Raw genomic sequence first — 87,992 nt, forward strand, 5'->3', positions numbered from 1 at the left:
TGAAGCCTTCCTTCAGAAAAACGGAGTTCCAGCATGAGCAGCACGAATGTTCTGAGCGCACTTCCCGCCCGTTACGCCAGCGGCGTTCGCGGCGGCATTACGTCGATCTGCTCTGCGCATCCGCTGGTGATTGAAGCAGCCCTTCTTGAAGGCATCGCGACCGAGACCGACGTGCTGATCGAGGCCACCTGCAATCAGGTCAATCAGGACGGCGGCTATACAGGCATGACGCCCGCCGACTTCCGCCGTTTTGTGGAAGACATCGCCGCCCGTGTCGGCTTCGACACCAAGCGGCTTATTCTGGGCGGCGACCATCTCGGCCCCAACCCGTGGAAGCATCTGCCCGCCGAAGAAGCCCTTGCGAAGTCGGATGTGATGATCGACGCCTTCGTGCGCGCAGGCTTCACCAAAATCCATCTCGATACGTCGATGGGTTGCGCTGGCGAACCGGTCGCGCTGCCTGATGCCGTGACCGCCGGGCGCGCTGCGCGTCTGGCCAAGGTTTCGGAAGCAGCGGCCCGTGAAGCCGGATACGACCTGCCTGTCTATATCATCGGAACGGAAGTCCCGATCCCAGGCGGCGCGATGGAAGAAATCGAAGAGCTGGAGCTGACCAAGCCGGGTGCGGCGGTCGAAACCGTCGCCATTCACCGCAAGGCTTTCGCAGCACTCGGACTGGAAGACGCTTTTGCCCGCGCCATCGGTGTCGTGGTGCAGCCGGGCGTCGAGTTCGGCAACGAAAATGTCGTCTTCTACAACAGCGAAAAGGCGACAGCTCTCAGCGGCGTTCTCAGCGAAATGGCGCAATTCGTCTTTGAAGCTCACTCCACCGACTATCAGCCGGTGGAAGCGCTTTCCGATCTGGTTGATGACGGTTTCACCATTCTGAAAGTCGGCCCCGGCCTGACTTTTGCGCTGCGCGAGGCGCTCTATGGGCTCGACCAGATTGCGGCTTTCCTCGACAAGCTGCCGGAAGAAGAAACCCTGCGCGGCAAGATGGAAGCACTGCTGCTGGCCGAACCGAAGAACTGGGAAAAATATTACCACGGCGACGCGGAAGAACTGCGCCTGCAACGCCATTTCTCCTATAGCGACCGCATTCGCTATTACTGGCCGCATCCGGTCGCAACTGCTGCCGTGGATGCGCTTTTGAACCGTCTGGAAGGGCGCAAGATACCGGAAACGCTGATCAGTCAGTATCTGGGCACGCTTTATCCAGCAGTCGCCTCGGGTGAGATTGAAGCGACGCCCCACGCCTTGATGGTGGAGGCCGTCCGCAATGTGGTCCGGACATACGGCAAGGCTGTCGGAACCCACTGAAATCGAAAGGCGCGGTCAACACCGCGCCTTTCTTTTGCTCAGGCCTCTATCGGGCTTTTAAAAGCCTTGAGCCGCAAGGCATTGCTCAGCACGAAGATGCTGGAGAAAGCCATGGCGCCTGCCGCCAGAACCGGTGACAACAACGTGCCAGTGAACGGATAGAGGACACCCGCCGCGACAGGGATCAGCGCGACGTTATAGGCAAAGGCCCAGAACAGGTTTTCGCTGATATTACGGATCGTCGCCTTCGATATGGCAATGGCATTGACCACGCCGCGAAGATCGCCCGACATTAGCACCACATCTGCGCTTTCGATCGCAATATCCGTGCCGGTGCCAATCGCAATGCCAACATCGGCAGCAGCCAGTGCAGGCGCATCGTTGATACCGTCACCGACAAAGGCAATCCGCTTGCCACCTGCCGAAAGCCGCTTCAACGCTTCGACCTTGCCGTCCGGCAGCACTTCTGCAACGACTTCATCGATGCCGAGACGTTTTGCGATGGCTTCCGCCGTGCGGCGGTTATCGCCGGTGATCATGGCGACCTTCAGCCCCTGCTCGTGCAGGGCAGCAATCGCCGCTGGCGTGGTTTCCTTCATTGGGTCGGCAACAGTCAGGATTGCTGCCAGCTTACCATCGACAGCTGCATAGAGCGGAGACTGCCCTTCATCGCCGAGACGCTTCGCATCATTGGCAAAGACAGCAACGTCATGACCAAGCTTTGCCATGTAACGATCAGCGCCGATGGCAATCTCATGGCCGGACACATGAGCCTTCAGGCCAAATCCAGGTACGGCTTCGAAAGCCGATACATCCGCAAGCTTCAATCCCTTCTCTTTCGCTGCTTCCACAATCGCGTCGGCAATCGGGTGTTCGGAACGTGCCTCCACAGCCGCGACAAGCGCCAGAAGTTCGTCCTTTTCAAAGCCTTCGACGGTCGCGAAATGAGCCAGCGCGGGCTTTCCCTGTGTCAGCGTACCGGTCTTGTCGACGGCGATAACGGAAGCATCGCGCAAGGTCTGCAATGCGTCACCGCGGCGAAACAGGACACCGAACTCGGCTGCGCGGCCAGTGCCAACCATAATGGAGGTCGGCGTGGCCAAGCCCATGGCACACGGGCAGGCGATGATGAGAACCGCAATGGCGTTCACCAGCGCGTAACCCAGCATGCCTGTGCCACCGATCACAAGCCACAATGCGAAGGTCAGTGCTGCGGCTGCCATAACAGCGGGTACGAACCAGCCGGTCACCTTGTCGACCTTTGCCTGAATTGGCAGCTTGTCAGCCTGAGCGTCCTCGACCATGCGGATGATCTGCGAGATCACCATATCGCGGCCAACCTTGGTAGCACGGAAGGTGAAAGCGCCGGTTTTGTTGATCGTACCGCCGACCACTTCCGCGCCTTTTTCCTTGGCAACAGGCACAGGCTCGCCGGTAATCATCGATTCATCCACATAGGACGAACCTTCGATCACCTCGCCGTCGACCGGCACTTTCTCGCCGGGGCGGACTTGTACGACGTCACCAGCGCGAACATCTTCCAGCGGCACATCGATCGTCTCGCCATTACGCACCACACGCGCCGATTTCGCCTGCAGGCCAACCAGCCGGCTGATAGCCGCACTGGTGCGTCCCTTGGCACGCGCCTCCAGATAACGCCCGATCAGGATCAATGTGACGATGACGGCGGCGGCCTCGAAATAAACATTCACCGTGCCTTCCGGCAGCACACCGGGAAGGAAAGTCGCGACCACCGAATAGCCCCATGCCGCGAGCGTGCCAACCACGACGAGCGAATTCATGTCAGGCGTGCCGCGCAACAGCGCCGGAATGCCTTTCTTGAAAAAGCGCAATCCCGGACCGAACAGAACCAGCGTGGTGAGCACAAGCTGCAGATACCAGCTGTTCTGCATGCCGATCCTGTCCATGACGAACATATGAACCGCAGGGATCAGATGCGAACCCATTTCCATAACGAAAACAGGCAAGGTCAAAACGGCAGAGAGAATGACGCTTTTCTTCAGTTCTGCCGCTTCAGCATCCCGCTTCTCGGACTGGGTTTCCTGCTTGACGTCGCTCTGCGCGTCACCCAGCGAACGCGCCTCATAACCTGCCTGTTCAACCGCCTTGATGAGTTCGGAGGGCTGTACCGGCCCGGCCAGTTCCACATGGGCACGTTCAGTTGCGAGATTAACACTGGCGCGTGTTACGCCCGGCACAGCATTCAGCGCCTTCTCAACCTTGCTAACGCAGGAAGCGCAAGTCATGCCTTCAATAGCGAGATCAATGTTCCCTGCCGGGACATCATAACCCGCCTTGCGAATGGCATCGATCACCGACGGCAAATCCGGTTCGCCCTTGAAAGTCACGTCGGCGCGTTCCGTTGCAAGATTGACGGAAACCTTGTCGACGCCCGGAACTTTGGACACGGCTTTTTCAACGGATGACACGCAAGACGCGCAACTCATCCCTTCGACGGGCACTGGAAAACTGATGGTTTCGTGATTAACAGGCTTGTTCATGGCAATCCCTTTCATCGCCCGGAAAGGGCATAATTCGAGAGTTGCTCCTTAGATAGGCCTTCCCACCGTTGGAAGGTCAAGCCCTTTTTAAGGCGAGGTTCGATTTGGACTTTTCGTTTGGTGTTATGGCTTTTCGAGCGCCGCTCAATAACAGGTGGGCGATGCCCTAAATCGGCAATCTGTTGTGTGCCGCAGGCATTTCCAGACCGACATTGCTGCGATTCTGGATAAAGGAATGCACGTCTCCGGCAGGCATTGGCCGCCCGGTCAGGAAACCCTGCACCTCACCAAAACGCTCGGTCTTCAAACGTTCCAGCTGTTGTGCGGTTTCCACGCCCTCAGCCGTCGTGACAATATTGAAGCCCGCACCGAGCGTTGCCACAGCCTGAATGATGGCCAGATCGCGGGTATCGACTTCGATCCCGGAAACGAAACTGCGATCAATCTTGATCTTATCAAATGGGAATGATCGCAAATAGCTCAAAGAGGAATAGCCAGTCCCGAAATCATCCATCGCGATACGAACACCCAATCGGCGAAGTTCGAACAGCAACTCGATATTGTTCTTGCTGTTCGACAGGAAGACCGACTCCGTGATTTCAAGCTCAAGCCTGTCGGGTGAAAGACGTGCTGCTTCCAACGCATCCGTGACGGAATTCAAGAGCGTGGTCTGACTGAACTGGACCGGTGAAAGATTGACCGAGACTTTTATGTCCTCCGGCCAGAGCACAGCTTCCCGACATGCAGTCCTTAGAACCCAGTCGCCGATCGGTCCGATGAGCCCGGTTTCTTCTGCCAGCGGAATGAATTCCGCCGGTGAAACCATACCGCGATCAGGATGACGCCAGCGGATCAGCGCTTCAAAGCCGGAAATCTTGCCGCTCTCAAGATTGAAAATCGGTTGATAATGCAGTTCAAACTGTTCATCCAGCAGAGCCTGACGAAGTTCGCCGGTCATGACATAACGCTTCTCCGCCGCCAGGCGCAGGGAGTGCTGATAGAACCGGAATGTACGGCGTCCACCTGATTTTGAAGCATAAAGCGCGAGATCGGCATTGCGCATCAGCACATCGGGGTTGTCTCCATGCAATGGCGCCTGGGCGATGCCCATGCTGCAGGCGACGAATTCTGAATTGCGCACCAGTTCGAACGGATCCTGAAAAGCAGAAAGGATACGGTCAGCGAACATTGCAATTTGTGCCAGCGTCCCGCTCCGGTAGACAATGGCAAATTCGTCGCCTCCCAGCCGGGCAATGAATTCATCCGAAGTCGTGATCTGCTTCAGTCGACGCGCCACTTCCTGCAAAAGCTGGTCGCCAGCCTGATGCCCGATATTGTCGTTGATGTTCTTGAAATGATCGATATCAAGGTAGAACAAGGCAAAAGGCTCGGAATCCCCGCCTTTTTTCAACAAACTCTCTACATGGTGAGCAAAATAGGCGCGGTTCGGCAAGCCTGTCAGACTGTCATGCATGGCAATATGTGCCATGCGTTCCTCAATCTCACGCCGTTCGGTTATATCCTCAACGAGCCCGATCAAATAGCGGGGCTCGTTGCCCTCGACCGGTGGGATCGAACATTTTATGATCCGCATCGTTCGCGACGTTCCGTCCTTGCGCTCGATCTTGCGTTCGACGTTCAACACGCCCCGACGCCGCATCGCCGTGCGATCTTGCTGGATGATGACGGTTGCCTCGCGTTCAGGGAAAAGATCGAGGTCGGTCGAACCGATGGCTTCGTCTACCGGCTGTCCGCTCGCCGCTGATGCGGCCTGATTGTAGAGCACATACCGACCGTCATCGTGCATATCCTTGACGAAGACACCAAGCGGCAGATTGTTGACGAGGCTGTCCAGCAGGGTTTGGGCGTGGTTTGCCTGACGATTGGCTTCTGCCAACTCTGTCCTGTCCTGAACAATGGCGAGAATCGCTTCCTTGCCGTCAAACAGCACCTGACGTCCGTAAGTCAGAACGTCAATGATTTCACCATTCGCGCGCAGATGCTGCCAGCGCTCCGGTCGTTCAAGGTCGCTGCGATCACGAATGGCAGCCAGCATTCGATCCCGTTCTGTCTGGGGTCGAATATCGAGCACTGTCATGCCCGGAATTTCATCAGCAGTGTATCCATAGAGCCGATAGGCAGCGTCATTCATCACGATGAAATGCAGCGTCTCCGGGTCATAAACCCACATCGGTGTCGGATGGGTTGTGAAAAGGATGCGGAAGTCCTGCTCGGACGTGCGCGCCATCGTGCCTTCCGTCGAAGCTGAAGCGCCCCTCCGCTTCCTCATCGTAAATCCCTCATCCAACTGATCCTACTGGATAATCTCGATCCACCCTATAAGTGGACCGTCAAGTTTCATGGCACCATGAGTAACACGCGGAAGATGCACCCCGAACATAGATTAAAGCCGAGAATTTTAATAAACCATATACAAATTGAGGGTCGATTTAAGGATTTTCTTTAAAACTGCATTTTTCCATCGCTTGACCGGCTTCAACTTCCAGCCTATGCCTAAAGACGCAAAATTCGTTGGGGTGCCTTCGAAGCAATATCAGGAAAAGTGCCAAGCAGTTTTCCGTCCGATGTTGCGACACAAAAGGCTGAGAGACGCTGATCGCGTTAACCCATTGAACCTGATCCGGGTAATACCTGCGTAGGGAACGGAGTTTGACGCGTCGCAGCCGAGGGTTTCCCTCATCGGAGTTCAAGCTCCAAACAGGTTCATGACGTCTCATTTTTCCGTTCGGAATGAGAGACGTGATGATGGACCAAAAAAACAGTTTCTCCCGAACCACATCAAACGGCAGTGCGGCATTCGTGCCCATATGCGTGACTATTGCCGGTTCCGATAGTGGTGGCGGAGCTGGCATTCAGGCCGACCTCAAGACATTCTCGGCGCTCGGCGTCTATGGTGCGAGCGTCATTGCCGCTGTGACCGTGCAGAACACCTGCACGGTGAGCGCGGTGCACGATATCCCACCCGCCATCGTCGCAGGGCAGATCGATGCCGTCTTCAGCGATCTCGATGTAGCGGCGGTGAAGATCGGCATGGTTTCCGTGCCCGAAACCATCGAGGCCATAGCGCGGGGCCTTGCGCATTTCTCCGGCCCTGTCGTACTCGACCCGGTGATGGTTGCAAAATCCGGCGACCGGCTTTTGAGCGAAAACGCCATTGCGCTTTTGCGTCAGAAACTGGTTCCGCTGGCCACGCTGCTGACGCCCAACCGGCCTGAAGCGGCCTGCCTGCTCGACAGCGATCTGGCTCGCGACGATGTAGACGCCGAAGAACAGGGGCGTGCCTTGCTCGAACTCGGCGCGAAAGCTGTTTTGATGAAGGGCGGCCATGCGGAAGGCGAAATCTGCGTCGACCTGCTGGTTCGCCGCGATCAGCCCACGTTGCGTGTTGAGGCACCGCGTATCCGGACCGCCAACACCCATGGCACGGGCTGCACGCTCTCCTCAGCCATTGCTGCAGAGCTTGCCAAGAACCTGCCGCTCGAAAAAGCAGTCATTGCAGCCCATGCCTATCTGCAAGGGGCAATCCGCGCCGCCGATGCGTTGAAGATCGGACACGGCCATGGGCCTGTTCATCACTTCCATAATCTCTGGAAAGTTCACTCAGAGGAGGCAATGTGATGCGCGTCACCATCATCGGAGCAGGTGTCGCCGGTCTAGTGTGCGCGGCAGAATTTCACGATCAGGGACATGCCGTCACTGTCATTGCCAAAAGCACTGAGATCGGTTCCGACAGCTGCTCATGGTTTGCAGGCGGAATGCTGGCACCATGGTGCGAAGGCGAGAGCGCGGAAGAGCCGGTCGTTCGTTTGGGACAGGAAGCGATCGGCTGGTGGGAGCGGCACGTTTCGACAGTCCATCGCAAGGGTACGCTTGTACTCTCGCACACACGCGATGCGACCGAACTGCGCCGCTTCGCCCGCCGGACGGAAGCATTTGACACCATTGATCAAGACCAGATCGATACGCTGGAACCAGACCTTGCCGGCCGTTTTCGGCAGGGACTTTTCTTTGCGGCAGAAGGCCATCTCAACCCGCGCCAGACACTGATCGAGCTCGCCGAAAAACTGCAGAAGAAAGGCGTGGTCTTTCATCTGGGGCAGGATGCGAAAGACGTCAAAGTCGAGGCCGACATTACCGTCGATGCACGCGGTCTTGCAGCGCGTGATCAGTTGCAGGACCTGCGCGGCGTCAAGGGTGAAATGCTGGTTGTGCGCTCGCGCGATATCAATCTCAAGCGACCCATACGCCTCCTGCATCCGCGGATTCCGCTCTACATCGTGCCACGCGGCGACGGCGTGCACATGATCGGCGCGACGATGATCGAAAGCGATGAGCGGGGTGGCATCAGCGTGCGCTCGACGCTGGAACTCTTGAGCGCCGCTTATGCCTTGCATCCGGCCTTCGGCGAGGCGGAAATTCTCGAAACCGGCGTCGATGCGCGCCCGGCCTTTCCCGACAATCTGCCCCGCGTAAGACGGCGGGGCAAAACCGTCTATGTCAACGGGCTTTACCGCCACGGCTTCCTGCTCTCGCCCGCCGTGGCGCGCATGGCGGTTGCGAGCGCGACCATGCCGGAGGATGCGCCAGAGCCCAAACCAGAATTTGTGGAGGACTATGCATGACGATCGTGCTGAACGGTGAGGTCATCACCACGGCAGCCGCCAATCTGGCGGCGCTGCTCGCCGAAATCGAACTGGATGAAGCGGTTGTTGCAACCGCGCTGAACGGCGAATTCGTAGCAAGCGACGAGCGCGCAGCCGCGGCTCTGTCGGCTGGCGACCGCATCGAAGTTCTGGCCCCGATGCAGGGAGGCTGAGATGCTGGAATTCTACGGACAAAAATTTGAAAGCCGCCTGCTGCTCGGCACGGCGCAATATCCATCGCCTGCCATATTGGCCGATGCGGTGCGCGCTTCGCAAAGCGATATCGTCACCGTCTCGCTGCGTCGTGAGAGTGGCGAGGCTCGCGCCGGACAGGATTTCTGGGCGCTTATCCGGGAGCTGGGCGTAGCCGTTCTGCCCAACACGGCAGGCTGCCACACGCCGCGCGAAGCGGTGACCACGGCAAAAATGGCGCGCGAAATCTTCGGCACCAACTGGATCAAGCTGGAAGTGATCGGTGATACCGACACATTGCAGCCAGACCCGTTCGGACTGGTCGAGGCAGCGCGCGCACTCTGCGACGACGGCTTCGAGGTCTTTCCCTATATGAATGACGATCTGGTCGTCGCGGAAAGGCTCATTGAAGCTGGCTGCAAGGTGCTGATGCCCTGGGGGGCGCCGATCGGCTCGGGCCGAGGCCTCAACAATCCTTATGCGCTGAAGACCATGCGGGCGCATTTCCCCGATATTCCGCTTGTTGTCGATGCCGGCATCGGCGTGCCGTCCCACGCGGCAGCAGCGATGGAGCTGGGCTTCGACGCCGTGCTCATCAACACCGCCGTCGCCAAGGCTGGCGATCCCGTCGCCATGGCACGCGGCTTCGCGCTTGCGGTCGAAGCCGGGCGGCTTGCCTTTGAAGCCGACGCCATTGAGGCCCGCGACATGGCCGCGCCGTCCACCCCTCTTCTCGGAAAGGCATTTTTGTGATGGCCCTCGATCCGTTCTACCCGATCTTCGATAGCGCCCAATGGCTGGAGCGTATGGTGCCGCTCGGCATCAAGCTGGTGCAACTGCGCGTCAAGGATAAGAGCGAGCCGGAGCTGCGCAGTGAAATTCGCGCCGCACGGGAAATCTGCCTTGCGCATGACTGTCAGCTGATCGTCAACGACTACTGGAAGGTGGCGCTGGAGGAAGGTTGCGACTTCATCCATCTCGGGCAGGAAGACCTCGACGATGCCGATCTCAGTGCCATTCGTGGCGGTGGCTTGAAACTGGGTGTTTCAAGCCATGACGAGGCCGAACTGGACCGTGCCTTGTCGGTGAAGCCTGACTATATCGCACTCGGCCCCATCTATCCGACCATTTTGAAAAAGATGAAGTGGCACGAGCAGGGTCTGCCGCGCCTTGGACAATGGAAAGCGCGCATCGGCGACATTCCGCTGGTGGGCATCGGTGGCATGAGCGTTGAACGCGCACCCGGGGTTTTCGAAGCAGGCGCCGATATCGTTTCCGTCGTCACCGACATCACCCTCCATGCCGACCCCGAAAGCCGCCTGCGCCAATGGATCGAAACCACGCGCACTTATGCAGGCCATACTCTGGAGCAGACCCTATGAAAAAGACCGCCTTCGCCGCCCTGTTCGGCCTCGCCCTCACGGCTGCCACTTCGGCTCACGCTAACGACAAGCTGAAGCTCATTCTCGACTGGTATGTGAACTCCGATCACGGCCCCATCATCGTCGCCGACAAGCTTGGCTACTTCAAGGATGCCGGGCTGGATGTGGACATCGTCGCACCTGCCGATGCCTCCACGCCCACCAAGATGGTGGCGGCAGGGCAGGCGGATCTCGCCATTTCCTATCAGCAGCAGGTGCATCTTCAGGTGCATGAAGGCCTGCCGCTTATCCGCGTCGGCACGTTGATCGACTCGCCGCTCAACTGCCTGATGACCAGAGACGACGGATCGGTGAATTCCATCGCCGATCTCAAGGGCAAGAAGATCGGCTATTCGGTCGCCGGAACCGAGGAAACATTGCTCGGCACCATTCTCGGCCAGCACGGCGTCAAACTCTCGGATGTCGAGCTCATCAATGTGAATTTCTCGCTCGCGCCATCGCTGATGTCGAAGCAGGTCGATGCGGTGATGGGCGCCTATCGCAATGTCGAACTGAACCAGATGGCTGTCGAAGGCGTGCCCGGAAAATGCTTCTTCGTCGAGGAAGAAGGCGTGCCGGTTTATGACGAGCTCGTCTATGTCGCAGCTTCCGACAAATTGGACGCGGCGGAAAAGGACAAGATCGCACGCTTCCTCTCGGCTACCGAGAAGGCCGCGCAGTATATCGTCAATCACCCGGAGAAGAGCTACGACGTCTTCGCATCCTATAGTTCCGAACTCAAGGACGAGCTGAACCAGCGCGCCTGGAAAGACACGGTCGCCCGTTTCTCCCGCTCGCCTGCAAGTCTCGATTACGGACGCTGGAGCCGCTACGAAACCTATCTCAAGGAAAACGGTCTCGTGCCTTCGGTCCTTCCGGTCGAAAAATTCGCCATCGACGTCAACGCGGAAGGGAGCAAGTCATGAGCCAGCCGCAACCGCATTATTCATCCGAACTGTTCACGCGCCTGCGCGCCGCGACGCTTGATGACTGGAAGCCCTATATCGATCATGAATTCGTGCGCGGATTGGGTGACGGCACGTTACCCAAGGCGGCCTTCCTGCATTATCTCCGTCAGGATTATGTCTATCTGCACCACTATACCCGCGCCTTCGCGCTCGGCGTCGTCAAGGCCAACACACTGCAGGAAACACGGCTCTGCGCCCAGATCATGCATGGTCTGGCCGTCACGGAACTGCCGCTCCATGTCGGCATTTGTGCCCGCGAAGGGATCAGCGAAGACGCGCTCTACGCGACGAAGGAAGAACCGGAAAACCTCGCTTATACGCGCTATGTGCTCGACTGCGGACAGGCGGGCGATTTCCTCGACCTGCTGACGGCGCTCGTGCCCTGCGCACACGGCTACGGCGAGATCGGCCTCAACCTTGCCGTGACCGCCCTGCCCGGTACGCCTTATCAAGAGTGGATCGACACCTATGCGGGGCCCGACTATCAGGACATGTGCCACACGGTCGGCAAGCTGTTCGATCAGGCTGCAAAGGACCGCATCGGCGACGACTTTGAGAAAAGCCCGCGCTGGCCAAGGCTCTGCCAGATTTTCGCGACGGCAAGCAGGCTCGAAGCCGATTTCTGGTCTATGGGCTTGAAGGCCGGATAGTGAACGAAGCACTCCCGAACCGAAGTCGAAAAAGGCGTGCTGCCGACGGTTTACTGTCGGCAGCCATAGCGCTTGCCATCTGGCAGGCGGTGGTGAGCATCGGCCAGATGCCGCGCTTCATCCTGCCCGGCCCGCTGGATGTGGTGCAGTCACTGATCGGCAATGCCGGGCTGATTGCCGAAAACGCTGCCGCCACTATCGGCGAAGTTCTGGGCGGTCTGGTGCTCGGCTGCGCAGTTGGGATCGCAACCGCCATTTGCCTGATGATGTCACCGCTGGCGCAGCGGCTCGTCATGCCCGCCATGGTGTTCAGTCAGGCGATCCCAATCTTCGCGCTCGCCCCCATTTTGACTTTGTGGCTTGGCTACGGTCCCGCATCGAAGATTGCAGTCACAGTGCTGATGATCTTCTTTCCCGTCGTTTCGACATTCTTCGACGGCATGCGGCGGACCGACAGCAGCCTTATCGACGCAGCGGAAATTCTCGGTGCCGGACGCATGGCGATCCTGTTTCGCATCCGCATCCCATCCGCCTTTCCTTCGCTGGCGTCGGGTCTGAGCCTCGCCGCAGTCTATGCGCCCATCGGCGCTGTAGTCGGCGAATGGGTGGGCGCATCGAAAGGTCTCGGCTATCTGATGCTGCTCGCCAATGGACGCGCCAAGGTGGATCTGATGTTCGCCTGCCTGTTCGTGCTGGCGGCCTTCACCATGCTGCTGCACGGCACGGTTTCGCATTTCGCCCGCAAGCTTGCTGCCTGGCCTAAAAAAGCCGCATAGAAAAAACCGGCGGTTTCCCGCCGGTTTTTGCATCCACTCACATTGCTATCAGGCCAGCGTATAGGCTGTCTTGACCGTCGTGTAGAACTCGGCGGCGTAGCGGCCCTGCTCGCGCGGACCGTAGCTCGAACCCTTGCGTCCGCCAAATGGCACGTGGAAATCGACACCGGCGGTCGGCAGATTGACCATCACCATGCCCGCTTCCGAATTGCGCTTGAAATGCGTGGCGTATTTCAGGCTCGTCGTGCAGATGCCAGACGACAGGCCGAAGCTCGTATCGTTGGCGGTAGCAAGCGCTTCTTCATAATTCTTGACGCGGATGACCGAAGCGACCGGGCCAAAGATTTCCTCGCGGCTGATACGCATCTGGTTGGTGGCTTCAGTGAAAAGCGCAGGCTGGAGGTAGAAGCCCGGCGTTTCGCGGTTCAGACGTTCGCCGCCAAAAGCAAGCTTTGCGCCTTCCTTGCGACCAAGCTCGATATAATCCATGTCCTGCTGAAGCTGGCTTTCATCCACGACCGGGCCGATATGCGTGCCCTGCTTCAGGGCATTGTCGACCACAACGCTTTTCAGCTTTTCGATTGCAGCAGCGACAAACTTGTCGTGGATGCCTTCCGTCACGATGATACGCGACGACGCCGTGCAGCGCTGGCCCGTCGAGAAGAAGGACGAATTGACCACGGACTCGACAGCGACATCGAGATCGGCGTCATCCAGGACGACAACCGGGTTCTTGCCGCCCATTTCGAGCTGGAAGCGGCGGTTGTGCTCGATGGAAGCCGCCGCAACGCGCTTGCCCGTGCCGGTCGAGCCGGTGAAGGTCACGGCCTGAACATCGGCACTGTCCAGAATGGTCTGACCGACAACCGAACCCTTGCCCATGACGAGATTGAGAACGCCCTTTGGCAATCCCGCACGGTGCAGGATATCGACAATCGCCCAGGAGCAGCCCGGCACGAGATCAGCCGGTTTGAACACAATCGTGTTGCCGTAGCAAAGTGCCGGCGCAATCTTCCAGGCCGGAATAGCGATCGGGAAATTCCATGGGGTAATGATGCCCACGACACCGATCGGCTCACGGGTGATTTCCACACCGATACCCGGACGTGCAGAAGGCAGAACTTCGCCAGCCAAACGCAGGGCTTCGCCCGCGAAGAAATCAAAAATCTGGCTGGCGCGAATAGTTTCGCCGATGCCTTCAGCCAGCGTCTTGCCTTCTTCGCGCGACAGGAGACGGCCAAGCTCGTCCTTGCGCGCCAGAATTTCATCGGCAGTTTTGCGCAGGATGGCGTGGCGTTCCAGAATGCCGGAACGCGACCAGGCCGGGAAAGCGGCTTTCGCGGCGGCAATGGCTGCCTTGGTGTCTTCGGCAGTTGCCCGCGCATAGGTCCCAACGACATCATTCGTATCCGAAGGATTGATGTTGGCGATCCCGTCGCCGCCGACCCATTCGCCCGCGATCAGATTTTGATGGACTGTCATGAACTCTCCCTGTGCGCCGCACGGCTCTGATATATCTCAGAACGACCCTTCACCCATGAGCGGCAGAATTGCAAGGCCGGAGCCGTCCTGTAACGGAAAAAGTGAAAATATCCGGTCGGCAAAGGGCTGAAAGCTGGATCAGCACTCCTTAAAACAAGGCTTGCAAATTTGTCACAGTCAAATGGTTGGATAGGAAATTCGCCATTTTGCGTCTTGGCAAAAATTTTTGCTCATTTATTGTGCATTCATCTGCAACACTGGCAAGAGGTATGAGATGCGTGTCTATTACCCATTCCCCATGGTGCCCAGTGTTTGCGCGGGCGCTTCCAAGCTTTAAGTCTTTGGCCCGCATTGCAGGCTGAGGCCTGAACGCCCTCCCTAAAAGGGCAAATTCCAAAACTTCCAAATTTGCCGCAGCCCTCACCGGCTGCTTGTTTTGTCTTCTTTAAAGGAACCAGAATCCGTTTAAACACGGCCTGGTATTATAGATATGACTCGGTTTCGCATAGATTTCCGGGGACCTGCCTTCCGCAATGTCCTCGGCTACACTTTCGGCCATTGGCGAAGTCAGCCCTTGCGGCTGACGCTGATGATAATCGGCATGCTGCTTGCAACAGCCGCAGATGTTCTGACACCGCTCTATTCCGGTCGGTTGGTCGACGCATTGTCGCTTGGCGGCGACAGTGGGTGGGATGCGGCCATCCACGCCCTGATCATCCTGCTTGCGCTGGGTGCGCTGGCGTTGATTACGCGTCAGCTGACCTTCTATGTCATCACGGACTTCACCTTGAAGATCATGAGCGACATGGCGGCAAGTTCGTTCCGTAAGCTGCAGCGGTTTTCGACAGACTGGCACGCCAACGCCTTTGCCGGATCGACCGTGCGCAAGGTCTCGCGTGCCATGTGGGCGCTCGACCTGCTCAACGATACGCTGATCGTGGCACTGTTGCCGTCAATCCTGATGCTGGTTGGTTCGGTGGTACTTCTATCGTGGTACTGGCCGCTGATGGGGTTGCTGGTTGCAATCGGTTCGGTGCTGTTCATCGTCTGCACGATCGTGATTTCGCTTGGCTTTGTTGCGCCTGCGGCAACGCTTGCCAATAGCTGGGACACGCGAATGGGCGGCGCTTTGGCCGATGCCATTTCGTGCAACGCCGTTGTCAAGGCATTTGGCGCGGAAAGCCGTGAAGATGCACGTCTTGCAAAGGTCGTTTCCAAGTGGCGCGGTCGCACACGCCGCACATGGCTGATCGGTACGCTGAATGGCTTCATTCAGGGCGCGAACCTGCTGGTGATGCGCGGCGTGGTCATCGCCTTTGCGCTCTATCTGTGGAGCCAGGGCAAGGCAACGGCGGGTGATATCACCTTCGTCCTGACAGCCTTCTTCATGTTGCAAGGCTATCTGCGCGACGTAGGAATGCATATCCGCAACCTGCAGCGTTCGGTCAACGACATGGAAGAACTGGTCGACATCGAGGCACAGCCTTACGGCATTGCCGACAAGCCAGGTGCACCGGCGATCAAGATTGGAAATGGCGAGATCACCTTCGATCACGTCACTTTCCACTATGGCAACCACGAAGCAGCCCTCTATCGCGACTTTTCAGTCAAGATCGAGGCAGGCGAACGGGTTGGTCTGGTCGGTCATTCGGGCTCGGGCAAGACGACGTTCGTCAAGCTGATCCAGCGTCTCTACGATGTCAGTGGCGGCGCCATCAAGATTGACGGACAGAACATTGCCGAAGTCACACAGGCATCGCTCAGATCGCAGATCGCCATCGTGCAGCAGGAGCCAATCCTGTTTCACCGGACGCTGGCCGAGAACATCGCCTATGCCCGCCCCGGTGCGACACAGGCGGAAATCGAAGAGGCTGCACGCCTCGCAAGCGCGCATGACTTCATCAGCCGCCTGCCGAAAGGCTATGCAACGCTTGTCGGTGAACGGGGTGTGAAGCTTTCGGGTGGCGAGCGTCAGCGTGTGGCGATTGCCCGTGCGTTTCTGGCAGATGCACCAATCCTTATTCTGGATGAGGCCACATCGAGCCTCGATTCAGAATCGGAAGTGCTGATTCAGCAGGCAATGGAACGGCTGATGGTTGGTCGTACGACGCTTGTCATTGCGCACCGGCTTTCGACGGTTCGTGCGCTTGACCGGTTGCTGGTTTTCGACAAGGGCAAGATCCTTGAAGAAGGCGATCATGATGCGCTTATCCGCAAGCCGGGTGGCATCTATCGCCGCCTGTTCGAGCGGCAGGCGCTGGAACTGACCAAGGGACTGGAAGACGTCTTTTCGTAATCCAATCCGCTATAATGCCATGGACAGGGCCGGAATAGTTCCGGCCCTGTTTTCATTTTAGAGCATTCCCTGTTTTGATTGAATCATTAGAAATACTCTATCTGTTTGTTTTCACGCATGTCTTTATCCCGAAACCGGTTCCCACTTTCGGGAGACATGCTCCATTCATCATCCATTCAGATCACGGTGCGTATCACTCGCGGCCCAAGCGTGCCTTGACATTTCCATGACAGAAATGTGACAGGCTTTTTGTAGAAGTGCGGGAGTTAGTGAGTAAAACATGCCGGGTGTGATGGAAAATACCGCAGCGCGTCGCTGGAGCGATGCCGCGATTTTCGGGCCTGCCCGTATTGCCTGGCCGCTGCGCCTCGCCGCAATTGCGCTCGCTTCCATTGTACTTTCAACGCTGCTGGTTTTCACTGTCGAATGGATCGTGCGCGGCTCGTTCACCGACGCGATGCAGTTCTTCCGCACACCGCATAAGCCTGCATGGACGACCGTTGCGCTCTTCGTCGTGGTCCTGACAGCAAGCGACGCTATTTTCGGACGCATTCACTATGGCTTCTTTGTTGTCGCCCCGCTGGCACTGATTGCGGCCACAACTGCACGCGAAAAGAGCCTTTATCTCGGTGACCCGCTTTATCCGAGCGATTTTCTCTATGCCCGTCAGATCGTCGATCTTCTGCCGCTTCTGGTGCGTGACCGCCCGTGGAGTGCGGTCGGCATAGCCCTGCTTCTCATCGCTTCGGCAGCGGTGATGATCACCGTGACGCTGTTCTGGTGGCGGCGCTTTGACCCAATCCCATGGAAGGGTCGGATGCTGCGTATTGCCTTCGCGCTGCCCTTGCTCGCCTGGTTCGCAGTGATTTCCGACTATGCCAGTTTTTCGCTGGCGCGCGACCGTCTGCGCATCCTGCCGATCATGTGGGACCAAAAGGAAAACTACGCCCATAACGGCTTTACCATGGCCTTCATCCTGAATGTGCCAATGGCTACCGTCTTCGCTCCGGAAGGCTATTCTTCCGAAGCAATTGCCGCCATCGAACCGCCGGCGCAGTTGATCCCTGCTGCATTCGATACCAGCAAGCCTGACGTCATTATGGTGATGAGCGAATCCTTCTGGGATCCGACCCGCCTTCCGGGCGTGGCTTTCAGCGCCGACCCGATCCCGACAGTCCGGGCGGAACAATCCGGCCATGTCTTCTCTCCAGAATTCGGTGGCATGACTGCCAATGTCGAGTTCGAGGCTCTGACCGGTTTTTCCAAAGCCTTCCTGCCCTCCGGCAGTATCCCTTATCAGCAATATATCCGTCGCCCGCTTCCCTCGCTTGCAAGCTTTTTCAAGGATCAGGGTTATGCGACGCGCGCCATCCACCCCTATCGCCAATGGTTCTGGAACCGCGGCCCCGTCTATGAAAGCATGGGCTTTGACAAGTTCATGTCAGAAGAAAACATGCCACCGCTGGAAAAGCGCGGCTCATTGGCCTCCGACGCTGCTTTGACCGACGAAATCATCCGCGAAACAGATTCCATGGATGCGCCGTTCTTCTTCTTTGCCGTCTCGCTTCAGGGACATGGCCCCTACGAAGCCAATCGTTACCCGGATTCCAAACTTGAGGTGCAGACTGACGCCAGCGAGCACACGCGCCAGTCGATCCGTTCCTATTCGCAAGGCGCCATGGATGCCGATACGAGCCTTGCACGGTTGATGGAATGGGCGTCGAAGCGCGACCGCGAAACCATTCTCGTCTTCTTCGGTGACCATCTGCCACCACTCGGCCCCGTCTATGTCGAGACCGGGTTCATGGCAAACCGGGTCGCGAGCCGCACAGCGCCTGCCGCCGATATGATGCTGCAACACGAAACGCCGCTTGTTCTCTGGTCGAATAAACGTGGTGCCGAGCGGGGAACCGGTACGATCAGCCCTGCCTTCCTGCCGCTGCACATTCTGGATATGGCGGGTATGCAGCATCCCTATTACACAGGCTTCCTGCGTCAGTTGCATGAGCGCTATCAGGTCGTTGACAATCATGCGGTTTTCGACCGCTCGGAGAAAGTCGAGGAAGGCTGGCAACAGAGGCCGCCATTTCCTCCTCTCCTGCGTGACTATCAGATGCTGCAATATGACATGATCTTCGGCAGCAATTTCGCCCGCGAGCGGTTCTTCCCCGCGCGTCCAGCACAGAGTTAGACAGGCCTATACCGGCGCTTTTCCCGATGACTGGCGGATGATGAGTTTATACTCAATTCGCCGGGAAGCAGATAAGTGACCGGTTTCGATCTGGTTGAGAAGCATGTCCGCCGCATCGCGGGTCATCTCGAAAATCGGCTGGCGGACGGTGGTGATCCGCGGCGAAACCATGCTGGCAATCGCGCTGTCATCGAAGCCAACCACCGTTAGCTGATCAGGTATCGCAATGTTGCGGTCATAGGCGACCTGCATGACGGCGGCGGCCATATCGTCGTTTGACGCAAACACAGCGGTGGGTGGTTCCTCAAGCGAAAGCAGCTTCTTTCCGGCAGCGAGACCGCTCGCAAAACTGAAGCCACCCTGCACCTCATAATCGGGATTGCGCTTGATCCCTGCCTTTTCCAGTGCGCGGCGATAGCCCGCGAGGCGCAGCTCTGCCGAGCGATGGGTTGGATCGCCAATCACGATCGCAATCCGGCGATGGCCGAGTTTCAGAAGATACTCCATCAGATCGACGCCAGCCGCTTCGTCATCGATCGTGACGCTATCGGTCGGGTGCACGTTCGCGTCGCCTGCGACACGGGCAAATGGCATTGCGGAAGCCGTCAGTTCGGCCAGAATTTCAGGATCGTCCGACATGGGCGGCGTCACGATGATGCCGTCGAGACCGGAAGCGTGGGCTGTTTCGATCAGCGCACCACGGATGTCTTCGCGATTTTCGACGGGGAAGATCAGCAGCCGGTACCGCGTGTCGCGCAGCCGTTCCAGTGCGCCCATCTGCAGTTCGGTGACATAGCTGGCGCTGGGGTTCTCGAAGAAAAGTCCGATCAGGTGAGAACGCCGTTCAACAAGGTTGCGTGCTGCAGCATTGGGACGGTAACGGAGCTCACCCCCCGCCTGTCTGACCCTTTCGCGAATGGCTTCGCGCACATTCGGTTCGTCATTGTAGACGCGTGAAACTGTCTTGATCGACACACCGGCAAGGCGTGCCACATCATGAATGGTTGCTCGTTTTCCTGCTGCGGCCATGTTGGATCGTCTCCCTCCCTCTCCGATCTAACTAACCGCTTCGCCACAAAACGAAAAGAGAAATCAGGGAACCGAACAGACCCGCGAACGCGTCAGAAACCGAACTTCGCGCCCATTGTCGAGGGAGAACATGCCTCCGCGCCCCGGAACGACATCGATGATGAGTTCGGTATGCTTCCAGACCTCATATTGCGGGCCGCTGATATAGACCGGAGCGTCACCGATTTCGCCCAGTTTTACATCCGTATCGCCGACAATAAATTCTCCTTGTGGATAGCACATCGGTGATGACCCGTCACAACAACCACCCGACTGGTGGAACATGATCGGCCCATATTCGGCCTGCAATTCACGGATGAGGTCAAGCGCTGCCGCCGTGGCGCTAACCTGACCCTTGCCGTCGCCGGGAGCTACCTCAACCATATCCTCCTCCATGATACGAAAGGGCGGAAATTCACCGCCCTCTCTTAATATTAGCCCAACTTGCCTATTGAGTCAGGTCCACGACTACGCGACCTTCAATATTGCCTTGGCGCATATCATCGAAGATGGAGTTGATATCTTCGAGCTTCTCCGTGCGGATGGTAGCGCGGACCTTGCCGTCGCCAGCAAAATCCAGCGACTCCTGCAGATCGAGCCGCGTACCGACGATTGAGCCGCGCACGGTGACGCCGTTCAGCACCATGTTGAATATTGAGAGCGGGAAGTCACCGGGTGGCAGACCGTTTAGAGATACAGTCCCACCACGCGATACCATGCCCAAGGCCTGTTCGAATGCGATCGGCGAAACAGCCGTAACCAGCACGCCTTGCGCACCGCCATCGGTTTCTTTTTTGATATAGGCCGCCGGATCATTATGCGTTTTTGCATTGACGGTAACCGTCGCGCCAAGCTTCCGCGCGAGATCAAGCTTTCTGTCGTCGATGTCGACAGCGGCAACGTTAAGCCCCATTGCCTTGGCATATTGCACCGCCATATGGCCGAGACCACCGACACCGGAGATCACAACCCAGTCACCGGGTTTGGTATCCGTTACCTTCAGACCCTTGTAGACCGTCACGCCAGCACAGAGAACCGGCGCGATTTCGTTGAAATCAATGTTCTTCGGCAAGTGACCAACAAAATTCGGATCGGCAACGACATATTCGGCAAAGCCACCATTGACCGAATAGCCTGTATTAAGTTGCTCTTCGCAGAGTGTTTCCCAGCCGCCCAGGCAATGACGACAGTGGCCACATGCGGTATAAAGCCATGGAACGCCGACGCGGTCGCCTTCCTTAACGTGTTTGACACCGCTACCGACAGCCGAAACATAACCGACGCCTTCATGCCCCGGAATGAATGGCGGGTTGGGCTTTACCGGCCAGTCGCCTTCGGCTGCATGCAGATCGGTATGGCAAACGCCGGACGCATGGATGGCAACCTGTATCTGTCCCGGTCCGGGCTCGGGTATCGGCACTTCGTCGATTGTCAGTGGCTTTCCGAATGCGCGCACCACAGCGGCTTTCATTGTCTTTGCCATGAAGTTTCTCCTTCGTTGTCGAACTGAGCTGGCTTCCTGGGGGAGGGAAGAAATGAATGTCGAAAACTGAATGCTTTCCGGAGGCACTAGAAGAAGGTCGCCCGGGCGTTTCCGCCCAGGCCCCCTTGGGAGGGGTATTGGAAACCGTTATGCTCGACGCAATACTGGCATGAGGAACGGTTCCATCCCTTGATTGAGCGCAATACGAAGATGTTTTCTCCGTATTGCAGTTCCGGGGTCAGCTTCGGCTAGAAGAAACCCAGTTTCTTCGGGCTGTAGCTCACCAGCATATTCTTGGTGTTCTGATAGTGATCCAGCATCTTGAGGTGGTTTTCGCGACCGATACCCGATTGCTTGTAACCGCCAAATGCCGCATGTGCCGGATAGGCATGGTAGCAATTGGTCCACACACGACCGGCCTGAATGGCACGTCCGAAGCGATAGGCACGCGTGCCATCACGCGTCCATATACCGGCACCCAGACCGTAAAGCGTATCGTTGGCAATCGATAGCGCTTCCGCATCGTCCTTGAAGGTAGCAACAGACACAACCGGTCCGAAGATTTCCTCCTGGAAAATGCGCATCTTGTTAGTGCCCTTGAATACGGTCGGCTTGACGTAATAACCGCCAGCCAGATCGCCCGGCAGAATATTGCGCTCGCCACCTGCCAGCACTTCAGCACCTTCTTGGCGGCCAATATCGAGATAGCTCAGGATTTTTTCCAGCTGCTCACTGGAAGCCTGTGCACCGATCATCGTGGCAGGATCGAGGGGATCGCCCTGCACGATTGCATTCACGCGCTTGAGCGCCTTTTCCATAAACTTGTCGTAAATCGATTCATGGATGAGCGCGCGACTTGGGCATGTACAGACTTCGCCCTGATTGAGTGCGAACATCACAAAGCCTTCGATGGCCTTGTCGAGGAAATCGTCGTCTTCCGCTGCGACATCCTTGAAGAAGATATTCGGCGACTTGCCGCCGAGTTCCAGCGTAACCGGGATGAGGTTCTGGCTGGCATATTGCATGATCAATCGACCCGTCGTCGTTTCGCCGGTGAAGGCGATCTTGGCGATACGCGGGCTCGATGCGAGCGGTTTGCCTGCCTCAAGACCAAAACCATTGACGACATTGATCACACCGGGGGGCAAAAGATCGCCGATCAGATCCATGAGCACCAGGATCGATGCCGGTGTCTGTTCAGCCGGTTTCAGTACGACGCAGTTGCCCGCCGCAAGGGCCGGAGCAAGCTTCCACGTCGCCATGAGAAGCGGGAAATTCCACGGAATGATCTGACCGACAACGCCGAGTGGTTCATGGAAATGATAAGCGACCGTGTCGTGGTCGATTTCGGAAATGCTGCCTTCCTGGGCGCGGATCACACCGGCGAAATAACGGAAATGATCGATGGCCAGAGGAAGATCGGCAGCGGTGGTTTCGCGGATTGGCTTGCCGTTGTCCCAGGTTTCGGCGGCAGCGAGCGCAGGCAGATTTTCCTCAATCCGGTCAGCAATGCGATTGAGGATGAGCGCGCGTTCCGCCGCGCTCGTCTTGCCCCAGGCATCCTTGGCGGCATGCGCTGCGTCGAGAGCCGCTTCAACATCGGCGGCATCCGAGCGGGCTACTTCGCAAAGCACCTGACCATTGACCGGTGAAGTGTTCTCGAAATAGCGGCCCGACTTGGGCTCGACCCATTTGCCCCCGATGAAGTTTCCGTAGCGTTTTGCGAAAGCCGGCTTCACGGTCCGGCTGAATTCAACCTTGTTCATGACATTCCTCCCAAAACCACGCTGCTCCTACAGCGTTTCATGAGTGAGGATCGCGCGGCAGCACGAAAGAGTCATCCCGCGCATTCAAGCTCGCAAGGTTATGTGTCGCAATATTGAGACAGTTGCGCCCGCTTATTGCTGATTAGTGCGGACGAATGATCTTCAGGCGGTTGAGCTTGCGATGAAGCGTGGCGCGACTGATGCCCAAAAGGCCGGCTGCGGCCGAAATATTCCCTTCTGCGCGCGCAAGAGCGCGCAGAATAACGCTGCGCTCTGACTCGGCCATATCCTCACGAGGGTCAGCATGCCAGCCGAGAAGATCGGCTGCAGGCAACGGAACTGCAATAGCGGCATCGTCAAGGCCCATTGCCAGACGCGCCGCACGTGTGGCGCCGATGACCAGATCATCCTTGTCGACCGCGATCAGTGCTCCGCCGGTTCTGTCGGGGCTTGGCGCCAGCATGATACGAGCCTCGGGAAAAGCCTGACGGAAATTTTCAGCCTCGATGCGCCGTGCAGCATCGATCACTGCGACAGATATAAGCTGCGCAAAAGCCTCCGTCAGATCGGCGCGGCACGAGGAAACATCAAGCGCTGCCATCAAACGCCCTTGATGATCATGGATCGGGGCGACCGTACAGGAAAGCCCGATATTACGGGTATGAAAATGCTGGTCGCGATGAATTGTCAGCGGGCGCTGTTCAACAATGCATGTACCGATACCGTTGGTACCTTCGCTCTGTTCGCTCCAGACAGCACCGGTCCAAAGCCCCCAGCGATAGAATGTATCATCGTCGCCCGGCGCACCACGACGTTCAACGGGAACGCCCTCACTGTCAGCCAGAAGCACGCAACAACCCACACCACCGACGGCCAGATAAAGGCGATCCATACTGGCTTGCGCTATGCTGACAAGACGTTCGATACGTTGATGAGCGGTTCTGAATTCACCATCGGAAAGGGTGCGCACCGACCCCAGTTCGGCAGGATCAAGCCCGTGCAGTTCCGACGAGCGTCGCCATGAGGCGACCAGAGCAGATCGCGCTGCCCCTCCCGCTGTCATGATCGCGGATTGAATCAGATCGGCATGTGTTCGGTCTTGCGGTGTGCCCATCTTTTCCTCCCAGGAAGGCTGGAACCCGCTGTCTGGGAGGATAATGACCGCTCAAAACACAACTGGCAAGTGCGGCTACAGATTGAGAGGGCTTAGGCGACGCGTGCAGGCTTCAGATATTCCTCAAGCGAGGAAACATCCGCCGCATTCAGGCGAAGACCAAGTTTCGTACGCCGCCACAAAATATCCTCGGCGCTCACCGCCCATTCATTCTCAAGCAGATACTGCACTTCGGCTTCATAAAGATCGGCACCGAAATGCTGTCCAAGGTCGGCAAGTGAAGTGGCTTCCCCAAGCAGAACATGAATACGCGTTCCATATTGCCGGAACAGGCGCCGCGCATGAGCAGGCGTCAGGAAAGGATATGCAACTTTCACCTTCTGCAGCTCACGCTCGAACTCGACATCCACGAAATCACCACCGGGTAACGGAGCAGCATGGGTCCACGGCGCACCTTTTTGCCCCAGCCTATGCTCGATCTTCTCCAGCATATGTTCGGCAAGTCGCCGCGCAGTGGTCAGCTTACCGCCAAAAACGTTGATCAGAGGTGCAAGCCCATCGGGTGCATCTTCTTTCAGGACATAATCGCGCGTTGCTTCCTGTGCCTTGCTTGCACCGTCATCATAAAGCGGGCGCACACCGGAATAGGTCCAGACGATATCCGCGCGTCTGACCGGCTCCTTGAAATATTCGCTGGCTGCCGCGCAGAGATAGTCGGTCTCACCATCGGTGATCGCAACCTTGGCCGGGTCACCCTGATAGTCCTGATCGGTTGTGCCAATCAGGGTGAACTCATCCTCGTAGGGGATGGCGAATATGATACGCCCGTCATTGTTCTGGAAGAAATAGGAACGGGGATCGGAGAACTTCTTGCGCACCACAATATGGCTGCCCTGAACAAGCCGGACATTGTGAAGCTGTCGATCTCCTTCGACACCCTGCAGAACCTTGTCGGCCCAGGGACCAGCAGCATTGACCAGCAGACGAGCCCGAACTTCCTCGCGCTCATGTGTACCGGTATCTTCGAGCGTAATGGTCCAGTATTCCCTGTCCCGGCGCGCCGCCACGACCTTGGTTCGGGTTTGGATTATCGCTCCGCGATCCGCTGCATCACGGGCAGTTAAGGCAACGAAACGCGCGTCATCCACCCAACAGTCCGAATATTCGAATGCCTTGGTAAAAAGCGGTTTCAAGGGCTGCGCAGCCGGGTCGGAGCGCATATCAAGCGTACGCGTGGCGGGGAGCTTTTTACGCCCGCCCAGATGGTCGTAGAGAAACAGCCCGAGCCTCAACAGCCATGCAGGGCGCATTCCGCCCTTATGATAAGGCAGCACAAAGCGCATCGGATGAATGATGTGCGGTGCATTGGCCCACAACACCTCGCGCTCCATCAGCGCCTCGCGCACCAGACGAAATTCATAGTGCTCCAGATAGCGTAAACCACCATGAATGAGTTTGGTTGCCCGCGATGAGGTGCCACTTGCCAGATCGTTCATCTCGGCAAGGCCAACTGAAAATCCCCGACCAACCGCATCACGTGCGATACCGCAGCCGTTGATGCCACCGCCGATTACAAAAATATCAAATAGTTTCTCTTGCGCCATGGCGAACCCCGAAGACCACTCTCCGAAAACCAAAGCGAATATAAATCATTTCATACGAAAGCAAATCGAAAATAAACGAAACTATGCTTGTTTTTCTGCCGCCCGGCTTTCTCCAAGGGTTTCAATCAGCTCTACCTCACTTTCGTGGCACAGCTCCCGCAACTGGTTCGACGGACAATGGTCGGTAATGAAGGTATTGATCTGCGATATGTGGCCGATACGCACCGGAGCTGTCCGCTCCAGCTTTGTGGCGTCAGTCACAAGGATTACGTGCCGGGCATTGGCGATAATGGCCTGCGCCACCTTCACTTCGCGGAAATCGAAATCGAGCAAAGCACCGTCTTCGTCCATAGCCGAAGCGCCGATGATTGCGTAATCGACCTTGAACTGGCGGATGAAATCAACGGCGGCCTCGCCAACAATCCCTCCATCAGACGGGCGCACGACGCCACCTGCCACCACCACCTCTATAGAGGGGTGAACACGCAACGTATTGGCAACATTGATATTATTGGTGATGACCATCAGATTGTTGTGGTCGACCAGCGCTTGACTGACGGCTTCGGTTGTGGTGCCGATATTGATGAACAAGGAAGCACCGTCCGGAATGATTTCTGCGGCAGCGCGCCCGATCGATTCCTTTTCATGCGCGGCGATGCGGCGTCGTGCTTCATACTCCATGTTCTCGACGCCGGATGGATAGAGTGCACCCCCATGGATGCGGCGCAACATCCGGGCGCGGCAAAGATCATTCAAATCCTTGCGGACCGTCTGCGGCGTTACCTCGAAAGCCGCAGCCAGATCATCCACCAGAACCTGCCCTTGCTTGCGAGCGAGCTCAAGAATTGCATTGTGACGGGGAGTGAGCTGCATTTTTATCCCGGATCTGGCATTATTCTGATTACGTTCGGGTAATTTCGCGTTTTTTCGATAGAAAGCAACCATTTCAGTTCGAATGGCTTCGAATAGCATTCGCTTTTCAGCAATTTTCGATATTTGTTGCTTTCGCCCAATGGCCAACAAAAGCAGCATAAATTCAAGTATAAACATTCGTTTACATTTCAAACGAAACGCATATTTCACCGATCAATGTCTAAAGCTCGACCGCCCCTTCGAACGGCCCGATGCAACTCTCATAAACCTAATCGCTAATAGAGAATCCAATATCTATATTCACTGAAAATCGAACAGTTGTATTCTTTCAGTTATCTCTTGCACATGAAAGACTGAAGCAAAGCAAGAGTTACCGGTATGGTAAAAACTTCGCATAGCGCATTTATCCCGGTTCGATGTAACTAAAAAACAAAACCATCGAGCCGTTTAATGATGTTGTTTAGCTTTGGTCGAAGAATGTGGGGAATGAGTAGCGTTATAGCGTAGCAGATCGAGTATGTAATCAGGCTCTGGAAGGCTGGCATTTCAGGGGAGACTGGACTGAGAGCCCAACAAAAGAACATCCATCCTTATTATGGAGGAGCGGATCACCAGTTCGCCCCTCCACATTTTGTGGGCAACAGGCGCTGAGCCAGATCAACGAAAATCGAAATAGTCAGTCGAAATCGAACTTCTCGCCGTACATTCTGTGCAGTTTGCACGCTACTTCCGTGCGGTTCGCGGCACCGATCTTCTTCATGATGTTATGCACGTGTGCCTTTACCGTGCCTTCGCTCATACCGAGTTCGAACGCGATGATCTTGTTCGATTTGCCAATTCGGATGGCATGGACGACCTCGATCTCTCGTGCCGTGAGCAGTTCACCCAAAACATCGTCGTCGATATCGGTCGGCGCGGTTTGGAAAACCATGGAGGCCGGAACATACATACCGCCAGCGGTGGCAAGATGGATGGCTTCAACACAGACTTTGATATCGACTGAAGTGGGAATGTAGCCACGAGCACCGATTTCCATGGCGCGCACAACCTGGGACCACTCCTCGCGTTCGGCGAGAAAAACGACCGGAACCGGACGCCAGAGTTCGATCACAGCCTGCAACTTCTCCGAAAAAAACGGATCGGCCAAACGCTTTGAGCCGATATTGATCAGAACAACAGCAATATCGTCCGTTGGATCTGCGAGTTCAACCGCCGCTTGCGTTTCCACGGGAAGCTTGAGTCCGTTCAGCACAAGCCCGTTATAAAGGCACTGCCGCTCAAGATTGCTCTTGCATACGAGCAACAAACGCCGACCACGTGCTGCCTCAATGCTTGCGGCGTTTCCCCTGTCGCCCATGCTTTCCGAAGCAGCCCAAAGGCTATCCCCTCTTGTTTCCAACATGTGATACTCCCGGCGCTACTCAAGTTGCTCTATGTTTATGCATCCAACTATTACTTTCGTCAGAGACGAGTGATTTCCGGTGCTTGTCTGGATAGACCTGTAGCCTTGACTGGGGTAAATATTGCTATCGGGAAATAATCGTGTCATTAACTTATGTTAGCAATGCAGAAAATTTATGACCGTCCATAAGAACGACTTGGAGAGAGGTAGGATATAGCCTCTATATCTTTCGTTTAGTTGGTTTTCGATTTTACTGAATTCGTCAGCGCAAAGGGGGGCAATTGCGCGTTTCAAAGCTCAGGGGCACTCAGACTTCCAACTGAAATGTTCAACTGGTTGTTTATTCGATTTCCGCGCAAAACCGCCATGCGGTATGGTGGAAGTGCTTTAAATTGCATATCGATTTGATTGAATCGAACGAGCGCCCTAACTGTTCATGTTGACGCGCATCTTTTCCGAAAGGCTGTTTCACAAATTTCGGGATACGCTCTAGTGGGTTAGAAATGCATAGTGGCAAGCAGATCACAGACCCATCGATTGAAGCGCTTATTGGTTTATTGGAGGCACCTCCAATTCTTGCCAAGCTGGAAGCGCGGGAAACAGATGCGCTTTCTTCTCTCACTGTTATCGAAAACGATTATGCGGCCGATGCCACCCTCATTGAACAGGGGGCACGTGTCAGAAGCATCCATCTCGTGCGATCCGGTTGGGGGTGCGTATATCGCGATCTTTCAAGCGGCGAGCGGCAGATCATCGACTTTCCCATGCGGAGCGATTTTCTCGGACTCCGAACCGCCGATGGCTACAGCTACAACACAATCGCGGCAATTACGCCTATGTCGGCTTTCGAGATTCCGCTTGCCTCACTTGAAGCTTCTATCGAACGCGCGCCACGTCTCAGTCTGATCCTTATCGAACTTCTGGCGCGGCAGCGGTCGATGTTGATCGAACATCTCACCAATATCGGATGCCGCGCGGCGTTCGTCCGAACTGCGCATCTGTTTCTGGAGCTTTCCGACCGCGTGAAATCGTGCGGAATGGGTGATCCGAATTCGTTCTACTGCCCGCTGACGCAATATCAGCTTGCCGACGCTCTTGGACTGACACCGATACATCTCAATCGGATGCTGCGTGACCTGCGCGAGGAAGGGCTGATCCTGTTTCGCTCAAACCGAGTGGAGATACTGGATCGCAAACGCGTGGTCGCCCTCGCCCAATATGATGGGGAGTTCATGCGCATGTCGGTTTTCGGGAGACAAGAGTAAGTCGAAACTTTCGGGAAAATGGTCGGAGTGAGAGGATTCGAACCTCCGACCCCCTCGTCCCGAACGCGGGGGCTTTCTTTGAAAGGTCCGGTTTTCTGGGCTTTCCTATCACGCTTAACCGCGCTTGTTCACCCTTATTTCCGTTTTATCTGTGGGGAATCTGTGGGGAGAATCCGCCTTGTTCCCTGTCTGTGCATCGTTGATGCTCACAACGTTTTTTGGTCGGCGCGCAGCACCATGCTTCGCCGTTATCTTTTCGGCTGCATCAATCTGGAAATCGGGATGGTGATGTCCGTAAGTTTGAACCAACGTTTCAACTGTCATCCCCAAAAAGCCTGCGGACTGCCATACATCCGTTCCGGCCATCATCAGCCATGTCGCAGCTGTGTGGCGGAAGATGTGCGGGGTAACATCCTCCCCGAGACCCGCAATCTTGCGAGCACTGCGAAAGCCTTTTTTGATTGAATTGACCGGTTTTCCGTTCCATTCAACGACAAAGTCCTGAGAGATTCTCCGCCCAATATTTTTGCTCTTGGCGCGGCCCTTCGTATGAATTTCCAGTTCCGTGGTGGCCCAACGTCTCAAATGCGCCAGGAGCCGATCTGGTAGCCGCACTGGCGGTTGCCGTTTTTTGGTTTCCTTCGCGCCTTCTGCCCGGCGATAAAACACGCCGCGCTCCAGATCGACATAACCTTGGCCTTCTGTCGGTCTGATTGCCGCCCCACAAATTGCCGCCGAGCGGGTGCCGGTATAAAGCGCAACCAGCATGAACCGGGCAAGGTGCCTGCCGGTACGGCGAAGACTGCCGTCGCCCGAGGGCGCGCGTTGCGACATCCGCCATGCGGCCCAGATTAGCTTCGCTGCTTCGGAACGGGTAAGCCATCGTTCTCGTCGTTGGGCTTTAACAGGAAGTGTAATTTTCGGAGCGGAGGTCGCGTAGCCCTCCTTGTGGTAGTAATTGATAGCCGAGCGCAAATCTTCGAGTTGTCGCCGTGCGGCCGCTTCGGTCGAGGACTGAGCGATAAAGTCACGGCACAATTTCCCGTTGACCTCGCCCAGCATCTTTTCGCCAAAGAAATCCAAGATGGTTTCGATCCGTGCGGCAGTCTCGCCGGGACGGGCATGTTTGGTTGCTACGTCGGTCAAATAAACATTGACGACATCTGCAATCAGGATCTGATCGGGGTCACGTCCCCTTTCCCGTGCGGGTTGGTATTTTTCGTTGATGTAGGCTGCGAGCGCGATTTCAGCGCGCTCACGGCTTGTCTCGCCGCTGCCAACGCTGATGAACTTTTGCCCATCGCGGATGAACCACCCGGCGCGGTTTCTGAGAGAGCCATCGCTTTTCCGGCTCTCGTCGCGCCAGACGAGGCGCGCACCTTTCGACGTCCGCGACATAATTCACGCATCTCCCTGATAGCAGCTAGCGTTACATACTCTTTGCCTGCGATCAGTTCTGTTTGCAATCGTCCAGCATCGCGTTCCTTCCTAAGCCCGGCAGCTTTCATGCTGCCGTCGGGAAATGCAAGGCGAACAGCATGTTCAAGGCGGAGCGGTGTATCGTCGGAAACGCTCTCAATCTTCAGATTCATCGTCGCGTCTCCGAATCTAGCCCATTCGGACCGGTGGTACGTCTCTCGCGGCATTCTAGTACAGCCAATAGGCGTTTTTCACCCAATGCCACGCATTCAGGTTTTCCGGACGCAATAAGCAAATTGGCGGTATGTTCGAGAGGACCAAAGCGATCTGTCTCTATCGCACCGTGTCTGATTGCCAAGACGCGTTTCGACCTGGCAATATCGAAATGCACCCATGAAGCCTTCCTATGTTTACCGAAAGACAAGACAGGGTGTCCCTGTATCCATTTGCGCTGCACGCCGATCAGGTCGGCCATCGCGAGCAGTTCTTCGTCGGTGTCGGCCCACATATGGCACATGATCATGTTGCCGAACGAAGCGGCCATATCGTCCACATAAACGCTCATTCCGCGCCCTCCGAAGCAGGTGCAGAGGGGAGAGTGGCGAAGACTGGAACTGTGCAGCCGATGAAAGGGGTATTCGCGATCTGAACATTGATCGCGCCACTGACACCCGGAGTTGCCAATCGCTCAATGTCCCCTGGCCGCAAATACGCGACTTGTGTCATTTTCCCTTGCACAAGTGCGATGATATCCGCCGCGACTTGGTCGGTAGGCTTTCCATGGTGTAATCGGGTGTTCTGGCGGATCAGGGCTTCCACCTGCTCAACCAAATCAAAGTCGCTGCATCCCGCGCTATCCCCCTCGACCTTAACGGCGTCGGCATGGTCCGGGGCTGGCTGAGACAACAGGTTCTTAATAGTCTTAAGAAACCAGTCGGCTTCCGAGTAATGCCCATTTGCAGAGCCAGATTTCCAAGCCTCATGATCTCCCAGCGGGGTGTATTCCTCACCGTCCTCGGAATAAGCATCCTCAAGGCCCTTTAAGCCTTTTTGCTTATCAAACCAGTATGCCTTCTGTTTTTCTGCCATAGCGCGGATTTCCCCCAACGCCATCTCACGTACTGCAGATGGACGAGGATATCCGAAGTCAATGAGGGCAAAGTCACGGTCGGCATTCTTGTCGTGGTCGAAAGCTGTCAAGAACCATTGTGGCACCGGATGCCAATCACTGATGCCGTACCATACCCGCTTCGGAGTGATGGTGCGTTCGGCAGTCTCGCCGCGATAATTGGTGTATATGATACGGGCAGGTTCGCCTATCGCTACCATTTCGTCACCTCATATTTCAGATGAAGCTCGCGCATGTTGATGAGGATCGGGTGAGCGCTCGTTGGGCGCACCATGGCCCAGCCCTCGGCAATCGTCATCACACGTGCAGGGTGTTTCGTTTCACGGTTTTGCAGCCGACTGCCCGGCCTGATCTTTCGGGATCGATCAGCCATGGCACACCGCTCCCGGCATCGCGTCATGTTCGATGCCGTCTAGCAGGCGCCCGGTTGCGGCTTTGGAAGAAGGGGCAACGAAGACAACTCTCTCGCCATGAAAGCCTTGCCCACCTTTCAGGTTTAGCCACTGGCCGTCTGGATTCTCGCGTTGAACGACATCGCACCCGCGCCAGTCCGGGTCTTCAACGTCCCGGTCGTAGACCTGATTCCAGTTGCCCCATTGTTTGAAGAAAAACGGAATGTCGGCAGCGGCACACTGATCGCGCAGAGAACGCGCCCAATCCGGATGCATAGGACGTGCGCCCTTCCCGCTTTCCCCACCTGCCACAACCCAATCCAGACCGGGCGCACAACGTTCGTCGTGGTGATGGTGAGCGACTGACAGGTCGAACCTGTGCATCACACCGTGTATGACTTCCCCCGCGCGACCGTCATGGCTATGAGTTCCGCCGCAACCACGTTGACCGCCGATCCATTGGGTTCCGCCCCGCATTGAATTCAAGTTAAGTGGCCCGAGTAATGGCTCGGCACTGACCCAGCGAATTGCTGACGGCGTGTTGAGCAGCGCAGGAATGCGCTCGTCGGCCCGCTTCTGGTCTTCAACCGAAACGCCAAGCCAGACATTGGGCAGCGGCCATGACCAGACCTCGCGCGCGCCTCCGTCGAAGCTGTACCAGTTGGTATAGATTGCTTCGAGCAGGTCATCTTCGGGGCGCGATAGAAATTCGCGCATCCTGTCGGCGCGCTTGGTTAAAACCTGAAAAGTGTGCTGTTTGGCGATCGCCATGATGGTAAAAATGTCTAGAATCCATTCGTCCGGAACGTCTTCGTGGAAAAGGTCGCCGTGCGCGCAGACGAACACCATGCGCGGCTTTTTCCATTCAAGCGGCTGGTAGAGCCATTCGCGGTTAAGCCGAACTTTGCCGTTCCAAACAGGCCCCGACTTCGAGGCTACAGTCAGCCCGGCACGTGAAGGGTGATGTTGCAAGCGCGTGCCGGCGAGCTTCATGGCATAGCAATTCGTGCATCCGGGCGAAACGACGCTGCATCCTGTGATTGGATTCCACGTTGCATCCGTCCATTCGATATGGGTCTTGTCAGCCATGATTGCACACCTCCGCAGAACATTTCTTCCGCCAATCGAAAAAACCGAGTGCGCCATTGCAGGTGATTGGTTTTTCTAGCAGACGCGGATTGTCGAGAACGAAGCCATACGGGCCAAAGAACCAAGGATCGTTTGACCGGCGAACCACATCGACGATATCGACCGTGCCGATGATGGCTCCGCGCGGGATCGATCGAAGCGGCGGCATAGGGTTCAAACGCAACATTTCGCGCGTTGCGTCATCTCTCTGGCCAATCTGATAAGCCAAGGTTCGGCAGTCCTCATACTCGTACTGCGTCATTCCCTTGGAGGCGTGGATGCAAATCGTCCCGCGAATGCTTGTGTTCCAGATGCGATTCTCGACCGGCTTTCCAAGATAAAAGATACAGTGAACCCACGGCTGGCGCACTGACAGGGCCAGTTGTGGTAGGTCTTCTGGAAGAATGAATTTCATAATCGCCCCCTAAACTCGCATCGGCATGATGACGAAAAGGGGTGGCACGTCGCCATCCTCGGCCCCGACGGGCGAAACCTTGCAGGGTGCGCCGGGGTCGCTCAATTCGAACCGCATTTCCTTGGCAGACGCAGCGCCCAGAACGTCGAGGCAGTACTTGTGATTAAATCCGATAGTCACTTCGTCGTCGTGACCTTCGTTTATAACAATGCTGTCCTCGGCCTGCCCGCTATCGGGGTTGGTGACCTCCATCTTCAATTCGCTCGGGCCGAAGCTGAATTTCACAGCTCTGCCGCGCTCGCTGGAAACCGTGCTGACCCGATTGATCGCGCCCGCAAGTTCCTCCCGATCAATGATGTAAGCCTTGTCATTGTTGGCAGGAATTACTCGCTGATATTCTGGATATGTGCCGTCAATCAGCTTCGACGTGATGGCCGTTCCATCAGACAGGATGATGCGAATCTTGCGGTCGGATAACTTTAGAACGATATCCTCATCGCCCTTCGCAAAATGCTGGAGCAACGCAACGGTTCGGCGCGGCACGATAATTGGCGGCATTCCTGCACTGCCTGCCGGGGCTTCGAGTTTCATGTGAGCGAGGCGATGGCCATCTGTCGCCACGAAGGCCAGATGCTCCCCGTCATTGTGCATGAAAACGCCATTAAGATAATAGCGCGTTTCCTCGGTCGAAATTGCGAATGCCACTGTGGAAAGGACGCGCGCAAGCACATTGCCCGGCAGGGCGAATTCGTGCGTGAACTCACCTGCGGACATTTCCGGGAAGTCCGTCGCCGGCAACACCTGCAGACGAAAGCGCGATCGACCCGACTTGATGTTCACGTGCGTCTCGTCGCCTTCGAACGTGACCACACTTCCGTCAGCGAATTTGCTGACTGCGTCATGCAAGAGGCCAGATTGTACCGTGAAGGAACCGATATCGGGCAAGTCTTCGTGCTTTGCCACCGACTTGACCTCAATGTCGAGGTTCGTGCCGGTAACGCACAGTTCGCCATTCTCGACGGTCAGCAACACGTTACCAAGAATCGGGATCGTGTTGCGCTTTTCAACGGCGCGATTAACCGCCGCAAGGGCGGGGAGCAAAGCTCCCCTTTCTATGCTGAAGCTGACCTTCGTCACGCCGCTGCCTCCGGCTTGCCAGCGAAGCATGGCAGTTCCGTCGCCAACTTTACGTCGGAAACCGAATGCTCCAGGTGCTGGGTGATAATCTGGTCCGGGCGATAGATCTGATAGCACCAATGAACACTGCCGCCGCTAACGCGATAGCGCAGACGAACCGGAATGCGCACGGCATCGCCCATGAAAAATACCGGGATCGACAGGATAAACATGCCAGGCACAGTAATGGCCTTGCCGTCCGCACCAACGTGGTTTTCTTCCCACTGAAGCTGTCGTTCGCCAGATTGCAGCGTATGATTGACCTTGACCTTTGACTCCACATTAACCTGCATCTTGCGCGATAGCTCAACCAACTGGTTAGGGTTGGCGACGGTGCAGGAGAAATCTCGAAGGATGTTGGCCTCATCAATGTCGGAAGGTGACGCAAGATCGGGAATGCGATCTTCAAGGAAATAGGCAAACTTTTCCTGATCCATGAACTCGCCATCCTTGCTGACCCAGACTTTCCATTCTTCGGACAGCGGGAACTCGTAGTGGATGCGATGAGACAGGAAGTCGGCAATGCCACCGTTCCGGGCTTCATGATAGTCGATGACTGTGGTCATTGAAGGCTTGCGCCAGTTGAGATCGACAAACACGGCGGAATTTTCCGTCTTGTGCCGGTTGGCCAGATCAATCAGCGATTCCAGCGTCTGGACGGTTGCCGTGCCCTGCTTTCGCTTCGGATGCAGGCGATGCTCTTCGAGCAGCTTGGAAATGCTATTGATGCCGGGTGTTTCACCTCGCGTAAGCAATGCGGGCACGGATTTCGGCAAGCCCGTCAGCTGGTCGTTGGTTTCAATGGTGACCAGTTCCGCACCATCTGCCCGTGCGCCAAGTTCGGCAGCAGCCCGGATATCGAAGCTTTTGAGGGGCATCGGCAAAAGTTCGGAAGTTGTAGTATTCTCGGACATTTTAGCTCCTGATTTTAGAGGGGTTAGCCGTGGATCACGTCGGTCACACCGCGCGAGGCATCGCGAGGGCCGCCGAACATGTCGATTTGCTTGGGGTGCTGGGTGGAAAGAGAGCCATCATCCAGAAGCCAATAGAACGACGAACCGTGGACCGGCTTCGGACGCTTGGAACTGGTTTCCGCTTCGATCGTGACTGTACCGTCAACCACTTCGATATTGAGCTTGAGCGTAACGGAACCTTTGGCCTTGACCTTCGGGCGTCCGCCGGTGTGCTCCTGCAAGGCGGCAAGTGTTTCCATCATTTCGGTAGTCAGGCGCTGCGCCAGTTCGCCGTTTTCCAGAAGTCCGATAATGGTGTTGGAATCGCGGATGCGTTGCATGGTTTCCTCTGCTGGTTTAAGGGCGTGTTCGCCCGTTATCCGCGCCATTCAGGCGCGAAGGGGATTTCGTCGTCCAAAGCTGGGTTGTAGCCGCCGCCCTGTTGGTTTGATGTCTGGCTCGACTGGTCGCGGGAGCGTTGATCGCCATAATCGTCCTGGCTAGCTGGACCTCGCGCACCGCCATTGCCCTGCGGCATGAGCTTCAACTCACCGCTGAAATTCTCCAACACAAGTTCTGTGGAATATCGGGTGTTGCCCTGCTGATCTTCCCACTTTCGTGTGCGGCTCTTGCCCGCGATGAAAACGGTGTTCCCCTTCGACAGGTATTGTTCCGCAATCTTGGCGAGGGCCTGATTGAAGATGACGACCGTATGCCACTCGGCCTTTTCTTTCCGCTCGCCGGTTTGCTTGTCGCGCCAATAATCTGACGTGGCCACGCGCATGGTGACAATGAGATCACCACTGTTGGCATTGCGAACTTCTGGATCAGCACCAAGACGGCCGATAATTTCATGACGATTGTACGTCATGCCGCCGCCCTCCAGTCGATGCCAAGATAGCGGGAGAGCCGGTCAAGCCAAGCTTCCTCTGCCTTCATCGGGGCCCACGGCTTGATTGCGCCGGTCAGCTTCGGCATAGGCAGTTCCCGACCGGCTAAGTTCTTCAGGCCGTTATTGCCAAACAGCGCAGCCGTTTCGGCGCGCAACATCCGCTCGTCCATTTCCTTGACTGCGAATGGAACAGAAGGTGGCAGGCCAGCCTTCCGATAAATCGCCTGATCCAGTCGCGCCTTTACGGCCTCGACAGCGTCCCGGACACGATGCATCGGTATATCGTGCATGCGATAGAGTGCATCGGCCAGAAACAGAACCGCCGGTCGCGACCAGTCTCCAAGCAGCGCCTCATGGGCGTCATGCAGAAGAAAATAAGCACACAAAGTCGTGTCGCCCGTTTCATTCGCCAAAGCATCTGCACCCATTACGCAATGCTGCGCGACTGGAAGCATCGGGCCTCTATTGATGCCGTTGAAGCGGGCCAGTTTTGAAAGGGCGCTGGCGATCGTGGGCCAGTGAATATCGCTATCCAGCGGATTGGCGAGATCCATGACAGAACCGTCTGGACGGAACGAAAGTATTTCGGAAGTCATAGCGGAATACCGATAACAAGAGAAAAGAACGGGATGGCGAACGCGATGACGCTCCCGGCGATGGCTTCTGCCACGGTCATGACAGCGCCCTCCCGTTACGAACCGGGATTTTCGGCAAGGTTTGCTCTGCAGCAGTGGTCAGCCTGGCGCGCTCTGCCGGGAGCAAGGGGAGAAAGTTCAGGAACTCCTGAAGCACACAAATGCAGCGCTCGCGCTGCGGTGCCCACGGGTCAAGCATCAGCGCCGCTCGGCTGGCGCAATACCTGCCCCAAGCCTCGAAGAACGGCGTCGACGTTATGAGGTTATCCGTCATGGGCGGGCGGTTCGGAACCGGTTGCCTGACTTTCATGACCATGTCAGCGAGGTTGTCATGGACCGGCTTTCGGCTTTCCGATTTCCATTCCGCTGCGAGGTGCTGGGCTTGCGTTCCGAACTCGATGATTTCAGCAGAGGTAAACCCGGCCCGGATCAAGTCCTTGAAAGTCGCTGCGCCTGACGATGCTGCAATGTCCTGCATCGCCTTCGCCATTTCCATGGCGCGAAGATGCGGAGCGTTTTCGGCACCACGCGGATCGCTGTCACGGATCGGGAATGAAGCCTGTGAATCAGCAGCTTTACGCCCCGGAGAATGTGAGAATGGGAGAGTCATGCTTGCCTCCAACTTGAATGTTGTAGCGCAATGTAAGCATAACTTATATTTCAATTCAAGCGCTTCTTGAAATCCACAGCCGAAAGAATCGATTCGACATTGGCAGAAAAAGAATCAATGATGAGAACAGAGTGAGAACAAGCAGGGCGTAAAGGGTGTGAAATGTTCCCGAAAGAACCGACAATCGGACAGACTTTTTCGATATCGATCGAGTGTGGAGACTGTGGGCACGTGCGATGGCGCAAGCCGCAAGAGCTTTACAAGCTCGGCTTCAAATACGGGACATCGATCAACGATCTGGGGCTGAAACTGTACTGCGCGGAATGCCGGCGCAATGGAGATTCGGGGAAAAATGTGATTCTCAGTCCAGCTTTCAAAACTGAACTCGACCGAGAACGCGCGAACGCGTCCCGGATCAATAGCCTAATAGTTCCCGGAGAGGGATTACGCGCCACATGTTCTTGATGGCGTAAGGATCAAAGCTTAGTTCTTTTTGAGGATTGAACTGCGTGCAGATAATCTCCGATGTCGAGCGCCGGACAAGGCGCTTGATATATGCGTGCCCGATCTCCCCTTCCTTCACCGGAAACATTTCAATAACAACATCATCGCCCGGCACCGCCTCGCGTCCGCCGCAGTAAATAAGCTCTCCGGGCTCATATCTCGGCCACATGCTGTCGCTGATCACATGAAGCGCAAATACCTTGCGAATGCCGGCAAGCCCAGGCGGGCGGCGCACATATCCAGTGATTTCCCCGTTAAGCGAAAAGTCGCCATCATCACCACCTACAGCCACTCCCCTGACCTCAACGTCAAGCGGCCCCTTCGGCAGTTCGTGAGAATCAGAGACAAACTCCGCTTCATTTACAGGCTGATCGTCGAGGTACACTACCTCGCCCCGGCCCAATGCCGCTGCATCCACTTTCAATAGATCGGCAGTCCGGATCAGGTTTTCAGTCGACGGAAGATTCTTGCCAATTTCCCAATTGCCGACCGCAGCGGTCTGGGTGTTCAGATGGGACGCAATCTCGCGCATCACCAGGCCGCGCTGCTTTCGCGCGGTCCGGATAGCCGCCCCAACTTTGATCGCCAGTTCATTCTTGTTCATGGGCTGCATGTGAAGCTTAAACATGTTTCTAGTCCATTTAAGAGTTTCTTGCTTTCATTTTTAAGTTATGCTTATATCACCTCATGAAACCGAACCTTGACCCCTCCGGAGCACTCAAGCTCGCCATAGACAAAGCCGGCAGCGCCAGCGCACTGGCGCGCCATCTGCGTTTGACGCCCTCTGCGGTCTTGCAATGGGATGTCGTTCCCCCAAAACGCGTGCTGGAAGTTGAAGCCTTCACCGGCGTTTCTCGTCACGCACTTCGCCCGGATATATACGGGGTAAAGCCATTTGCTGAGGTGACGGCATGACTTCAATTCTCCGTCACCTCGACGATGCCGCCTGCACGCTCCTGACCGGCCATTCGCGCCGCGATCTGGACCGGGTACGCTTGCGCCGACTGACAATCCTTGTTCGCCGGGAAATTGTCCGGCTTGAGCGTGAAGCGCGAGAGCATGAATATTTCTCATTTCGCGCGATCTCTTGCCGATCTCTAGCGCAGTCGCTTGCGAGCCGCCTTGAAGGCATCGTCGATCGCATTGATGATGAGACCTACCGAGTTTTGCTGGATCATCTCCATATCGAGCGCATCAACCTTCACGCCCGCCGCAAATTTCAGTGGGATTACTGGCATTCGCTCGACGACTTCAACAAGGCGCGCATGCACTGCCCGGTAATGCCGGTAGTCGATCCTGCCAGCAAGCAATACGGCAAGCTCTTCAAGGGCCTTGGTGACCGCCGCATTTTTGATCCGTTCCATGACAAGGGCGGTTTCCGCGTTTGGCATTGGCATAATTTCCTGGCTCCGTTGTTTCGGTGGCTGGTGCGCCCCTTGCAGCGTGTGAAGGTTAGCGGTCCGCCGTAGTGATCTGACCCCGGCAACCTGACACTCCAATCCCTTTCCCACCATGGGAAAAAACAGCGGCTTTTCCCGCCACGGGAAAGCTTTGCCTTTTGAGGACTTACCCATGAGCCCATTAACCGATGCTTGGTTTTACCGGATCAAGGCAGCCCAGAATGATCTCATCAAATATTGCGGGGGCGTTGAAAAAACGGCGTCTCTCGTTTCCATGTCGAAAAGTCAGGTCGGGCGATACAACAATACGCTCGATCCCGACATGATGCCGGTCCATGTCGTCTGCCAGCTTGAAGCTCAATGCGGCGTGCCTTGCGTCACATCCGTGATGGCTGATTTGAACAATCGCCGACTGTCAGAACCGGATAGCGAGGATGTCAGGGCCGCTGGCGACATTCTGAATGCCCACTCCGAGGTTGTCCGCAGTGTGGGCGAGGTGATGAGCGTCGGCGCGCAGGTTTTTGCCGATGGCAAGGTGACCGGCACTGAGGCCATTAAACTCGATAAATCTGCATCGCAGGTAGAGCGGCATGTTTCCGAACTCAGACGGAAACTATCCGGGCACATCACCAATGCGCGTCGAGGCGATCCCGCACTCCGCATCATTGGGGATGACTGACCATGGTGCGCCGTCCCTCCAATGATCCGCGCTCATGGCAGATTTTCCTGCTCATCGCTTCGTTATGCGTGGGTGCAGTAATTGCGGGCGCCTACGCCTCTATTCTGTTTTCTCCGGTGACACCATGGCGATGAACTTACTCGACGGACGCGTGGAAATTCGTCTCGGCGACTGCATTAGCGTCATGGCCGCGATGCCAGACGATAGCGTCGACTGTGTGGTTACATCCCCGCCTTATTGGGGCCTTCGCGACTATGGCGTTAGCGGTCAGATGGGCTTGGAACCAACCCTCGCTGAACATTTGGCCGTTATGGTTCGCGTATTTGCAGAGGTGCGTCGGGTCCTGAAGCCCACCGGCACATGCTGGATCAATTATGGCGATTGCTACGCCACCACACCAAACGGCAAGTCCGCTGCTGATTACAAGGCTGAAGGAACTGACGACCGAACTTTCCGGGACAAGCCGTTCTCAACGGTCGGTGGCGGTATCAAGCCGAAAGACCTGCTGATGATACCGAACCGGCTTGCGATCGCCCTTCAAGACGATGGTTGGTGGGTACGGTCGGAAATCATCTGGGGCAAATCCAATCCGATGCCGGATTCTTCCGGGGCTTATCGACCATCCGCCGCGCATGAAAAAATCTTCATGCTGACGAAATCAGATGATGGCGACGTATGGCGCGCCCGCGATACGGGCGAGATTTCCTTTTCGCCGGATCTGATTGAGCGCTGCCCGTTAATCACCGATCCATCACGCGATGGTGCTCGCTGGATACGCATGGGCGCTTTCTATGACGCGGAAGCTGTCCGTCAGGGGCGGACAAGTGATGAAGATGCAAATGGCTATCGGGGAGGCTCATATACTGAGGGTAGACCCGGTAAACGGAAAACTATCGGAAATAGAAAAGTAGCATGCTGGGCCGATTGCGACACTCCTCATACCGCGATCGCTCATAATCAAACCCGTGAACGCGTGCGCGGTCATGAACGGTCACACGATGGCTTTAACGGTCGTTGGGATCAAATGACGAAGGAAGAGCAGAGCGCAAATGGCCGTTTTCTTCGCAACTATGAACCTGCACCGCTTTCGGTCTGGCCGATTGCTACCAAGCCGTTTTCCGAAGCCCATTTCGCTACATTCCCGCCAGAACTGGCGGAACGCTGCATTTTAGGTGGCTGTCCGAAAGATGGTGTCGTTCTCGATCCATTCGGCGGCGCCGGAACCACGGCATTGGTCGCTGCGCGCCACGGTCGCCGCGCTATCCTCATCGAGCTCAACCCTGAATACGCCGACATCGCCAAACGACGCATCGAAAAGGAATGGCGCGTTTCGAATGCCCGCACTGATGCCTCCGATCTTGGTCCCTTGTTCACAAATGAGGCAACCACATGAGGGGATCGACCGATTTCACAGTGCTTGGCATGTTCGTTGACCGCCAGAGAATCCTTTGCCGCATGAACATTCAGCAGGTCGCCCGGACATGTGGCGTTCCTTCTGACGACGTGCACCGCGTCATCGCAGGTAAAGCGATCGGCCCGGACTCGCTTGCATCATTCTGCGCCTGGCTTGGGCGTTCTCCTTCCTTTTTTGACAAGCATTCGCTCGCAACCCGACGAGAGGTTTACCCATGAAAACATTTGGTCAGCCCGGCAGTATTACACCTGCAAGCTTCACCCCTGAATTGCCAACTGCAATGGTCATCGAAGGGTTGATGCTTCTGCGCGAAATGGGAATGACCCGCCGCCAGATGGTCAAGGCCACTGGTATGTCGGAATACAAAATCCGATCGTACTTCAACACGATCTGCAGCCGGTGGAAACTGGATGACCATTGGGGTGTGAAGGGTCGCGATCAGGTGGGGGCAGCACAATGAGCCTCCCGCTGATTGTTGATTCATTTGCAGGCGGTGGCGGGGCATCCACCGGCATTGAAATGGCCTTGGGCCGTTCGCCGGATATCGCCATCAATCACAATGCGGCCGCACTGGCTTTGCATGAGGCGAACCACCCTCAAACACTGCACCTGTCGGAAAATGTCTACAAGATCGACCCGCTCGATTATCTACGCGGCGCGCATGTCGGGCTGGGCTGGTTTTCACCGGACTGCAAGCATTTTTCCAAGGCCAAGGGTGGCAAGCCTGTCGAACGCAACATTCGCGACCTCGCATGGATAATCCCCGGCTGGATCGAGCGCATTCAGCGCAGCGGCGGCAAGGTTGATGTTGTCATTCTCGAAAACGTTGAGGAATTTCAGGATTACGGCCCGCTGATCGAAACGGCGCGCGGCCTGATGCCAGATCCAGAGCGCAAGGGCGACTATTTCAGAAAATGGTGCCGCAAGATTCGCTCGCTTGGGGGCAAGATCGAGTGGCGGGAATTGCGCGCCTGCGATTACGGCGCACCGACCATTCGCAAGCGCTTCTTCGCCGTTATTCGTTTCGACGGCCAGCCCATTGTCTGGCCGGAGCCGACCCATGGCGCGCCAACCGAACCGGATGTTGTTTCCGGGCGCAAGCTGCCATGGCGCACCGCAGCGGAAATTATCGACTGGTCGCTGCCCTGCCCTTCCATTTTCGACACGTCCGAGCAGATTATGGAAAAGCATGGGCTTCGGTCGGTTCGCCCGCTTGCTGATAATACCATGGCTCGTGTCGCGCGTGGCATGAAGCGCTATGTGCTGAATGCCGAACGTCCGTTTCTTGTAAACCTGACCCATGGCGGGAGGGTCGAGGCGGTTGACGAGCCGTTCAAAACGATCACCGGCGCGCATCGCGGTGAAAAGGCTGTGGTTTCCCCGCACCTTGCATCGGTAGCTCATGGTGATAGTGGCGGGCGCAGGGAATATCCCCTTACCGAACCGCACGGTGTCGTCACAGCTGGTGGTATTTCCAATGCGCTAATTGCGCCGTCCGTTATCCGCTTCAACACCGGAGCCACGGGGCAGGACGCTCGCGAGCCGCTTTCTACCGTTACAGCAAACAGCTTTATCAAACGGCCCGGCGGTGCAGCTCCTTTGGGCGTTGTAGCCCCGCATCTGATGACGATGCGAAATGCGGGCAAGCCTTTCAATGGCGCAGATGAGCCGACACATACCATCACGGCAGGCGGGGCCGGGCTGACCGTTGTCGCCCCGGTGCTTACCGCCGCCCAACATGGCGGCTCGACCCGCCCGATTGACAGCCCCTCGCATACAATTACGGCCAGCACGAAAGACCAGAACAGCGTTATCGCGCCGACACTAGTCCAGGTTGGTTATGGTGAGCGGTCGGGGCAGGCCCCGCGCGCTTTGGATATTGATAGGCCGCTTGGCACGGTGGTCGCAGGCGGCACAAAACACGCGCTAGCCACCGCGCTGATTGCTCGCGATTTCGGGACGTCAACAGGCCACGGCATTGATGAGCCGGGCCACACCGTTATGCCGGACGGTCAAGGCAAGTCACGCCTGATTACCGCTTATATGGCCCAGCATAATAATGACAGCCGCCGCGAGGGCGGCGTCAATCCCGGTCGCTCCATGGATGAGCCGGTCTCGACGGTCACGCAAACCGGCTCGCAGCAAAGCGTCGTGGCTCCATATCTACAAGCCTACTACGGCACTGGCGATGGTGGTGAAGAAAACCAGCCTGTCAGGACCGTAACCACTAAAGACCGTCACGGCCATGTCGAGGCCGCGCTCGATGTGCCACCTTTCACGCCAGCACAGGCCGAACGGGCGCGTGAAGTGGCTGCATTTCTCCGCGCCCACGGTTTCTGGGACGAACGCGAATTCGTCACCGTCGAAGCGGGCGGCGTGGTCTATGTCATCGTCGACATCGGCATGCGCATGCTGGTGCCACGCGAGCTTTATCTCGCGCAAGGTTTCCCGCCTGATTACGAGATCGAGCGCGGCGTCAATGGCGGGCTTTTCTCGAAATCGGTGCAGGTTTCCTGCTGCGGAAACAGCGTTTCGCCGCCCGTTGCCGCCGCACTCGTCGCCGCCAATTGCGGCCATCTGGCCCTTCGTATGGAGGCAGCGGAATGACCTCTCCTGTCCAATTCCCCTATCTTTACCGATGGAACCGGCAGGGCCGCAAGGGCCAGCCATGCGCGGTCAATATACGCGCCAAGGTCATGAATTCCTGTCTTGTACGTTTTCCTGACGGCTACACCATGGTGACAAGTCGCAATGCGCTTGCTCGCAGAAAGGATGCAGGTGGCTCCCGATGAATAGTGCCCTTAAACTCTTTGTCGAAGATGCACGCACCATCACGATCGCGGATGCTGCGCAGTGCCTCAACCTGAAATGCAATCCGCGCGGAAGCGAACACCCGCAACCCTGCCCCGCCTGCGGCGGCAAGGATACGTTCGCCTTCAACACCCAGAAGAACAAATGGAACTGCCGTCAAGGCGGTATAGGCGGGAATGATGCGATAGGCATGGCGGCGCATGTGCGTGGCCTCAATGTTCGCAGCCGCGAAGGTTTGCTGGAAGCCTGCTCGATCCTCCTTGACAAGCCCATCCCGGAAGGTGGCGAGCGGGAATCGGATGAAGACAGGACTGCGCGCTTAAAGCGGCTGGAAGAACAGCGCCAGCGCAATGCCGAATTGCAGGAAGAACGGGCAAAAAGCCAGGCTGATTATCGTGAGATCGAGCGCAACAAGGCGCGGGGAATCTATGGCCGCGCTGTCACTCTTTACAGTGCTGGGGCGATGCATGGCCGGTTTTATCTGATGGCAAGGGGCGCATGTGTACCCGAATATGACTGGCTGCGTGTCGGTACATCTGTAACCTATTGGCATGGTGACGCGAGCCTGCATGAAGGGCCTGCCATGATCGCGCCGATCATTGGCTCTGACCTTAGTGTTATTGGGTGCCACATCACCTGGATTGACCTCAATAATCGCCCGAAATGCAGGCCCGACATTATTGATCCTGAATTGGGAGAGATTCTGCCCACCAAAAAAATGCGCGGCAGCAAGAAAGGCGGGCTGATCCCGCTTGCCGGTCATCCACGCATGGAACGTTGGGTGGGCGGCGAAGGGATCGAAAATACGCTGGCTGTTGCTCGCGCCGAAAACCTGCGCCCCGATACGTTCTATTTCGCCGCCGGCGATCTTGGCAATCTCTCCGGCCCCGCTGACCCTGCATCACGCTTTGCGCACCCTACCTTGAAGAAAGAAGACGCCAAGGGGCGTCTGCGCGCAGTCATGGTGCAAGGGCCTGCCCCGCGCCCGGATCAAGGGCCAGATGATGGTTTCTGGGTTGGCGACCATGTGCGCGAGATTGTGCTTTTGGGCGACGGCGATTCTGAGCGCGTCATGACGTCCGCCGCAATGGCGCGCGCGCGAACACGCATTCTGCGACAGAACCGCAAGGTAGCAATTGCCTGGCCTCCGGCCGGGACTGATTTTTCTGAAATGATGGCAGGTGCCGCGTGACCAAGACTACCAAAGACATTCCAGCGGCTGTTCGAGCTATCATGGACGAAGCATCACGGCAGGCGGAAGCGGCCGATATCGATCCCCGCAACCCCGCTACCGATGGTTCACCTGATGCGCACTCCCCAGATGATGGTGAGCCTGCCGCTACCGCGCGCGGGGATAGGACAGTTGACCGCGAAGTTGTGAGAGCCTGCGCTTCACTCGATCATTCCGACACTGACAACGCGGAACGGCTGCAGCGCCACTTTGGTGACGATATGCTGGTGCTCGCCCAGAGCAAGGCACGAAAGGCGACCTATGCGATATGGGACGGCACACATTGGGATATTGATACGGGCGATCCGCGTTCGCTTGCCATTGCGCAACAGCTTGGTGGGCGCATCGCCATGGAAGCCGATTTCCTGCAATATACCTCTGCCGAGGATGAGGCCGTCAAGGCTGGCAAGGATGCCTTGAAAAAAACGGAGGATGAACGATCAAAACCTGAAAAGAAACTGGCTGATGCCGCGCTGAATGCGAAAGCAAACCTTGCCAAGCGCAAAAAACGACGCATGGATCACGCGGTCACATCAAAGAACCGCGCGCGGCTGGAAGCGATGCTGACGTGTCTGGCACCGCATGTGATGCGCTCGCCAGACGACTTCAACGCCGACCCGCTCAAGGTTGCTCTGCTTGATCACACCCTGATTTTCTCACGCAAGGTCGAGGAAGTGCGAAACCCGGCTTTCGATGATCCTGACGACAATCGCGAGGATATCCCCGAAACAATTGAGCAAAAGTCCGCGAGCGTCAAAGTGATAAAGGGGCATCGGCGCACCGACCTGATTACACAGATTGTACCTGTCGCCTACAACCAGAAAGCCAAATGCCCGAAATGGGACGCCTTCCTCAAGCGGATGCTACCGAGCGACGATGTGCGCCGCATGGTGCAGGTGGCGTCCGGATTGGGTTTGGTCGGCATCACGGTCCAGAAACTATTCTTTCATTACGGCTTCGGCGCTAACGGCAAATCCGTCTACATGGAAACGCTCTGCCGCCTGCTGGGCGATGTTTCTGTTACACTGCCTTCCGAATCCTTCATAGGCGAAGGCAATTCAGGCGGCGCAGCTTCGCCCGACATGGCCCGGCTCTATGGCCGACGCTTCCTGCGCGTCAAGGAACTGCCTGAAGGCGAGGATTTGCGCGAAAATCTGGTCAAGGATTTGACAGGCGGCGAAGATTTCACCGTCCGCGACCTGTTTCAGGGCTACTTCGATTTCAAGCCCATATTCACCGGGCACATGTCCGGCAACGGCTATCCTCGCATCACCGGCACGGACAACGGCATCTGGCGGCGCATGGTCGTGGTGCATTGGCCTGTGACACTGAAAAAGGAAGAGCAGCGCGAATTTGAGGAAGTCGTTTCGGAATTCCAGCCTGAATATCCGGGCATACTGAATTGGCTCATAGAGGGTGTGCTGATCTTCCTGCGTGAAGGGCTGGTCATTCCGGCATCGGTCGAGGCGAAAACGCAGGAATACCGCGACGAAATGGACCCCACGTCCGCTTTCTGTGCCCGATGTATCGAAGCTGATGAGCATGGCGAGGTGACTGCCAAGGACTTCTATCAGGCTTATGTTGACTTCACCGTCGATCAGGGCGGCAAGCCTATTTCGCTGACCAGATTCGGACTGATTATGAAAAAGAAGTACCGACGCGAGGACGGGCGCGCTGTGAAATACCATGGCCTGCGCCTGATTGAGGTTCCTAAACCCGCTCACGCGTCCGGCTCTGACGATTATGAGGCGCACATGCGATGATGCTCGACAATCTTCCCCGCAACCCCGCCTTCGGCACGGCTTTCGCTCCTGAAAACCGGCAACCCTTTGATATGATTAAACTTATGCTGTGCAGTAGTTTGCACCAGTTTGCACCACTCTGCACCAGTTTAAACAACGGGATAAATGGAATGATTTCAACAACTTGCACCAGTTTGCACCAGTTTTCTCTATGTATATATAAGGGAAAAAGGGGGATGGGGGAAAAAGCTTATTATATGCACAAGCCAAAACTGGTGCAGAGTGGTGCAAAAGACTGATTTTATTATTCTATTTCCACTTTTCCAAGTGGTGCAAACTGGTGCAAACTATCGCAAGTGGTGCAAAACATGAAAACCGTTACGATTGATGAACTTCTCGTCTGGGCTTTCGTCCACGAACTGCCGAAAGGTGGCGGTGCAGATGGACTGGATAACATTCACTCTGCCTGGCGGCAACTGGAAGCCTCGTCATGGGGAAAAGTTCTGGGCTTTGCCGAACTCATGACGCTTGTCGACCGCGACCGTGCCGATCCCGGCATGTGGATTGAACAGGGTGCGCCGCATGAGGATGCGCTTGAAGTCGGCAAGGCCGTTGCCGAACTTGCCCGTTTTGATGTTTCTTTCCCGGATGGCTGGAACCCGGTTGCCGACTGGCAGGATTTCGACGGGCTCACTGCAGATGCGGTGGCACGGGCAAGGGAACGCCTGATGCTGCGTCCTGCCCGTTCGCGCAGCGCTGGCATTGCCTCGCTCGTGATTTCCAGCGCCGTCTTGGGCCGCGTACCTGATTACAGCGCACCGGAACCGGAATGCGTGGTGTTCGCACGCCGCGAAGGTGAGCCGGCATGGTTCGTTCAACGGCCAGCGGTTGACGCTTTCGGTAGAGAATACTTGATAGAGGTTGATGGTTTTAACCGTCGCGCGCGTCGGCCATATCCGGGTGCTTATCGAAAGTTTGTCCTAACACCTGATCCAACAGCCGATATTCTGGGTCGGATCGATTACCAGATTTGGGTTGCCGCCCTCACAAAGCTAGAATCAGCGCTCATGGATCGGCTCGTCGGCCACAAATTGGCCTTTTCGCACCGCTCGGCAACACCATGGCTTGAAGATCGCGACATGGTTGGTGTCCAGCTTTTCCGGGCTTTTGACGGTGTCCAACGGCTAGAGCCTGAAAATATGTGTTGACCTGCGACTTCGGGTTGACTTACACCTTGGATGCTAAAAAAGATTAGACAGAACCCCGGCGCACCTGCGACCGGGGTTTTTCGTTTCACAGGCGGAATTCGCGATGCTCAACTATCGATGGGAAAACATCGAGGGTTTGCGCCGGTACGCCAGTGGCATCAAACGGCTGCAAACGGAATTTCCGAAAGTCCTGCCGCGTATTGTCAATCAGATTGGTCGGCGTGCCCGCACCCGGGTGGTGCGTAACCTCACCAAGCAGACTGGCTTGCAACGTCAGGTCATTGTACGGGCGGTGAAAAACGTAGATACGGCAAAGCCGGGAAAACTGTTTTATTCGCTGCAATCCCGTGGCGGGTTCATTCGGCTCAAGTACTTCAAGGCACGTGAAACCCGGTCCGGTGTATCGGCGCAGCCCTTCGGCAAGCGCCGTATATTCCATAGCACCTTCATCATGGGCGGTCAGTTTCCATACCGTCACGTGAAAGACTGGAACTTGGATGGGCATGTTTACCGACGCATTGGCCGCGCTTCGCAACGACGCGTCACGCAGGTGAAGTCGGACGTTCGCATTCCCGATGAGATGGTGCGCGGCGAAACCCGATCTGCATTCGAGCGCGAGGCGACCGTGACCATGCCCCCTCGGGTCGAGGCGGTCATTCGCAAGCTCCTCGGGTGACCCCCCCACCCCCTTTTAGGGACCGTATCCGCCTCTAATCCACCGGACGGGCGGGCTCGACTGCCGGTTTTCGCCAGTAGGTCATTTTGAAAGCGATACACAGATACACGTGCCTACACGTGCATGTGCACACAACGGAAAACGGGACGCCATGCCAGACGGTGATTGGATTTCGATTTCGGAAGCCGCCAAGCGGCTAACCGCGATGGGTGATCCGGTCGAACGCTCGACCCTGTCGCGTTATCTGAAACAGCATTCGGAAGCGGTCGAGCTTCGCGACGATGGAAAGGCGCGGCTTGTTGAATTCAATACTCTGGTCGCCCACCGAAACGAAAATATCCGAATCCGCGTAGCTCCTCCCACAGCGCGGACTATTGCGGCGCAGGGGAACTTTACCCCTGCGCCGCGATTTTCTGGAAGTCAGTCCGATGGCGCGGCGCGCAAGGCCCAAGCTGATGCCGAGCTGCGCGAGATGGACTTGGCGGAACGTCGAAAGACCCTGACCAAGGTTTCGGAAGTGGACCGGGCCGGACGTGATGCCGTTGCCCTGATGCAGAGCGCGTTTGAGCGCGCACTGGAAACGGAAGCCGCAAACGCCTCGGTGAAGTACGGCTTCGATGAGCGCGCCACGCGTTTGGTTCTCAAGGCGTTTGTGCGTAAGGGACTGGAAGTTTTCAATCAGACAATTCTCGGTCGGATCGATGCCATGCGTCAACGTGACGAGGCAGACCCAGCCGACGAACAGAAAGAGGAAAGCGAACAGATATGAACGCCCCGCAGCCCCGTGAGCAATTCATGGAATTGCCCCGTGGCGAACTGGTGTTGTTTCGGGGGCTGGAAGCAGCCAGCCGCCCTATCGAAGACCTGACTATTTCGGAACACGCGGATAGGTATCGCAAAGTCTCTCCTGAATCCGGTTCGCCTTGGCCGGGCGACTTTCGCACTGACCGTGTGCCGTACCTGCGCGAGCCGCAAGATTGCCTGCATCCGGATCATCCTGCACGCCGCTGCACTGCCCGATGGGCTGCGCAGCTCGGCAAGTCTACCGCAATTGAAAACTGGTTTTGTTTCATTGTCGATCAGGCGCCGGGCTCGATGATGATCGTGCTGCCGACGCTGGAAGAAGCGACGAAGTTCAACCGCATCAAGCTTCATCCAACGATTGAGGCGACACCGCGCATCAAGCACAAGGTGCTTCCGGTCAACAGTCGCGACGAACAGGGATCTACCACGGCGTTCAAACGTTTCGCCGGCGGGTTTTGCCAGATCGTCAATGCGGGTTCGTCGAAGGGCCTGCAGATGGTGTCCATCAAGTATCTCGCTATGGATGAGATCACAGGATATCTGAGTGATGTTGACGGACGCGGCAGCCCACGTGATCAGGCCCGCGCCCGACAGAAAATGCATGGCGACACTGCGAAGGAATGGCAGGGGTCAACACCCGGAATTGCTGGCGCCTGCGCGATCACTGACGATTTCGAAGCTGGGGATCAGCGTTATTATTACCTGCCCTGCCCGCATTGCCGGATATATCAGGCGCTGGAATTCGACAATATGTCGCCAGCAGACTCCGAAAAGGGTTTGCCGGTACACTTCCGCTGCATTTCCTGCAACGAGGTCATTCTCGATGGCCATAAGCATGAAATGTTACCGCAAGGGAAATGGATCGCGCGCCGTGTGCATGAAGGTGAGCCGCCGGTTCCACTTGCGATACCTGATCGCGATATTGAACATTGGCGTTGCAATCCATGCGAAGGCCGATGCCGGGACTGGCAACCATCGTGGCACTTGTGGGCAGCTTATGCCCCGCGCGAGCGTTGGGCCGATATCTGGACTCGTTGGACAGATGCGCAAGGCAACATCACCAAGTTGCGCACGTTCTTTCAACAGGATCTGGCCCTGCCATATGATCCTGCCGGAATAGCTGTCGAGCATGAGAAAATCGTTGAGGCCGTTCGCAAGGAATTGCAGCCTTCGCGGGTCATTCCGTCATGGGCCGGTCTCATAGTTTCAGCGGCCGACGTGCAGGGCTATGGTATCAAGTGGATGGTCATCGCCATTGGCCCTCGCGGACAATATCAGATCATTGATCGTGAGATTTTTGAGGGAGCCCCTGACCAAAGCGACGAACCGTGGATCAAACTCTCCGATGCATTCGGGCGAGAATACCCGACCGCCGGCGGCGGCATGAAGGGTATCGACCTTTCCGGCGTCGACTCCGGTTTCGCGACCGACCGCGTTTATCGCTTTTGCGCACCACGCGCGAATGTTTACGCGCTCGATGGTCGCGCACCGCAGGGGCTCCCTTGGCTTGGAACGCCAGTGAAACGGGATATCAAGGACAAGCACCGGCGCATTATCGCAAAGGTTCTTCTCTACCCGGTCGGACTGTTTGACGTGAAAACTGCTGTCGTCGCGTCCCTCGCCAACCTGGTGCTGGGTGCCGACGATAGTGGGCAATGGCCCCGCAACACGTTGCACATCGCCAACGATATTTGCGACGAAGACTTCGCCAAGGAGTTGACCGCCGAAAGTCTCGTTGACCCCGATGAAGCAGCGCTCGCATCGCCGTCACGTGGCAAGCGAAAAATGATCCCGTCAAAGGCGGGCCGCGTCTGGAAAAAGATCGCAGGGCGCAAAAACGACTGGTTTGACGCTACCGTTTACGCTTTCGCACTCGGCTGGCACCTTGAACGTAAACTCCGCCTGACCGCCGAGCGGTGGTCTGACCTGCTGGTCAAGGTTCACGGCGTGCCAGCTGAGAATGATTTGTTCGGCCATGCCGAGCAATCTGTCTTCGACAAACCCGAAAAACCGAAAAAGCCACGCGATATTGAATCGCGGCGCAATGCATGGAAAAATAGATGAAGCTGCTCGACCGCATTAAAGGGGTAGGCCGTGCGCTGCGCTCCGGCACAGTGCTGTCGGGCGTTTCCGCGCGACCAACCGCAAGGATGCTGCGCGATTCCAAGAGCGGCGTTCTCGCTGCGCAACGGGTTTCCATTGTCGACAACCGTGAGGAAATCCGCCGAAGCTGGCAGCGTGCTGCCGCCTACGCTCTGGATTTCATCCAGAATTCCGGCAAGCTCAAAGGAGCATGCGATCAGGTTCTCGTCGATACTGTTGGTGTTGAGCTTGTATTGCAGCCGCAACCGGAACTCGATGGGCTTGGATATTCGGCTGACGAGATAGCCGCCCTCATTGCCGAGATCAAACGGGAATGGAAGCGTTTTGCGTGGAACCCGCGTGAATGCGATATGCGGGGAAAGTTCACCCTGCCCCAGCTGGTCGATATCGGTCTGCGTTGGTACATGGCTTATGGTGAAATTACTGGCATTCTGGATTACATGCCTCGCGCCAAACGCAGGGCGAAAGGGATCAAGACAGGACTGAAGGTCTGCATGACCCCGCCGAGCAAGTTGGTACAGGATACCAACGAGTTCGAAAATCTGTTTCAGGGGGTCTACCACGACGAGGACGGACGCCCGGTCGGCTATCTGTTCGAAGAAAAGGTTAGCGGAGTTATCCAGAAAGTCCGTTATCCCGCATATGACGATGATGGGCGCCCGATTGTCCTGCATCTGTTCGACCCCACTGATGCAACAGATGTTCGCGGCATTTCAGTTCTCTCATCGGCCATCCGCAAGCACGCCCAAAAAGAGGTTCTGGACGAAGCGACCCTACAAACCGCAATTCTGCAAACCATTTTTGCGGCGGTTCTTACAAGCGATAGTCCTTCGAAAGATGCGTTCGAGGCGTTAGAAGTTCTTGAGGATGATGAACTTCGGACCGAATTCATTGGTTTTCTGAACGCCAAGATGGACAAGGCTCGGGAAAGCAATATCGGCATCAACGGTACACCGACTGTCGCGCATCTGGGGCCAGGAGAAGATCTGCAATTTCGGTCATCATCTACGCCCGGTAAGGAATATTTGCCTTTCGCAAGCAGTCTTGACCGAGAAACTGCCCGCGCCATTGGTATCACATACAGCAGTTATGCCATGGACCACTCGGATGCGACCTATTCGTCGGTTCGCATGGAGAATGCCACCATCTGGCCGATTGCAGTCCGCCGCCGTGAGCGTCTCGCTGCCCCGATGTTGCAGGCCGTTTACGAAAGCTGGTTTGACGAGATGGTCGGTGAAGGCCGTATCAAGCTCAAAGTCTCCTATGAGGTTTTTGCTGCCAACCGTGAAAAATTCACCTGGGCACAGTGGCAAGGGCCTGCGGCCCCGACTGCGGACGATTACAAAAGTGAGCGGGCCGTCTCGGAGCGGCTGGCGAACGGCACATCCTCGATCGCCATCGAATGCGGTCAAAAGGGGATCGACCCGGACGAGCTGTTTAACCAGCAGCAGCGTGAACATAGTCGTTACATCACGGCTGGGATGCGTTCGCCTTATGAGCGCCCGAACCAACCACCGCTTCCGGTCGATGACCCGCCGGACAATAGCAACAAGAAGAAGGCTGCGGCATGAACACCATCCGCATCAGAAAAACGGTAATCGATCTTGATGACCCGTGCGCCGCAGCCAAAAAGCTACGCGGTCTGCGCATCCAGATTGCGGCTGGCGGACAGACAGAAGTTGTGCGCTTCGGTGATGATGAAGTCCGGTATGGCAAAACCAATATCGCGGCGCTCGATCAGGAGATCGAGCGTCTGACGGCAGAATGCCAGAACATCAGCGGCGGACCCCGCCGCCGGTTTGCAAAGCGCATGCGTTTCTGCTGATCTAACAGGAGTTTCCACAATGCCCGTTCTTCAGGACGGCGAACTCGTACTCTACGGGTTCGTCGGCGATAACTATTGGGATGAAGGCTTTACGGCGCAGGATGTTCTTGCCGCGCTTGCCGAAGTCGGTCGCGACACCGACATCACCGTCCGCATCAATTCGGCAGGCGGTTATGTCTATGACGGTGTGGCCATTTACAACGCGCTCGTTGGACACAAAGGCAAGGTCACCGTTGTGGTCGATGCCTTCGCCGGTTCCGCGGCATCCGTCATTGCCATGGCCGGTGAGGAACGCATCATGCGAACCGGCGCCTTGATGATGATCCACGATCCCGCCTCTGTCACTTATGGCAATGCCGATGACCACGAAGCCGCCGTTGGATTTCTCAACAAGCTAGGCGACCTCATGGCGGAAATTTACGCCGAGCGTACAGGTGAGGATACAGAAACCATCCGCGCCGATATGCGCAAGGAAATATGGCTGACCGGCGAAGAAGCTGTCGCCCGAGGTTTTGCGACCGAAACGGAAAAGGCCAAGGCCGTCGCATTCTCTGCCTTCGATTATCGCATTTATGCCAACGCTCCGGCCCGGCTGAAGCAGATGGCTAAGAAAAATTCGTGGTCTCTCGACCGTGAAATGAATGCGGCTGCACCCGCTGCCGCGACAACCAGTCAAAAGGAAAATGATATGACTGACAAGCCGCAGGCGGGCCAGACTCCCGCCGATATCGCCACCGCAACGGCCAATGCCGAGAAGGCAACCAAGGAGCGGATCAAGGCGATCATGACCAGCCCCGAAGCATCGGGACGCGAACAACTGGCAAGCCATTTTGCCTATGACACCACTATGTCGTCAGAGGACGCCATCAAGGCATTGACCTTGGCGCCAAAGGCAGAGGACGCAGGCCAGAGCGAACCTGACCCGGCGCAGGATTATGAACAGCGCCGCTTGCTGGCATCCGGTCAATCGCAGCCCCAGCCCCCACGCAAGAAAGAAACGCCAACCGCGAAGATCAACACTGGCGAGATTTACGCATCCCGCCGTCAAGCGGCCAAGTAGGAGAATCCACCCATGGAAAACAAGGTTATGGGTCCGCGCCCACTCGAATTCATCCTGCATGAAGGTGACGGTCATATCTCGCGCGATGTTGCGAAAATCCCATCTGGCACTGGCAAGCTCAAGCCGGGAACCGTTCTCGGCGAACTGACAGCAGCCAAGGGAAGTTTCGTCCCATCCCCCGACGCCGAAGTCGAAGGGAGCGAAGGTGCTGAAACTGCAAAGGCCATCCTTTGCTATGCGGTCGATGCCACAACCGACGATGCAGAAGCCGTCATCATCAATGTGCACGCCGAGGTGAAAACTTCGCTGCTGGTATTCGACGCTTCCGTTAACAGCGATGCCAAGCAGGCGGCAAAACTCGAACAGTTGCGCGCCGTTCATATTAAGGCCCGCTAAGGAGAATTTCATATGCCAACCCTTGATATTTTCAACGATGACGCGTTTTCGGTGCAGACGCTGACCGCAGCCGTCAACAATCAGCCTTACCGTCCCGGCCAGATCGGCGCATCCGGCATGTTCGAAGAAGATGGTGTCACCACAACCATCGTATCTGTCGAAGAGCGTGACGGTTCTCTCAGCCTTGTTGAGCCGACCGAACGCGGCGGGCCCGGCGAAACGGCCACAGGCGAATCTCGCAAATTGCTCCCGTTCAATGTGGATCATTACGAGCGAAACGACTCGGTGAAGGCGGATGAAGTCCAGAATGTCCGCGCGTTCGGTACTGAAACCGAGATCGAACAGGTAACCGATCGCGTCATGAGCAAAGTTGATCGACATTTGCTCGACCTTGATATGACCCTTGAGCATCAGCGTGTTGGCGCCATTAAGGGCATCGTCACATCGAAGTCCGGACGAACGCTGCATGATCTTTATAGCCGTTTTGGCATTGCCGTCCCGGCTCCTGTTTCTCTCGATCTCGATGACGATACAGCCAAGGTCGATGAAATTCTGGAAAAGGACGTTACCTGGTCGATCGAAGATGATCTCGATGGTTTCTATGACCATTTCCATGTCTGGACCGGGCGCAATCTTCACCTGAAGCTTTGGGGGCATAAGCGTATCCGTGAAACCTTCCTTGCCACCAATGGCGCAGGTCAGCTCCGCGAGGCGATTCCTGACAAGTTCACGGTCGGCAAGTTTGTGTTCGAGCGCTACAAAACGGGCTCACGCGCGACAGCCAATCTGGGTTCTGCCTATATCGACCACAATGAAGGCCGCGTGACGCCTGTGGGGGCACCGGGCCTCTTTATCACGCGCTTTGCGCCGGCCGATTACATGGAAACGGTCAATACCAAGGGCCTGCCTCGCTACATGAAACAGATCCCTATGCCCAACGGCAAAGGGGTCGATATCGAAGTACAGTCGAATTCGATTTCGCTTTGCACCAAACCCGGCGCTCTGCGCAAGATCACCATCTAACCGGCATTACGCGCACCGACCCGCTTCCACAGAAGCGGGCCGCAGTGTTTATGCAAGAGGAATCCTCTATGTCGAAGAAACCCACCATCGTCATCGCGTTCCCGCATGGCGGCATCATCCCTGCTAAGGTTCTTGAAACGCATCAGAACATTTCTGTTCTTCCCCATGAGCCGATCGAAGTCCCGAAGTTTTACGGTGATCATCTGATTACCGACCGCATCGCATATGATGTTCTGGAGGCCGATAGGCGGAAAAAGGCAGATGCCGCAGCCGCAACAAAAGTTGCCGAAACTGCTCGCGCGGATGCTGGGGCAATGGAAGCGCTCAAAGCTGAAAACGCCCGACTAACGTTAAAACTGGATGGCACCGTTGCCGAACTTGGTGATGCTGCCAAGAAAATCATTGCGCTGGAAGCGGACAAGGTCAAGCTTTCCGGCGAGGTCGGCTCGCTGCAAGCTGATTTGAACGATGCGAACAAAGCGCATGCAGATGAAGTCGACAAGCTTGGCAAGGAACTGGAAGCGGAACGCAACAATGTTGCCACGCTGACAGAACAGCTAGCTGAAGCAAAAAAGCCCCCGACGCAGGGACAAGAAACCCTGAAAATCGATGGCGAGGGCGGTAAATCGAAATGAGCCCATCGCCGTTCGAAGAACATCGAGACGCCCTTTACGAGGAAGTTGACGCAGAATTCGCAGAGCCGCTCCGCATTTATTTCCTCGATAAAGGCCGGAAAATCCCCGGTAGCAATCCGCAGGAAATCGAGGCAGTTCTGCGAACGGCGGGCCGAGACGCCGTGCAGCCAGACGGCGGCAACAACAGCGACTGGAATGTCAGGCTCGCCGCTGGCAAGGCCACGCTCGCCGTTGACCGTTCAAGATACCCGGAGCTTTCGCTCGCAAAAGGATATCGGATTATGGCGTTAGACCGCCCCGGTACACCAACTTTTGAAATCCAGTTTGTTGATGCCCGATCCCACCGGCGTCTCTATGCCATTATGGGAGAGACGGCCGCAACCTAACCCGAAGGTGCTTTGACGTGAGCCTCGCACGGATTGCCATTCGTACCGCCGCTGTCGAAGCCTTGAAAGGCCGGACTCTCGTCGGCAATAATGTTCTCGACAGTGAAATTGGCGTGATCGACGTTGACAGTAACGGCAATGCGGTCACCACTGAGAAAAGCCCTTTCACAGCCATCTATACAGACGCAGCCAAGGCCGACGTTGGAGAAAACGAACTTCGTTCCTTATTCCTCAATGGGACGACAGAAGTGCTTTTTGAATCGGGCGTGACGGCTGCGATGACTGGCATCGACCCGAAAACGGGAGAAAACGTGCTGGGGATCGGGGTTCTCGATACCGACGCTAATTTTGAATTCCAGCTTGATTTGCTGGCACGCCAGATAATCGATGCTTTGACCGACCCCGGCAACGAATGGGGGCAGGTCTTTCTCGGTTTGTGCTACCGGATAGCTTCCGTCGAAAGAGTCCGCACAGGCAATGTGTCGGACGGCGTGAGGTTGGCCGCCCAACAGATGAAGCTTACCGTGCTGCTTGTCGACGATCCGGAACCTCGTCGGGCCCTGATTGCCGGCACCCCTTTTGCCCGGTTTGTAGATCTGGCCAAGGCTAGCACTGACGAAAGCACCCAGAAGAAAGGGGCTTTCATTGAGGCTGTCAGCGTTGGGTCATATGAGGCATGGGAACACCTTCAGCGGTCCCACGGGATGACAGCAGATGAATTGCTCGCTCTTGGACTTGGGCCGCTTGCCAGCGATGTTGACCGAGCTACGCCTGACATGGCGGAAGGCGCGCTTGAAATTGAAGGCGTACCACCGCCGAGAAAGGTTCCGTAATGTATCGGGAACTCCTGTCGCTGAAAATAGACATCGAAATGCTGAAAACGGCATTCGGTAACTCGATGAAGGTTGGGCCAATTGCGGCAATCGACCCCAAACGCGGTTACCGGATCAAGTTCGGCGAGGACGAAAACGGAGAGCCGTTCCTGTCGCCATGGTATCCGCACCCTGAATCCGGCGGGAATTCCAGCACGTGGATGCCGCTCTCGCTGGGGCAGATCGTGGGAATGGTCAATCCAAACGGTGACACCCGGCAAGGGCTTCTGATCCGTGGTGGGTTTTCCGATGCGAACCAGCCACCAAGCGAAGATATGCTCGCAAATGTGCTGCGCGCGTTTGGTGTTTCAGTAACCGTCAAGGACGGCACGGTCACGATCGAGGGCAATCTGGTTGTGAATGGTGACGTCAATTTCAACGACGGCCATGTCAAACATAATGAAGCAAATATCGGCGATACGCATGTTCATGGTGGCGTTGCCCCCGGTGCTGCCGATACCGACGTTCCTTCAAATTAGGTGGATTATCATGGCTGGAATTGATCGCCGCACAGGCAAGGTCATCAGCAATCTGGAATCCGCCTACCAGGGTGTCGAGGTCATTCTGGCGACGAGAATAGGCTCTCGCCTCATGCGACGTGAATTCGGCGCGGGCATCATAGAATTGCTGGGGCGGAAAATGACCCCTGCTCTTTTCGCGGCATTCCAGTCGCTGATAGCTACCGCCATTGATCTTTGGGAGCCACGGTTTGCAGTTCGACAAATACTCGTTTCAGGTTCGGCGGAAGAACTGCGGCTGGGTCACGCAGGCATTATCATTGAGGCGGATTATCGACCTCGGGGACATCTGGGCGACTTTCGCGTTGAGCGCGTAGTCAATTTTAACATCGGCCTGACGAACGGGTCTTTCAGTGTGGGAACGGCAGCATGAACAAGTTGCCTGCAATCAATCTCGCCCGCCTGCCATTCCCCGACGTTATCCAGAATCTAGACTATGAAGCCATATTGTCCATATTGGTTTCTCGGTTTCAGGTGATCTGGGCGGAACGCAGGGAAGAAAACCCCGATTTACCAGCATATGATGTTGAGTTTCTCGAAACCGACCCCGGAAAGATCGTTCTGGAAGTTGGGTCCTATGCAGTCCTGAATGTTCTCCAGGAGATAAACGACGCCGCCAAAGCTCTGATGCTGGCGACAACATCAGGCAGCAACCTCGATAATTTTGCAGCCGACTTTAATATGGAGCGCCTGACGGTGACGCCGGCAACCGATACGTCGCCAGCGGTCATGGAGAGCGACCCAGATTTCAAGTTGCGTCGTCAGCTTGCCCCGGAAGGCTATGCCGCAGCCGGACCAGAAGGGGCATACGAATATTTTTCACTGTCGGCAGACGCCAGTATCAGGCAGGCGCGTGCGGTTCGCGGTCAGGACAATCGTGTTGACATAATATTGCTGGGGCGGAATGGCGACGGCGCGGTCGACCAAGCTGTCATCGAAAAGGTGTATACGGCTCTGTCACCCAAAAAGACACGGCCTCTGACTGACAATGTCTATGTCCGGTCTGCCAGGATCGTCTATCAAACCATCCATGTGCGGATACGGGTTGAATCCGGCCCCGATGCGAGCGCCCTTGTGACGAAGGCCCGCGAGGGCATCCAGTCTTATATATCCGAGCGATCCTCAATTGGCACGGCCCTGCGTACTGATGGCATCATTTCAGGGGCGCGGCAGAATAACCCTGTCGAAAAAGTTGAAGTTCTCGAACCCGCGTTCGATGTCGAACCGGGACCATTCGACTTTATCTATGTTCCCGAAATCATAGTGGACCTATCGCCATGACCTTTTCAATTGACCTGTTGCCTCCCGAGGCTGGGCCGTTTGAAAAGGCATTGGTGGATTCCATCATACCGTCGATTGTCTCAGTTGATGTCGACGCTATTCGCCGGGTGCGTGATCCCTACCGATGTTCGGTTTCGCATCTTCCGTTTTTAGCGTGGGGGCGCGGCGTCGATCTCTGGCGGGAGGCTTGGCCCGAATGGAAGAAGCGCCGCATCACCGCCGAGATCTACGGCATGAAGGGCCTGAAAGGCACGCTGCCGGGGATCAATAAGTATCTCCGGTATGTGGACGCCGAGATCTACGACGCGATCATTCCGCCGGTCGGCATGTATCTGGCAGATTATTCGCCGGACATGCTGGAAGATTGGCGGGCGCAGTTCCCGGAACTTCGCCTTTACCCGTACAGCATACCGGGCGATCGACCGGCGTATGCAGCCGGTGAAGGTCTGCGGCCTGTGCCGGGTTACATCGGTGAGTTCTTCGCTTTGGAGAATGAAGCCGCCCGTTATTACGGGCGCAGGGCTACGCTTGTCGAGGATGGAGTCGAAACGGAAATCAGATCGTTCGACCAGCTTCGCACATGGGGCAGCGACGTTCCTATCGAAGTGACCACCTTCGCGATCCCTGCCGAGACAACCGGCTACGATGTGGTGGCCGATCATTCTTTCGCTGGCCTGTCATACATCGCCGAAAAGAATCGTGGCCGCCTGATCACCATTGGTCAGGACGGCACGTTCGGAACGGGGCAAATACCGGATGGCATTGAGAGCGTCGAGGCGCTGAATATTGCACCGGAGCGTGTCTATCAGCAACACACCGCACGGTTCCTTGAGCCGTTCGGCGCGCTGGAATGCAAGACAGGCGTGAACTTCGCCTACGCTTATTCCGATGTTGCGGCGCAGTACATCTATGATCGCTGGCGCTTGCTCGATGATGACAAGGCACATGTCGGCCCACCGGCTGGCCTGTTCTCTCCGTTCATTGGCTACAGCTACATCACGCTGACTCCATACACCGCCCTGCTTCGAGTGAAAGCCACATACCGCCGCGAGGGAACATGGTTCTACGCTGACCGGGGGTATGTCGGTGAAAGCCACATCGGATTGCAGACCGCCCGCATCAATGACGTGGGAGAAGCGATTTTTAAATCGCGTTCTCTGCGTGACCAGATTTGGTTCACGACGGCCACCTACCGGCCCATGTCGATTAACGACCTTAGTTTCTCAGCCGTCCAGCCATGGAGCGGCATGGTTCCCATTGAGAGGACAGCACTATGAAGATCGCACGTCTATCCGCTAACCAGAACGTGACGCTTTCGGATTTCCAGAACTTGGCAGAGTTCCCTCGCGCCGCTCTGGATACTCTCATTGAAGCGGCGGTCAGCGGGCAGCTTGACGCCTGCTACTCTGGCGCGACAGTCGCAAAGACCGGGACCACGCAGGTCACCGTCGAGGCTCCGATCATTCTGTTCAAGGATGCGAAGCTTTATACTGGCGACACGAACCCCACGGTTCTGAACCTGCTGGCGCAAATGCCAACATCCGGCAACCGCCGCATTGTCGCGATCCTGTTGCAGTCGCAAACGGCCAGCGATGGCACCGAACCTCGCGACTTCGTTGTGAATGGTTCGGTCTACCCTCCGCAGGTTGACCCGCAGCCGACCGCGACAATCGAATGGCGCAAAGCAACGGTAGCAATCCAGCTTGGCGATCAGGCACCGTCTCCGGTCAAGCCGGTTGTCGAAAGTGCAAATACCGTCATCGCATGGGTGACACTATCCTCGACCGAAATTGTCAACGTCGAACAGAATTTTGACAACCGCCTCACGACCCTCCGCTACCTCGATGACCGCGTTCAGGTGGTCGAGAACTGGATGGACGATACGCAGCCGGTTGTCGAAGGGCTCAAGACGGACGTGTCGAAGCTGGTTGCTTCTAACGCCGACAAGTTGTCGAAGCAGATGCAGATTTATTTGCTGGAGCAGCTTGCTCGTGTTGCCGAGCAGACCGGTATGCCGGAAGGGAAGTCCTATTCGAAGTCGGACTATTTCCTCGACACATCGGATAGCGACCTTGAGCATATCGAGAGCGTGACGAAGGTCGAAGAAGGTATTCGCTTTGCTGACGACAACGCGCAGACGATTGGCCTTAGCCTGCTGACTCCGTCCGATACGAGCATTCAGGTTTCGCAGGGCGGCATGGTTCTGCCGCGCTATACCGAGAACAACCTGATCTCGATCACCGAGCGCTCGACGGAACACGCGCTTGCCAACGGCGGCTCGCAGACCATCGAGTACAGGCTGAACACGATCTCGAAAACGCGTATCCGCTATGGCGATCCGTTCCTCGTGTGCACGAACGCCGCTTGGTGGGCTACTGGCCGGTATGACCAGACCCTAGGCATCTTCTACCAGAATGACGGGTCGGAATATAACGTCGAGTTCACACAGGGGACGGACCCTAACCACTACCTCATGCGGGCGAGGCAGATTTTCTACGACAGCTATGAAGAACCGTATTGGGCGGCAACCGTCGTGCAGGCGTCCTACACCGGACAGGTGGCAGGCAATACCTTCATGATGCCGCGCTCCGGTTGGGTGACAGGGTTCAACCTGTATTTCAGCCGCGTTGATGCTGGCGGCGGTGATGTCCGCTTTGGCCTCTGTGAGGTGTTCGAGAACGGCTCCCCGAACTATGGAAGCTGTCTTGCTGTCACGACTGTGACCTCCGAAAACCTGAAGGTTCATCCGGTTGCTACCAAGTTTGCGCTCGATCCGGTATTCCTTGAGGGTGGCAAGCGTTACGGCTGGTTCGTCATCACCTCCGGTAACCACTGGCTGGCGATGGCCGAAGACAACAAGTATGCGCAGGGTTCGTTCTTCGTCTCGACGGATGGCCTCTGGTCGCAGGGCAGCATCACACTCGATGCCTGCTTCGAACTTCTGGTCGCAGAGTTCAGCGCACCGCGTGTTACTGTAAACCTCGGCGCTTGGAACCTGTCAGGCGGTATCTGCGCTATCGATCTGCTGACGAAGCAGGTCGTGCCGGACGGTTGCGAAATCTCGTACGAGGTTCAGATCGGCTCCGCATGGCACACAGTGCAAGGGGTCGCGAGCGGCGGTTCTCCGCTGTTTAACCTGCCAGCGAACATCAACGCTCGCATGGTCATGCTTGGCACGACGGAACTCATGCCGGGTATCAACCTGTCGCAGTCGAGCGTCACGGTTTCCCGGCCACGTACCGACGGCGTGCATATCACGGCGGCACGAGAGGCACCGGGGGCAGTCACGGAAGTCATCGAAATACTCATCCTTGAGCATTACGATGAAACCATCCACGACCTGTCCTGCACGCTGCTGACCGGGGCCGACTACGCGACGGAAACGCAGCCGACCGCCGTGTCGGACGAGGTGCAGGCAGACGGCTCTATCCGCCGGGTGTGTTCATGGACTCTCGGTTCGTCGGTCACATCGTGGAAGCGCAAGACGACCTACGACACAACCTCTGCACTGGCCGTATTCCTTGTGTCTGCGGCGACGAGCGTGTCGTACCCGTAAGAGCCTGACGGACATTCACCAGTAACAAGCCCTGCCCGAAACGGTAGGGCTTTTTCATAGGAGCAAGGCCAGATGGCTACCCCGAAAATCGATCCCGCCAAGCTATACAAGGTCAGCCTCGCCAAGAGCATCAAGGTTGGCCGCTTGGTTATCAACCCCTCCAACAGCACGCGATTGAAAGGCGATGCCCTCGCCGTGCTGATTGAGCAGGACAAAGACGCAGTGAAGAATTACGAGGCGGTGTGAAATGTCTGACCTGTCTAGCTTCCTTTCAAGCCAAAACAAACAAGGGTGGAGTGATCGGCTTTGGGACGGTTTGATCGATGCTATTCAGGCAAGACTCGCCCCTCTCGAAGAGCAGCTTGGTATTCAGCGCGAAGTGTCCGACGCCATTATCGCTCGCGGTCTGACCGTCATTGAGCAGGAACTTGCGCCTATCGTGGCGCAGGCCGATGAAATTCTCAACGACAGTACCGCTTCGATTACCGAGAAGCTAACGCGGTTCGAACAGAAGGTTACCGGCGGCACGGTGATCTCGTATTCGAACACGAGCGCCAGCCTGTCCAATGGCGGCACGATTAACCTGACAGTCGCGGCAGAAGACCGAGAGTTCTTCGCGGTAACGCCGTATGTTGCTCTGTCGCGTGCGTCCACAACCAACAACTGGTCTGTCGCCAAGGTCAATTCTTTCGACCGGCTGACTGGCGCTCTTTCGCTCCATCTTGAGCAGGTGACGGGACCGGGCGGCCCATTCAACGATTGGGTTATCACGGCACTCCCTGCCGCAACGATGTTGCAGCGTGCCTACGTAGACCAGACCTTGACCGCAAAGGCTGCGGCGGAAGGTGCCGCAACCGCATCGGCCAACAGTGCCGGGGAGTCGCAGGCGGCTCGCATCGGTTCCGAGAACGCCCGTGATGAATCCATCGCGGCGAAGAACGCCTCACAGGGAATCCTTACCGAGAACGAGGGCGTTCTCGCTGTCGCTCGCACAATGATCGCCGAGCCTATCGTCGAGCCGACCGATCCCCATATCGGGCAGCTTTGGTGGGACGGAAATGTTGTTCGCGTCTTTGACGGCGTTGGCTTCGTGCCGACCGTCACCGCATCTATCGGCGGTCTACGCTTTGACGAAGGTGTGTTCGGCGCAGACCCGGACGGCGAGATCACCATTGCAGGCGGATTCCGCTTCGTCATGCTCTGGCTCAACGGCGTCTTGCTCTATGAAAGCCGTGGCGACTTCGTATCGGAAGACCCGACGATCACCATCCCCGGTGCAACCGAAGGCGACGAGTGGAAGTATTGGGCCTATCAGGCAATAGATGCGACCGACTATGACACCAAGGAACAGGTGAATGAGAAGATCGACAGCGCTCTCACAGACAAGGCAGTCCGTGTCGATGCCGATCAAGATCACACCGCCGCCGAAAAAGGACAGGCTCGTGCTAATATTGGCGTGGACGTTCTTTCTGGCTTCCGCAATAAAATCATCAATGGTGATTTCAGCGTTACGCAACGCGGCTTTACACAAACCTCTAGTGGTTATGGGTCTGATGACAGGTGGGCTAACCAGAATATTGGAAGCACGAAATTGCACCAGATAGGAACGCTATCTGGTTCCGATGAGACAATTTTCAGACGCTTTTCATTAACCCAAGTAACGTCTGTTGTCGGGGATAACAATTACGTTGCCAAGACGCAACGGATAGAGGATGTCCACACATTAGCGGGAAAACGCGCCACATTAACATTCTATGCAGCGGCAGACGTCGTAGGGAAATTTATCTCTGTTGAACTTAGACAGTGGTTTGGTACTGGTGGATCTTCTTCCGCCCCCGTAGTCGGTATAGGCGCACAGAAGCTATCACTAGGCGATAAGCTGATAGATGGTAAATTCTCGGTCGTCGTAGATATACCCTCAACAAAGGGTAAGACACTAGGAACTAATGGTGATGACTGTCTTGATGTTGTCTTCTGGTTCGATGCCGGAAGTAATTTCGACGGCAGAACGGATGGGTTGGGTCATCAATCAGGCAACTTTTACCTTGCCCACATTTCGCTTGTCGAAGGCGATGCCACTGCCGAAGATGATCCGTTCTCACCGCGCCACATTCAGCAAGAAATAGCCCTTTGTCAAAGGTACTACCAAACCATATGGACCCAATACGCCACATATGTTGGCAGTGGGTTTGATGCCCAGATGCGTATACCGCTGCCTGTTATCATGAGGGCTGAACCAACGTCTGTTCTGTTGCAGCCGGGGAGATCTGGCGGGGTTACTGCTGTGATAAATATGTATGCTAGCCATAGTGATATAATCATAGCCTTATCCCCGTCTGCATCAGGTAATGTAGCTGTATATGACAGGCTTTTTGGTTTAGACGCGGAGCTTTAATCATGATCAAGAACGCAAAATACACCGAACACGGCTCCATCGTCGCGGTGATCGACGGCGTGGAAATGACAGTGCCAGACGACATGGTCAATCGCCACCGCGTCATGCTTGCCGAATGGGAGGCTGACGGGAACACGATCTTGCCGTATTCACCGCCGCCGCCTACATCGGCGGACGTTGACCGGGAAAGAGACCGCCGCATTGACGGCGGTTTTTCTTTTGGTGGCGTCGTATACCAAACCCGGTCGGAAGATCGGGAGAACATTGCCGGGGCGGCAACCGCATCGCTCGCCGCGATAATGAACGGGGTGCAGGCTGGCGATATGCGCTGGCATGGTGGCGATACGGATTTCGTCTGGATCGCCGCCGACAACAGCACGCATCCGATGGACGCCCCGACCATGTTCGCCTTCGGTCAGGCGGCTATGGCGCACAAGCAGGCGCACATCTTCGCGGCCCGCACGCTGAAAGACGCGGCGGAAATCCCTGCCGATTACACCGACGACCTGTATTGGCCGCCGGTCGCATCGACCTCGTAACCTGCGCAGAAGGAGGCGCTCTCAAATGAGTAAGGCTTTCGACCTATCGCAGGCGGTTCGTGGGCGGGGTATCACGGCGGACCTTGGGGCGTTTCGTAATAAGATCATCAATGGCAACTTTGATATCTGGCAGCGTGGCAATTTGCAAAACGCAAATGGGTATAGGAGCGCCGACAGGTGGTATGTTAATTTTAATGGTGGCACCGGGGCAGTACAACAAGTCGATATGGCGTTAGACGCTTTCCAAAACGCGCCGTCATATAACCTTGCTTTATCAATGGCGGCAGCATCGGCAAATAAACCATGTATTCAGCAACGTGTTGAAGGGGTGCGCCAGTTCTCAAATAAGAAAGTCACGCTTACATTCTATGCCTACACTTACGACGGACCATTTCAAATAGATATGGCGCTGTTTATGGGCTACGGTACAGGTGGGACACCTTCCGCAGAAGAGCAGCTACCAATACAAAGTGAGACGATCCCCGGCGGGGAGTGGCATAAAATAACAAAAGTATTTGAAATCCCTTCCGTCGCAGGAAAGACTTTTGGAACCAGCGGAGGGGACTATCTCCAAATCCAGTTAAGATCGCCCGCCAGTTCGGAGTACACAGTTCATTACGCCCACGTGTCCCTTGTCGAAGGAGACGCCACCGCCGAAGACGACCCTTTCTCGCCGCGCCATATCCAGCAGGAATTGGCGCTGTGTCAAAGATACTTCGAAGTATCGAGCGGTGATGTTCAATGGACGCAACCGGGAAGTTCAGGGATAGCTTTGCAAAGGAACACCACCCCCTTTGCAGTAAGAAAACGAAATACGACGACCGTCGTCATCAATAGGACAAACGGTTCTGCATCTGTAATAGCAGCGTCCACAACTCATTTTATTGTTGGGAGCGCCGAAACGGCAACGACATTCCACTCTTTCTCGTGGCAGGCCGACGCCGAACTCTAACCGCCCTCACCCTCATACATCAGCCGCCTACGGGCGGCTTTTTCTTTGCCTAATCTGCCCGTGGCTGGGCAATCACTTACAATTCAGGAGAAGAACCGATGTCGACACCGACTTTCGGCATGACTTTCACGCGGCCCAATGATGAGCCGATCCCGGCAACAGGTGCCGATTTCTCGAAGATTCTTCTTATTGAAACCTCGGAAGGTGCTTCCAATTCCGAGTTCCCGCTGGAAACGCCGGTTCGCTTTTCCTCCGGCGAAACGGACGCGGTTGAAGCACTGGGGACCGGTGCCTTGGCCGATGCAGTCAAGGGGATCAACGCCCAGCTTACCGGACTGAATATCGGTGCGGACGTCACCGTTGTTCGCGTTGCGGAAGGCGAAGACGACGCAGAGACCGCAGCAGCCATCGTTGATATTCTGGAATCGGTCGGTGATATCCCGTCTGCGATCAATGCCACGCCTCGTCTGATATGGGCAGGACGCACCGAGTGGAGGCCCGACGAGGATACGGTCAACCCCGTTGTGGCTGCACTGCCGGCAGCTTGTGAGCAATTGCTTGCCATTTCGCCCGTTGATGTGGATTCGTCCACGAAAGAAGCATCTGCCAGCGCGCGTGAAACCATGAGTTCGCAGCGTCTCATGCCCATCGGTATCGCCGCTCGGGTCTTTGAGGGAACAGATATTGTCACCCGCCCCATGGGGCCACGTGTGATTGGCTTGTTCGTATCTGTCGATAATGCCCACGGCGGCAAGCCATTCGACCCCATTGCCAATCGCCCCATTCAGGGACTTGCAGGGCTGTCCCGCAATATGCCGTTCTCATTGTTCGACGGATCGACCGAAGGCCAGATGTTGCTGGAGAGCGACGTATCGATTGTGGTGCGCGGCGAAACCGGCGTCGATGGCGCTGCAGCCGATGGCGGTTTTGTTTTCATCGGCACCGACAACACCGATACGGGCGAACTGTGGAAACAGATTCACCAGGTGCGTGGGGCTGATTATCTGACCGTAAAGATGGCGCAAATCACCCGCCAGTTCCTCGGCCAGAAAATCACAGCCGATATGACGGAAGCGTGGCTCAACTCGCTCAAGTTCATGCTGCGCGACCACAAGGCAGCGAACGACATTCTCGGTTCGAATATTCAGTTCATGCCAGATCGCAACAGCCCCGAGCAAATCCGGCTTGGCCATCTGACGGTCAATATCGGCATTGAGCCAGCGCCAGCGTTCAAGCTCGCCAACCACGAAGTTCGCCGCTACCGCCCGGCTATCGAGGCTCTGGTTTCCGAAATCGTCGCCCGGCTCAACGCCACGGCCTGATCGACTATCAGCATTCATCCATAGAAAGGTATTGCAATGCAGCCTCTTTACACTCTGGTTGCCGTGGACGTGCGCCGGGCCGAACAGGCGGGTTCCTCCCGCGCAACCACAATTTCGAAACTCACCATTCCGCCAATCAAATTTGCAACTGCCAACCACAACCCGGGTGGCGGCGTGATGGCCGTCGATTTCGCGCTCCCCCGCATTGAAGCGCCGGAGCCTGCCATGGAACTCAAAGGTTTTGACGGGGATATTTTCCGTGGCCTTGGTGATGTCGATCGATGGGTCTTTGCTGCGGCGGTCAAAGATAAAAAATCCGGGCTGGTTGTCCCGGCGCGCGCCATCATTGAAGGCGCAATAACCGAATGGACGCCGGATGAGGCTAGCCCGGAAGATTTCCTCGGATGCACCCACGCCTTCAAGGAAGTCACGCATTATGAGTTTCACCTGAATGGTGAGGAGCTTTGGTACATCGACTTCTGGGAGCGCGTCTTGCGCACCGGCGGGACCGATCTCTTCGCCGATGTTCGCCGCGCGCTTGGCGCGTAATTGTTTCGATCAGACCGTGGTACTTCAATGGAAAACGAACTGACCATCCCGCATACCCTGCTTGTGCCTGTCGACGATCAGAACGGCGGTAAAATCACCGACCTTACTTTCACCGAGCCAGATGTTGGCCAGATGATCGATGTGGAAGAAGCGGCCAAGGGTGAGATCGACCGCACCATGCGAATCCTCGCCATGATGTGTGGTCTGCCTTTTGAGATTTTCAGGAAGATCAAAGGCCGCGACATCACCCAGATTATCGCCAAGACTGAAGTTATACTGGGAAACGTCAGATAGGGCGCGGCTCCGGCTGGCGTGATCTCGCCGTCCTGATTTCTCACTACACCAGCACCCCCCGCAACATCGTTGATCGCTATTCCTGCTCCTATGCATTCCAGGAGCGGGATGCTGCGCTTCGCGTCATGAAAGCGTTTCAGAATGTCCGTCATTGAAAGCAAACTCATTATCAGCCTGTTCGACAGGGTGACAGGGCCTGCTCGCGGTCTTTTCGGAACGATGAACCGTTTGCGGGGAGCGGCAGATAATTTCTCGGCTTCCCAACGCCAGCTGGCCGCACCGATAACCGGAACACTCGGCAGGATTGCGGCTATTGGGGCGACCTATCTCAGTCTCGATCGAGGTATCCGAGGAACCGCTGGGGCTGCCATCGAGTTCGAATCCGCCTTCGCCGACGTCAAAAAGGTGGTCGAAGCAACCGACAGCCAGTTCATGAACATGCGTCGGTCGATCCTTCGACTGTCAACAGCGATACCGATCACGGCCTCCGGTTTCGCTGCGATCTATGCAGCCGCCGGTCAGTCCGGCATTGCGAACAACGAACTGGAGTCCTTCGCAGAAGCGACCGCAAAAGTCGCCACCGCATGGGAAACGCCAGTCGATCAGACCGGTGAAGCGCTTGCGAAGATGAAAACTGCACTTCGCCGTGATGTAAAGGGAACGGTACTGCTGGCCGACGCCATCAACGAAATCGGCAACGTGTCCGCAGCGAACTCTCCCGATCTGCTTGAATATACGAACCGGGTTGCCGCATTCGCGGAAACCGCGGGTTTTTCCGCCGAGCAGGCACTTGCCTTCGGCGCAGCAATGATTGGATCAGGCTTCGAACCGGAAGTCGCTGCAACCAGTTTTCGCAACCTCACCAAGGCTCTCACAACGGGCGAGAACGCCACGAAGCGTCAGCGGATTGCATTTCAGAAGCTTGGCCTCTCCGGTATCAAAGTCGCGAAAGGTATGCAGAAGGATGCTGTCAAAACTACACTTAGTGTCCTGAATCGCATCAAGAAGTTGCCCGAATGGCAGCAAATTTCCATCATGGAAGCCGTATTCGGTTCGGAAGCCCGCGCGCTTGCACCTTTGTTAAAAAGTACGGAGGAAGTTGAACGGATTCTGGGCGTTGTCGCCAAAGAGGCTAACTATGCCGGCTCTTCTTTTAAGGAATATGAAGCTCGGGCAAAAACAACGGCAAATGCCCTGCAACTTCTGCGCAACAATCTCGCTGCGATTGGCGTTGAGATGGGAGACCGAATGTTGCCAGCCATCAACGAGGGTGCCGCTGGCTTACTCGACCTTCTGAAAACGCTTGGTGATCGGGCCACGCCCCTCGACAAGCTCTCGACCGCAATAAAGGGGTTTTCGTCCGGACTTGGTTACGACGGCGGCCTGCGCAAGATGATCAATGATCTCGGCGATCTTGTGCTGGGGCCGGCAAATGGTGACAAAGCGGCGGATACCCTTGGGCGCATATTTGCCCGGTTTAAAGAGTTCGGCGCTTCTGTGCTTGAACTGACCGACGCCATAAAGGGAAATCCGCTCGCTCAGTTCTTTGGCGAGATCGTCAAATATGGCGGCTATCTCATGCTTGCCAGCGTGGGATTCGGTATATTGGCGGGCACTATCCGCAAGCTTGCTTCTGCTCTCTATTTCCTGTCAGGCGCACGCGCTGCAGTGGGCATACTGCGATCTGTCATTAAAGCAGGCGCTGCAATCGCAGGCTGGGGCGCGGCGGCTGGAGCCGTAGAAACCGTGACTTCTGCTGCAGCGGCTTCCGGTGGAATGGGTAAGGGTGCGGCGACGGTAGGTGGCGGGTGGCTCGCACAGCTTACCAGCAAACTCACTCCCCTCCTTTATGGCGGTACGGAAGTTGGCGCCATCAAAACCGGAGCAGCCTCGACACAGGCTGGTTTGTGGGGGCGGCTTTTTGCTGGCGCAGGCGGTTTGGGAGGGCTTCTATCGAAGTTCAATCTCTGGTCTACCGCAGCGTACGGCATCTATAAAGGGCTGGAGGCTAAAGGTCCGTCTGATCCCCGTTATGCCGATCCTGATTTCTTCATTCAGAAGACGAACGAGCATAAGGACAAGTACTATACTGGCACTGGACCTCGCGAAACTGCGCCTCCCCCACCACAACCTGCCCCATCGGAGCCCGTTCCATTCAGCCTTTGGCAGATATGGAAGGACTTAACTAAACCCAGCCCGACACAAGGTGTGGGAAAACCGGAAGAGGTATCCCTTCTGGGCACACCAACGGTCGTGGCCCAACCATCCGGGGTACAGCAAGTACAGGTTATGAACCCGCCGCCTGCCCCACAGTTGAACCTCAGTCTAACGATCAATGCAAAATCACCCGCTACGCCGGAGGAAATTGCCAACCTCGCTGTCGCGAAGGTCTCGCAAGCCGCCCGCGCGGCCTTTGACGGTGCACATGCTGATCTCGAATATGCGGTGTCGTAATGCTTTATATGCTTGGTACTCTGACTATCGATACGCGACCATTCAGCATCGATGAGATGCAGCGTACAGCGTCAGCGGACATCGCTTCAAAGCCGCTTATCAATGCCTTTCCCGGTAAGGAGTTTACCGGGGAAGGTGATGACGAAATCACACTTTCCGGACAGATTCTGCCAACCAAAATTGGCGGTATGAATGAACTGGAAATTGCACACGAAATGAGGCGGAACGGTACGAGGTTTCCTCTCCAGCGCGGCGACGGCACACGGCTCGGGTGGTTTGCGATCACCCGAATAACCGAGAACCATACCAATTTGACACGTAATGGCGTCGGCTTCGTGCTGAAACACACAATCGTTATGACGCGCGTTCAACCTGACGCCGGGTCTGGGCAACAGATCATATCCGGATTGCTATCCCTATTTGGCATTTTCTAGGAGTCATTGATGCGCACGGTTACCGTTAAAGGGGAGGGTATCACCCTCGATCTGCTCTTGTGGCGCGCCTATGGGGTACGTGGGCGTAAGCTCGTGGAGGAAGCGCTGTCCCTCAACAGAGACCTGGCTTCACTCGGCGTCGTTATTCCGATGGGGCAGACCGTCAATCTGCCTGATCTGCCGTCAGAAGAAATTGGCCAGACGCGCGAAGTCGTCTCATTGTTTGGATAAGAATCCATGGTTGATAACTGGAATGTATCGTGGAAGGTCATTGTCAACGGCAACGACATGACCACGGCCATGAGGCCCTATCTCATCGACATTGAGATTGTCGATAAGGATGGAAGCGCATCTGACACTTGCTCGCTCACCTTCGATGACCAGAGTGGGCAACTTGAGCTGCCGCCAGACGGTTGCTCAATTGAAATCTTCTTGAATGGCGTTTCGAAGTTCAAGGGGACACTGGATGACATTCGTTCGGCAGGCACGCGGGGCGGTGGCCGGACACTCCGCGTCACAGGTAAGGGCTTCGACAGCCGGGGCAAGGTCAAGCAGCCGCTGTCGTTTCATAAGGATGATGCCACTCTTCAGGAATTTCTCGATGACGCAGCAAAGCGGGCCGGTCTGACACCGCCCAAGCTTGACCCTGATTTTGCTAATATTCAGCGGGACTATTGGTCTGCTGATGGCGAGAGCTACCTTCACCTTGGTGAGCGGCTGGCCCGCGAGTTGGGTGGCACATTCAAGATGCGGGATACTCAGTCTGTTCTCGCCAAACGCGGCGACGGAAAGGCTGCGACCGGTGCGCAGATGCCGACGATCCGGGGAGTGGTCGGAGAGAATGTAATCTCATGGGATATAAGCCCCATCAAGGGGCGTCGGACCTTTACCAAGGCCAAAGTTCGCTATTTCGATAGAAAGTCCGCTGACTTCAAAACCGAAGACGTTGAATTCGATCTGGATAGAGAACTGCCAGATTCCACCAATGTTGTGCGTTCAACGGTTGCTGACAGAGACCAGGCAAAAGCCGTGGGCGATGCTCGGAAACGCGAGGCCGAACGCGAAGGCGGTGAAGGCTCGGTGCAAATGGACCTGACAGTCGAGGCCCAAGCAGAAGGGACATTCATACTTTCCGGTGCACGCGAAGGTGTGGATGGTCAGTACCGAATTTCTTCTGTTCGCCATAAGGCGGACAGAAGCGGTGGCAGTTTAACTTCACTGGAAATCAAACAGCCCGGTGGGGGGGCAGGCAAGGACAAGCGAAAGAAAAAAGGCAAGGCCAGCGCTGCCGGCGGCTCTGATAATGCGTTCAAGGGAATGAGTGACGATCCGCTCGACGATTAGAATCCTTCGTCTCAACTACAGCCGCCTTCGGGGCGGCTTTTTTTATGCCTGAAAGGGAAATCCATGAAAACCAGTACAGCAGGGCGAAAGCTCATTGAGCAGCGCGAAGGCGTTGAATTGACAGCCTACAAGGATAGCGCCGGGATTTGGACTATTGGCGTTGGCCACACATCAGCGGCAGGCGCACCAAAAGTCACGCCTGGCATGAAGATTACGGCGGCGGAAGCCTCGGAAATCCTGTCGCGTGACCTTGCGACCTTCGAAGCGGCAGTGTCGTCGGCAGTGAAGGTTCCACTCAACCAGAATGAGTTCGATGCTCTGGTAAGCTTCGCCTTCAATGTCGGCGCTGGCGCTTTCAAAAGCTCGACCTTTCTGAAGCGCCTCAATGCAGGTGACAGGCAGGCCGCAGCCGATCAGTTCCTTGTCTGGAACAAGATCACTATCAACGGCAAAAAGCAGGCGCTCAAGGGGCTGACAATCCGCCGCGAGGCAGAGCGAAAGCAATTCCTCACTCCGGTATCCGATGCGAAACCCGAAGTCGGAAATCCGTCCACGGAATTCTCTACCGGTTTCTGGGCCGATCTATTCCGGGCAATTCTCGCGATCTTCGGAAAGGGCAAGTGATGGATATTGCCCTTCTTATCCCGATCATTCGGCAAATCCTTCAGGTGGTCGGCGGTTTCCTGATCGCTCGCGGCTGGCTGGATGACGGCGCAGCTGATGCGCTGATTGGCGTTATCGTGAACGGTATCGTGTTTCTCTGGTGGCTGTACGACCGCCACCGGATCAACAAGAAGGCTCGCCTTCTGCGATACAAGGTAGGAGAAACCGACCATGCTTGAGGCAGTCATTGGACTTATCGCCGCTTCGAATGGGTGGGTGGCCTATATTGGTCTAGCCATCGCCGGGGCGCTCGGTCTGTACCTGAAGGGCCGCGCAGACGGTAAGGGCGCTGAAAAGACGCGGCAGAAAGATGAAAACTCTGCCGCGCGATCCGTTGCCGACGAAATTGACGCGGCTGTGGCTGGCCGTGAGCCTCAGGCGAACCGCGAAAGGCTGTCAAAATGGTCAAGATAGCCGCTCTCGCTGTTCTTTGTGTGCTCTCGGCATGCGCCATTCCGCAAGGCTCATTCTGCTTGGTCGCGAATCCTATGAGACCTTCGCCCGAAGCTTTAGCGTCTATGACTGATCGGGAGGTATCAGCGATGCTTTCACATAATGAGAAAGGCGCGAAGCTGTGCGGGTGGAAAGCATGACAGAAGCTGGACAGGAGCGGGCAATAGGGCGCATTGAGGGGAAACTTGATCTGATTATCTCGGATCAGGAAAAAGCGCGGCAGGACCGCAAGCAACAGTACGAGCGGCAGGAGAAAACTGAACGGCTCCTAGAAGCCCTTCAGAGGAACTATGAAAGTGTCGACTCCAGACTTGAAAAGGTAGAGGAGCCAGTCGCTGATTTTAATCGATGGCGAGAGCGCGGGGTGGGAGCGATAATGCTTGTCAGCTTCTTCGCAGCTACCTTCGGCGCCATTCTCGCCTCTTTCTGGAAGAAAATCCTTGCGCTCATCACCGGCTGAATTCGCCACCATTCGAGAACTCCAACCCGTTCGAGAAGGATCGAGCATCTTCATTGAGCGGGAAGGAAACCGTATCGAACTATCGCCAATGCAGGCGAAAATCATTGCCCTTGCATGGTTTGAAGCGATAAGTGGCGCCTACGTCCGGAGTGATTTAGTCAGACTTCAAGCCACAACCATCGATAATCTGCCCGATAGCTTTTCCCGATCCTCGCACATTGAATGATTGCTCGTGATAATTCTCACCAAGTTAGCCAGCCTGGAATATCAAGGCTGCATCATTATGCCGGGACCGACTTCCTACCTGTCTTTGATCAGTGGGCGAGCTCTTCCGCAGGAATGTTACCTTTGCATCCAGCATTCTTGCCTTCAACGACCATGATGTCGTGTGTCAAAAATCCCATGTCCGTTACGATCACTTTCGTGCCCGGTTTTTCAAAACACGCTACCAAGCGGGCTACCAATTCTGGGTTTGTTTTGTGTACGCCCGCTTCAATTAGCTTCATGCCTTCTGATTGAGCGTCACTTGATCGCCAAACGATAACATTTGTCGCGCCACCGAATGATTTCAAACGATATTCTTGTGCAAGAGATGGAACTATCGACGCTAACAAGACGCCCGCTAAAATAATCCAAATCTTCATTTCTTACCCTACCTAGACATTACTTGTCGGTTTACCCCTCCGATTTAGAGGGAATTAATCTCGCGTCCGATTTGTAGATGGACAACATGTAGTAATTCGGGGAAGGTTTCGGCAAAGAAACGCGGGTCTGTTTTAAACTCATGCATCGTGGGCTTATTTAGCCCATAACTCAATCCGGTTTCGGTGAGTCGCACGAATGATTTAACCTCGCCAGATCCGGTCGTAGACGGATATTCAACTGTTTCTGCCAGTTCTGTCCGCACAAGCGCAGCCAATAGCGATGCGGCATTTAAAGAAATCCCGGCATCCTTGACCAAGTTCGTAAGCGATTCGGCTTTCATGTGAGCCCCCTTTCCCCGCATCCATGATGCAAAGAGCGAAAAAGGAGTCGAGTCAAAATTGGCCGCTATCCACTACGGCATTATTTCGGCAGGTAACCTTTGTCGCGGAGCCATTCAGAAATAATCCGTCGAATCGCTTCTGGGCGACCTAAAGGAGCGTCGGAGTTAGCCTCGATATCTGAAGCAAATGTATCTAAGGCGTCGAGTTCCGCACGTTGTGCGCGGACTACGATCCTTTCGCTATCAACCGAGGGACGGCCTCTTGATTTTTTGGGCACATTAATTATTGACGTCATGAATAAATGGTGACATAAAATATGCGACCGCGCAAGAGGCTGGCACCTCAAACGCGGTCTAACCTCAACCGATCAAGCGAGGATCGATCATGGCTATAGACTTCAATATCACCCGCCGGGGCGCCCTGCAAAGGTTTGTCGGCGCTGGCGCGATCCTTTCAGTTGGAATGCCCACCATGACATCTGCCCATGATACTCCATCGGCAGAATATTTCCTTGAACATCTTGAGAGCATGTTCTCTGAAACATGGGCTCGCATAACCGATGCTGAGGGAACATATCAGCGATATCAGGACGCCGTAAGTCTCGCCGAGGTGATCGCCATCGTACCAGCGCAAACCTTAGCGGGCGCTGCGCTAAAAGCACAAGTTGCGTCCAGCGCCAAGGCGTTCGGCAACGATATTATCAAGTTACCCTTCGAAACCCGGCGCCGTCTCGAAATTCGGGCGCAGGTGGAGCGGAAAGCTTTGGGAGCTTGATATGCAGACCGAAACGAACAATCTGCCCGTTGTTTTCGCCCGTGAAGGTTTGGTTCTGGCCAGTAGCCGTGACGTAGCGGCGACCTTTGAAAAGCGGCATGACCATGTCCTTCGCGATATCGACAGTATTGTGAGATCTGGAGGCTCCCCAAATCTGGGGAACCTATTCTTTGAACGGTACGACTACCACAAGCAAGCCCGCAAGAAAGTTCGTGCGTTCGACATGACGCGCGACGGCTTCACTCTGCTCGCCATGGGTTTTTCTGGTGCCAAGGCACTTCAATTCAAACTGAGATTTATTGCCGCCTTCAACGCCATGGAGACAGCGTTGAAGGCGGCAGATGAAATGCCAATCGCCCCGCGCATGGAAGAAATTGAACTTATTAATGCGCATGTTAAGGCGGCGGCTGAAATTCGTCGCATTTATGGCCGTTCTGCCGCGCGACAATACTGGGAAAAAAGCCCTTTGCCGCAGATTGCCAAAGACTCAGCCATGGTGATGGCACCATCTGGGATCGATCCGGAAGATGACGGTGTGGACTGTCTTGCTCATCTTCTGCGGTTCCGGGCTGATAACCGCGCTTCTATCGGTGCTGTCATCCAGATGGCGATGGGCGATGAGGCCGCACGCGGATTTATCGAGCGGCTAGGAATCAAAGCGATTCCCGACAAACGGGGCGCGAAATTTGCCATCGCTGAAAGCCACCCAGAATTGTCACGCATTTTTGCAGAAACAGCATGGTGCGATGACTGGTTCAGTCCGCTCCTGTCGCTTGATCGCGCAAGCGCAAAACTAACCGGCTTCGGCAGAAACACGCTGCGCGCTGTCCATCTGCCAGCCCGCTATCTCGCGACAATCAGGTACGCGCACTGAGCACGAAAAGAATAGCATCCGCAATACGGATGGTAATATTAACATCGGTATTACCGATGTTAATGCTGGTCGCGGAAACCCAAAGGGTGTCGGTGTTAACGACACCCTTTTTGTCGTCATCATTCGACAGCGCCTGCCTTTAGAGCGTTTCACCTTTTAACGGAACCATATCCGGCGTTTTCCAAATAGTTTTGGCATTCGGCGGGCTGGATGGTTTCGACCAGCCTGCCGATATGACGCCATGTGTCTTCGATGGTGCGCTTTTGTGCATTTCTCATCCAATGCTTGATCTTGGAAAAGGCTTGTTCGATCGGATTGAGGTCCGGCGAATAGGGTGGCAGGAACCAGAGGCGCGCACCGGCGGCTTTGATCAATTGACGGATGGTTGCCGACTTATGGCTGCCGAGATTGTCCATTACGACAATGTCGCCTGGCTTGAGCACCGGGACCAACTGCTGCTCGACATAGGCGCGGAAACACTGGCCGTTCATCGGTCCGTCGAAGACACAGGGTGCTGTAAGCTGATCGTTTCTCAAAGCGCCCAGGAATGTCAGCGTGCGCCAGTGGCCATGCGGTGCAAATGCCCGCAGTCGCTTGCCTTTTGGACCCCAGCCTCTGATCGGCGACATGTTGGTCTTGATCCAGGTCTCATCAATGAAGACCAGCCGTTCGGGATCAAGGTGATTTTGCAGGGTCTTCCAGCGCTGTCTTTTGCGAGCGACGTCGGCACGAGCTTGCTCAAGGGCGAATAGTGTTTTTTTTGAAGCGCAGCCCTTCACTGCGAATGAATTCCCAGATCGTATTGTGCGAGACGGAAATACCCCGCTCGGTCAACGCCGCCTTCAGGCCATGGAGTGTCAGGTGTGGGTTCTCGGCGAGCCGTTGCACAATGATATCACGATGCGGTTCGAGTATCCGCTTGCGGTGGCCGCCCATCTTGCCGGGATGAACCGATCCGGTCGCACGATGGCGCTGGGACCATTTTACGACTGAAGATGCGGCAATTTCAAACCGCGTCGCCACTGAACGAACGCTTTCGCCACTCAGCACGGCGGCAATAACGCGCTCTCGAAGATCATTCGATATCGGTGCGGTCATCCAACGCTGGCCTCCATCCAGCCAGCATCAGTGAATCAGAACAAAACTGATTTGGGAAGCGCATTCGATTCAGAGAAAAACGGAAACGCTCTAGTCGCGATGTGGCTGCGTTTTTTGGTGAGCCACACGGGCATGTGATGAAGGGTATTGGCAACCTTATCAAAAGTGAACCTTCGCTAGGTCTATCCAATTTTGGAGAGACCCTATAACACCTTCGCTCGATTAGATGACGATGGATAGTCATACTGTGACGGCCCTTGGTGGCACCCACATAAAAATTGAGCAATCGTTACGACTATCCAATTTTGGGGAGTCGTTCCGTGAGATATTGAACATCCCCCCAAAATTGAGGCCACGTTACATGCGCCCAATTTTGGACTGATGCAACATGCCACCCGGTGGTGAAGGAAAGCCGGTTTCCGAAGTCATTATCTTGGACAGGAAGGAGCCGACAGTACCAAACCTACCATGAATGCGCAACATTTTGCGCAATCGATGTTGACATGCTCTCCTTTAGTGTGTAGATATATACACACCGTAACGAATATAGGAGACGCGATGCTACAAGACAGCAAGAAAATAATTAAGCGACTGAAAGATGACGGATTTGTGTTTGTTTCAGCCCGAGGCTCACACCACAAATATCGCAAGGGAACAGTAACTATCATCGTTCCTCATCCGAAGGCGGACCTCCCGATAGGAACCGCTCGCAAAATTGCCAAAGAGGCGGGCTGGCTGTAGCCAGCCCCTCCCCCGCAATAGAATTTTCTTGCTGACGAATGGAAACATCCACTCTTAATTACTCTAAAGGAAGCTAATGAAACACTACTTCGCATTGGTGCATAAAGATGCCGATAGCTCTTTTGGCATTCAGTTCCCAGATATTCCGGGTGCATTCTCTGCGGCTGATGAGGTTAATGACATCGTGCCGAACGCTATCGAAGCGTTGGGTCTTTATGCAGAGGATACTGAATTACCAATAGCATCCACACATGCAGACATAATGGCGCGCGAGGACGTTCGTGCTGAATTGTCCGAAGGGGCATTTCTAGTGTCTATTCCTTTTATCGAGGATGACAGTGCCGTTGTGAGAGCAAATATCTCTATTGAGAGAGGCGTCTTAAAAGCGGTTGATGAATGTGCAAAACGTAGAGGCTTGACCAGATCGGCCTTTATCGCACAGGCCGCAAGACATGAAATCGAGGCAGGCGCGTAAGCGCCTGCCTTTTCTCACTCGTTAATCACACCAGTTGCGGCGCTTCCCCTGCCAAGGACGAGCTAGAAGCTCTTCAATGAGGGTTTCGCCCACATCTTTCCCATCGACGTATACCAACGCCAATGTGCGTCCATAGCGGTCTTTGATGCGGCCTGATTCCGGATCGCCCTTCTCAACATCCACCTGCCCGCTACCGAGTAACTCAGCCAATCGTTTACGCGCCACCAGCCCCAGCCGCCTTTCAGCATCACATTTCGGATGCCCGATCTCCGGCGCATCGATGTTGGCTATCCGGATTCTTTCGGATCGGACCGTGATTGTGTCGCCATCAATCACACAGATGTCGTGGCCAACTGCCAGGCATTCCCCAGCCTGTGCTCCATGGATAGCGCCAGGCGCTGCAGCTAGCATGAGCAGCGTAAAGACTGCCAATCTGTGGGGAAATCTGTGGGGTGATAGGCGTTTCAATATCGGGGAATATGATCTAAGCATTTGATTTTTCTATGGTCGGAGTGAGAGGATTCGAACCTCCGACCCCCTCGTCCCGAACGAGGTGCGCTACCAGGCTGCGCTACACTCCGTGACCACGTGGTCTTGACCATTGAGGCGGCTTATAACGCCCCCAATTTCAAGCTGCAAGAGCATCCTGTCGTTTTTTTAATGCCTAACCCCAAAAGTTGGAAATGGCTTCAGACGAGTTGTATATGAGAGCAGGACGGCGCTATCCATTTGCTTCCAAAATCTATTAAAGCATAGCAAAAACAGGCTTCGTACCACCGCCAAAAGCCACGAAATTGGGGTTTGCAAAACCCGCAACACCTTCATTGGCGCGTTGACCATAAGAGAGCGGCGTTCCCTCGAAAGTCGTGGTGAGGCCACCAGCGGCGCGTAACACGGCATCGCCCGCCGCCGTATCCCATTCCATCGTCGGGCCGAAACGTGGATAAATATCGGCCTCTCCACTGGCAATCAGGCAGAATTTCAGCGACGAACCGATGGAAACACAGCTGTTGATCCTGTTGTCGTTCAGGAACTTTTCCGTTTCCGGGTTCTTGTGTGACCGGCTGCAGACGGCCACCCGCTCTGGCCCATGGACGCGCACCGCTATCCCACGCCTTGTTCCGATTGCATGATCTTTGGTCGTCGTTATTTCTTCAGCACCATTGCTGTTTCCAATAAACAAGCGATTGCGAACTGGTGCATAAACGATGCCGAGAACCGGAGCGCCGTCCTCGATCAGGCCGATATTCACCGTGAAATCGCCGTTTCGCAACAGAAACTCACGGGTGCCGTCGAGAGGGTCGACCAATAAAAATCGCCGCCCCAAATGTGAAGGCAAACGTCCCGCTGCCACTTCTTCTTCAGCCACAACCGGAATATCCGGAACAACGGAAGCGAGTGCAGCAAGAATGATGGCTTCCGCGTCACGATCTGCTTCCGTGACCGGGGAAGAATCTTTCTTACTCTGAACCGCGCAACCATTGGCATAGTGCTTCATGATAACGCGCCCCGCCTCGAGTGCAGCTTCCTGCAGGACGGCCAGCATTGCTTCGTCGTTCGGATCGGCTTTCGGGGAGGCTGAAATCTTCATTGCTCAGATTGACCAGGAATCGCTGCCATAACTGCCGATGATACCACGTTCGGCAAGATACTTTTCTACTTCTGCGACGAGTTCGTCAACGTCACGACCCGTCGTGCTCAGGCGTAGTTCCGGTGATATTGGCGCCTCATAGGGAGAATCGATCCCGGTGAAAGCCTTGATCTCGCCACGCAAAGCCTGCGCATAGAGCCCCTTCGGGTCACGCGCGATGCATTCCTCTATCGGTGTATCCACGAAAATCTCGACAAACTCGCCTTCAGGCAGGCGAGCGCGAATCCGATCACGCTCAGCTTGAAATGGCGAGATGAAGGAGACCAGCACAACCAGCCCCGCATCGGTCATCAACCGGGCGACTTCGCCGACACGGCGGATGTTCTCCGCCCTATCCTCATCGGAGAAGCCCAGATCGCTGTTGAGGCCATGACGGACATTATCACCGTCCAGCAGGTAGGTGTGCTTGCCAAGCGCGTGGAGCCGCTGTTCCAGCCGATTTGCAATGGTGGATTTGCCGGAGCCGGACAGACCCGTAAACCAGAGCACAGCCGGTTTCTGGAATTTCTGCGCTGCGCGTGTCTGTTTGTCGAGGTCGAAGGACTGCAGATGCACATTCGTCGCCTGACGAAGCGCGCTATCGATCATTCCAGCACCCACAGTCGCGTTGGTAAGCCGGTCGATCAAGACGAACGCGCCCGTTACGCGATTATCCGCGTAAGGATCGAACGCAATCTGATCCACCGTCTGGAGATGGCAAAGTCCAATCTCGTTGAGGTCAAGGCGGGGTGCTTCCTGACGGGTGAAGCTATCGACATCGGTTCTGTATACGATCTCATTGATCGTTACCGGTGTCTGATCAGTCTCAGTACGCAGGATATAGGAACGGCCGGGATGCAATGCCTCCTCGCCGAACCAGACTATATTGGCTGAAAACCGATCAGCAACTTCGGGCCGGGCCTCCGTCCCGACCAGCATATTGCCGCGCGAAACCTCGATCTCGTCCTCCAGCACCAGTGTGACAGCCTGTCCTTCGGAAGCACGTGGCAGGTCACCGTCATAGGTGGTGATGCGTTTTACGCGGGAGGTTTTGCCTGATTTGGCAACCACCACGGCATCACCGGCACTGATCGAACCGGATGCCACAGTGCCGGAGAAGCCGCGAAAATCGAGATTCGGCCGGTTCACATATTGCACCGGAAAACGAAACGGCTTGGCCGCTGCCTCCGTGTCGATGCGCACGGTCTCCAGATGTTCGAGCAGATGCGGCCCTTCATACCAGTCCATGCGTGGCGACGGCAGGGTGACATTGTCGCCGAAACGCGCCGAAAGCGGGATCGGCTGGATGCTGGCAAAGCCTAATTCATTGGCGAAACTCATATAATCGGCAACGATGCCCTCGAAAGCCTCTTGCGAAAAATCAACCAGATCAATCTTGTTCACGGCCAGAACGATGTGACGAATACCAAGTGCCGCGGCAATGAAGGAATGGCGTCGTGTCTGCGTCAGTACACCCTGACGGGCATCGATGAGCACGATAGCAAGATCGGCTGTAGAGGCACCAGTCGCCATGTTGCGCGTATATTGCGCATGGCCGGGTGTATCAGCGACAATGAATTTACGACGTGGCGTCGAAAAGAACCGATAGGCGACATCGATGGTGATGCCCTGCTCCCTCTCGGCCTCCAGACCGTCAACCAGCAATGCAAAATCAAAATCGTCATCCGTGGTACCGAACTTGCGGCTGTCGTTCTTCAACGATGCGAGCTGGTCCTCGAAGATCAGTTTCGTGTCATAGAGCAGGCGTCCGATGAGCGTTGACTTGCCGTCATCCACCGATCCGCAAGTAAGGAAGCGCAAGAGTGTCTTGCGCTCCTGATCGGCCAGGAAGTCGCTGACTGCAGCATTGGTCGCAACAGGCTTGATTATCGCATTCATCAGAAATAGCCCTCGCGCTTCTTTTTTTCCATCGATCCGGCTTCGTCACGATCGATGGCGCGGCCCTGCCGCTCGGATGTACGGGCAATCAGCATTTCTTCGACAATATCGGAGAGGTCAGCCGCACTGGATTCAATAGCGCCGGTCAACGGATAGCAGCCAAGCGTGCGGAACCGCACCAGCCGGTTTTCCACCGTTTCGCCCGGACGCAACTTCATGCGGTCGTCGTCGAGCATGATCAGCATGTCGTCGCGTTCGACCACCGGACGATGCGCTGCAAAATAAAGCGGGACGATGGGGATATTCTCTTGCAGGATATATTGCCAGATATCGAGTTCAGTCCAGTTCGACAGCGGAAAGACGCGGATCGATTCCCCTGCGGAAACCCGCGTATTGTAGATCTTCCACATTTCCGGACGCTGGTTCTTGGGGTCCCAACCATGCTGCGCGTTACGGAAGGAAAAGATGCGCTCCTTGGCGCGCGATTTCTCCTCGTCGCGACGGGCGCCACCAAAAGCAGCATCGAACTTGTACTTGTCGAGCGCTTGCCGCAAAGCGACCGTCTTCATCACATGAGTGTGGACATTCGATCCATGGCTAAAGGGGCCAACCCCCTCGCGCACGCCATCCTCATTGATATGCACGAGCAGCTCAAAACCCTTTTCACGCGCCTGGGCATCGCGAAACTCAATCATCTCCCGAAACTTCCATGTCGTATCAACATGCAGAAAGGGAAAAGGCGGCGGAGCGGGATAGAATGCCTTCATCGCCAGATGCAGCATCACCGACGAATCCTTGCCGACCGAATAAAGCATTACCGGGTTGGAAAAACTTGCCGCAACCTCGCGAAAAATATGGATAGCTTCCGCCTCAAGGCGCTGAAGATGCGTCAGGTTCTTGGTCAGGGATGCATGATGCACGACTACTTACTCCCGGCAACCGGATGGGGACTCGATACTGGCGGGAGGGATGGCGAATGCCTTCATCCGGCGCAGGTGTGGCAAAAGCCACGGTGCGCGCATTGTCGTGAAATGATGCGGAAAAGTGAAAGAAACCTATCGCGTATTGCAACTCGCTTGCGCGAAAAACTTACCGTATTTGCACGCGGGGCCGGAACAAACTTGCGCGCGCCGGGAAAAGCCGCTTTTTGGCCAAGTCACGGAAAATCATACAATTTTTGTGATATTTAACGGGGTTTTGCTCTGGAGCTGCCCGTTATTCGGACAACTCCAGAGCAAATTATTACCTGGTGAGGCTTGCCTGAACATCGTTCAGCGTCGCCTCGAGCGCGGACACCATCGTATCAACCTGCTGATCGTTGATGATGAGCGGCGGACAGAAGGCAAGCGTATCGCCCATTGCGCGGGAAATGACGCCGCGCTCCTGAAGAACGGCGTTTGCCTTTGCGCCCAGAGCGCCGGTTGGTTCAAGGCCCGTCTTGGCCTGCTTGTCGGTGACAAGCTCGACACCGGCTATGAGACCAACGCCACGCACTTCGCCGACCAGAGGATGATCCTGCAACTCACGCAGGCGCTTCTGCATATAGGTGCCGCGGTCGCGCGCATTGGCGACCAGATCACGCTCTTCAATAATGGCGAGGTTTTCCAGCGCTACCGCTGCCGCCACCGGATGACCGGATGCCGTGAAGCCCGTGCCAAGCGTGCCGATCTTGTGGCTTTCTTCGGCAATTGGCGCGTACACACGCTCGTTGATGAGGAAGGCCGAAATCGGCAGATAGGATGACGAAAGCTGCTTCGACATCACCAGAATGTCCGGTTTCATATCGAAAGTCTGGCTGCCGAACAGATTGCCTGTCCGTCCAAAGCCGCAAATAACTTCGTCAGCGATCAGCAGAATATCGTAGCGCTTGAGAACAGCCTGCACTTTTTCCCAATAGGTTTTGGGCGGCACCACGACGCCACCGGCACCCATGACCGGCTCTCCGATAAAAGCGGCAATGGTGTGTGGCCCTTCAGCGATGATCAACTGTTCCAGCTCATCCGCGAGCCGCGTTGCAAACTGCTCTTCAGTCTCGCCAGCCTGTCCTTCGCGATAATAATGCGGGCAGCCCGTATGCAGGATACGATCGATCGGCAGATCGAAAGAACGGTGATTGTTGGGCAAGCCGGTCAGGCTGGCAGAGGCAATCGTCACACCGTGATAGCCGCGCTTGCGTGAGATGATTTTCTTGCGCTCCGGTTCACCCAGCGCATTGGAGCGATACCAGATCAGCTTGACGACCGTATCGTTGGCTTCGGAACCTGAATTGGTGAAGTAGGCCTTGCTCATCGGAACAGGAGCCATTGAGACAAGCTTTTCAGCCAGATCAATGACAGGACCATGCGAACGGTAGGAGAATGTATGGTAGAAAGGCAGCTTCTTCATCTGTCGTGCAGCTGCTTCGGCCAGACGCGGTTCGGAAAAGCCCACGCCAACACTCCACAGTCCTGACATCGCTTCGATATAGCGCTTGCCCGATACATCTTCGACGTAAATGCCATCGCCACGCTCGATGACGAGCGGACCTTCCGCTTCGAGGCGGACAGCATCGGTATAAGAATGGAGATGATAACGGATATCGCGAGCTTCAAGAGAGTTTGGCTGAGCAGTCATTCATTGATCCTCCGGGAAAGATAATGAATTTGTAGCCCGTTTCAGAAAAAGCGCAAACCGGAAAGCCGCTGAAAAATGCCCTTCGGATCAAACCGCCGAGGGACTTGGAAGATATTTACAGAAGACCGAAAGTGCGGGCCTTGGCGACGGCCTGAACCTTATTCACCGCAACAAGCTTTGTGAGCACGTTGCTGATATGGAAATTCACCGTGCGCGTCGAAATATTGAGGATCGTGCCGATGATCTCGGCAGTCTTTCCCTCACTCGTCCAGCGCAGGATTTCCCGCTCGCGCATCGTCAGGTTCACTTCAGAAACGCAGTTCATCGTCGGAACATCAAGATGTTCGTACATGGACAAATGCAGCAGATTGGCTGCGATCTGCATCTGGCGCCGCAACATTGAAATCTCACCGGAAGATAATGCCGGGCCAGTTCTCAGGAAAGACAGCATTCCGAACACGCCTTGAGCAGCCCAACACGGCTGGGAAATTCCAACCTTGAGGCCGAAGCGCTGTGCATCCGCCCATATCTGTGGTGCTTCCGCAAAGAGCTTCGACGACCAGACCAATGGCTCTATGCTGTTCAGTGCCTTGCGAACCAATGGGTCAACATCCGCATATTTTCGGGCTGTATAGTGATCGGTCCATTCCTGCGGCAACGACCCAAAGCTGAGCCATTTGACCACGCCGTTCAACAAGGGAACGCGCATGACATACGCCGTATGTGCAAATCCGCACTGCCTGGCATAGGTGCCTATATATTCAAGGAGCTGTCCGGCATCGTCAGCAGATTGCATGGATTCATAAATTTGTTCCCATTTCATTGCAGACTTCCCAACGAAAAATATAACTATTGATGATTATTGAAATTCGAAGCATTTAAATAAAACGCCAACAAATCAGTAACACATCTCTGTATTTTTCTCTATATACTAATCAGAAATGCATACATCTCCACCGGTTAAATATTACAGTGATCTAAATTATAAATTACTTTAATAAATACTTAATTATTACATGAAGCAGGACCAGCTCTAAGAGCCTGTTCCAAAAAGGGTTGAGCGATTACAGTAGGTTATGATCCAATCGGATTGCTTACATTCGATGGAGATCA

General features: G+C 55.9%; 92 protein-coding genes, 1 tRNA gene and 1 riboswitch (1 of these 94 only partly in view). Of the genes, 59 read left to right on the forward strand and 34 right to left on the reverse strand.

Annotated elements, in window-relative coordinates; translation table 11 throughout:
- Both FG152_RS09315 and FG152_RS09320 read left to right on the forward strand, forming a co-directional pair.
- On the forward strand, nucleotides 1-37 hold the 3' end of the coding sequence (locus FG152_RS09315; RefSeq protein ID WP_029925859.1) for a tagatose kinase. It extends 911 nt beyond the left edge of the window; 37 of the gene's 948 nt are visible here — the last part of the coding sequence; the start codon falls outside the window, past its left edge; it ends in the stop codon at nucleotides 35-37.
- Complete coding sequence (locus FG152_RS09320) at nucleotides 34-1,320, forward strand: D-tagatose-bisphosphate aldolase, class II, non-catalytic subunit (RefSeq protein ID WP_029925862.1); 1,287 nt, start codon at nucleotides 34-36, stop codon at nucleotides 1,318-1,320. The genes FG152_RS09315 and FG152_RS09320 overlap by 4 nt, the downstream gene beginning before the upstream one ends.
- A gap of 38 nt (nucleotides 1,321-1,358) precedes the next feature.
- Here the strand turns inward: FG152_RS09320 and FG152_RS09325 are convergent, their stop codons facing one another.
- Nucleotides 1,359-3,842: a heavy metal translocating P-type ATPase gene (locus FG152_RS09325; protein ID WP_029375860.1), complete on the reverse strand. Its 2,484-nt coding sequence runs from the start codon at nucleotides 3,840-3,842 to the stop codon at nucleotides 1,359-1,361.
- Between the two features lie 166 nt (nucleotides 3,843-4,008).
- The gene (locus FG152_RS09330; protein WP_029375859.1) at nucleotides 4,009-6,132 is read right to left on the reverse strand and encodes a putative bifunctional diguanylate cyclase/phosphodiesterase; all 2,124 of its coding nucleotides are present in this window, start codon (nucleotides 6,130-6,132) and stop codon (nucleotides 4,009-4,011) included.
- A 233-nt stretch (nucleotides 6,133-6,365) separates the two neighbouring features.
- A riboswitch (TPP riboswitch) is annotated at nucleotides 6,366-6,522 on the forward strand.
- Nucleotides 6,523-6,608: 86 nt separating this feature from the next.
- Between FG152_RS09330 and thiD the strand changes: the two genes are divergently transcribed.
- The 8 genes from thiD to FG152_RS09370 are packed head-to-tail and all read left to right on the forward strand — an operon-like array spanning nucleotide 6,609 to nucleotide 12,513.
- The gene (gene thiD, locus FG152_RS09335) at nucleotides 6,609-7,481 is read left to right on the forward strand and encodes a bifunctional hydroxymethylpyrimidine kinase/phosphomethylpyrimidine kinase (protein ID WP_010658056.1); all 873 of its coding nucleotides are present in this window, start codon (nucleotides 6,609-6,611) and stop codon (nucleotides 7,479-7,481) included.
- Entirely contained in the window at nucleotides 7,481-8,485 is a 1,005-nt protein-coding gene (locus FG152_RS09340; RefSeq protein ID WP_029925865.1) for an FAD-dependent oxidoreductase, read from the forward strand. Before thiD ends, FG152_RS09340 begins: the two co-directional genes overlap by 1 nt.
- Nucleotides 8,482-8,679, forward strand: a complete 198-nt coding sequence (gene thiS / locus FG152_RS09345; protein WP_029925868.1) for a sulfur carrier protein ThiS — start codon at nucleotides 8,482-8,484, stop codon at nucleotides 8,677-8,679. The genes FG152_RS09340 and thiS overlap by 4 nt, the downstream gene beginning before the upstream one ends.
- 1 nt (nucleotide 8,680) lies before the next feature.
- Nucleotides 8,681-9,451: a thiazole synthase gene (locus FG152_RS09350; protein ID WP_029925870.1), complete on the forward strand. Its 771-nt coding sequence runs from the start codon at nucleotides 8,681-8,683 to the stop codon at nucleotides 9,449-9,451.
- Complete coding sequence (locus tag FG152_RS09355) at nucleotides 9,448-10,080, forward strand: thiamine phosphate synthase (RefSeq protein ID WP_029925873.1); 633 nt, start codon at nucleotides 9,448-9,450, stop codon at nucleotides 10,078-10,080. Before FG152_RS09350 ends, FG152_RS09355 begins: the two co-directional genes overlap by 4 nt.
- Entirely contained in the window at nucleotides 10,077-11,045 is a 969-nt protein-coding gene (locus FG152_RS09360) for an ABC transporter substrate-binding protein (protein WP_029925876.1), read from the forward strand. Before FG152_RS09355 ends, FG152_RS09360 begins: the two co-directional genes overlap by 4 nt.
- On the forward strand, nucleotides 11,042-11,737 hold the full coding sequence (gene tenA / locus FG152_RS09365) for a thiaminase II (RefSeq protein ID WP_029925877.1): 696 nt from the start codon (nucleotides 11,042-11,044) through the stop codon (nucleotides 11,735-11,737). The genes FG152_RS09360 and tenA overlap by 4 nt, the downstream gene beginning before the upstream one ends.
- The gene (locus tag FG152_RS09370) at nucleotides 11,737-12,513 is read left to right on the forward strand and encodes an ABC transporter permease (RefSeq protein WP_029925879.1); all 777 of its coding nucleotides are present in this window, start codon (nucleotides 11,737-11,739) and stop codon (nucleotides 12,511-12,513) included. Before tenA ends, FG152_RS09370 begins: the two co-directional genes overlap by 1 nt.
- A 48-nt stretch (nucleotides 12,514-12,561) precedes the next feature.
- Here the strand turns inward: FG152_RS09370 and FG152_RS09375 are convergent, their stop codons facing one another.
- The gene (locus tag FG152_RS09375; RefSeq protein ID WP_029925881.1) at nucleotides 12,562-13,995 is read right to left on the reverse strand and encodes an aldehyde dehydrogenase family protein; all 1,434 of its coding nucleotides are present in this window, start codon (nucleotides 13,993-13,995) and stop codon (nucleotides 12,562-12,564) included.
- A gap of 490 nt (nucleotides 13,996-14,485) precedes the next feature.
- Here FG152_RS09375 and FG152_RS09380 point away from each other — a divergent pair, with 490 nt between their 5' ends.
- Together FG152_RS09380 and FG152_RS09385 are read left to right on the forward strand one after the other, a co-directional pair.
- Nucleotides 14,486-16,291: an ABC transporter ATP-binding protein gene (locus FG152_RS09380; RefSeq protein WP_011982463.1), complete on the forward strand. Its 1,806-nt coding sequence runs from the start codon at nucleotides 14,486-14,488 to the stop codon at nucleotides 16,289-16,291.
- 280 nt (nucleotides 16,292-16,571) lie between these two features.
- On the forward strand, nucleotides 16,572-18,482 hold the full coding sequence (locus FG152_RS09385; protein ID WP_498986059.1) for an LTA synthase family protein: 1,911 nt from the start codon (nucleotides 16,572-16,574) through the stop codon (nucleotides 18,480-18,482).
- Nucleotides 18,483-18,488: 6 nt separating this feature from the next.
- Here the strand turns inward: FG152_RS09385 and FG152_RS09390 are convergent, their stop codons facing one another.
- From FG152_RS09390 to FG152_RS09425, 8 genes are all read right to left on the reverse strand, one after another.
- Nucleotides 18,489-19,511 (reverse strand): LacI family DNA-binding transcriptional regulator, encoded by a 1,023-nt coding sequence (locus FG152_RS09390; RefSeq protein WP_029925885.1) that lies wholly within the window; start codon nucleotides 19,509-19,511, stop codon nucleotides 18,489-18,491.
- Between the two features lie 63 nt (nucleotides 19,512-19,574).
- The gene (locus tag FG152_RS09395; RefSeq protein WP_010658044.1) at nucleotides 19,575-19,934 is read right to left on the reverse strand and encodes a DUF779 domain-containing protein; all 360 of its coding nucleotides are present in this window, start codon (nucleotides 19,932-19,934) and stop codon (nucleotides 19,575-19,577) included.
- Nucleotides 19,935-19,998: 64 nt separating this feature from the next.
- Nucleotides 19,999-21,033 (reverse strand): alcohol dehydrogenase AdhP, encoded by a 1,035-nt coding sequence (adhP, locus tag FG152_RS09400; protein WP_010658043.1) that lies wholly within the window; start codon nucleotides 21,031-21,033, stop codon nucleotides 19,999-20,001.
- Between the two features lie 248 nt (nucleotides 21,034-21,281).
- On the reverse strand, nucleotides 21,282-22,799 hold the full coding sequence (gene adh, locus FG152_RS09405) for an aldehyde dehydrogenase (RefSeq protein ID WP_011982458.1): 1,518 nt from the start codon (nucleotides 22,797-22,799) through the stop codon (nucleotides 21,282-21,284).
- Between the two features lie 142 nt (nucleotides 22,800-22,941).
- Nucleotides 22,942-23,913, reverse strand: coding sequence for a GAF domain-containing protein (locus FG152_RS09410; RefSeq protein WP_010658041.1), 972 nt, complete (start codon nucleotides 23,911-23,913; stop codon nucleotides 22,942-22,944).
- Nucleotides 23,914-24,005: 92 nt separating this feature from the next.
- The gene (gene glpD, locus FG152_RS09415; RefSeq protein WP_029925888.1) at nucleotides 24,006-25,517 is read right to left on the reverse strand and encodes a glycerol-3-phosphate dehydrogenase; all 1,512 of its coding nucleotides are present in this window, start codon (nucleotides 25,515-25,517) and stop codon (nucleotides 24,006-24,008) included.
- An 81-nt stretch (nucleotides 25,518-25,598) separates the two neighbouring features.
- Nucleotides 25,599-26,390, reverse strand: a complete 792-nt coding sequence (locus FG152_RS09420) for a DeoR/GlpR family DNA-binding transcription regulator (protein ID WP_010658039.1) — start codon at nucleotides 26,388-26,390, stop codon at nucleotides 25,599-25,601.
- Nucleotides 26,391-27,066: 676 nt separating this feature from the next.
- A complete protein-coding gene (locus tag FG152_RS09425) occupies nucleotides 27,067-27,792 on the reverse strand; it encodes a response regulator transcription factor (RefSeq protein ID WP_010658038.1) in 726 nt (241 codons plus the stop codon).
- Between the two features lie 503 nt (nucleotides 27,793-28,295).
- Between FG152_RS09425 and FG152_RS09430 the strand changes: the two genes are divergently transcribed.
- Complete coding sequence (locus tag FG152_RS09430; RefSeq protein WP_029925890.1) at nucleotides 28,296-29,057, forward strand: Crp/Fnr family transcriptional regulator; 762 nt, start codon at nucleotides 28,296-28,298, stop codon at nucleotides 29,055-29,057.
- A gap of 114 nt (nucleotides 29,058-29,171) precedes the next feature.
- Here FG152_RS09430 and FG152_RS09435 read toward each other — a convergent pair whose 3' ends face one another.
- From FG152_RS09435 to FG152_RS09495, 13 genes are all read right to left on the reverse strand, one after another.
- Nucleotides 29,172-30,455: a tyrosine-type recombinase/integrase gene (locus tag FG152_RS09435; protein WP_498986071.1), complete on the reverse strand. Its 1,284-nt coding sequence runs from the start codon at nucleotides 30,453-30,455 to the stop codon at nucleotides 29,172-29,174.
- A gap of 190 nt (nucleotides 30,456-30,645) precedes the next feature.
- Nucleotides 30,646-31,041 (reverse strand): DUF4031 domain-containing protein, encoded by a 396-nt coding sequence (locus FG152_RS09440; protein ID WP_498986074.1) that lies wholly within the window; start codon nucleotides 31,039-31,041, stop codon nucleotides 30,646-30,648.
- The gene (locus FG152_RS09445; RefSeq protein ID WP_498986077.1) at nucleotides 31,038-31,805 is read right to left on the reverse strand and encodes a hypothetical protein; all 768 of its coding nucleotides are present in this window, start codon (nucleotides 31,803-31,805) and stop codon (nucleotides 31,038-31,040) included. The genes FG152_RS09440 and FG152_RS09445 overlap by 4 nt, the downstream gene beginning before the upstream one ends.
- Nucleotides 31,799-31,978: a hypothetical protein gene (locus tag FG152_RS09450; protein WP_498986080.1), complete on the reverse strand. Its 180-nt coding sequence runs from the start codon at nucleotides 31,976-31,978 to the stop codon at nucleotides 31,799-31,801. The genes FG152_RS09445 and FG152_RS09450 overlap by 7 nt, the downstream gene beginning before the upstream one ends.
- Nucleotides 31,971-33,086, reverse strand: a complete 1,116-nt coding sequence (locus FG152_RS09455; protein ID WP_498986084.1) for a phage Gp37/Gp68 family protein — start codon at nucleotides 33,084-33,086, stop codon at nucleotides 31,971-31,973. The genes FG152_RS09450 and FG152_RS09455 overlap by 8 nt, the downstream gene beginning before the upstream one ends.
- Nucleotides 33,079-33,540 carry an ASCH domain-containing protein gene (locus FG152_RS09460; RefSeq protein WP_498986087.1) on the reverse strand — a complete coding sequence of 154 codons (462 nt, stop codon included), beginning with the start codon at nucleotides 33,538-33,540 and terminating at the stop codon, nucleotides 33,079-33,081. The genes FG152_RS09455 and FG152_RS09460 overlap by 8 nt, the downstream gene beginning before the upstream one ends.
- Nucleotides 33,541-33,549: 9 nt before the next feature.
- Nucleotides 33,550-34,677, reverse strand: a complete 1,128-nt coding sequence (gene dnaN / locus FG152_RS09465; protein ID WP_498986091.1) for a DNA polymerase III subunit beta — start codon at nucleotides 34,675-34,677, stop codon at nucleotides 33,550-33,552.
- The gene (locus tag FG152_RS09470) at nucleotides 34,674-35,630 is read right to left on the reverse strand and encodes a DUF2303 family protein (protein WP_498986096.1); all 957 of its coding nucleotides are present in this window, start codon (nucleotides 35,628-35,630) and stop codon (nucleotides 34,674-34,676) included. Before FG152_RS09470 ends, dnaN begins: the two co-directional genes overlap by 4 nt.
- Nucleotides 35,631-35,653: 23 nt before the next feature.
- Nucleotides 35,654-36,010, reverse strand: a complete 357-nt coding sequence (locus FG152_RS09475) for a YfdP family phage-associated protein (protein ID WP_151573043.1) — start codon at nucleotides 36,008-36,010, stop codon at nucleotides 35,654-35,656.
- A gap of 35 nt (nucleotides 36,011-36,045) precedes the next feature.
- Nucleotides 36,046-36,540 (reverse strand): single-stranded DNA-binding protein, encoded by a 495-nt coding sequence (gene ssb, locus FG152_RS09480; protein ID WP_498986100.1) that lies wholly within the window; start codon nucleotides 36,538-36,540, stop codon nucleotides 36,046-36,048.
- Nucleotides 36,537-37,157 carry a hypothetical protein gene (locus FG152_RS09485; RefSeq protein ID WP_151573040.1) on the reverse strand — a complete coding sequence of 207 codons (621 nt, stop codon included), beginning with the start codon at nucleotides 37,155-37,157 and terminating at the stop codon, nucleotides 36,537-36,539. Before FG152_RS09485 ends, ssb begins: the two co-directional genes overlap by 4 nt.
- A 76-nt stretch (nucleotides 37,158-37,233) precedes the next feature.
- The gene (locus tag FG152_RS09490) at nucleotides 37,234-37,806 is read right to left on the reverse strand and encodes a hypothetical protein (RefSeq protein WP_498986104.1); all 573 of its coding nucleotides are present in this window, start codon (nucleotides 37,804-37,806) and stop codon (nucleotides 37,234-37,236) included.
- 415 nt (nucleotides 37,807-38,221) lie between these two features.
- A complete protein-coding gene (locus tag FG152_RS09495; RefSeq protein ID WP_498986256.1) occupies nucleotides 38,222-38,914 on the reverse strand; it encodes an XRE family transcriptional regulator in 693 nt (230 codons plus the stop codon).
- A gap of 83 nt (nucleotides 38,915-38,997) precedes the next feature.
- On the opposite strand from FG152_RS09495, the gene FG152_RS09500 reads away from it, so the two are divergent.
- The 42 genes from FG152_RS09500 (at nucleotide 38,998) to FG152_RS09705 (ending at nucleotide 75,789) form a co-directional block, all read left to right on the forward strand.
- Nucleotides 38,998-39,225, forward strand: coding sequence for a transcriptional regulator (locus tag FG152_RS09500; RefSeq protein ID WP_498986106.1), 228 nt, complete (start codon nucleotides 38,998-39,000; stop codon nucleotides 39,223-39,225).
- Nucleotides 39,222-39,779 (forward strand): hypothetical protein, encoded by a 558-nt coding sequence (locus FG152_RS09505; protein ID WP_498986109.1) that lies wholly within the window; start codon nucleotides 39,222-39,224, stop codon nucleotides 39,777-39,779. Before FG152_RS09500 ends, FG152_RS09505 begins: the two co-directional genes overlap by 4 nt.
- Nucleotides 39,780-39,882: 103 nt before the next feature.
- Nucleotides 39,883-40,389, forward strand: coding sequence for a hypothetical protein (locus FG152_RS09510; RefSeq protein WP_151575183.1), 507 nt, complete (start codon nucleotides 39,883-39,885; stop codon nucleotides 40,387-40,389).
- Between the two features lie 124 nt (nucleotides 40,390-40,513).
- Complete coding sequence (locus tag FG152_RS09515; RefSeq protein WP_498986111.1) at nucleotides 40,514-41,782, forward strand: DNA-methyltransferase; 1,269 nt, start codon at nucleotides 40,514-40,516, stop codon at nucleotides 41,780-41,782.
- A gap of 235 nt (nucleotides 41,783-42,017) precedes the next feature.
- Nucleotides 42,018-42,263 carry a hypothetical protein gene (locus FG152_RS09520; RefSeq protein ID WP_498986114.1) on the forward strand — a complete coding sequence of 82 codons (246 nt, stop codon included), beginning with the start codon at nucleotides 42,018-42,020 and terminating at the stop codon, nucleotides 42,261-42,263.
- On the forward strand, nucleotides 42,260-44,410 hold the full coding sequence (locus tag FG152_RS09525) for a DNA cytosine methyltransferase (RefSeq protein WP_498986117.1): 2,151 nt from the start codon (nucleotides 42,260-42,262) through the stop codon (nucleotides 44,408-44,410). Before FG152_RS09520 ends, FG152_RS09525 begins: the two co-directional genes overlap by 4 nt.
- The gene (locus FG152_RS09530) at nucleotides 44,407-44,595 is read left to right on the forward strand and encodes a hypothetical protein (RefSeq protein WP_498986119.1); all 189 of its coding nucleotides are present in this window, start codon (nucleotides 44,407-44,409) and stop codon (nucleotides 44,593-44,595) included. The genes FG152_RS09525 and FG152_RS09530 overlap by 4 nt, the downstream gene beginning before the upstream one ends.
- Nucleotides 44,592-45,806, forward strand: coding sequence for a DUF7146 domain-containing protein (locus FG152_RS09535; protein WP_498986122.1), 1,215 nt, complete (start codon nucleotides 44,592-44,594; stop codon nucleotides 45,804-45,806). Before FG152_RS09530 ends, FG152_RS09535 begins: the two co-directional genes overlap by 4 nt.
- Entirely contained in the window at nucleotides 45,803-47,608 is a 1,806-nt protein-coding gene (locus FG152_RS09540) for a DNA primase family protein (protein ID WP_498986126.1), read from the forward strand. Before FG152_RS09535 ends, FG152_RS09540 begins: the two co-directional genes overlap by 4 nt.
- Nucleotides 47,605-47,886: a hypothetical protein gene (locus FG152_RS09545; RefSeq protein WP_498986129.1), complete on the forward strand. Its 282-nt coding sequence runs from the start codon at nucleotides 47,605-47,607 to the stop codon at nucleotides 47,884-47,886. Before FG152_RS09540 ends, FG152_RS09545 begins: the two co-directional genes overlap by 4 nt.
- 69 nt (nucleotides 47,887-47,955) lie before the next feature.
- On the forward strand, nucleotides 47,956-48,795 hold the full coding sequence (locus tag FG152_RS09550) for a hypothetical protein (RefSeq protein WP_498986132.1): 840 nt from the start codon (nucleotides 47,956-47,958) through the stop codon (nucleotides 48,793-48,795).
- Between the two features lie 103 nt (nucleotides 48,796-48,898).
- The gene (locus FG152_RS09555) at nucleotides 48,899-49,471 is read left to right on the forward strand and encodes a hypothetical protein (RefSeq protein ID WP_498986135.1); all 573 of its coding nucleotides are present in this window, start codon (nucleotides 48,899-48,901) and stop codon (nucleotides 49,469-49,471) included.
- A 151-nt stretch (nucleotides 49,472-49,622) separates the two neighbouring features.
- Nucleotides 49,623-50,240, forward strand: coding sequence for a hypothetical protein (locus tag FG152_RS09560; RefSeq protein ID WP_498986137.1), 618 nt, complete (start codon nucleotides 49,623-49,625; stop codon nucleotides 50,238-50,240).
- A gap of 26 nt (nucleotides 50,241-50,266) precedes the next feature.
- Entirely contained in the window at nucleotides 50,267-52,339 is a 2,073-nt protein-coding gene (locus tag FG152_RS09565) for a terminase gpA endonuclease subunit (protein ID WP_498986140.1), read from the forward strand.
- A complete protein-coding gene (locus FG152_RS09570; protein WP_498986143.1) occupies nucleotides 52,336-53,949 on the forward strand; it encodes a phage portal protein in 1,614 nt (537 codons plus the stop codon). The genes FG152_RS09565 and FG152_RS09570 overlap by 4 nt, the downstream gene beginning before the upstream one ends.
- Nucleotides 53,946-54,203 carry a hypothetical protein gene (locus FG152_RS09575; protein WP_498986146.1) on the forward strand — a complete coding sequence of 86 codons (258 nt, stop codon included), beginning with the start codon at nucleotides 53,946-53,948 and terminating at the stop codon, nucleotides 54,201-54,203. Before FG152_RS09570 ends, FG152_RS09575 begins: the two co-directional genes overlap by 4 nt.
- Nucleotides 54,204-54,222: 19 nt before the next feature.
- On the forward strand, nucleotides 54,223-55,263 hold the full coding sequence (locus tag FG152_RS09580) for a head maturation protease, ClpP-related (protein ID WP_498986149.1): 1,041 nt from the start codon (nucleotides 54,223-54,225) through the stop codon (nucleotides 55,261-55,263).
- Between the two features lie 12 nt (nucleotides 55,264-55,275).
- Nucleotides 55,276-55,659 carry a head decoration protein gene (locus tag FG152_RS09585; RefSeq protein ID WP_498986151.1) on the forward strand — a complete coding sequence of 128 codons (384 nt, stop codon included), beginning with the start codon at nucleotides 55,276-55,278 and terminating at the stop codon, nucleotides 55,657-55,659.
- A 12-nt stretch (nucleotides 55,660-55,671) separates the two neighbouring features.
- A complete protein-coding gene (locus tag FG152_RS09590; RefSeq protein WP_498986154.1) occupies nucleotides 55,672-56,682 on the forward strand; it encodes a major capsid protein in 1,011 nt (336 codons plus the stop codon).
- Between the two features lie 68 nt (nucleotides 56,683-56,750).
- Nucleotides 56,751-57,317 carry a hypothetical protein gene (locus FG152_RS09595; protein ID WP_498986157.1) on the forward strand — a complete coding sequence of 189 codons (567 nt, stop codon included), beginning with the start codon at nucleotides 56,751-56,753 and terminating at the stop codon, nucleotides 57,315-57,317.
- Nucleotides 57,314-57,703 carry a hypothetical protein gene (locus FG152_RS09600; RefSeq protein WP_498986160.1) on the forward strand — a complete coding sequence of 130 codons (390 nt, stop codon included), beginning with the start codon at nucleotides 57,314-57,316 and terminating at the stop codon, nucleotides 57,701-57,703. The genes FG152_RS09595 and FG152_RS09600 overlap by 4 nt, the downstream gene beginning before the upstream one ends.
- A 17-nt stretch (nucleotides 57,704-57,720) precedes the next feature.
- Complete coding sequence (locus FG152_RS09605; RefSeq protein WP_498986163.1) at nucleotides 57,721-58,536, forward strand: hypothetical protein; 816 nt, start codon at nucleotides 57,721-57,723, stop codon at nucleotides 58,534-58,536.
- Nucleotides 58,536-59,054, forward strand: a complete 519-nt coding sequence (locus FG152_RS09610) for a baseplate assembly protein (RefSeq protein ID WP_498986166.1) — start codon at nucleotides 58,536-58,538, stop codon at nucleotides 59,052-59,054. The genes FG152_RS09605 and FG152_RS09610 overlap by 1 nt, the downstream gene beginning before the upstream one ends.
- Nucleotides 59,055-59,064: 10 nt before the next feature.
- Nucleotides 59,065-59,466, forward strand: a complete 402-nt coding sequence (locus FG152_RS09615; protein WP_498986169.1) for a GPW/gp25 family protein — start codon at nucleotides 59,065-59,067, stop codon at nucleotides 59,464-59,466.
- The gene (locus FG152_RS09620; protein ID WP_498986173.1) at nucleotides 59,463-60,374 is read left to right on the forward strand and encodes a baseplate assembly protein; all 912 of its coding nucleotides are present in this window, start codon (nucleotides 59,463-59,465) and stop codon (nucleotides 60,372-60,374) included. The genes FG152_RS09615 and FG152_RS09620 overlap by 4 nt, the downstream gene beginning before the upstream one ends.
- Complete coding sequence (locus tag FG152_RS09625) at nucleotides 60,371-61,651, forward strand: phage tail protein I (protein ID WP_498986175.1); 1,281 nt, start codon at nucleotides 60,371-60,373, stop codon at nucleotides 61,649-61,651. Before FG152_RS09620 ends, FG152_RS09625 begins: the two co-directional genes overlap by 4 nt.
- Nucleotides 61,648-63,930: a hypothetical protein gene (locus FG152_RS09630; protein ID WP_498986179.1), complete on the forward strand. Its 2,283-nt coding sequence runs from the start codon at nucleotides 61,648-61,650 to the stop codon at nucleotides 63,928-63,930. Before FG152_RS09625 ends, FG152_RS09630 begins: the two co-directional genes overlap by 4 nt.
- A 72-nt stretch (nucleotides 63,931-64,002) precedes the next feature.
- Nucleotides 64,003-64,176, forward strand: coding sequence for a hypothetical protein (locus tag FG152_RS09635; RefSeq protein ID WP_498986181.1), 174 nt, complete (start codon nucleotides 64,003-64,005; stop codon nucleotides 64,174-64,176).
- Nucleotide 64,177: 1 nt separating this feature from the next.
- Nucleotides 64,178-66,325, forward strand: a complete 2,148-nt coding sequence (locus FG152_RS09640; protein ID WP_498986184.1) for a hypothetical protein — start codon at nucleotides 64,178-64,180, stop codon at nucleotides 66,323-66,325.
- A 2-nt stretch (nucleotides 66,326-66,327) separates the two neighbouring features.
- Complete coding sequence (locus FG152_RS09645) at nucleotides 66,328-66,864, forward strand: DUF4376 domain-containing protein (protein WP_498986187.1); 537 nt, start codon at nucleotides 66,328-66,330, stop codon at nucleotides 66,862-66,864.
- Between the two features lie 25 nt (nucleotides 66,865-66,889).
- Nucleotides 66,890-67,816, forward strand: a complete 927-nt coding sequence (locus FG152_RS09650; RefSeq protein ID WP_498986190.1) for a hypothetical protein — start codon at nucleotides 66,890-66,892, stop codon at nucleotides 67,814-67,816.
- Nucleotides 67,817-67,914: 98 nt separating this feature from the next.
- Nucleotides 67,915-69,138, forward strand: coding sequence for a phage tail sheath protein (locus FG152_RS09655; RefSeq protein ID WP_498986193.1), 1,224 nt, complete (start codon nucleotides 67,915-67,917; stop codon nucleotides 69,136-69,138).
- Nucleotides 69,139-69,174: 36 nt separating this feature from the next.
- On the forward strand, nucleotides 69,175-69,687 hold the full coding sequence (locus FG152_RS09660) for a phage major tail tube protein (protein WP_498986196.1): 513 nt from the start codon (nucleotides 69,175-69,177) through the stop codon (nucleotides 69,685-69,687).
- A 27-nt stretch (nucleotides 69,688-69,714) separates the two neighbouring features.
- Nucleotides 69,715-69,981: a phage tail assembly protein gene (locus FG152_RS09665; RefSeq protein ID WP_498986200.1), complete on the forward strand. Its 267-nt coding sequence runs from the start codon at nucleotides 69,715-69,717 to the stop codon at nucleotides 69,979-69,981.
- Nucleotides 69,982-70,122: 141 nt separating this feature from the next.
- Nucleotides 70,123-72,435 carry a phage tail tape measure protein gene (locus FG152_RS09670; RefSeq protein ID WP_498986202.1) on the forward strand — a complete coding sequence of 771 codons (2,313 nt, stop codon included), beginning with the start codon at nucleotides 70,123-70,125 and terminating at the stop codon, nucleotides 72,433-72,435.
- Nucleotides 72,435-72,869 (forward strand): phage tail protein, encoded by a 435-nt coding sequence (locus FG152_RS09675; protein WP_151690238.1) that lies wholly within the window; start codon nucleotides 72,435-72,437, stop codon nucleotides 72,867-72,869. Before FG152_RS09670 ends, FG152_RS09675 begins: the two co-directional genes overlap by 1 nt.
- Before the next feature lie 9 nt (nucleotides 72,870-72,878).
- On the forward strand, nucleotides 72,879-73,100 hold the full coding sequence (locus tag FG152_RS09680) for a tail protein X (RefSeq protein ID WP_498986205.1): 222 nt from the start codon (nucleotides 72,879-72,881) through the stop codon (nucleotides 73,098-73,100).
- A 6-nt stretch (nucleotides 73,101-73,106) separates the two neighbouring features.
- Nucleotides 73,107-74,213 carry a phage late control D family protein gene (locus tag FG152_RS09685; protein WP_498986207.1) on the forward strand — a complete coding sequence of 369 codons (1,107 nt, stop codon included), beginning with the start codon at nucleotides 73,107-73,109 and terminating at the stop codon, nucleotides 74,211-74,213.
- A 63-nt stretch (nucleotides 74,214-74,276) separates the two neighbouring features.
- Complete coding sequence (locus tag FG152_RS09690) at nucleotides 74,277-74,837, forward strand: lysozyme (protein WP_498986210.1); 561 nt, start codon at nucleotides 74,277-74,279, stop codon at nucleotides 74,835-74,837.
- Complete coding sequence (locus FG152_RS09695) at nucleotides 74,837-75,055, forward strand: Pam3-gp28 family putative phage holin (protein ID WP_151690307.1); 219 nt, start codon at nucleotides 74,837-74,839, stop codon at nucleotides 75,053-75,055. The genes FG152_RS09690 and FG152_RS09695 overlap by 1 nt, the downstream gene beginning before the upstream one ends.
- Nucleotides 75,048-75,290 (forward strand): hypothetical protein, encoded by a 243-nt coding sequence (locus tag FG152_RS09700; protein ID WP_498986213.1) that lies wholly within the window; start codon nucleotides 75,048-75,050, stop codon nucleotides 75,288-75,290. The genes FG152_RS09695 and FG152_RS09700 overlap by 8 nt, the downstream gene beginning before the upstream one ends.
- A 166-nt stretch (nucleotides 75,291-75,456) precedes the next feature.
- Nucleotides 75,457-75,789 carry a hypothetical protein gene (locus FG152_RS09705; RefSeq protein WP_498986216.1) on the forward strand — a complete coding sequence of 111 codons (333 nt, stop codon included), beginning with the start codon at nucleotides 75,457-75,459 and terminating at the stop codon, nucleotides 75,787-75,789.
- Nucleotides 75,790-76,103: 314 nt separating this feature from the next.
- Here FG152_RS09705 and FG152_RS09710 read toward each other — a convergent pair whose 3' ends face one another.
- Both FG152_RS09710 and FG152_RS09715 read right to left on the reverse strand, forming a co-directional pair.
- Nucleotides 76,104-76,433: a hypothetical protein gene (locus FG152_RS09710; protein ID WP_498986219.1), complete on the reverse strand. Its 330-nt coding sequence runs from the start codon at nucleotides 76,431-76,433 to the stop codon at nucleotides 76,104-76,106.
- A 44-nt stretch (nucleotides 76,434-76,477) separates the two neighbouring features.
- Nucleotides 76,478-76,774 carry a hypothetical protein gene (locus tag FG152_RS09715; RefSeq protein ID WP_498986222.1) on the reverse strand — a complete coding sequence of 99 codons (297 nt, stop codon included), beginning with the start codon at nucleotides 76,772-76,774 and terminating at the stop codon, nucleotides 76,478-76,480.
- A 385-nt stretch (nucleotides 76,775-77,159) separates the two neighbouring features.
- On the opposite strand from FG152_RS09715, the gene FG152_RS09720 reads away from it, so the two are divergent.
- Nucleotides 77,160-77,549: a hypothetical protein gene (locus tag FG152_RS09720; RefSeq protein ID WP_498986226.1), complete on the forward strand. Its 390-nt coding sequence runs from the start codon at nucleotides 77,160-77,162 to the stop codon at nucleotides 77,547-77,549.
- A gap of 1 nt (nucleotide 77,550) precedes the next feature.
- Nucleotides 77,551-78,423, forward strand: a complete 873-nt coding sequence (locus FG152_RS09725; protein WP_498986229.1) for a Rha family transcriptional regulator — start codon at nucleotides 77,551-77,553, stop codon at nucleotides 78,421-78,423.
- A 149-nt stretch (nucleotides 78,424-78,572) separates the two neighbouring features.
- Here the strand turns inward: FG152_RS09725 and FG152_RS09730 are convergent.
- A protein-coding gene (locus FG152_RS09730; RefSeq protein ID WP_144405900.1) for an IS630 family transposase occupies nucleotides 78,573-79,521 on the reverse strand; the annotation gives its coding sequence in 2 pieces (ribosomal slippage) (nucleotides 78,573-79,184 and nucleotides 79,186-79,521; 948 coding nt in all).
- 558 nt (nucleotides 79,522-80,079) lie between these two features.
- On the opposite strand from FG152_RS09730, the gene FG152_RS09735 reads away from it, so the two are divergent.
- Together FG152_RS09735 and FG152_RS09740 are read left to right on the forward strand one after the other, a co-directional pair.
- Nucleotides 80,080-80,262 (forward strand): type II toxin-antitoxin system HicA family toxin, encoded by a 183-nt coding sequence (locus tag FG152_RS09735; protein WP_151555493.1) that lies wholly within the window; start codon nucleotides 80,080-80,082, stop codon nucleotides 80,260-80,262.
- A gap of 76 nt (nucleotides 80,263-80,338) precedes the next feature.
- Nucleotides 80,339-80,737 (forward strand): type II toxin-antitoxin system HicB family antitoxin, encoded by a 399-nt coding sequence (locus FG152_RS09740; protein ID WP_151575261.1) that lies wholly within the window; start codon nucleotides 80,339-80,341, stop codon nucleotides 80,735-80,737.
- 21 nt (nucleotides 80,738-80,758) lie between these two features.
- On the opposite strand, the gene FG152_RS09745 is transcribed toward FG152_RS09740, so the two are convergent.
- From FG152_RS09745 to FG152_RS09775, 7 genes are all read right to left on the reverse strand, one after another.
- Nucleotides 80,759-81,073 carry a thermonuclease family protein gene (locus FG152_RS09745; RefSeq protein WP_304502397.1) on the reverse strand — a complete coding sequence of 105 codons (315 nt, stop codon included), beginning with the start codon at nucleotides 81,071-81,073 and terminating at the stop codon, nucleotides 80,759-80,761.
- A gap of 168 nt (nucleotides 81,074-81,241) precedes the next feature.
- Nucleotides 81,242-81,318 (reverse strand) — tRNA-Pro (locus FG152_RS09750).
- A 164-nt stretch (nucleotides 81,319-81,482) separates the two neighbouring features.
- Nucleotides 81,483-82,328 carry a 3'(2'),5'-bisphosphate nucleotidase CysQ gene (gene cysQ / locus FG152_RS09755; protein ID WP_010658035.1) on the reverse strand — a complete coding sequence of 282 codons (846 nt, stop codon included), beginning with the start codon at nucleotides 82,326-82,328 and terminating at the stop codon, nucleotides 81,483-81,485.
- A gap of 3 nt (nucleotides 82,329-82,331) precedes the next feature.
- On the reverse strand, nucleotides 82,332-84,266 hold the full coding sequence (cysN, locus tag FG152_RS09760) for a sulfate adenylyltransferase subunit CysN (RefSeq protein ID WP_029925892.1): 1,935 nt from the start codon (nucleotides 84,264-84,266) through the stop codon (nucleotides 82,332-82,334).
- On the reverse strand, nucleotides 84,266-85,186 hold the full coding sequence (gene cysD, locus FG152_RS09765; RefSeq protein WP_010658033.1) for a sulfate adenylyltransferase subunit CysD: 921 nt from the start codon (nucleotides 85,184-85,186) through the stop codon (nucleotides 84,266-84,268). Before cysD ends, cysN begins: the two co-directional genes overlap by 1 nt.
- A 322-nt stretch (nucleotides 85,187-85,508) precedes the next feature.
- The gene (locus tag FG152_RS09770; RefSeq protein WP_029925894.1) at nucleotides 85,509-86,879 is read right to left on the reverse strand and encodes an aspartate aminotransferase family protein; all 1,371 of its coding nucleotides are present in this window, start codon (nucleotides 86,877-86,879) and stop codon (nucleotides 85,509-85,511) included.
- Between the two features lie 115 nt (nucleotides 86,880-86,994).
- Entirely contained in the window at nucleotides 86,995-87,702 is a 708-nt protein-coding gene (locus FG152_RS09775; protein WP_010658031.1) for a LuxR family transcriptional regulator, read from the reverse strand.
- Between the last annotated feature and the right edge of the window lie 290 nt (nucleotides 87,703-87,992).

This window comes from Ochrobactrum sp. XJ1, assembly GCF_024701725.1.
GTDB lineage: Bacteria > Pseudomonadota > Alphaproteobacteria > Rhizobiales > Rhizobiaceae > Brucella > Brucella anthropi.

Coding starts and splice junctions, on each gene's coding strand:
- FG152_RS09320 (WP_029925862.1), top strand. CDS start 34: ATGAGCAGCACGAATGTTCTGAGCGCACTTCCCGCCCGTTACGCCAGC.
- FG152_RS09325 (WP_029375860.1), bottom strand. CDS start 3,842: ATGAACAAGCCTGTTAATCACGAAACCATCAGTTTTCCAGTGCCCGTC.
- FG152_RS09330 (WP_029375859.1), bottom strand. CDS start 6,132: ATGAGGAAGCGGAGGGGCGCTTCAGCTTCGACGGAAGGCACGATGGCG.
- thiD (WP_010658056.1), top strand. CDS start 6,609: ATGGACCAAAAAAACAGTTTCTCCCGAACCACATCAAACGGCAGTGCG.
- FG152_RS09340 (WP_029925865.1), top strand. CDS start 7,481: ATGCGCGTCACCATCATCGGAGCAGGTGTCGCCGGTCTAGTGTGCGCG.
- thiS (WP_029925868.1), top strand. CDS start 8,482: ATGACGATCGTGCTGAACGGTGAGGTCATCACCACGGCAGCCGCCAAT.
- FG152_RS09350 (WP_029925870.1), top strand. CDS start 8,681: ATGCTGGAATTCTACGGACAAAAATTTGAAAGCCGCCTGCTGCTCGGC.
- FG152_RS09360 (WP_029925876.1), top strand. CDS start 10,077: ATGAAAAAGACCGCCTTCGCCGCCCTGTTCGGCCTCGCCCTCACGGCT.
- tenA (WP_029925877.1), top strand. CDS start 11,042: ATGAGCCAGCCGCAACCGCATTATTCATCCGAACTGTTCACGCGCCTG.
- FG152_RS09375 (WP_029925881.1), bottom strand. CDS start 13,995: ATGACAGTCCATCAAAATCTGATCGCGGGCGAATGGGTCGGCGGCGAC.
- FG152_RS09380 (WP_011982463.1), top strand. CDS start 14,486: ATGACTCGGTTTCGCATAGATTTCCGGGGACCTGCCTTCCGCAATGTC.
- FG152_RS09385 (WP_498986059.1), top strand. CDS start 16,572: ATGCCGGGTGTGATGGAAAATACCGCAGCGCGTCGCTGGAGCGATGCC.
- FG152_RS09390 (WP_029925885.1), bottom strand. CDS start 19,511: ATGGCCGCAGCAGGAAAACGAGCAACCATTCATGATGTGGCACGCCTT.
- FG152_RS09395 (WP_010658044.1), bottom strand. CDS start 19,934: ATGGTTGAGGTAGCTCCCGGCGACGGCAAGGGTCAGGTTAGCGCCACG.
- adhP (WP_010658043.1), bottom strand. CDS start 21,033: ATGGCAAAGACAATGAAAGCCGCTGTGGTGCGCGCATTCGGAAAGCCA.
- adh (WP_011982458.1), bottom strand. CDS start 22,799: ATGAACAAGGTTGAATTCAGCCGGACCGTGAAGCCGGCTTTCGCAAAA.
- FG152_RS09410 (WP_010658041.1), bottom strand. CDS start 23,913: ATGGGCACACCGCAAGACCGAACACATGCCGATCTGATTCAATCCGCG.
- glpD (WP_029925888.1), bottom strand. CDS start 25,517: ATGGCGCAAGAGAAACTATTTGATATTTTTGTAATCGGCGGTGGCATC.
- FG152_RS09420 (WP_010658039.1), bottom strand. CDS start 26,390: ATGCAGCTCACTCCCCGTCACAATGCAATTCTTGAGCTCGCTCGCAAG.
- FG152_RS09425 (WP_010658038.1), bottom strand. CDS start 27,792: ATGTTGGAAACAAGAGGGGATAGCCTTTGGGCTGCTTCGGAAAGCATG.
- FG152_RS09430 (WP_029925890.1), top strand. CDS start 28,296: ATGCATAGTGGCAAGCAGATCACAGACCCATCGATTGAAGCGCTTATT.
- FG152_RS09435 (WP_498986071.1), bottom strand. CDS start 30,455: ATGTCGCGGACGTCGAAAGGTGCGCGCCTCGTCTGGCGCGACGAGAGC.
- FG152_RS09440 (WP_498986074.1), bottom strand. CDS start 31,041: ATGAGCGTTTATGTGGACGATATGGCCGCTTCGTTCGGCAACATGATC.
- FG152_RS09445 (WP_498986077.1), bottom strand. CDS start 31,805: ATGGTAGCGATAGGCGAACCTGCCCGTATCATATACACCAATTATCGC.
- FG152_RS09450 (WP_498986080.1), bottom strand. CDS start 31,978: ATGGCTGATCGATCCCGAAAGATCAGGCCGGGCAGTCGGCTGCAAAAC.
- FG152_RS09455 (WP_498986084.1), bottom strand. CDS start 33,086: ATGGCTGACAAGACCCATATCGAATGGACGGATGCAACGTGGAATCCA.
- FG152_RS09460 (WP_498986087.1), bottom strand. CDS start 33,540: ATGAAATTCATTCTTCCAGAAGACCTACCACAACTGGCCCTGTCAGTG.
- FG152_RS09470 (WP_498986096.1), bottom strand. CDS start 35,630: ATGTCCGAGAATACTACAACTTCCGAACTTTTGCCGATGCCCCTCAAA.
- FG152_RS09475 (WP_151573043.1), bottom strand. CDS start 36,010: ATGCAACGCATCCGCGATTCCAACACCATTATCGGACTTCTGGAAAAC.
- ssb (WP_498986100.1), bottom strand. CDS start 36,540: ATGACGTACAATCGTCATGAAATTATCGGCCGTCTTGGTGCTGATCCA.
- FG152_RS09485 (WP_151573040.1), bottom strand. CDS start 37,157: ATGACTTCCGAAATACTTTCGTTCCGTCCAGACGGTTCTGTCATGGAT.
- FG152_RS09490 (WP_498986104.1), bottom strand. CDS start 37,806: ATGACTCTCCCATTCTCACATTCTCCGGGGCGTAAAGCTGCTGATTCA.
- FG152_RS09495 (WP_498986256.1), bottom strand. CDS start 38,914: ATGAACAAGAATGAACTGGCGATCAAAGTTGGGGCGGCTATCCGGACC.
- FG152_RS09500 (WP_498986106.1), top strand. CDS start 38,998: ATGAAACCGAACCTTGACCCCTCCGGAGCACTCAAGCTCGCCATAGAC.
- FG152_RS09505 (WP_498986109.1), top strand. CDS start 39,222: ATGACTTCAATTCTCCGTCACCTCGACGATGCCGCCTGCACGCTCCTG.
- FG152_RS09510 (WP_151575183.1), top strand. CDS start 39,883: ATGAGCCCATTAACCGATGCTTGGTTTTACCGGATCAAGGCAGCCCAG.
- FG152_RS09515 (WP_498986111.1), top strand. CDS start 40,514: ATGGCGATGAACTTACTCGACGGACGCGTGGAAATTCGTCTCGGCGAC.
- FG152_RS09520 (WP_498986114.1), top strand. CDS start 42,018: ATGAAAACATTTGGTCAGCCCGGCAGTATTACACCTGCAAGCTTCACC.
- FG152_RS09525 (WP_498986117.1), top strand. CDS start 42,260: ATGAGCCTCCCGCTGATTGTTGATTCATTTGCAGGCGGTGGCGGGGCA.
- FG152_RS09530 (WP_498986119.1), top strand. CDS start 44,407: ATGACCTCTCCTGTCCAATTCCCCTATCTTTACCGATGGAACCGGCAG.
- FG152_RS09535 (WP_498986122.1), top strand. CDS start 44,592: ATGAATAGTGCCCTTAAACTCTTTGTCGAAGATGCACGCACCATCACG.
- FG152_RS09545 (WP_498986129.1), top strand. CDS start 47,605: ATGATGCTCGACAATCTTCCCCGCAACCCCGCCTTCGGCACGGCTTTC.
- FG152_RS09550 (WP_498986132.1), top strand. CDS start 47,956: ATGAAAACCGTTACGATTGATGAACTTCTCGTCTGGGCTTTCGTCCAC.
- FG152_RS09555 (WP_498986135.1), top strand. CDS start 48,899: ATGCTCAACTATCGATGGGAAAACATCGAGGGTTTGCGCCGGTACGCC.
- FG152_RS09560 (WP_498986137.1), top strand. CDS start 49,623: ATGCCAGACGGTGATTGGATTTCGATTTCGGAAGCCGCCAAGCGGCTA.
- FG152_RS09565 (WP_498986140.1), top strand. CDS start 50,267: ATGGAATTGCCCCGTGGCGAACTGGTGTTGTTTCGGGGGCTGGAAGCA.
- FG152_RS09570 (WP_498986143.1), top strand. CDS start 52,336: ATGAAGCTGCTCGACCGCATTAAAGGGGTAGGCCGTGCGCTGCGCTCC.
- FG152_RS09575 (WP_498986146.1), top strand. CDS start 53,946: ATGAACACCATCCGCATCAGAAAAACGGTAATCGATCTTGATGACCCG.
- FG152_RS09580 (WP_498986149.1), top strand. CDS start 54,223: ATGCCCGTTCTTCAGGACGGCGAACTCGTACTCTACGGGTTCGTCGGC.
- FG152_RS09585 (WP_498986151.1), top strand. CDS start 55,276: ATGGAAAACAAGGTTATGGGTCCGCGCCCACTCGAATTCATCCTGCAT.
- FG152_RS09590 (WP_498986154.1), top strand. CDS start 55,672: ATGCCAACCCTTGATATTTTCAACGATGACGCGTTTTCGGTGCAGACG.
- FG152_RS09595 (WP_498986157.1), top strand. CDS start 56,751: ATGTCGAAGAAACCCACCATCGTCATCGCGTTCCCGCATGGCGGCATC.
- FG152_RS09600 (WP_498986160.1), top strand. CDS start 57,314: ATGAGCCCATCGCCGTTCGAAGAACATCGAGACGCCCTTTACGAGGAA.
- FG152_RS09610 (WP_498986166.1), top strand. CDS start 58,536: ATGTATCGGGAACTCCTGTCGCTGAAAATAGACATCGAAATGCTGAAA.
- FG152_RS09615 (WP_498986169.1), top strand. CDS start 59,065: ATGGCTGGAATTGATCGCCGCACAGGCAAGGTCATCAGCAATCTGGAA.
- FG152_RS09620 (WP_498986173.1), top strand. CDS start 59,463: ATGAACAAGTTGCCTGCAATCAATCTCGCCCGCCTGCCATTCCCCGAC.
- FG152_RS09625 (WP_498986175.1), top strand. CDS start 60,371: ATGACCTTTTCAATTGACCTGTTGCCTCCCGAGGCTGGGCCGTTTGAA.
- FG152_RS09630 (WP_498986179.1), top strand. CDS start 61,648: ATGAAGATCGCACGTCTATCCGCTAACCAGAACGTGACGCTTTCGGAT.
- FG152_RS09635 (WP_498986181.1), top strand. CDS start 64,003: ATGGCTACCCCGAAAATCGATCCCGCCAAGCTATACAAGGTCAGCCTC.
- FG152_RS09640 (WP_498986184.1), top strand. CDS start 64,178: ATGTCTGACCTGTCTAGCTTCCTTTCAAGCCAAAACAAACAAGGGTGG.
- FG152_RS09645 (WP_498986187.1), top strand. CDS start 66,328: ATGATCAAGAACGCAAAATACACCGAACACGGCTCCATCGTCGCGGTG.
- FG152_RS09650 (WP_498986190.1), top strand. CDS start 66,890: ATGAGTAAGGCTTTCGACCTATCGCAGGCGGTTCGTGGGCGGGGTATC.
- FG152_RS09655 (WP_498986193.1), top strand. CDS start 67,915: ATGTCGACACCGACTTTCGGCATGACTTTCACGCGGCCCAATGATGAG.
- FG152_RS09660 (WP_498986196.1), top strand. CDS start 69,175: ATGCAGCCTCTTTACACTCTGGTTGCCGTGGACGTGCGCCGGGCCGAA.
- FG152_RS09665 (WP_498986200.1), top strand. CDS start 69,715: ATGGAAAACGAACTGACCATCCCGCATACCCTGCTTGTGCCTGTCGAC.
- FG152_RS09670 (WP_498986202.1), top strand. CDS start 70,123: ATGTCCGTCATTGAAAGCAAACTCATTATCAGCCTGTTCGACAGGGTG.
- FG152_RS09675 (WP_151690238.1), top strand. CDS start 72,435: ATGCTTTATATGCTTGGTACTCTGACTATCGATACGCGACCATTCAGC.
- FG152_RS09680 (WP_498986205.1), top strand. CDS start 72,879: ATGCGCACGGTTACCGTTAAAGGGGAGGGTATCACCCTCGATCTGCTC.
- FG152_RS09685 (WP_498986207.1), top strand. CDS start 73,107: ATGGTTGATAACTGGAATGTATCGTGGAAGGTCATTGTCAACGGCAAC.
- FG152_RS09690 (WP_498986210.1), top strand. CDS start 74,277: ATGAAAACCAGTACAGCAGGGCGAAAGCTCATTGAGCAGCGCGAAGGC.
- FG152_RS09695 (WP_151690307.1), top strand. CDS start 74,837: ATGGATATTGCCCTTCTTATCCCGATCATTCGGCAAATCCTTCAGGTG.
- FG152_RS09700 (WP_498986213.1), top strand. CDS start 75,048: ATGCTTGAGGCAGTCATTGGACTTATCGCCGCTTCGAATGGGTGGGTG.
- FG152_RS09710 (WP_498986219.1), bottom strand. CDS start 76,433: ATGAAGATTTGGATTATTTTAGCGGGCGTCTTGTTAGCGTCGATAGTT.
- FG152_RS09715 (WP_498986222.1), bottom strand. CDS start 76,774: ATGAAAGCCGAATCGCTTACGAACTTGGTCAAGGATGCCGGGATTTCT.
- FG152_RS09720 (WP_498986226.1), top strand. CDS start 77,160: ATGGCTATAGACTTCAATATCACCCGCCGGGGCGCCCTGCAAAGGTTT.
- FG152_RS09725 (WP_498986229.1), top strand. CDS start 77,551: ATGCAGACCGAAACGAACAATCTGCCCGTTGTTTTCGCCCGTGAAGGT.
- FG152_RS09735 (WP_151555493.1), top strand. CDS start 80,080: ATGCTACAAGACAGCAAGAAAATAATTAAGCGACTGAAAGATGACGGA.
- FG152_RS09740 (WP_151575261.1), top strand. CDS start 80,339: ATGAAACACTACTTCGCATTGGTGCATAAAGATGCCGATAGCTCTTTT.
- cysQ (WP_010658035.1), bottom strand. CDS start 82,328: ATGAAGATTTCAGCCTCCCCGAAAGCCGATCCGAACGACGAAGCAATG.
- cysN (WP_029925892.1), bottom strand. CDS start 84,266: ATGAATGCGATAATCAAGCCTGTTGCGACCAATGCTGCAGTCAGCGAC.
- FG152_RS09770 (WP_029925894.1), bottom strand. CDS start 86,879: ATGACTGCTCAGCCAAACTCTCTTGAAGCTCGCGATATCCGTTATCAT.
- FG152_RS09775 (WP_010658031.1), bottom strand. CDS start 87,702: ATGAAATGGGAACAAATTTATGAATCCATGCAATCTGCTGACGATGCC.